The organism is Pseudomonas sp. UBA6562 (assembly GCF_002434265.1).
Classification (GTDB): domain Bacteria; phylum Pseudomonadota; class Gammaproteobacteria; order Pseudomonadales; family Pseudomonadaceae; genus Aquipseudomonas.
The window spans coordinates 686,826-798,956 of sequence record NZ_DJJS01000006.1 but is presented as its reverse complement, the minus strand read 5'-3'; the positions used below and the strand labels follow the sequence as shown (position 1 = coordinate 798,956).

At 65.5% G+C, this 112,131-nt stretch carries 106 protein-coding genes, 1 other RNA gene and 1 pseudogene (2 of these 108 running past the window's edge); 59 read left to right on the top strand and 49 right to left on the bottom strand.

Annotation, left to right across the window (positions count from 1 at the left end; translation table 11 throughout):
* The 5 genes from B4M43_RS11090 to B4M43_RS11070 form a co-directional block, all read left to right on the top strand.
* Nucleotides 1–1,279: the 3' portion of an ABC transporter permease subunit gene (locus tag B4M43_RS11090; RefSeq protein ID WP_296266954.1), read on the top strand. It extends 1,010 nt beyond the left edge of the window; 1,279 of the gene's 2,289 nt are visible here — the last part of the coding sequence; its start codon lies off the left edge, out of view; its stop codon occupies nt 1,277–1,279.
* A gap of 17 nt (nt 1,280–1,296) precedes the next feature.
* The gene (gene pstA, locus B4M43_RS11085) at nt 1,297–2,967 is read left to right on the top strand and encodes a phosphate ABC transporter permease PstA (RefSeq protein WP_296266952.1); all 1,671 of its coding nucleotides are present in this window, start codon (nt 1,297–1,299) and stop codon (nt 2,965–2,967) included.
* A 104-nt stretch (nt 2,968–3,071) separates the two neighbouring features.
* Complete coding sequence (gene pstB, locus B4M43_RS11080; RefSeq protein ID WP_296266950.1) at nt 3,072–3,905, top strand: phosphate ABC transporter ATP-binding protein PstB; 834 nt, start codon at nt 3,072–3,074, stop codon at nt 3,903–3,905.
* Between the two features lie 88 nt (nt 3,906–3,993).
* The gene (phoU, locus tag B4M43_RS11075) at nt 3,994–4,764 is read left to right on the top strand and encodes a phosphate signaling complex protein PhoU (RefSeq protein ID WP_296266949.1); all 771 of its coding nucleotides are present in this window, start codon (nt 3,994–3,996) and stop codon (nt 4,762–4,764) included.
* A 163-nt stretch (nt 4,765–4,927) separates the two neighbouring features.
* On the top strand, nt 4,928–5,830 hold the full coding sequence (locus tag B4M43_RS11070) for a response regulator (protein WP_296266947.1): 903 nt from the start codon (nt 4,928–4,930) through the stop codon (nt 5,828–5,830).
* 56 nt (nt 5,831–5,886) lie between these two features.
* On the opposite strand, the gene B4M43_RS11065 is transcribed toward B4M43_RS11070, so the two are convergent.
* The 5 genes from B4M43_RS11065 to B4M43_RS11045 form a co-directional block, all read right to left on the bottom strand.
* Nucleotides 5,887–7,227 (bottom strand): hemolysin family protein, encoded by a 1,341-nt coding sequence (locus B4M43_RS11065; RefSeq protein WP_296266944.1) that lies wholly within the window; start codon nt 7,225–7,227, stop codon nt 5,887–5,889.
* Nucleotides 7,228–7,506: 279 nt separating this feature from the next.
* Nucleotides 7,507–8,808 (bottom strand): phosphate regulon sensor histidine kinase PhoR, encoded by a 1,302-nt coding sequence (gene phoR, locus B4M43_RS11060; protein ID WP_296266941.1) that lies wholly within the window; start codon nt 8,806–8,808, stop codon nt 7,507–7,509.
* Between the two features lie 42 nt (nt 8,809–8,850).
* On the bottom strand, nt 8,851–9,540 hold the full coding sequence (gene phoB / locus B4M43_RS11055) for a phosphate regulon transcriptional regulator PhoB (protein WP_296266940.1): 690 nt from the start codon (nt 9,538–9,540) through the stop codon (nt 8,851–8,853).
* 99 nt (nt 9,541–9,639) lie between these two features.
* Nucleotides 9,640–10,530, bottom strand: coding sequence for a 4-hydroxybenzoate octaprenyltransferase (gene ubiA, locus B4M43_RS11050; protein ID WP_296266938.1), 891 nt, complete (start codon nt 10,528–10,530; stop codon nt 9,640–9,642).
* Nucleotides 10,530–11,081: a chorismate--pyruvate lyase family protein gene (locus tag B4M43_RS11045; protein WP_296266936.1), complete on the bottom strand. Its 552-nt coding sequence runs from the start codon at nt 11,079–11,081 to the stop codon at nt 10,530–10,532. Before B4M43_RS11045 ends, ubiA begins: the two co-directional genes overlap by 1 nt.
* 321 nt (nt 11,082–11,402) lie before the next feature.
* Here B4M43_RS11045 and B4M43_RS11040 point away from each other — a divergent pair.
* Both B4M43_RS11040 and B4M43_RS11035 read left to right on the top strand, forming a co-directional pair.
* A pseudogene (locus tag B4M43_RS11040) lies at nt 11,403–11,669 on the top strand (HU family DNA-binding protein); the annotation flags it as partial.
* 274 nt (nt 11,670–11,943) lie between these two features.
* Complete coding sequence (locus B4M43_RS11035; protein WP_296266934.1) at nt 11,944–12,318, top strand: helicase; 375 nt, start codon at nt 11,944–11,946, stop codon at nt 12,316–12,318.
* 17 nt (nt 12,319–12,335) lie between these two features.
* Here the strand turns inward: B4M43_RS11035 and B4M43_RS11030 are convergent, their stop codons facing one another.
* The 6 genes from B4M43_RS11030 to exbB all read right to left on the bottom strand — a co-directional run bounded on the left by B4M43_RS11030 (nt 12,336) and on the right by exbB (nt 19,045).
* A complete protein-coding gene (locus B4M43_RS11030; RefSeq protein WP_296266933.1) occupies nt 12,336–13,739 on the bottom strand; it encodes an aminoacyl-tRNA deacylase and HDOD domain-containing protein in 1,404 nt (467 codons plus the stop codon).
* Between the two features lie 79 nt (nt 13,740–13,818).
* Nucleotides 13,819–15,897 (bottom strand): ATP-dependent DNA helicase RecG, encoded by a 2,079-nt coding sequence (gene recG, locus B4M43_RS11025; protein ID WP_296266932.1) that lies wholly within the window; start codon nt 15,895–15,897, stop codon nt 13,819–13,821.
* 2 nt (nt 15,898–15,899) lie between these two features.
* Nucleotides 15,900–16,823 carry a hydrogen peroxide-inducible genes activator gene (locus B4M43_RS11020; protein ID WP_296266931.1) on the bottom strand — a complete coding sequence of 308 codons (924 nt, stop codon included), beginning with the start codon at nt 16,821–16,823 and terminating at the stop codon, nt 15,900–15,902.
* A gap of 93 nt (nt 16,824–16,916) precedes the next feature.
* Nucleotides 16,917–17,654, bottom strand: a complete 738-nt coding sequence (locus tag B4M43_RS11015) for an energy transducer TonB (RefSeq protein WP_296266929.1) — start codon at nt 17,652–17,654, stop codon at nt 16,917–16,919.
* A complete protein-coding gene (exbD, locus tag B4M43_RS11010; protein ID WP_296266927.1) occupies nt 17,651–18,079 on the bottom strand; it encodes a TonB system transport protein ExbD in 429 nt (142 codons plus the stop codon). The genes B4M43_RS11015 and exbD overlap by 4 nt, the downstream gene beginning before the upstream one ends.
* A gap of 3 nt (nt 18,080–18,082) precedes the next feature.
* Nucleotides 18,083–19,045 carry a tonB-system energizer ExbB gene (exbB, locus tag B4M43_RS11005; RefSeq protein ID WP_296266924.1) on the bottom strand — a complete coding sequence of 321 codons (963 nt, stop codon included), beginning with the start codon at nt 19,043–19,045 and terminating at the stop codon, nt 18,083–18,085.
* 186 nt (nt 19,046–19,231) lie between these two features.
* On the opposite strand from exbB, the gene B4M43_RS11000 reads away from it, so the two are divergent.
* On the top strand, nt 19,232–20,092 hold the full coding sequence (locus B4M43_RS11000) for an SDR family oxidoreductase (protein WP_296266922.1): 861 nt from the start codon (nt 19,232–19,234) through the stop codon (nt 20,090–20,092).
* A 65-nt stretch (nt 20,093–20,157) separates the two neighbouring features.
* Here B4M43_RS11000 and B4M43_RS10995 read toward each other — a convergent pair whose 3' ends face one another.
* The 5 genes from B4M43_RS10995 to B4M43_RS10975 form a co-directional block, all read right to left on the bottom strand.
* Nucleotides 20,158–20,886, bottom strand: coding sequence for a hypothetical protein (locus tag B4M43_RS10995; RefSeq protein WP_296266920.1), 729 nt, complete (start codon nt 20,884–20,886; stop codon nt 20,158–20,160).
* A gap of 56 nt (nt 20,887–20,942) precedes the next feature.
* Entirely contained in the window at nt 20,943–21,323 is a 381-nt protein-coding gene (locus B4M43_RS10990) for a RidA family protein (RefSeq protein WP_296266918.1), read from the bottom strand.
* Between the two features lie 23 nt (nt 21,324–21,346).
* Nucleotides 21,347–23,455, bottom strand: coding sequence for a bifunctional GTP diphosphokinase/guanosine-3',5'-bis pyrophosphate 3'-pyrophosphohydrolase (spoT, locus tag B4M43_RS10985; RefSeq protein WP_296266916.1), 2,109 nt, complete (start codon nt 23,453–23,455; stop codon nt 21,347–21,349).
* A gap of 43 nt (nt 23,456–23,498) precedes the next feature.
* Complete coding sequence (gene rpoZ, locus B4M43_RS10980; RefSeq protein WP_101322874.1) at nt 23,499–23,762, bottom strand: DNA-directed RNA polymerase subunit omega; 264 nt, start codon at nt 23,760–23,762, stop codon at nt 23,499–23,501.
* 141 nt (nt 23,763–23,903) lie between these two features.
* Nucleotides 23,904–24,779, bottom strand: coding sequence for a LysR family transcriptional regulator (locus B4M43_RS10975; protein WP_296266911.1), 876 nt, complete (start codon nt 24,777–24,779; stop codon nt 23,904–23,906).
* A gap of 532 nt (nt 24,780–25,311) precedes the next feature.
* On the opposite strand from B4M43_RS10975, the gene B4M43_RS10970 reads away from it, so the two are divergent.
* Nucleotides 25,312–26,859, top strand: coding sequence for an APC family permease (locus tag B4M43_RS10970; protein WP_296266910.1), 1,548 nt, complete (start codon nt 25,312–25,314; stop codon nt 26,857–26,859).
* A gap of 30 nt (nt 26,860–26,889) precedes the next feature.
* On the opposite strand, the gene gmk is transcribed toward B4M43_RS10970, so the two are convergent.
* Nucleotides 26,890–27,519, bottom strand: a complete 630-nt coding sequence (gene gmk, locus B4M43_RS10965; protein WP_296266909.1) for a guanylate kinase — start codon at nt 27,517–27,519, stop codon at nt 26,890–26,892.
* Nucleotides 27,520–27,531: 12 nt separating this feature from the next.
* Entirely contained in the window at nt 27,532–28,395 is an 864-nt protein-coding gene (locus B4M43_RS10960) for a YicC/YloC family endoribonuclease (RefSeq protein WP_296266907.1), read from the bottom strand.
* A 232-nt stretch (nt 28,396–28,627) separates the two neighbouring features.
* On the opposite strand from B4M43_RS10960, the gene rph reads away from it, so the two are divergent.
* Nucleotides 28,628–29,350 carry a ribonuclease PH gene (gene rph / locus B4M43_RS10955; RefSeq protein ID WP_296266905.1) on the top strand — a complete coding sequence of 241 codons (723 nt, stop codon included), beginning with the start codon at nt 28,628–28,630 and terminating at the stop codon, nt 29,348–29,350.
* Between the two features lie 80 nt (nt 29,351–29,430).
* On the opposite strand, the gene B4M43_RS10950 is transcribed toward rph, so the two are convergent.
* The gene (locus tag B4M43_RS10950) at nt 29,431–30,210 is read right to left on the bottom strand and encodes an exodeoxyribonuclease III (protein WP_296266903.1); all 780 of its coding nucleotides are present in this window, start codon (nt 30,208–30,210) and stop codon (nt 29,431–29,433) included.
* A 79-nt stretch (nt 30,211–30,289) separates the two neighbouring features.
* On the opposite strand from B4M43_RS10950, the gene pyrE reads away from it, so the two are divergent.
* On the top strand, nt 30,290–30,931 hold the full coding sequence (gene pyrE / locus B4M43_RS10945; protein ID WP_296266902.1) for an orotate phosphoribosyltransferase: 642 nt from the start codon (nt 30,290–30,292) through the stop codon (nt 30,929–30,931).
* 56 nt (nt 30,932–30,987) lie between these two features.
* On the opposite strand, the gene B4M43_RS10940 is transcribed toward pyrE, so the two are convergent.
* The 7 genes from B4M43_RS10940 to coaBC all read right to left on the bottom strand — a co-directional run bounded on the left by B4M43_RS10940 (nt 30,988) and on the right by coaBC (nt 36,886).
* The gene (locus tag B4M43_RS10940; protein ID WP_296266900.1) at nt 30,988–31,647 is read right to left on the bottom strand and encodes a DUF799 domain-containing protein; all 660 of its coding nucleotides are present in this window, start codon (nt 31,645–31,647) and stop codon (nt 30,988–30,990) included.
* Complete coding sequence (locus B4M43_RS10935; RefSeq protein ID WP_296266898.1) at nt 31,644–32,012, bottom strand: DUF4810 domain-containing protein; 369 nt, start codon at nt 32,010–32,012, stop codon at nt 31,644–31,646. The genes B4M43_RS10940 and B4M43_RS10935 overlap by 4 nt, the downstream gene beginning before the upstream one ends.
* Before the next feature lie 27 nt (nt 32,013–32,039).
* Entirely contained in the window at nt 32,040–32,693 is a 654-nt protein-coding gene (locus B4M43_RS10930) for a CsgG/HfaB family protein (protein ID WP_296266896.1), read from the bottom strand.
* An 87-nt stretch (nt 32,694–32,780) separates the two neighbouring features.
* Nucleotides 32,781–33,695 (bottom strand): acetylglutamate kinase, encoded by a 915-nt coding sequence (gene argB, locus B4M43_RS10925; protein ID WP_296266894.1) that lies wholly within the window; start codon nt 33,693–33,695, stop codon nt 32,781–32,783.
* A 29-nt stretch (nt 33,696–33,724) separates the two neighbouring features.
* Complete coding sequence (locus B4M43_RS10920; RefSeq protein ID WP_296266892.1) at nt 33,725–35,113, bottom strand: phosphomannomutase/phosphoglucomutase; 1,389 nt, start codon at nt 35,111–35,113, stop codon at nt 33,725–33,727.
* A gap of 100 nt (nt 35,114–35,213) precedes the next feature.
* Nucleotides 35,214–35,669, bottom strand: coding sequence for a dUTP diphosphatase (gene dut, locus B4M43_RS10915; protein WP_296266890.1), 456 nt, complete (start codon nt 35,667–35,669; stop codon nt 35,214–35,216).
* 5 nt (nt 35,670–35,674) lie between these two features.
* Nucleotides 35,675–36,886: a bifunctional phosphopantothenoylcysteine decarboxylase/phosphopantothenate--cysteine ligase CoaBC gene (gene coaBC / locus B4M43_RS10910; protein ID WP_296266888.1), complete on the bottom strand. Its 1,212-nt coding sequence runs from the start codon at nt 36,884–36,886 to the stop codon at nt 35,675–35,677.
* Nucleotides 36,887–37,011: 125 nt separating this feature from the next.
* Between coaBC and radC the strand changes: the two genes are divergently transcribed.
* Complete coding sequence (radC, locus tag B4M43_RS10905; RefSeq protein WP_296266886.1) at nt 37,012–37,695, top strand: RadC family protein; 684 nt, start codon at nt 37,012–37,014, stop codon at nt 37,693–37,695.
* A gap of 3 nt (nt 37,696–37,698) precedes the next feature.
* Here the strand turns inward: radC and B4M43_RS10900 are convergent, their stop codons facing one another.
* The gene (locus tag B4M43_RS10900) at nt 37,699–39,285 is read right to left on the bottom strand and encodes an ABC transporter substrate-binding protein (protein WP_296266885.1); all 1,587 of its coding nucleotides are present in this window, start codon (nt 39,283–39,285) and stop codon (nt 37,699–37,701) included.
* A gap of 360 nt (nt 39,286–39,645) precedes the next feature.
* On the opposite strand from B4M43_RS10900, the gene rpmB reads away from it, so the two are divergent.
* Both rpmB and rpmG read left to right on the top strand, forming a co-directional pair.
* A complete protein-coding gene (rpmB, locus tag B4M43_RS10895) occupies nt 39,646–39,882 on the top strand; it encodes a 50S ribosomal protein L28 (protein WP_028693180.1) in 237 nt (78 codons plus the stop codon).
* A gap of 11 nt (nt 39,883–39,893) precedes the next feature.
* Nucleotides 39,894–40,049 carry a 50S ribosomal protein L33 gene (gene rpmG, locus B4M43_RS10890; protein WP_296266881.1) on the top strand — a complete coding sequence of 52 codons (156 nt, stop codon included), beginning with the start codon at nt 39,894–39,896 and terminating at the stop codon, nt 40,047–40,049.
* 72 nt (nt 40,050–40,121) lie between these two features.
* Here the strand turns inward: rpmG and B4M43_RS10885 are convergent, their stop codons facing one another.
* Together B4M43_RS10885 and B4M43_RS10880 are read right to left on the bottom strand one after the other, a co-directional pair.
* Complete coding sequence (locus B4M43_RS10885) at nt 40,122–40,355, bottom strand: hypothetical protein (protein WP_296266880.1); 234 nt, start codon at nt 40,353–40,355, stop codon at nt 40,122–40,124.
* Between the two features lie 72 nt (nt 40,356–40,427).
* Complete coding sequence (locus B4M43_RS10880; RefSeq protein ID WP_296266878.1) at nt 40,428–40,805, bottom strand: cupin domain-containing protein; 378 nt, start codon at nt 40,803–40,805, stop codon at nt 40,428–40,430.
* Nucleotides 40,806–41,001: 196 nt separating this feature from the next.
* On the opposite strand from B4M43_RS10880, the gene B4M43_RS10875 reads away from it, so the two are divergent.
* Both B4M43_RS10875 and B4M43_RS10870 read left to right on the top strand, forming a co-directional pair.
* Nucleotides 41,002–42,495: an aldehyde dehydrogenase gene (locus tag B4M43_RS10875; RefSeq protein ID WP_296266876.1), complete on the top strand. Its 1,494-nt coding sequence runs from the start codon at nt 41,002–41,004 to the stop codon at nt 42,493–42,495.
* A gap of 102 nt (nt 42,496–42,597) precedes the next feature.
* A complete protein-coding gene (locus tag B4M43_RS10870; protein ID WP_296266875.1) occupies nt 42,598–43,740 on the top strand; it encodes an MFS transporter in 1,143 nt (380 codons plus the stop codon).
* Nucleotides 43,741–43,750: 10 nt separating this feature from the next.
* Here the strand turns inward: B4M43_RS10870 and B4M43_RS10865 are convergent, their stop codons facing one another.
* Both B4M43_RS10865 and B4M43_RS10860 read right to left on the bottom strand, forming a co-directional pair.
* Nucleotides 43,751–45,307 (bottom strand): phospholipase D family protein, encoded by a 1,557-nt coding sequence (locus tag B4M43_RS10865; RefSeq protein WP_296266873.1) that lies wholly within the window; start codon nt 45,305–45,307, stop codon nt 43,751–43,753.
* A 60-nt stretch (nt 45,308–45,367) separates the two neighbouring features.
* Nucleotides 45,368–46,798, bottom strand: a complete 1,431-nt coding sequence (locus tag B4M43_RS10860; RefSeq protein WP_296266871.1) for a PLP-dependent aminotransferase family protein — start codon at nt 46,796–46,798, stop codon at nt 45,368–45,370.
* Between the two features lie 175 nt (nt 46,799–46,973).
* Between B4M43_RS10860 and B4M43_RS10855 the strand changes: the two genes are divergently transcribed.
* Nucleotides 46,974–47,192: a DUF1127 domain-containing protein gene (locus B4M43_RS10855; protein ID WP_296266869.1), complete on the top strand. Its 219-nt coding sequence runs from the start codon at nt 46,974–46,976 to the stop codon at nt 47,190–47,192.
* Here B4M43_RS10855 and B4M43_RS10850 read toward each other — a convergent pair whose 3' ends face one another.
* A complete protein-coding gene (locus tag B4M43_RS10850; protein ID WP_296266867.1) occupies nt 47,193–48,473 on the bottom strand; it encodes an NAD(P)/FAD-dependent oxidoreductase in 1,281 nt (426 codons plus the stop codon).
* Between the two features lie 135 nt (nt 48,474–48,608).
* Between B4M43_RS10850 and B4M43_RS10845 the strand changes: the two genes are divergently transcribed.
* Nucleotides 48,609–48,962 carry a YkgJ family cysteine cluster protein gene (locus B4M43_RS10845; protein ID WP_296266865.1) on the top strand — a complete coding sequence of 118 codons (354 nt, stop codon included), beginning with the start codon at nt 48,609–48,611 and terminating at the stop codon, nt 48,960–48,962.
* A 3-nt stretch (nt 48,963–48,965) separates the two neighbouring features.
* Here B4M43_RS10845 and B4M43_RS10840 read toward each other — a convergent pair whose 3' ends face one another.
* Entirely contained in the window at nt 48,966–49,454 is a 489-nt protein-coding gene (locus B4M43_RS10840) for an Lrp/AsnC ligand binding domain-containing protein (protein ID WP_028693190.1), read from the bottom strand.
* A gap of 154 nt (nt 49,455–49,608) precedes the next feature.
* Between B4M43_RS10840 and dadA the strand changes: the two genes are divergently transcribed.
* The 5 genes from dadA to B4M43_RS10815 all read left to right on the top strand — a co-directional run bounded on the left by dadA (nt 49,609) and on the right by B4M43_RS10815 (nt 55,387).
* Nucleotides 49,609–50,910, top strand: coding sequence for a D-amino acid dehydrogenase (dadA, locus tag B4M43_RS10835; protein ID WP_296266861.1), 1,302 nt, complete (start codon nt 49,609–49,611; stop codon nt 50,908–50,910).
* Between the two features lie 121 nt (nt 50,911–51,031).
* Nucleotides 51,032–52,102, top strand: coding sequence for an alanine racemase (alr, locus tag B4M43_RS10830; RefSeq protein ID WP_296266859.1), 1,071 nt, complete (start codon nt 51,032–51,034; stop codon nt 52,100–52,102).
* A 102-nt stretch (nt 52,103–52,204) separates the two neighbouring features.
* Nucleotides 52,205–52,753, top strand: coding sequence for a cupin domain-containing protein (locus tag B4M43_RS10825; RefSeq protein WP_296266858.1), 549 nt, complete (start codon nt 52,205–52,207; stop codon nt 52,751–52,753).
* A 175-nt stretch (nt 52,754–52,928) separates the two neighbouring features.
* Nucleotides 52,929–53,315, top strand: coding sequence for a c-type cytochrome (locus tag B4M43_RS10820; RefSeq protein WP_296267324.1), 387 nt, complete (start codon nt 52,929–52,931; stop codon nt 53,313–53,315).
* A gap of 203 nt (nt 53,316–53,518) precedes the next feature.
* On the top strand, nt 53,519–55,387 hold the full coding sequence (locus tag B4M43_RS10815) for an acetyl-CoA hydrolase/transferase C-terminal domain-containing protein (protein ID WP_296266856.1): 1,869 nt from the start codon (nt 53,519–53,521) through the stop codon (nt 55,385–55,387).
* A gap of 119 nt (nt 55,388–55,506) precedes the next feature.
* On the opposite strand, the gene B4M43_RS10810 is transcribed toward B4M43_RS10815, so the two are convergent.
* The gene (locus tag B4M43_RS10810; RefSeq protein WP_296266854.1) at nt 55,507–56,076 is read right to left on the bottom strand and encodes a xanthine phosphoribosyltransferase; all 570 of its coding nucleotides are present in this window, start codon (nt 56,074–56,076) and stop codon (nt 55,507–55,509) included.
* A gap of 126 nt (nt 56,077–56,202) precedes the next feature.
* Nucleotides 56,203–58,212, bottom strand: a complete 2,010-nt coding sequence (rep, locus tag B4M43_RS10805) for a DNA helicase Rep (RefSeq protein WP_296266851.1) — start codon at nt 58,210–58,212, stop codon at nt 56,203–56,205.
* Between the two features lie 236 nt (nt 58,213–58,448).
* Between rep and B4M43_RS10800 the strand changes: the two genes are divergently transcribed.
* Complete coding sequence (locus B4M43_RS10800) at nt 58,449–60,110, top strand: putative bifunctional diguanylate cyclase/phosphodiesterase (RefSeq protein ID WP_296266848.1); 1,662 nt, start codon at nt 58,449–58,451, stop codon at nt 60,108–60,110.
* Here the strand turns inward: B4M43_RS10800 and B4M43_RS10795 are convergent.
* From B4M43_RS10795 to B4M43_RS10785, 3 genes are all read right to left on the bottom strand, one after another.
* Nucleotides 60,107–61,468, bottom strand: coding sequence for a NorM family multidrug efflux MATE transporter (locus tag B4M43_RS10795; protein ID WP_296266846.1), 1,362 nt, complete (start codon nt 61,466–61,468; stop codon nt 60,107–60,109). The two genes, B4M43_RS10800 and B4M43_RS10795, sit on opposite strands and share 4 nt — an antisense overlap.
* A 105-nt stretch (nt 61,469–61,573) precedes the next feature.
* Entirely contained in the window at nt 61,574–62,965 is a 1,392-nt protein-coding gene (hglS, locus tag B4M43_RS10790) for a 2-oxoadipate dioxygenase/decarboxylase HglS (protein WP_296266844.1), read from the bottom strand.
* Nucleotides 62,966–63,070: 105 nt separating this feature from the next.
* On the bottom strand, nt 63,071–63,961 hold the full coding sequence (locus B4M43_RS10785) for a LysR substrate-binding domain-containing protein (protein WP_296266843.1): 891 nt from the start codon (nt 63,959–63,961) through the stop codon (nt 63,071–63,073).
* Between the two features lie 125 nt (nt 63,962–64,086).
* Here B4M43_RS10785 and B4M43_RS10780 point away from each other — a divergent pair, with 125 nt between their 5' ends.
* The 7 genes from B4M43_RS10780 (at nt 64,087) to B4M43_RS10750 (ending at nt 72,803) form a co-directional block, all read left to right on the top strand.
* On the top strand, nt 64,087–65,577 hold the full coding sequence (locus tag B4M43_RS10780) for an aldehyde dehydrogenase family protein (RefSeq protein ID WP_296266841.1): 1,491 nt from the start codon (nt 64,087–64,089) through the stop codon (nt 65,575–65,577).
* 421 nt (nt 65,578–65,998) lie between these two features.
* Nucleotides 65,999–67,285 carry an NAD(P)/FAD-dependent oxidoreductase gene (locus tag B4M43_RS10775; protein WP_296266839.1) on the top strand — a complete coding sequence of 429 codons (1,287 nt, stop codon included), beginning with the start codon at nt 65,999–66,001 and terminating at the stop codon, nt 67,283–67,285.
* Nucleotides 67,286–67,698: 413 nt separating this feature from the next.
* A complete protein-coding gene (locus tag B4M43_RS10770; RefSeq protein WP_296266837.1) occupies nt 67,699–68,547 on the top strand; it encodes an alpha/beta fold hydrolase in 849 nt (282 codons plus the stop codon).
* A 501-nt stretch (nt 68,548–69,048) separates the two neighbouring features.
* Nucleotides 69,049–69,948 carry a TauD/TfdA dioxygenase family protein gene (locus B4M43_RS10765; protein ID WP_296266835.1) on the top strand — a complete coding sequence of 300 codons (900 nt, stop codon included), beginning with the start codon at nt 69,049–69,051 and terminating at the stop codon, nt 69,946–69,948.
* A 17-nt stretch (nt 69,949–69,965) separates the two neighbouring features.
* Complete coding sequence (locus tag B4M43_RS10760; RefSeq protein WP_296266834.1) at nt 69,966–70,985, top strand: ABC transporter substrate-binding protein; 1,020 nt, start codon at nt 69,966–69,968, stop codon at nt 70,983–70,985.
* A 6-nt stretch (nt 70,986–70,991) separates the two neighbouring features.
* On the top strand, nt 70,992–71,855 hold the full coding sequence (locus B4M43_RS10755; protein ID WP_296266832.1) for an ABC transporter ATP-binding protein: 864 nt from the start codon (nt 70,992–70,994) through the stop codon (nt 71,853–71,855).
* An 84-nt stretch (nt 71,856–71,939) separates the two neighbouring features.
* Entirely contained in the window at nt 71,940–72,803 is an 864-nt protein-coding gene (locus B4M43_RS10750; RefSeq protein WP_296266830.1) for an ABC transporter permease, read from the top strand.
* A gap of 16 nt (nt 72,804–72,819) precedes the next feature.
* On the opposite strand, the gene B4M43_RS10745 is transcribed toward B4M43_RS10750, so the two are convergent.
* Complete coding sequence (locus tag B4M43_RS10745; RefSeq protein ID WP_296266828.1) at nt 72,820–73,377, bottom strand: WYL domain-containing protein; 558 nt, start codon at nt 73,375–73,377, stop codon at nt 72,820–72,822.
* Between the two features lie 212 nt (nt 73,378–73,589).
* Here B4M43_RS10745 and B4M43_RS10740 point away from each other — a divergent pair, with 212 nt between their 5' ends.
* The 6 genes from B4M43_RS10740 (at nt 73,590) to B4M43_RS10715 (ending at nt 79,722) form a co-directional block, all read left to right on the top strand.
* Nucleotides 73,590–74,390 carry a tetratricopeptide repeat protein gene (locus B4M43_RS10740; RefSeq protein ID WP_296266826.1) on the top strand — a complete coding sequence of 267 codons (801 nt, stop codon included), beginning with the start codon at nt 73,590–73,592 and terminating at the stop codon, nt 74,388–74,390.
* Nucleotides 74,391–74,683: 293 nt separating this feature from the next.
* The gene (locus tag B4M43_RS10735; RefSeq protein ID WP_296266825.1) at nt 74,684–75,121 is read left to right on the top strand and encodes a MarR family winged helix-turn-helix transcriptional regulator; all 438 of its coding nucleotides are present in this window, start codon (nt 74,684–74,686) and stop codon (nt 75,119–75,121) included.
* Nucleotides 75,118–77,205, top strand: a complete 2,088-nt coding sequence (locus B4M43_RS10730; RefSeq protein WP_296266824.1) for an FUSC family protein — start codon at nt 75,118–75,120, stop codon at nt 77,203–77,205. The genes B4M43_RS10735 and B4M43_RS10730 overlap by 4 nt, the downstream gene beginning before the upstream one ends.
* The gene (locus B4M43_RS10725; protein WP_296266823.1) at nt 77,202–77,414 is read left to right on the top strand and encodes a DUF1656 domain-containing protein; all 213 of its coding nucleotides are present in this window, start codon (nt 77,202–77,204) and stop codon (nt 77,412–77,414) included. The genes B4M43_RS10730 and B4M43_RS10725 overlap by 4 nt, the downstream gene beginning before the upstream one ends.
* Nucleotides 77,411–78,286, top strand: coding sequence for an HlyD family secretion protein (locus tag B4M43_RS10720; RefSeq protein ID WP_296266820.1), 876 nt, complete (start codon nt 77,411–77,413; stop codon nt 78,284–78,286). Before B4M43_RS10725 ends, B4M43_RS10720 begins: the two co-directional genes overlap by 4 nt.
* On the top strand, nt 78,283–79,722 hold the full coding sequence (locus tag B4M43_RS10715) for an efflux transporter outer membrane subunit (protein WP_296266819.1): 1,440 nt from the start codon (nt 78,283–78,285) through the stop codon (nt 79,720–79,722). Before B4M43_RS10720 ends, B4M43_RS10715 begins: the two co-directional genes overlap by 4 nt.
* 405 nt (nt 79,723–80,127) lie before the next feature.
* Here the strand turns inward: B4M43_RS10715 and B4M43_RS10710 are convergent, their stop codons facing one another.
* Nucleotides 80,128–81,012, bottom strand: a complete 885-nt coding sequence (locus tag B4M43_RS10710; RefSeq protein ID WP_296266818.1) for an RHS repeat-associated core domain-containing protein — start codon at nt 81,010–81,012, stop codon at nt 80,128–80,130.
* Nucleotides 81,013–81,435: 423 nt separating this feature from the next.
* Between B4M43_RS10710 and B4M43_RS10705 the strand changes: the two genes are divergently transcribed.
* Nucleotides 81,436–81,888, top strand: coding sequence for a YaiI/YqxD family protein (locus B4M43_RS10705; protein WP_296266817.1), 453 nt, complete (start codon nt 81,436–81,438; stop codon nt 81,886–81,888).
* 52 nt (nt 81,889–81,940) lie between these two features.
* Here B4M43_RS10705 and elbB read toward each other — a convergent pair whose 3' ends face one another.
* Nucleotides 81,941–82,609 carry an isoprenoid biosynthesis glyoxalase ElbB gene (elbB, locus tag B4M43_RS10700; RefSeq protein ID WP_296266816.1) on the bottom strand — a complete coding sequence of 223 codons (669 nt, stop codon included), beginning with the start codon at nt 82,607–82,609 and terminating at the stop codon, nt 81,941–81,943.
* Between the two features lie 74 nt (nt 82,610–82,683).
* Entirely contained in the window at nt 82,684–83,331 is a 648-nt protein-coding gene (locus tag B4M43_RS10695) for a DedA family protein (protein WP_296266815.1), read from the bottom strand.
* Nucleotides 83,332–83,539: 208 nt separating this feature from the next.
* Between B4M43_RS10695 and hemB the strand changes: the two genes are divergently transcribed.
* Together hemB and ppk1 are read left to right on the top strand one after the other, a co-directional pair.
* Nucleotides 83,540–84,550 carry a porphobilinogen synthase gene (gene hemB, locus B4M43_RS10690; protein ID WP_296266814.1) on the top strand — a complete coding sequence of 337 codons (1,011 nt, stop codon included), beginning with the start codon at nt 83,540–83,542 and terminating at the stop codon, nt 84,548–84,550.
* 45 nt (nt 84,551–84,595) lie between these two features.
* Nucleotides 84,596–86,821, top strand: coding sequence for a polyphosphate kinase 1 (gene ppk1 / locus B4M43_RS10685; protein WP_296266813.1), 2,226 nt, complete (start codon nt 84,596–84,598; stop codon nt 86,819–86,821).
* Here the strand turns inward: ppk1 and ppx are convergent.
* The gene (gene ppx / locus B4M43_RS10680) at nt 86,808–88,310 is read right to left on the bottom strand and encodes an exopolyphosphatase (RefSeq protein WP_296266811.1); all 1,503 of its coding nucleotides are present in this window, start codon (nt 88,308–88,310) and stop codon (nt 86,808–86,810) included. The genes ppk1 and ppx overlap by 14 nt on opposite strands.
* 316 nt (nt 88,311–88,626) lie before the next feature.
* Here ppx and trxA point away from each other — a divergent pair, with 316 nt between their 5' ends.
* From trxA to B4M43_RS10650, 6 genes are all read left to right on the top strand, one after another.
* Nucleotides 88,627–88,956 carry a thioredoxin TrxA gene (trxA, locus tag B4M43_RS10675; RefSeq protein WP_296266809.1) on the top strand — a complete coding sequence of 110 codons (330 nt, stop codon included), beginning with the start codon at nt 88,627–88,629 and terminating at the stop codon, nt 88,954–88,956.
* A 231-nt stretch (nt 88,957–89,187) separates the two neighbouring features.
* Nucleotides 89,188–90,447 carry a transcription termination factor Rho gene (gene rho, locus B4M43_RS10670; protein ID WP_181111034.1) on the top strand — a complete coding sequence of 420 codons (1,260 nt, stop codon included), beginning with the start codon at nt 89,188–89,190 and terminating at the stop codon, nt 90,445–90,447.
* A 135-nt stretch (nt 90,448–90,582) separates the two neighbouring features.
* Nucleotides 90,583–92,538 (top strand): acyltransferase family protein, encoded by a 1,956-nt coding sequence (locus tag B4M43_RS10665; RefSeq protein WP_296266803.1) that lies wholly within the window; start codon nt 90,583–90,585, stop codon nt 92,536–92,538.
* Nucleotides 92,539–92,618: 80 nt separating this feature from the next.
* Nucleotides 92,619–94,085 carry a 4-hydroxy-3-polyprenylbenzoate decarboxylase gene (ubiD, locus tag B4M43_RS10660; RefSeq protein ID WP_296266802.1) on the top strand — a complete coding sequence of 489 codons (1,467 nt, stop codon included), beginning with the start codon at nt 92,619–92,621 and terminating at the stop codon, nt 94,083–94,085.
* Entirely contained in the window at nt 94,085–95,053 is a 969-nt protein-coding gene (locus tag B4M43_RS10655; RefSeq protein WP_296266799.1) for a CDP-6-deoxy-delta-3,4-glucoseen reductase, read from the top strand. The genes ubiD and B4M43_RS10655 overlap by 1 nt, the downstream gene beginning before the upstream one ends.
* Nucleotides 95,054–95,198: 145 nt before the next feature.
* Complete coding sequence (locus B4M43_RS10650; RefSeq protein ID WP_296266797.1) at nt 95,199–95,849, top strand: gamma-glutamylcyclotransferase; 651 nt, start codon at nt 95,199–95,201, stop codon at nt 95,847–95,849.
* On the opposite strand, the gene B4M43_RS10645 is transcribed toward B4M43_RS10650, so the two are convergent.
* Entirely contained in the window at nt 95,840–96,832 is a 993-nt protein-coding gene (locus B4M43_RS10645) for an NADPH:quinone oxidoreductase family protein (protein ID WP_296266795.1), read from the bottom strand. The genes B4M43_RS10650 and B4M43_RS10645 overlap by 10 nt on opposite strands.
* 168 nt (nt 96,833–97,000) lie before the next feature.
* Here B4M43_RS10645 and B4M43_RS10640 point away from each other — a divergent pair, with 168 nt between their 5' ends.
* Nucleotides 97,001–97,408 carry a flagellar basal body-associated protein FliL gene (locus tag B4M43_RS10640; RefSeq protein ID WP_296266793.1) on the top strand — a complete coding sequence of 136 codons (408 nt, stop codon included), beginning with the start codon at nt 97,001–97,003 and terminating at the stop codon, nt 97,406–97,408.
* Nucleotides 97,409–97,426: 18 nt separating this feature from the next.
* Here B4M43_RS10640 and B4M43_RS10635 read toward each other — a convergent pair whose 3' ends face one another.
* Nucleotides 97,427–97,879 carry an EVE domain-containing protein gene (locus tag B4M43_RS10635; RefSeq protein ID WP_296266791.1) on the bottom strand — a complete coding sequence of 151 codons (453 nt, stop codon included), beginning with the start codon at nt 97,877–97,879 and terminating at the stop codon, nt 97,427–97,429.
* Nucleotides 97,880–98,052: 173 nt separating this feature from the next.
* Here B4M43_RS10635 and B4M43_RS10630 point away from each other — a divergent pair, with 173 nt between their 5' ends.
* The gene (locus B4M43_RS10630) at nt 98,053–98,202 is read left to right on the top strand and encodes a hypothetical protein (RefSeq protein ID WP_296266790.1); all 150 of its coding nucleotides are present in this window, start codon (nt 98,053–98,055) and stop codon (nt 98,200–98,202) included.
* On the opposite strand, the gene B4M43_RS10625 is transcribed toward B4M43_RS10630, so the two are convergent.
* From B4M43_RS10625 to B4M43_RS10610, 4 genes are all read right to left on the bottom strand, one after another.
* The gene (locus B4M43_RS10625; RefSeq protein WP_296266789.1) at nt 98,199–98,828 is read right to left on the bottom strand and encodes a 5-formyltetrahydrofolate cyclo-ligase; all 630 of its coding nucleotides are present in this window, start codon (nt 98,826–98,828) and stop codon (nt 98,199–98,201) included. The genes B4M43_RS10630 and B4M43_RS10625 overlap by 4 nt on opposite strands.
* Before the next feature lie 78 nt (nt 98,829–98,906).
* Nucleotides 98,907–99,086, bottom strand: a non-coding RNA gene (gene ssrS / locus B4M43_RS10620) — 6S RNA.
* Between the two features lie 17 nt (nt 99,087–99,103).
* Nucleotides 99,104–99,421: a cell division protein ZapA gene (locus B4M43_RS10615; RefSeq protein WP_296266787.1), complete on the bottom strand. Its 318-nt coding sequence runs from the start codon at nt 99,419–99,421 to the stop codon at nt 99,104–99,106.
* Complete coding sequence (locus B4M43_RS10610) at nt 99,418–99,672, bottom strand: TIGR02449 family protein (protein WP_296266785.1); 255 nt, start codon at nt 99,670–99,672, stop codon at nt 99,418–99,420. Before B4M43_RS10610 ends, B4M43_RS10615 begins: the two co-directional genes overlap by 4 nt.
* Nucleotides 99,673–99,781: 109 nt before the next feature.
* Between B4M43_RS10610 and B4M43_RS10605 the strand changes: the two genes are divergently transcribed.
* The 11 genes from B4M43_RS10605 to gabT all read left to right on the top strand — a co-directional run.
* Nucleotides 99,782–100,336, top strand: a complete 555-nt coding sequence (locus B4M43_RS10605) for a YecA family protein (protein ID WP_296266782.1) — start codon at nt 99,782–99,784, stop codon at nt 100,334–100,336.
* Between the two features lie 23 nt (nt 100,337–100,359).
* A complete protein-coding gene (pepP, locus tag B4M43_RS10600; RefSeq protein WP_296266780.1) occupies nt 100,360–101,694 on the top strand; it encodes a Xaa-Pro aminopeptidase in 1,335 nt (444 codons plus the stop codon).
* The gene (gene ubiH / locus B4M43_RS10595; protein ID WP_296266779.1) at nt 101,691–102,887 is read left to right on the top strand and encodes a 2-octaprenyl-6-methoxyphenyl hydroxylase; all 1,197 of its coding nucleotides are present in this window, start codon (nt 101,691–101,693) and stop codon (nt 102,885–102,887) included. Before pepP ends, ubiH begins: the two co-directional genes overlap by 4 nt.
* Nucleotides 102,884–103,366 carry a DUF4442 domain-containing protein gene (locus B4M43_RS10590; RefSeq protein WP_296266777.1) on the top strand — a complete coding sequence of 161 codons (483 nt, stop codon included), beginning with the start codon at nt 102,884–102,886 and terminating at the stop codon, nt 103,364–103,366. Before ubiH ends, B4M43_RS10590 begins: the two co-directional genes overlap by 4 nt.
* Before the next feature lie 9 nt (nt 103,367–103,375).
* The gene (locus B4M43_RS10585) at nt 103,376–104,593 is read left to right on the top strand and encodes a 2-octaprenyl-3-methyl-6-methoxy-1,4-benzoquinol hydroxylase (RefSeq protein ID WP_296267322.1); all 1,218 of its coding nucleotides are present in this window, start codon (nt 103,376–103,378) and stop codon (nt 104,591–104,593) included.
* A gap of 117 nt (nt 104,594–104,710) precedes the next feature.
* The gene (locus tag B4M43_RS10580) at nt 104,711–105,712 is read left to right on the top strand and encodes an extracellular solute-binding protein (protein ID WP_296266775.1); all 1,002 of its coding nucleotides are present in this window, start codon (nt 104,711–104,713) and stop codon (nt 105,710–105,712) included.
* A gap of 88 nt (nt 105,713–105,800) precedes the next feature.
* Entirely contained in the window at nt 105,801–107,423 is a 1,623-nt protein-coding gene (locus B4M43_RS10575; protein ID WP_414707829.1) for an ABC transporter permease, read from the top strand.
* Nucleotides 107,424–107,546: 123 nt separating this feature from the next.
* Nucleotides 107,547–108,629 carry a glycine cleavage system aminomethyltransferase GcvT gene (gcvT, locus tag B4M43_RS10570; RefSeq protein WP_296266773.1) on the top strand — a complete coding sequence of 361 codons (1,083 nt, stop codon included), beginning with the start codon at nt 107,547–107,549 and terminating at the stop codon, nt 108,627–108,629.
* Nucleotides 108,630–108,678: 49 nt separating this feature from the next.
* On the top strand, nt 108,679–109,062 hold the full coding sequence (gene gcvH / locus B4M43_RS10565) for a glycine cleavage system protein GcvH (protein WP_296266771.1): 384 nt from the start codon (nt 108,679–108,681) through the stop codon (nt 109,060–109,062).
* Nucleotides 109,063–109,264: 202 nt separating this feature from the next.
* Nucleotides 109,265–110,707, top strand: coding sequence for an NADP-dependent succinate-semialdehyde dehydrogenase (gene gabD / locus B4M43_RS10560; protein ID WP_296266769.1), 1,443 nt, complete (start codon nt 109,265–109,267; stop codon nt 110,705–110,707).
* 180 nt (nt 110,708–110,887) lie between these two features.
* Nucleotides 110,888–112,131, top strand: the 5' portion of a protein-coding gene (gabT, locus tag B4M43_RS10555) for a 4-aminobutyrate--2-oxoglutarate transaminase (RefSeq protein ID WP_296266768.1). It continues 34 nt past the right edge of the window; the window shows 1,244 of its 1,278 coding nt (coding positions 1–1,244); its start codon is at nt 110,888–110,890; the stop codon falls past the right edge of the window.

Here is a 112,131-nt window from a genome sequence, read left to right as displayed (position 1 = left end):
CCGCAGCTTCCAGCTGGGCAAGGCGCCGGTGGTGCAGATCGACGCCGAAGAGCGCCGCAAGGGCTTCGTCGCCCTCGACAGCGAAGGCCAGCTGGGCGTGTTCCACAGCACCGCGCACCGCACCCTGCTGGTCGAGCCGGTCGCCGAAGGCGCGGGTGTGCTGGCACTGTCGCCACGGGCCAACCGCATCGTCATCGAAGAGGGCGGCAAGCTGCTGCCGCTGAGCCTGCGCAACCCGCACCCGGAAGTGTCGTTCAGCGCGCTGTGGGGCAAGGTCTGGTACGAGAACTACGACGCGCCCCAGTACGTCTGGCAGTCCACGGCTTCGAACACCGACTTCGAACCCAAACTGAGCCTGTCGCCGCTGACCTTCGGCACCCTCAAGGCGGCCTTCTACGCGATGATCCTGGCCGCGCCCCTGGCGATCGCCGCCGCCATCTACACCGCCTATTTCATGGCCCCCGGCATGCGCCGCAAGGTCAAGCCGGTGATCGAGCTGATGGAAGCGATGCCGACGGTGATCCTCGGCTTCTTCGCCGGCCTGTTCCTGGCGCCGTACCTGGAAGGGCACCTGCCGGGCGTGTTCAGCCTGTTCATGATCCTGCCCCTGGGCATCCTGCTCACAGGCTTCGCCTGGAGCCGCCTGCCCGAGTCGATCCGCCTGCGCGTGCCCGACGGTTGGGAAGCGGCGATCCTGATCCCGGTGATCGTCGCCATCGGCTGGTTCGCCCTGGGCGTCAGCCCCTTCCTGGAGAACTGGCTGTTCGGCGGCGACATGCGCCACTGGATCAGCAACGACCTGGGCATCACCTACGACCAGCGCAACGCCCTGGTGGTGGGCATCGCCATGGGCTTCGCGGTGATCCCGAACATCTACTCCATCGCCGAAGACGCCGTGTTCAGCGTGCCGCGCAGCCTCACCCTGGGCTCGCTGGCCCTGGGCGCCACGCCCTGGCAGACCCTCACCCGCGTGGTCATCCTGACCGCCAGCCCCGGCATCTTCTCGGCGCTGATGATCGGCATGGGCCGCGCGGTGGGCGAAACCATGATCGTGCTGATGGCCACCGGCAACACCCCGGTGATGGAGATGAACCTGTTCGAAGGCATGCGCACCCTGGCCGCCAACGTGGCGGTGGAGATGCCGGAGTCCGAAGTCGGCGGCAGCCACTACCGTGTGCTGTTCCTCGCCGCCTTGGTGCTGCTGCTCTTCACCTTCGTCATGAACACCTTGGCCGAGCTGATTCGCCAGCGTCTGCGCAAGAAATACTCGTCGCTTTGATAGGAAGGTAGAGATCCGTGAAACAGGATTCCCTCAAAGGCTGGTTCAAGAGCGGCGCCCCCGGCGTCTGGATCAGCGGTGGCGCCGTGGCCATCGCGGTGATCATGACCATCGGCCTGCTGTCGGTCATCGCCGTGCGCGGCCTGGCGCACTTCTGGCCGGCTGATCTGATCCAGGCCACCTACAAGGTGCCGGGCCAGGCCGAGCATGTGCTGGTCGGCGAAGTGGTGCAGAAGGAAGAAGTGCCGCGCGCCCGGCTCAAGGGCGCCGGCCTGCCGGTGCCCGACGAAGGCCCGGAGTTCATGACCCGCGAGCTGATCAAGATCGGCAACCGCGACCTCAACGGCAACGACTTCAGCTGGGTGGTCGGCGAATGGCTGGTCGACCAGCAAAAGCCCGCCGAGCTCATGGCCCTGGAACGCCGCGAGTGGGGCAACTTCTACGGCTACCTGGTCAGCGTCAAGGAAGGCGATCGCATAGTGGCTCAGGGCGATCAAGCCTGGGGCGAGTTGCAGGCGCGACTCAAGCGCGCCAGCCAGCTCAACGACGAGTTGCAGAGCCTCGAAAAGAAAGACATCGGCGCCATCAACCATGGTCTCGAACGTCTGCGCCTGCAAGCCCGCAAGCTCGAACTCGACGGCAAGTTGGACGCCGCCGCCCAGGCAGACCTTGAATCCGAGCGTGCCGAGCTCAACAACCGCTACAAGGCCATCGAAGAGCGTCTGGGCAGCCTGCACCAGGCCTTCGCCCGCGACAGCCTGGTGGCCCGCGACGGCAACGGCCGCGAGGTGGAGATCAACCTGAGCAAAGTGGTCCACGCCATCCAGCCCAACGCCATGTCCATCCCCACCAAGCTGGCGACCTATTTCGGCAAGGTGTGGGAATTCCTCAGCGACGATCCGCGCGAAGCCAACACCGAAGGCGGGATCTTCCCGGCGATCTTCGGCACGGTGATGATGACCCTGATCATGGCGGTGATCGTCACCCCGTTCGGCGTGCTGGCGGCGGTGTACCTGCGCGAATACGCCAAGCAGGGCCCGGTGACGCGGTTGATCCGCATCGCCGTGAACAACCTGGCCGGCGTGCCGGCCATCGTCTACGGCGTGTTCGGCCTGGGCTTCTTCGTCTACGTGCTGGGCGGCTCGATCGACCGGCTGTTCTTCCCCGAATCCCTGCCGGCGCCGACCCTGGGCACGCCCGGGCTGCTGTGGGCCTCGCTGACCTTGGCGCTGCTGGCCGTGCCGGTGGTGATCGTGGCCACCGAGGAAGGCCTGGCGCGGATTCCGCGCACCGTGCGCGAAGGCTCGCTGGCCCTGGGTGCGACCAAGGCCGAGACGCTGTGGAAGATCGTCATCCCGATGGCCAGCCCGGCCATGATGACCGGCATGATCCTCGCCGTGGCGCGCGCCGCCGGCGAAGTGGCGCCGCTGATGCTGGTGGGCGTGGTCAAGCTGGCGCCGTCGTTGCCGCTCGATGGCAACTACCCGTACCTGCACCTGGACCAGAAGATCATGCACCTGGGCTTCCACATCTACGACGTCGGCTTCCAGAGCCCCAACGTCGAAGCGGCGCGGCCGCTGGTGTACGCCACGGCGCTGCTGCTGGTGCTGGTGATCGCCACCCTCAACCTTTCGGCGGTGTGGATTCGCAACCACCTGCGCGAGAAGTACAAGGCCCTCGACAGCTGATTCGACGCGATTAGCCACAAGCGGCGCGCCTCGAACCGATCGCCGCTTTTGCCTCAACTTGCAGCGTGCAGCTCACCGCTCGCCGCTAAAGATGGAGTTAGACCATGCAGCACGAATCCCATAACCACGGCATCGACATGTCTGCCCTGGGTCGCGACAAGCAGGGCCTGCGCCTGGCCGAAGAGACCGTGGCCATCGAAGTGCCGGGCCTGTCGTTGTTCTACGGCGACAAGCAGGCATTGTTCGACGTGAAGATGAACATCCCCAAGCAGCGCGTGACCGCCTTCATCGGCCCGTCGGGCTGCGGCAAGTCGACTCTGCTGCGCACCTTCAACCGCATGAACGACCTGGTCGACGGCTGCCGCGTGCAGGGCGAGGTCAACCTCTACGGCAACAACATCTACCGCAAGGGCGAGGAAGTGGCCGAGCTGCGCCGCCGCGTCGGCATGGTGTTCCAGAAGCCCAACCCGTTCCCCAAGACCATCTACGAGAACGTGGTGTACGGCCTGCGCATCCAGGGCATCAACAAGAAGCGCGTGCTCGACGAAGCGGTGGAGTGGGCGCTCAAGGGCGCGGCGCTGTGGGACGAGGTCAAGGACCGTCTGCACGACTCGGCGCTGGGCTTGTCCGGCGGCCAGCAGCAGCGTCTGGTGATCGCCCGCACCATCGCCGTGGAGCCTGAGGTGCTGCTGCTCGACGAACCCTGCTCGGCCCTGGACCCGATCTCGACCCTCAAGGTCGAAGAGCTGATCTACGAGCTCAAGTCCAAGTACACCATCGTCATCGTCACCCACAACATGCAGCAGGCGGCGCGGGTGTCGGACTACACGGCCTTCATGTACATGGGCAAGCTGGTGGAATTCGGCGATACCGATACGCTGTTCACCAACCCATCGAAGAAGCAGACCGAGGACTACATCACCGGTCGCTATGGCTAGTGGCAGCGGCACGCACGCCTGGCTGTACGACCCGGACCCATTTGCAGCTTGAAGCTTGCCACTCGAAGCTTCATCGCGGAGCGACACGATGATCAACAAAGAAAGCCTCACCCACCATATTTCCCAGCAATTCAACGCCGAGCTCGAAGAGGTGCGCAGCCACCTGCTAGCCATGGGTGGGTTGGTGGAGAAACAAGTCAACGACGCCGTCACCGCGCTGATCGAGGCCGATTCCGGCCTGGCCCAGCAGGTGCGCGACGTCGACGTGCAGATCAACCAGATGGAGCGCAACATCGACGAGGAGTGCGTGCGCATCCTCGCCCGGCGCCAGCCGGCGGCCTCCGACCTGCGGCTGATCATCAGCATTTCCAAGTCGGTGATCGACCTGGAGCGCATCGGCGACGAGTCGACCAAGATCGCCCGCCGCGCCATCCAGCTGTGCGAGGAGGGCGAGTCGCCCCGCGGCTATGTCGAAGTCCGCCACATCGGCGACCAGGTGCGCAACATGGTGCGCGACGCGCTGGACGCCTTCGCCCGCTTCGACGCCGACCTGGCGCTGTCGGTGGCGCAATACGACAAGACCATCGACCGCGAATACAAGACCGCGCTGCGCGAGCTGGTGACCTACATGATGGAAGACCCGCGCTCGATCTCGCGGGTGCTGAGCGTGATCTGGGCGCTGCGCTCGCTCGAACGCATTGGCGACCACGCGCGCAACATCTCCGCCTTGGTAATCTACCTGGTGCGCGGCACCGACGTGCGGCACATGGGCCTCAAGCGCATGACCGCCGAAGTGCAGGGCGAGGCGGCCGATGACGCGTCGTTGGCTAATGTTCCGCCGTCGCCTGACGATAAATAGGATTGCGCGTGTGTCACGACGCCCGGCCTGTGCCGGGCGTCGTCGTTTCCGGCCCTGGCACCGTCGCCTGGGTGAGCGCTGGACGCGCGGCCCGTTGAAACGCGCTTTTTTGGCAAAATGCCACTATTGGGCGGTATGCTGGCGGGGTAGATGAGGAGTCTCGATGAGTAAAGTCAAAGTGCTGGTGGTGGACGATGCCTCGTTCATCCGCGATCTGGTCAGAAAGGCGCTGCGCAGCGCCTTTCCCGGCATCGCCGTGGAAGACGCCGTCAACGGTCGCAAGGCCATGACCCTGCTGGCCAAGGAACCGTTCGACCTGGTCCTGTGCGACTGGGAAATGCCCGAGATGAGTGGCCTGGAGCTGCTCGCCTGGTGCCGTCAGCAGCCGGCCCTGAAGGGCATGCCGTTCATCATGGTCACCAGCCGGGGCGACAAGGAAAACGTCATCCAGGCCATCCAGGCCGGTGTGTCGGACTTCGTCGGCAAGCCGTTCACCAACGAGCAGTTGCTGACCAAGGTGAAGAAGGCCTTGAGCAAGACCGGCAAGCTCGAACTGCTGCTCAGTGGCGTGCCGGCGCGGGCCAGTTCGGCGTTCGCCAATGACTCGCTGAGCGCCCTGACCGGTGGGCGACCGGAGACGGTCAAGGCCGCACCTGCCGCCGCTGCTCAGCCCCAGGCGTCAGTGGCGCCCGGGCGTGCGCCAAGCGCTGCGCCGACGCCGGCCCCGACTGGGCGCGGCCAAGGGCAGTTGCGTTTGGCCAGTGGTGCGCAAGGCTGCGTGATCAAGGCGTTGAGCCTCAAGGAAGCGCTGCTGGTGGTGCGGCGCGGCGAAACCTTGCCGCAGGTGCTGGAAAGCGCGGTACTCGACCTGGAACAAGGCGAAAGCGCCGAGGTGGCGCGTTTGAACGGCTACCTGCATGCCATTGCGGCGTTGGAAGCACGCCCTGACAGCGACTGGCTGCAACTGACGTTCAAGTTCGTCGACCAGGACGCGCAGAAGCTCGACTACATCTCCCGGCTGATCGCACGCGGCACCGCGCAAAAGCACTTCACGCCGGGCGCTTGAGATGTGCCGGCCATGGCCTCGCCCGCGCGGGCGGGCCATGGCCGGCACGGTTGGCTTCAGTCGAGCTTGAGCACCTTAGCCAGCACGATCTTCGGGCCTTTCATCTTCTTGATGATGATGCGCAGGCCTTCGACCTCCAGCAGCTCCTCTTCCTCGGGCACGCGCTTGAGGGTCTCGTAGACCAGGCCGGCCAGGGTTTCGGCCTCGATGTGGTCGAGGTCGATGCCCAGCAACCGCTCGATCTTGAACAACGGCGTGTCGCCGCGCACCAGCAGCTTGCCGGGCTGGTAAGCGAGGATGCCGCGCTCGGTCTTGCGGTGTTCGTCCTGGATGTCGCCGACCAGCACTTCCAGCACGTCTTCCATGGTCAGGTAGCCGATCACCTTGCCGTCGGCTTCCTCGACCAGTACGAAGTGCGCGCCGCCCTTGCGGAACTGTTCGAGCAGCTCCGACAGCGGCATGTGCCGCGACACGCGCTCGAGCGGACGGGTGAGGTCGTCGAGGTCGAGGGTCTCGGGCACATGGTCGGCTTCGGCCATGTCCAGCAGCAGGTCCTTGATGTGCAGCAGGCCCGTGAATTCGCCGCGCTCGGCGTCGTAGACCGGGTAGCGGCTGAACTTGTGACGGCGGAACATCGCCAGGATTTCCTTGAGCGGCGCCCGCGAATCGAGGCTGATCATGTCCTCGCGCGAGTTGGCCCAGTCGACCACTTCCAGCTCGCCCATCTCCACGGCCGAGGCCAGTACGCGCATGCCCTGGTCGCTCGGATCGTGGCCGCGGCTCGAATGCAGGATCAGCTTGAGTTCTTCGCGGCTGTAGTGGTGCTCGTGGTGCGGGCCGGGCTCGCCCTGGCCGGCGATGCGCAGGATGGCGTTGGCGCTGGCGTTGAGCAGGTAGATGGCCGGGTACATGGCCCAGTAGAACAGGTACAGCGGCACCGCCGTCCACAGCGACAGCAGCTCGGGCTTGCGGATTGCCCAGGACTTGGGCGCCAACTCGCCGACCACGATGTGCAGGTAGGAAATGACGAAGAAGGCGACGAAGAACGAGATGCCCTTGATCAATTCCGGGCTGTCGACGCCGAAATAGGCCAGCAGCGGTTCGAGCAGGTGGGCGAACGCCGGTTCGCCGACCCAGCCCAGGCCCAGCGAGGCCAGGGTGATGCCCAGCTGGCAGGCCGACAGGTAGGCGTCGAGCTGGCTGTGCACCTTGCGCAGGATGCCGCCGCGCCAGCCGTGCAGCTCGGCGATCGACTCGACGCGGGTGGCGCGCAGCTTGACCATGGCGAACTCGGCGGCGACGAAGAAGCCGTTGAGCAAGACCAGGAACAGTGCGAACAGAATCATGCCGAAATCGGCAAACAACGAAGAAAGGCTAAACGCAGGGGAAGGGTCCATGGTGGATTTTTTACGGGGTCCGTCAGTGATGGAAAGAGAAAGGAACGTGCCAGCACGGGCTGGCACAAGAGATCCAATGTAGCGGTTGGGACCGTAAAAGCAAAGCGTGGTGCCCACACAGGTATGCAGGAACGGGCAGGCGGCGCTCCGGTTCACTCGTAAGGGGTGGCACAGCGGTTCCCGTACAGCGGACCGAGTTCCTTCAGGTAAGTCGGGTGGAAGCCTTTGGGCCGGCTTTGCCGGCCATCGCGGCTTAACCGGAGCGCCGGCCGGGCCCTCCTACAGGGTCACGATCTGGCTGGAAGGGAAGTGGCAGGTGAAGGTGCTGCCATGGCCGACCACGCTGCTGATCTCCAGCCGCCCGCGGTGGCGCAGCAGCACGTGCTTGACGATCGCCAGGCCCAGGCCCGTGCCGCCGGTGTTGGAGGCGCGGCTCGAATCCACGCGATAGAAGCGTTCGGTCAGGCGCGGCAGGTGCTTGGCTTCGATGCCGGGGCCCGAATCCTGCACCGTCAGGTGCGCGCCCTGGGCGTCGGCCCACCAGCGGATGCGGATGCTGCCGCCCTCCTGGGTGTACTTGACGGCGTTGAACACCAGGTTGGAGAAGGCGCTGCGCAGCTCGGACTCGCTGCCCTTGAGGCGTACACCTGGCTCGACGTCCAGGCTGATCCGTTGGCCGCGCGCGCCGGACAGCGCCTGGGCGTCGGCCTGGACGGTCTTGAGCAGCGTCTCGACCGCCACGGGCTGGTTGTCGGAGGGGTAGTCGGTGGCTTCGAGCTTGGCCAGCAACAGCAAGTCGTTGAGCAGCGTCTGCATGCGCGCGCCCTGCTGGCCCATCTGCTGTAGCGCGCGGGCCCAGCGCGGGTTCACGTCGTCGACGTTGTCGAGCAGGGTCTCCAGGTAGCCGGCGATCACGGTCAGCGGGGTGCGCAGTTCGTGGGACACGTTGGCGACGAAATCCTTGCGCATCTGCTCGAGCTGGTGGATGCGAGTCACATCGCGCACCAGCATCAGGTGTTCGTTGTTGCCGTAGCGGGTGATGTTCAGCTGCACGCGCAGGCGGTCGTTGATCGGCGAAGGGATTTCCAGGGGCTCGGCGTAGTGTTCGCCTTCGAAGTATTCCTTGAAGCGCGGGTGGCGCACCAGGTTGGTCACCGGCTGGCCGCCGTCCTGCGGGGTCTTGAGGCCGAGCAGGGTTTCCGCGGCGCGGTTCCACCATTCCAGGTTGCCGTCGCTGTCGAGCATGATCACTGCGTCGCGCAGGGCGGCGGTGGACTCCTGGACGCGGTCGATCACCGCTTGCAGGCGGCCGCGCACGCGTTGGTCGCGGCGCTGCAAGTGGTAGATGCTGTCGAACACCTCGCCCCACAGGCCGTAACCGTCCGGCGGCGCCTCATCGGGCTGGTGGTTGCGCAGCCAGGCATGCAGGCGCAACAGTTGCTTGAGGGTCCAGCCCAGGTACAGCGCCAGCCCGATGGCCAGGCTCCAGCCATACTCGCCGCTCACCAGCCCGCCGAGCAGGCAGAGGCTGATTAGCACGAGCAGATGGCGAATCAGGGTCGCGTGCCAGTTCTGGTTCAATGGACGGTCCTTGCGCGGAAGGCGGGCGGCACGGGCCGCAGGTCAGCTCTTGGTGGAGAAACGGTAGCCCGTACCGCGAACGGTCTGCACCAGGTTTTCGTAGACCTCGCCGAGGGCCTTGCGCAGCCGGCGGATGTGCACATCGACGGTGCGTTCCTCGACGTACACGTTGCCGCCCCACACTTGGTCGAGCAACTGGCCGCGGGTGTAGGCCCGCTCCTGGTGGGTCATGAAGAACTGCAACAGGCGGTATTCGGTGGGGCCCATCTCGGCGGGCTTGCCGTCGATGGTCACGCGGTGGCTGATCGGATCGAGCAGCAGGCCGCCGATCTCGATGGGCGACTCGCTGTCGGCAGGCCCGGTGCGGCGCAGCACGGCCTTGAGCCGGGCGACCAGCTCGCGGGGCGAGAAGGGCTTGGTGATGTAGTCATCGGCGCCCACCTCCAGGCCCTGGATCTTGTTGTCCTCTTCGCCCTTGGCCGTGAGCATGATGATCGGAATGGCGCCGGTCAGATCGTCGCGCTTCAGGCGCCGGGCCAGTTCGATGCCGGAGGTGCCGGGCAGCATCCAGTCGAGTAGGATCAGGTCGGGCTTGCGGTCGACGATGATGGCATGGGCCTGCTGCGCGTTTTCGGCCTCGAGGCATTCGTAGCCGGCCATTTCCAACGCCACGGCGATCATTTCACGAATGGGCGCTTCGTCGTCGACGATCAGAATGCTTCTGCCTGCCATGCTCGAGACCTCTCCTGGGGTGACTGTGTCGTGCAGCGCATTAGATAACGGAATTATTGCAGCTGTGTGACAAGCACCCCGAACCCCGGCCCTTTGCCATCAGCGCAATGCGTAATCCAGCACCACACCGACGAACACCAGCAACCCGGCCCAGTGGTTGTGCAGGAAGGCCTTGAAGCAGGCGTCGCGCTCCAGGCTGCGGGTCGACCAGAACTCCCAGGCGAAGCACGCCGCCGCGCCCAGCAGGCCCAGGTGGAACCAGCCGCCGAGCTCGAAGCGGTTGCCCGCCAGCAGCAGGCAGCCCAGCGACAGCAACTGCAAGCTGAGGATGATCGTCCGGTCGGCTTCGCCGAACAGGATCGCCGTGGACTTCACGCCGATCTTCAGGTCGTCGTCGCGATCGACCATGGCGTAGTAGGTGTCGTAGCCGACCGTCCACAACAGGTTGGCGATGTACAGCAGCCAGGCGGCGGCGGGCAGCTCGCCGTTGGCGGCGGTGAAGGCCATGGGAATGCCCCAGGAGTAGGCCGCGCCCAGCACCACCTGCGGGTAATAGGTATAGCGCTTCATGAACGGGTAGCAGGCCGCTAGGGCCAGGGCGCCGAACGACAGCCACACCGTGGTGGCGTTGGTGCACAGCACCAGCGCGAAGCTCAGCCCGACCAGCGCGGCGAACAGGGCCAGGGCTTCGCGCGAGCGGATGCGCCCGGCGGCCAGCGGCCGGTCGGCGGTGCGCTTGACGTGGCCGTCGACCTTGCGGTCGGCGAAATCGTTGATGCAGCAGCCGGCGGCGCGCATCAGCACCACGCCCAGGCCGAAGATCAGCGCGTTGGCCAGGCTCGGTGCGCCGTTGCCGGCGATCCACACCGCCGAGAGCGTGGGCCAGAGCAGCAGGTAGATGCCGATCGGGCGGTCCATGCGGCTCAGTTGGACGAAGTCCCACGCGCGGGGGTGCAGGCGGTTGAGCGACTTGAGCAACTGCAGGTACATCAGCGGGCTTCCTTGGCGGCGGCCTGCCACAGGGCAGGCATGAAGATCTCGGCGACCAGCAGGCTCAGGCCGTCGCGCTCGAAACGCGAGCGGCGCGCCCACAGCCCGGCGTGGCGGGCCTCGGCGGGCAGCCAGGCGCTGGGGTAGCGGCACACCTGCAGCGGATGGCGGATGAAGGCGTCGTCGCTGAACAGCAACTCGCCCAGCGAGCGCGAACCCAGGGTTTCCAGGTCGAGCCCGCCACGCTCCAGGGCCGTGCGCGCCGCCACGCTGCGGGCGAACACCCAGGGCTGGCCATGGCCGCGCAGGTACACCTCGCGCACCCAGCCCTCGGCGCCGGGCGCAAGGTCCAGGGCTTGGCATTCGTCGTCGCGCAATGGCTGCCAGCCCTCGCTCAACGGTGTGACGGAGAAATGCTGCGCTGATAACGCGGTCAGCCGACGGGTCAGCGACCCTTGGTCGAACAACCAATCGAGAAGTGCCGGCGCCGCATCGGGCGGCAGCTGGGTCAGCCACGCGGCAGTGGCTGCTTGCGGGGTGTGATAAGGCACGTCGGTACGCTGATGGCAGGCCGGAAAGGCGCCGAGCTTAGCATGTTTGCGCGGTTTTCCAGTGAGTGGCCGGGAGGCGCCATGGCCTGCGACACGCTCTGCGCAGCGCCACAACTTAGTGCATTGGCGCTAACGCTGTCGGGTATGGCAGCTATGGCATTACCTTCGGGCGACAATGCCGTTTTCGGAACTGGCGTGGGTGGGGGGAGCGTGCCATTCTCACTGCCGACTACCGCAGGTTAGAGCCTACGGTGCCCTTGGCGCCGTCCCCACCGGGCGGCACGGCATAACAAGAAAAATCCCGTCAATGAGGCTTCACTTATGCGTAAACCCGAACTCGCCGCTGTGATCGCTGAAAAAACCGATTTGACCAAAGAGAAGGCCAATCTGGTACTCAACGTGATTCTCGAGTCGATCACCGGCGCGCTGGACAAGGATTCCGTCACCCTGGTCGGTTTCGGCACCTTCGAGAAGCGCCACCGTGGCGCGCGCACCGGCAAGAACCCGCAAACCGGGGAGCCGGTGAAGATCAAGGCCACCAACACCGTCGCCTTCAAGCCCGGCAAGACCCTGCGCGAACTCATCAATGTGTCCAGCGATGCGCCTGCCAAGGCCGCCAGCAAGGCAGACGCCAAGGCCAGCGGCAAGACCGCCGCCCAGCCTGCCGGCAAGGCCAAAGCCGCTTCAAGCGGCAAGGCCAGCAGCCGGGTCAGTAAATAAGTCGTCTCTGTCACACAGGCAAAGAACGGGCGCTTACGAGCGCCCGTTTCGTTTCCCCGCATCCGCTCAGCAAACTGGAAGCGCATTTACTTTCTTGTGGATAGAATACGCACTTCAGTCACTTTTTAGTCGAGAGCCGTTAATGAAGTTTCGTTTTCTGTTGTGGGCGATGGGGCTGCTCATGGCGCGCGCCAGCCGTAACAACCCCGCCTTCCAGAAGCAGCTCGAAGGCAAGGACCTGATCTTCCAGATGCAGACGCTGGACGGCAAGATCGCCCGCCACTTCCAGGTTCGCGACCAGCGCATCACCAGCCGCGCGGGCCTGCACACCGCACCGGCGTTCGCCATCGCCTTCAAGGATGCGGCCTACGGCTTCGCCACCCTGCAAGCCGGCAACAAGCAGCTGGCGTTCATGCAGGGCATTCAGGACAAGGCCATCCAGATCAAGGGCAACCCGGCCCTGGTGATGTGGTTCCAGGGCCTGATGAAATACCTCAAACCCAAGAAAAGAAGCTGAAGCGCGCCCGCTTCGGCTCACTGCGGCGCGTTGAACTGCGAGACCAGCTCGCGTAGCAGCGCTTCGGCATCGAGCACCCGGTTGACCACCTCGTTGGCCTTCTCTCGGCTCAGCGCCAGGCGCGCCAGCAACTCATCCGGAATCGGCATCTGCGGGCCGGCGCCGATGCCGCGCTCGCGCAGCAGGCGATTGGCCAGGCAGACCAGGTTGGGGTAGGCGGCGTGCTCGCCGCTGTAGCTGGCGTCGTGCTGGAAGCGCAGCGCCGCAGTGAGCTCTTCGGGCATGTCCCACAGGTTCATCAGCCAGGCGCCTATCTGCTCGCGGCTGATGCCCAGCAGGTGTTGCTCCACATAGTTGTGCGACAGGTGCGGGTTCACTTCCAGATGGCGGCAGATCAGCGAGAAGTGCGGCGGGAAGACGTGGGCCAGCAGTAGATAGCCGAAATTGTGCAACAGCCCGGCGAGGTATGTCAGGCCGACTTCCGGGCGGGCGTCGCGTGGCATGGCGCGGCTCAACCCTTCGATGACGGCGGCGGTGTAGATCGCCTGCTGCCAGTAGGGCGTCATCTGCTGCGGCTGGTCCTTGGGCAGGCTCAAGGTCTTGCCCAGCGCCAGGCCCAGGGCCAGGTTGATGACCAGGTCGAAGCCCAGCACGCGAACGATGGCGTCTTCCACCGAGCGGATCTTGCCGGGCGAGGCGTAATAGGGCGACGCCGCCCAACTGACCACCTGCGCGGCCAGGGCCGGGTCGGTTTCCACCACGCTGGTGATGTCGTCGACACTGGCGTTGGGGTCCACGCGCAGTTTGATGATCTTCTGCGCGGTGTCGGCCAGCGGCGGGATCTCGATGGTCTGTTCCAGCCGTTGCTGGATGCGCCGCGCGGTGAAGGCCTGCACGGCCTGGAAGATTTCCCTGGAGTCGTCGCCGGGGCGATCGAAGTTGGGTTGGATGCGTTGCACGTTCTGGCCGAAGCGGCCGGCGCTGGCCTTGGCCAGCAGGCGTTCGAAGGCTTCGCGCGGCAGTTCCAGCAGCAGCCCGGTTTCCCCCGATTCGAGCAACACGGACTCGCCCTTGAGCAGGTTCTGCTCGTACAGGCAAGGCGAACTGGTCAGGGCCGGAATGCCGGGCAGCGCCTTGAGCCTATGCTTGTCGAGCATGGTCTTGAGCCGCGAACCCGACACCGCCACCAGCTTGCGCCCGGTCAGCTCTTCGAGGCGCTTGAGGTCGAGCAGTTGGCTATGGGCGAACAGCACCATCAATGCGCCGACTTCGTCGTCCAGCAGGATCGCCTGCACCCTGCGCTCGGCCGGCAGCGAAGGGTGGTCCTGCACCTCTCGATAGGCCACGCCGAGTTTGTCGAGCAACAGCCGGATCACGGATGGCGCACGCGGGGTTGCGGTGTCGAGGGCAGCTTCAGTCATGGTCGGGTCCAGAGTGTTCCTACAATCGCGAAAATATGACCAGCCGGCTCACGCGGCTGGATCGAGTCTGAGGTGGCCGTCACACCTGGCCGTACTGCTGGCCGTGGCGCAGCCAGCGGTCGAGCAAGGGGCTGACGTGCGCAGGCCAGCGTGCGAGCAGCGCCTGCGCCGCGTCGCGCACGGCCGGGAGCAGGTCGGCGTCGCGCATCAGGTCGGCAACCTTGAACTGTAGCAGGCCGGTCTGACGGGTTCCGAGCATCTCGCCGGGGCCGCGCAGTTCGAGGTCTTTCTCGGCGATGACGAAACCGTCGTTGGTTTCGCGCATGATGCCCAGGCGCTCGCGACCGATCTGCGACAGCGGCGGATGGTAGAGCAGCACACAATGGCTCGCGGCGCTGCCCCGGCCCACACGGCCGCGCAACTGGTGCAGTTGCGCCAGGCCCAGGCGCTCGGGGTTCTCGATGATCATCAGGCTGGCATTGGGTACGTCCACGCCGACTTCGATGACCGTGGTCGCCACCAGCAGCTGCAGGTTGCCGGCCTTGAACTCGGCCATCACCGCAGCTTTTTCCACAGGCTTCATGCGGCCGTGGATCAACCCGACGCTCAGTTCGCCCAAGGCGCTGCCCAGCTCTTCGAAGGTGCTCTGCGCCGCCTGGCAGGTCAGCTCTTCGGACTCTTCGATCAGCGTGCACACCCAATAGGCCTGGCGCCCCTCGGCGCAGGCGGCGCGTACCCGCTCGACCACTTCGAAACGCCGGCTGTCGACCACCAGCACGGTGTTGACCGGCGTACGCCCGGGCGGCAGCTCGTCGAGCACCGAGGTGTCGAGGTCGGCATAGGCGCTCATGGCCAGGGTGCGCGGGATAGGCGTGGCGGTCATGATCAGCTGGTGCGGGCACTGCTCGCCGTCCACGCCTTTCTTGCGCAGGGCCAGGCGCTGCTGCACGCCGAAACGGTGCTGTTCGTCGATGATGGCCAGGGCCAGACGCTTGAACTTGACCTCCTCCTGGAACAGCGCGTGGGTGCCGACCACCATCGGCGCGCCACCGGCGATCTGCTCCAGGGCGCTGACGCGGGCCTTGCCCTTGAGCTTGCCGGCCAGCCAGGCGACTTCCAGGCCCAGCGGCTCGAACCAGCGCTTGAAGGTGATGTAGTGCTGCTCGGCGAGAATCTCGGTAGGTGCCATCAGCGCCACCTGGTAACCGGCTTCCAGCGCTTGCAGCGCGGCGAGCGCCGCCACCACGGTCTTGCCGGCGCCGACATCGCCTTGCACCAGGCGCATCATCGGCTCGTGCAGGCTGAGGTCATAGGCGATTTCGTTGCCGACCCGCTGCTGCGCGCCGGTGGGGGTGAAACCGAGGTTGGCCAGGTACTGCGCCGGCAGGCGCGTGGCCCTCGGCAGGACCGGCGCACGCAGGCTGCGCAGGCTCTCGCGCAGGCGCTGCTGCGACAACTGGTGGGTCAGCAGTTCTTCGAAGGCCAGGCGGTGCTGGGCCCAGTGGTGACCTTCGGCCAGCTCGTCGACGTCGGCGTCGGCGGGCGGGTTGTGCAGGTAGCGGATGGCTTCGTCCAGCGGCGCCAGGTGGTAGTCGCGGATCAGTTCGGCGGGCAGCCAGTCGGGCAGGCTGCGCGGGCCGAGCATGGACAGGCTCTGCTGGCACAGGGCGCGCAGGCGCTGCTGGGTCAGGCCCTCGGTGCTCGGGTAGATCGGTGTGAGGGTCTGCTCCACCGGGGGCGAGGTGTCGTCGCCGGTCAGCGCGCGGTATTCGGGGTGGTAGATTTCCAGGCCCGAGGCACCGGGCCGCGCTTCGCCGTAGCAGCGCAGGTGGGTGCCGCGCTTGAGGCCTTCCTTCTGCGCATTGCTGAAGTGGTAGAAACGCAAGGTCAGCGTGCCGCTGCCGTCGCCCAGGCGCACCACGAGGCTGCGGCGCTTGCCCATGGTCACGTCGCTGCCGCTGACCACGCCTTCGACCACCGCGTCCTGGCCCGGACGCAACTCGCCGATGGGCACCACGCGGGTGCGGTCCTGGTAGCGCGCAGGCAGGTGGAACAGCACGTCCTGCAGGTTTTCCAGGCCGACCTTGGCCAACTTTTCGGCCATGGCCTCGCCGACGCCCTTGAGCGCGGTGACCGATACGTTCGACAGCTCGCTCATGCTCAGGCCGACTGCTCTGCCGACGGCTTGACCACCGAACACAGACGGATGGAGTCGGCGAGGATCTCGATCGCCTTGGGCCGCGGGAAGCTGGCGCGCCAGGCGATGGCCACGGTGCGCGTCGGTGCCGGCGCGGTCAGGGGCCGCACCTCGATGACGCCGGGTGCGTAATGATGGCTGTTGACCGCCGACAGCGGCAGGATCGACACGCCCAGGCCCGAGGCCACCATATGGCGGATGGTCTCCAGCGAACTGGACTCCACGGTGGTGTGGCGCGAGTCGCCGCCCTTGCTCAAGGTGGGGCAGGCCTCCAGCACCTGGTCGCGGAAGCAATGGCCTTCGCCGAGCAGCAGCAGGCTCTTGTCGTTGAGCTCCGCGGCGTCGATGGTCTTGCGCGCGGTCCAGGGGTGGTCGCTGGGCATCAGGGCGTAGAAGGGCTCGTCGTACAGCGGCAGGGTCAGCACGTCGGCTTCGTTGAACGGCAGGGCGATGATCACCGCGTCCAGTTCGCCGTTGCGCAGCTTGTCGCGCAGCACGTGGGTGAAGTTTTCCTCGATGTACAGCGGCATCTGCGGCGCGACGCGGTGCAGCTGCGGAATCAGGTGCGGGAACAGGTACGGGCCGACGGTGTAGATGGCGCCGACCTTGAGCGGGGCGGTGAGCTGGTTCTTGCCGGCCTGGGCCAGCTCGCGGATGCCCTGGGCCTGCTCGAGCACCTTCTGCGCCTGGGCGACAATGCCCTCACCGACCGGGGTCAGGCGTACGGCGCTCTTGCTGCGCTCGAAGATCAGTACGCCGAGTTCGTCCTCGAGTTTCTTCACGCCCACCGACAGGGTCGGCTGGCTGACGTGGCAGCGCTCGGCGGCGTGGCCGAAGTGCTGTTCCTGGGCGAGGGTGACGATGTAGCGGAGTTCAGTGAGGGTCATAACGTGCGTCCATGAAGTTGCGAGCCCAGCATAGCGGCTGCAATCGATAGACGCACGTTATCAGACCTGCCAAGTCATGGCAGAACCTGTGTTTCAGCGCCGGTCCAGGGAGTAGACGAACGGCGCCACCACCTCGATGCTGCCGTTGTTCAGCAACTCGGCGGGCGGTTTGGGCAACGGTTGCGCCCGGCGGATCATCTCCAACGTGGCACGGTCCAGCGCTGCGCTACCCGAACCCCCGGCCAGCGAGAAGGACAACACCTTGCCCTCGGCATCGACCACGAAGCGCAGGCGGTTGATGCCCTGCAAGCCGCGGCGGCGCGCATCTTCGGGGTAGCGCTTGTAGCGGGCCAGGTGGCGCAGCAGGTCGCTCTGCCAGGTCGGCAGCGCCTTGCTGTTGGAGGCGATGCTCGGCGCCGGGGCGGCCGACTTCTTCGGCGGCTCGGTGCTGGGCGGCGTCTCGGCCACTTGTTCGCTCGGCGGCTCTTCCTTGGGCGGCTCAGGCTTTTTCACAGGCTTGGGCGGCTGTGGCTTGGGCTTGACCTGTGGCTTGGGCGGCTTGGGAATCGCGATCTTGGGCTTGGGCGCCTCGGCGACCTTCGGCAGCGGCGGTTCCTCGACCGGTGTCGGTGGCGGTGGCACTACCTTGGGAGGGGGCGGTGGCGCAGGTTCGGGCAACGGCGCCAGCTCGACCATCATCGCTGCCGGTGGCAATTCGATGGGCTGGGGCACCGACCAGTCGAGCAGGAGCAGTACGGCAGCGGCATGCAGGCCGAGCACGAGGGCCAGGCTGCCGCCATAACGCGCCAGTGTTCGCCGCGTCTTCGTCATTTCTTCGCTGCCGTCTCTAGACCGACCAGACCGACCTTCAGGTAGCCGGCCGCACGCAGGGTGTTCATGACTTCCATCAGGTCACCGTAGTCCACGCCCTTGTCGGCCTGGAAGAAGAGGGTGGTTTCCTTGTCGCCCTTGGTCCTGGCGTCGAGCATCGGGCCGAGCTGGGCGTTGGTCGGCACCGGGTCGTCGCCGACGTACAGCTTCTGGTCGGCCTTGACGCTGACGAACACCGGTTTCTCCGGTCGCGGCGCAGGCTTGGCGGTCGAGGCCGGCAGGTCGACCTTGATGTCGACCGTGGCCAGGGGGGCGGCGACCATGAAGATGATCAGCAGCACCAACATGACGTCGATGAACGGCGTGACGTTGATCTCGTGGTTTTCGGCGAGGTCGTCCCCGCCCTCGTTAAGATGCAGGCCCATGGCTTACCCCATTTTCACCATGTGGGGGACGGTACGCTCGCCCTGGTGGTCGAGGTCGCGGCTGACCAGCAGCAGCACCTGCGCGGAAGCGTCGGACACCTGCGCCTTGTAGCCGGCGATGGAGCGAGCGAAGACGTTGTAGATGACCACGGCCGGAATCGCGGCGACCAGGCCCAGGGCGGTGGCCAGCAACGCTTCGGCGATGCCCGGCGCGACCACGGCGAGGTTGGTGGTCTGGGTTTTGGCGATGCCGATGAAGCTGTTCATGATGCCCCATACGGTGCCGAACAGGCCCACGAACGGCGCGGTGGAGCCGATGGTGGCCAGTACGCCGGTGCCGCTGCTCATGCTGCGGCCGCTGGCGGCGACCAGACGCTCGAGGCGGAAGCTTACGCGCTCCTTGATGCCTTCCTTCTCGCGGGCGTTGGCCGACAGGCGCATTTCTTCCAGGGCGTCGTGCACCAAGGTGTGGGCCAGGGTGCCTTCCTTGCTGGAGACGTCGCTGGCTTCCTTGAGGGTGGCGGATTTCTTCAGCGCGGCGATTTCATGGCGCAGGCGGCGCTTGGCGCCCATCAGCTCGAAGCCTTTGGCGATCCAGATGGTCCAGGTGATCAGCGAGGCGATGGCCAGGCCGATCATCACGATCTTCACCACGATGTCGGCGTTCTTGTACATGCCCCAGGGGGACAGGTCGTGGGCCATGCCCAGGCTGGTGTCTTCGACCAGGGCCTGAGTGTCGGCATTGCTGGCCGGGGCGGCGCTGTCGCCTGCTGGCGGAGCGACCGGCGCCTCGGCGGCGGGCGTTTGCGCGGCGGCGGCCGGGGCGCTGGCAGCGGCGGGAGCGGTGTTCGCGGCAGGTTCATCGGCCAGTGCCGCGGGTGCCAGGACCAGGCTGAACATCAGCGCGGCGATGGCGCGCCAGGCACGCGACGGGGTTGGCGAAGCGGAAGGGGAGATAGGTTTCATGCTGGCCGGACCTGATGAAGAAGAATTGACGTCACCACGGCCTCGCGGAAGGCCGAGAACAAAGAGGGCGCCATTATTGCAATTAATTCTTGTTAACAAAAGTAATAAGGTTTCTTTTTTGTCGGATCGTTGGACCTGGAACCTCAGGTGTGGCTAGGCTCAACCTTTGGATTTTGGAGCGGCACCATGTCAGAGCTGTACGCGATGCTTGTAGGATGCGGCGATGTAGGTGGGCGCCTGGCGCGTCGCCTGCTGGCCAAGGGCTGGGCAGTGAGCGGGTTGCGGCGCTCCGTCGAGCAGCTTCCCGAGGGCGTCATGCCGATTCGCGCCGACCTCGAACAGTCCGAACTGCCGGCGGCTTGGCCGGCGCGCTGCCCCGACTACCTGATCTACTGCGTTTCGGCCAACCAGCATGACGAAGCCGGTTACCAAGCGGCCTACGTCGAAGGTATGCGCCGCGTGTTGGGCTGGTTGGCCGATCAGGGCCAGCGCCCGCGTCGCCTGCTGTTCGTCTCCAGCAGCAGCGTATATGCCCAGCAGCAAGGCGAATGGGTCGACGAGGCGTCTGCCACCGAACCCGACGGCTATTCAGGGCGCCTGATGCTCGAAGCCGAGCGGCTGGCGCTGGACAGCGGCATCCCGGCCAGCGTGGTGCGCCTGACCGGTATCTACGGCCCCGGCCGGCAATGGCTGCTCAACCAGGTGCGCCAGGGCTACCGGGTGGCGCAGGAGCCGCCGCTGTACGGCAACCGCATCCATGCCGACGATGCCGCAGGCCTGCTGGCCTTTTTGCTGGAGCGGGACGCCCAAGGCGTGGCGCTGGAGGCGCATTACCTGGGCGTCGACGACGCGCCGGCGCCGCTGGCCGAGGTGGTCGCCTGGTTGCGCGAATACATGGGGGTGACGCATTGGTCCGACGAACAAAGGGTCAGGCGTTCGGGCAGTAAGCGCTGCAGCAATGCCCGGGCCCGTGCCTTGGGCTGGGTACCGCAGTACCCCAGCTACAAGGAAGGCTATGCGGCGATTCTGCAGGACAATGAAGGGTAGGTCTGGCTGACGGCGCCGAGCTTGGTCAGGTTTTCACCCGATCGAGCTCGGCGCGCGTTTTGGCGTTATTGCTTTTCCAGCACCCAGCGACGCTCGCCTGCCGCCAATTGCGGCATTTCGTTGGGCTGCGCGCGGTTCACGGCCTGGAAGATTTCCAGGGTCTTGCCGTCGCGTTTGAAGATCCACGGCGAGCCGCGCTGTTCGCGCTCCAGCCACAGGCTGTCGTTTTCGCCGCTCATGGTCGCGCAGTCGCCGGCCAGGCACAGCGCGTAGCGGTCCGGGCCCGGCAGGCCGGTGACCATGCCGTCGTCGCGGAACTGGGCGTAGTTGCCTTGCCCAGGGCCCTCGACGATTTTCCAGTTGCCGCCCAGGTAGCCCTGGTACAGGGCTTTCTCGAACGCGCCACCCAGCGGCGTGTTGGACGGTGCGCTGCTACGTTCGAACACCTGCTTGCCACCCAGTTTGCCGGGCGCCTGGACCAGCTCCTGGCCGTCCATGCTCAGCGATTCGCGCTGGCCGGCGTCGAAGGTGACCTGCCAATCGTTCTTGTCTGCCACCAAGTGGCCGTCGGCGGCTTCGAAACCGTTGCTCAGCGACGCCTTCTGTTGGTCGACATCGATTCGCCATTCCAGCACCGGGCCGTTTTCGGACAGGGCCTTGCGCAGGCTGGTGCCTTTGCTGGCGACGTCGATAGCGTGCTGGTTGATCCAGGTGCCCTTGAAGTCTTCGGGCTTGTGGCTGGCGCAGCCGCTCAGAACCAGGGCTGTCAGTGCGAGGGACAGGGCATGTTTCATGGTAGGGACCTTATTGCAGAGGGTGTGACGGACGCTGCGGCCCGTCAGCGGGGGCATCACTCGATGACGAGGATGGCGTCCATCTCGACCTGCGCGCCTTTGGGCAAGGCGGCCACGCCGATCGCGGCGCGGGCAGGGTAGGGCTGCTGGAAGTAGCGGCCCATCACTTCGTTGACAGTGGCGAAGTGGCTGAGGTCGGTGAGGAAGATGTTCAGCTTGACGATGTCCTTGAACGAGCCGCCGGCCGCTTCCGCAACCGACTTGAGGTTCTCGAACACTTGCACGGTCTGGGCTTCGAAGCCCTCGACCAGCTCCATGGTCTTGGGGTCGAGCGGAATCTGGCCTGACATGTAGACGGTGTTGCCGGCCTTGATCGCCTGGGAGTAGGTGCCGATGGCGGCCGGGGCCTTGTCGCTGGTGATGACAGTCTTGGTCATGATGACTCCTTGCGGTTGACGGACTACGCACGCATGCGGGTGATACGCACCACGCCGGTCAGCGTACGCAGCTTCTTGATCACGCGGGCCAGGTGCACGCGGTCGTGCACGCTGACCACCAGTTGGACCACGCTGATGCGACCGTCGCGCTCGTCCATGCTGATTTTCTCGATGTTGCCGTCGGCGGCGTTGACGCTGCTGGCCAGCAGGGCGATCAGGCCGCGCTGGTGTTCGAGTTCCACGCGCAGCTCGACGTTGAATTCGCCGGTGACGTCCTTGGCCCAGGAAAGCTGCAGGCATTTCTCCGGGTTGTGGCGGATTTCGCTGATGTTGCCGCAGTCTTCCAGGTGCACGACCATGCCCTTACCCGCCGACAGGTGGCCGACGATCGGATCGCCCGGAATAGGCGTGCAGCACCTGGCGTAGCTGAGCACCAGGCCTTCGGTGCCGCGGATCGCCAGCGGCCCTTCGGTCGCCGGCAGCGGCTCGCCTTCGCTGGAGACCAGGCGGCGCGCGACCACGTAGGCCATGCGGTTGCCCAGGCCGATGTCTTCGAGCAGGTCTTCGAGCAGTTCCAGACGGTATTCGTCGAGAATCGGCTGCACGCGCTCGGGGGCGATCTGGTCGAGGCTGCTGTCGAAGCCGGTCAGGACCTTGTTCAGCAAGCGCTCGCCGAGGTTGATCGACTCGGAACGGCGCTGCTGCTTGAGGGCGTGGCGGATGTGCGTGCGCGCCTTGCCGGTGACCACGAAGTTGAGCCAGGCCGGGTTGGGCCGTGCGCCGGGCGCGCTGACGATCTCGACCGTGGAACCGCTTTGCAGCGGTTCGGACAAGGGCGCCAGACGGCGGTTGATGCGGCAGGCGATGCAGCTGTTGCCCACGTCGGTGTGCACCGCATAGGCGAAGTCCACCGCCGTGGAGCCTTTGGGCAGCTCCATGATCCGGCCTTTGGGCGTGAAGACATAGACCTCGTCCGGGAACAGGTCGATCTTGACGCTCTCGATGAACTCCAGGGAGTTGCCGGCGCGTTGCTGCAGCTCGAGGATGCCCTTGACCCACTGGCGGGCACGAGCGTGGTTGCCCTTGGCCGGCTCGTCGCCGTTGGACTTGTACAGCCAATGGGCGGCGATGCCGTTGTTGGCCATCTCTTCCATCTCGCGGGTGCGGATCTGGATTTCGATGGGCACGCCGTGCATGCCGAACAGCGTGGTGTGCAGCGACTGGTAGCCGTTGGCCTTGGGGATCGCGATGTAGTCCTTGAAGCGCCCCGGCAACGGTTTGTACAGGTTGTGCACGGCGCCCAGCACGCGGTAGCAGGTGTCCACCTTGTCGACGACGATGCGGAAGGCATAGACGTCCATGATCTCGGTGAAGGCGCGGCGCTTGCCGCGCATCTTCTTGTAGATGCCGTAGAGGTGCTTCTGCCGGCCGCTGACCTCGCCTTCGATGCCGTCTTCGGCCAGGCAGTTGGCCAAGGAGTGCTCGATCTTGGCGACGATTTCCTTGCGATTGCCCCGCGCGCTCTTGACCGCGCGGTTGATCAGCGAGGAGCGCATCGGGTGCATGGCCTTGAAGCCGAGGTCTTCGAATTCCACGCGCACGGTGTGCATGCCCAGCCGGTTGGCGATGGGCGCGTAGATTTCCAGGGTTTCCTTGGCGATGCGCCGACGTTTCTCGCCCGACAGCACTTCCAGCGTGCGCATGTTGTGCAGGCGGTCGGCCAGCTTGACCAGGATCACGCGGATGTCGCGCGCCATGGCCATGGCCATCTTCTGGAAGTTCTCGGCCTGGGCCTCGGCCTTGGTCTCGAAGTTCATCTGGGTCAGCTTGCTGACCCCATCGACCAGCTCGGCGACGGTTTCGCCGAACTGCTGGCTGAGGGCTTCCTTGGCGATACCGGTGTCTTCGATGACATCGTGCAGCATGGCGGCCATCAGGCTCTGATGGTCCATGTGCATTTCGGCGAGGATGTTCGCCACCGCGAGAGGGTGGGTCACATAGGGCTCGCCGCTGCGACGGCGTTGGCCGTCGTGGGCCTGTTCGGCGTAGAAATAGGCGCGCCGGACCAGATTGACCTGTTCGGGCCCAAGGTAGTTCGACAGCCGATCGGCGAGGGCGTCTATGCTCGGCATGGGTTCACCTCTGGCACAGCATTCGGCGTCGACCTGGCTTCAATCAGACAGCCTCGTTGGACTCGTCTTCGAAGGCGGCGAATACCGGGTCTTCGGTGACGATTTCTTCAGCGGCCAGGAATTCGTTGGTGATGATGCCTTCGGCGATTTCGCGCAGGGCGACGACGGTAGGCTTGTCGTTTTCCCACGCCACGCGAGGCTCTTTGCCACCGGTGGCCAGCTGGCGAGCGCGCTTGGTCGACAGCATGACCAGCTCAAAGCGGTTATCCACGTGTTCAAGACAATCTTCTACGGTTACGCGGGCCATGGTGTTCCTCGGTAGCAAATACGGTGGGCGTGCCCAGGTTGGGCGGGCGGACTGGGTAGTTTAAAAAATCACCAGCCAATAGGGAAGCGCTGTTTTGCAGGGCGGCTCCCGCTGGCGTGCGATGAACGTCGGGGCATACGTCTAGCGTTGCAAGGCCTCGCGCAGCCGTGGGGTCAGCTCTTCGAACAGCGTCTGCACCGAGCGCAAGGCCCGGCAATCGGGGCGGGTCAATAGCCACAGCTGGGTGTCGCAACCTGGCAACGGCCCGCTCAGGGCTTCGATGCCCGGCAGGGTCGGCACGGTGAAGTCGGCCAGCGCCGCGACGCCCATGCCGCTGCTGACCAGTTGCGCCACGGTGGACATGCCGCTGCACTGGTAGCGCGGGATCAGGCTGGGGTGGTGCTGGTTGCGCCAGGCCACCGTGGGGTGGTCGGGCATCGAGTCGTCCGGTGTGATCCACGGCACCTGATGCATGCCTTGCGCCAAGGGTTCGCGCAGCTCCGGGCGACCGCACAGCACATACGAGGTCGAGCCCAGGCAGCGCCCGACCAGATGCTCCGGCGGCGCGTTGGTCAGGCGCAGGGCGATGTCGGCATCGCGCCGGCTGAGGTTGGCGAAGGTGTTGGAGGTGCCCAGTTCCAGCGACAGCGCCGGATAGTTGGGCATGAAACTGGCCAGTGCCGGCAGCAGCAAACCGTGCAGCACCGCTTCGGTGCAGGTCAGGCGTACCGTACCGCTGACCACCTGTTCGCCACTGGTCATGGCGATGCGCGCCGCCTGCAACGCCACCTCCGCGCGTTCGGCCTGCTCGGCCAAGGCCTGCGCCGTGTCGGTGGGCAGATAGCCCTTGCGGCTCTTGACGAACAGCGCGGTGCCCAGCGACGACTCCAGCCGCCTTATGGAGCGGAACACCGTCGAGACGTCGACCTTGAGCAGTTCCGCCGCCTTGGCCAGCGAGCGTCCGCGCTCCAGGGCCAGGACCAGGGAGAGGTCGGCATGGGTAATCTGATATTGCATGGATGCACGCTCTGCTTGCCTAAATGCCAGTGTCTGTTGCGCGGAGGCCATTTTATAGTGAATCTGCATCCGGGAATCAATCGGCGGGCCACAGGCCCACGCCCCTCGACGGGCACTGAACAATAACAACACCCCGCGTCCTCCCCCTTGTCGCATGTGCCGCTCGGCGTATTCCGCGACACGGCTGCGAATCGGAGGCCGTACGGCCATGACGGTGGTATCCCTTGTCTACGACCCTGTTCGCGTCAACCGCTCCGCGCCTTGCCCTGGCTCAATGCCCTGGTCGCACCTCCAATCCCCACGCTCTTTTCATCGACTCGCCTTCACAGGCCGAGCTGCATCATTACAATGACGCCCCCGGTGTGGGCCATGCCTGCGCGCCGCACTGCGACGCTGCGCAAGCCCCACGCCGCGCCGCGCGCTGAAGCCGGTCGATGACCGTGCCAGCCTCAAGCCAGCAACTCCCGGTACCCGAGCGCACGCCTGCATGCAGGGCCTGTGAAAACACTACCCATAGCAATGGCAGGGACTCATGAGCGACTACACACACGCCGATCGTCCTCCGGCTGCGTCCGGGCAAGCCGGTGGCGCCACCGCCTCGTCGGGCAAAGGGCTGGCCAAGGGCAGCCTGGGCCTGCTGGCCAGTGTGGTGCTGGGCATTTCCACCATCGCGCCGGTCTACACCCTGACCGGCGCGCTTGGGCCGACCGTGCGCGAGGTCGGCGCGCACTTGCCTGCGGTGTTCATCGTCGGCTTTCTGCCGATGCTGCTGGTCGCCTTGGGCTACCGCGAACTCAACGCCGCCGAGCCCGACAGCGGCACCTCCTTCACCTGGTCGGCGCGTGCCTTCGGGCCGATGATCGGCTGGATCGGCGGTTGGGGCCTGGTGGTGGCGACCACCATCGTGTTGTCGAACCTCGCCGGTGTGGCGGTGGATTTCTTCTACCTGTTCCTCGCCCAGATCACCGGCGAGCAAAGCCTGGCCGCCTTGGCGGACAACCTGCTGATCAACATCGGCACCTGTTGCGCCTTCATCGCCTTGGCGGTGTGGATCTGTTGCCGCGGCATGGGCACCACCATGACCGTGCAGTACGGGCTGGTGGCCTTGCAGCTGCTGGTGCTGATCGGCTTCGCCTTCGCCGCCTTCGGCGAAACCGCGGCGCCGCCACCGCTGGCGTTCGAGCTGTCGTGGTTCAACCCGTTCGGCGTCGAGAGCTTCTCGTCCTTCGCCGCCGGGTTGTCGTTGTCGATCTTCATCTTCTGGGGCTGGGACGTGTGCCTGACGGTCAGCGAGGAGTCCGTCGGCAGTGAGGAAGTACCCGGCAAGGCGGCCACCTGGACGGTGCTGCTGATCCTCTGCCTGTACCTGCTGACGGGCATCGCCACCCTGCAGTTCGCCGGCATCAGCGAGGTCGGTCTGGGCCTGGGCAATCCGCGCATTCAGGAGAACGTCTTCGCCCACTTGGCCGGCCCGGTCATGGGGCCGCTGGCGATCATGATGTCGGTGGCGGTGCTGGCCAGTACCGCCGCCTCGCTGCAATCGACTTTCGTGTCGCCTGCGCGCACGTTGCTGGCCATGGGTTACTACGGCGCCGTGCCACGGCGTTTCGCCAAGGTCTGCCCGCGCTCGCAGACGCCACGCTACGCCACCATCTGTGCCGGCGTCGCGGCGGCGGCGTTCTACGTCACCATGCGCAGCCTGAGCGAGAACGTGCTGGCCGACACCATCACCGCGCTGGGCATGATGATCTGCTTCTACTATTCGCTGACGGCCTTCGCCTGCGTCTGGTATTTCCGCCGCAGCCTGTTCAGCAGTGTGCGGCACTTCGTGATGCGCGGCCTCTGTCCACTGCTGGGCGGCGCCATCCTGTCGGTGATTTTCGTACGCACGGCCATCGACAGCGCCTCGCCGGACTTCGGCAGCGGTTCGCATGTGGGCGGCTTGGGGCTGGTGTTCGTGATCGCGGCGATCATCTCGCTGCTGGGGATCGTGCTGATGGTGCTGTCGCGGCTGCGGGCGCCGGCCTACTTCCTTGGCGCCACCTTGCGCCAGCAGGCGACGCTGCACCTGCCGGACTGAACAGGGGCTCTGGCGAGCCCCTCGTGTCTCTCAGCTGACCAGTTGTTCGAGCAGCGCCCGGTGGCGCTGCTGCTGTTTGCGCAGGCATACGCGGTTGGCCAGGAACACCGCTTTGAGCTGATCCAGGGCGGTCTGGAAATCGTCGTTGATGATCACGTAGTCGAATTCGTCGTAATGACGCATCTCGCTGACCGCTTCGCTCATGCGCCCGGCGATGATCGCTTCGCTGTCCTGGCCGCGGCCGTCCAGACGCTGGCGCAGTGCCTCCTTGCTCGGCGGCAGGATGAAGATCGACAGCGCTTCGGGCATCAGCTTGCGCACCTGCTGCGCACCCTGCCAGTCGATCTCCAGGATCAGGTCGAAGCCTTCGTCGAGGGTCTGCTGCAAGGCGCTGAGCGAGGTGCCGTAGAAGTTGCCGAACACTTCGGCATGCTCCAGGAAATCGCCTTGCTCGATCATCGAGCGGAAGCGTGGCTGGTCGACGAAGTGGTAGTTCACCCCGTGCTGCTCGCCCGGGCGCATGGCGCGGGTGGTGTGCGAGACCGAGACGCGAATGTTCGCGTCGCCGCTGCCAGGCGCGGTGAGCGCCGAAACCAGGCTGGTCTTGCCGGCCCCGGAGGGGGCGGAAACGATATAGAGGGTGCCGCTGCTGTGGTTCATCGTGGGATGGCCTTACTCGATGTTCTGTACTTGTTCACGCATCTGTTCGATCAGCACCTTGAGGTTGACGGCCGCTTGCGTGCTGCGCGGGTCGAAGGCCTTGGAGCCGAGGGTGTTGGCTTCGCGGTTGAGCTCCTGCATCAGGAAATCCAGGCGCCGACCGGCTGCGCCGCCGGACTTGAGCACGCGGCGCACTTCGGTGATGTGGGTTTCGAGGCGGTCGAGCTCTTCGGCGACATCGCTTTTCTGCGCCAGCAGGACCATCTCCTGCTCCAGACGCTGCGGGTCGAGCTCGGCCTGCATGTCGTGGAAGCGGTCGAGCACCTTTTGCCGTTGGGCGGCCAGCATCTGTGGCACCAGGGTGCGGAGGATGGCGACTTCCTGGCTCATGGCGTCGAGCCGCTCGCCGATCAGGCGGGCCAGTTCCTGGCCTTCGCGCACGCGGCCCGCGAGCAGTTCCTTGAGCGCTTCGCCGAACAGGCCCAAAGCCTCGGCGTTGAGTGCTTGCGGATCGTTGGCGTCGGCCACCAGCACGCCCGGCCAAGCCAACACTTCCAGGGGGTTGAGCGGGGCCGGCTGCTGGATCAGGCCGGCCACCGTTTCGGCGGCGGCGACCAGTTGTGCGGCGCGCTCGCGATCGACCTGCAGCGGCTTGCCGGCGGTTTCTTCGGCCAGGCGCAGGGTGCATTCGACCTTGCCGCGCGACAGACCTTGGCGCAGGCCTTCGCGCACCGCGCCTTCGAGGTCGCGCAGGGCTTCGGGCAGGCGCAGGTGGGGTTCGAGGTAGCGGTGGTTGACCGAGCGCAGCTCCCAGGTCAGGGTGCCTTGGCTGCCGGCGCGCTCGACGCGAGCAAAAGCGGTCATGCTGTGCACCATGGGAAACGACCTCGCGAAGGGTAGATGAAAAGGAAAGCGTTCGGGCTGCAAGGCGCGGGATTGTAGCGCAGTGCGGCAGTGCCGCCCAAGCGGCCCTTGGGGCGCCGCGACGGCCAGTCGAATCCGGCGTTGGCGAGGGGCAGGGCGGCGCGCCGCGACGATAGGCATGTCGCCATCGAGCGCGCATCCCTATAATGCTCGGCAGATTCGAACCCCGGTACAGGAACTCCAGATGAAACGTCCAAGTGGTCGCGCCGCCGACCAACTCCGCTCGATCCGCGTCACCCGCCACTACACCAAGCACGCCGAAGGGTCGGTGCTGGTCGAGTTCGGCGACACCAAGGTGATCTGCACCGTCAGCGTCGAAAACGGCGTTCCGCGTTTCCTCAAGGGCCAGGGCCAAGGCTGGCTGACCGCCGAATACGGCATGCTGCCGCGTTCCACCGGCGAGCGTAACCAGCGCGAAGCCAGCCGTGGCAAGCAAGGCGGCCGCACTCTGGAAATCCAGCGCCTGATCGGCCGTTCGCTGCGCGCGGCGCTGGACATGAGCAAGCTCGGCGACATCACCCTGTACGTCGACTGCGACGTGATCCAGGCCGATGGCGGCACCCGTACCGCGTCGATCACCGGCGCCATGGTGGCCCTGGTCGACGCCCTGCGCGTGATCAAGAAGCGTGGCGGGCTCAAGGGCGGCGACCCGCTCAAGCACATGATCGCGGCCGTTTCCGTGGGCATGTACAAGGGCGAAGCGGTACTGGACCTCGACTACCTCGAAGACTCCGCCGCCGAGACCGACCTGAACGTGGTCATGACCAGTGCCGGCGGCTTCATCGAAGTCCAGGGCACCGCCGAAGGCGCGCCGTTCCAGCCGGAAGACTTCAACGCCATGCTGGCCTTGGCACAGAAGGGCATGAACGAGATCTTCGAACTACAGACGGCCGCATTGGCCGACTGAGTTCTTTGCAGACACGAAAAAGCCGACATTGCTGTCGGCTTTTTCGTGTCTGGGCCAGCCCTAGGGGCTGTGCGAAAAGCCTAGATGGTCAGCGTCCAGTCGTAGTCCACGATCAGTGGCGCGTGCTGCGAGAAGCGTGGCTGGCGCGGCAGGCGTGCGCTACGGACGAAGCGGCGTAGGCCCGGCGTGAGCAGCTGATAGTCGAACCGGTAGCCCAAGTTGAGCATCTCGGCCTGCTCGTTGTCCGGCCACCAGCTGTACTGGTCGCCTTCGCGGCTGACTTCGCGCAGCGCATCCACATAGCCCATGTCGCCCACGATGGAATCGATCCAAGCGCGCTCGGGGGGCAGGAAACCGGGCGACTGTTGGCTGTCGCGCCAGTTCTTGATGTCCAACTTCTGCTGCGCCACATACAACGAGCCGCAATAGATATATTCGCGGCGCTTGCGCCGCTGTTTATCCAGGTACTTGCCGAAGTCGTCCATCAACTTGAACTTCTGGTTCAAGTCCGCGTCGCCGTTCATGCCCGAAGGCAAGAGCAGGCTGGCAATACTGACTTTGTCGAAATCCGCTTGCAGGTAACGTCCGTAACGGTCGGCTGCCTCGAAACCCAGGCCGGTGATGACTGCCTTGGGCTGCATCCGCGAGTAGAGCGCCACACCCCCTTGGGCAGGCACCTCCGCGTCGCAGGCATAAAGGAAATAGCCATCGAGCTGGAAAGCTGGGTCGTCGAGTTCACAGGCCGAGGCGCGGGTGTCCTGCAGGCAGATGACGTCGGCATTCTGGGCTTGAAGCCAGCTGAGCAAACCCCGCTCGGCCGCCGCCTGAATGCCATTGACGTTCACACTGATGATCCGCATAAATGGCCCCATAAATCTCGTGCGTGTATGATACCCGAGCTCAACCCATTTAGCTAAATCCGTAATATTCGGGACTTACATGCAACCGTATCAGCGTGACTTCATTCGTTTTGCCATCGATCGCGGTGTTCTGCGCTTCGGTGAGTTCACGTTGAAATCGGGGCGTACCAGCCCTTATTTCTTCAACGCCGGTCTCTTCAACAGCGGTTCCGCCCTGGCGCAACTGGGCCGCTGCTACGCCGCCGCCATCGTCGACAGCAAGATTCCCTTCGACGTGCTGTTCGGCCCCGCCTACAAGGGCATTCCCCTGGCGGCGGCCACGGCCGTGGCGCTGGCCGAGCAGCATCAACTCGACGTGCCCTGGTGCTTCAACCGCAAGGAAGCCAAGGACCACGGCGAAGGCGGCAGCCTGGTCGGCGCGCCGCTGGCCGGCGACGTGCTGATCATCGACGACGTGATCACCGCCGGCACCGCCATTCGCGAAGTGATGCAGATCATTTCGGCGCAAAACGCCAAGCCGGCCGGCGTGCTCATCGCCCTGAACCGGGAAGAGCGCGGCAACGGCGAGCTGTCGGCGATCCAGGAAGTGGAACGCGATTTCGCCATCCCCGTGGTCAGCATCGTGTCGCTGACCCAGGTGCTGGAGTTCCTGGCCGACGACCCGCAGCTCAAGCAGCATCTGCCTGCGGTCGAAGCCTACCGGGCGCGCTACGGCATCTGAGCCTGGGCAACGAAAAAGGCGACCTTCGGGTCGCCTTTTTCATGCCTCATGCAGGGTCAGTCCGTGCCGTACTTCGGCGAGCGTGGCCCGTAGAGGATGCCGCCGTTGGGATGGGGCGAGAGCAGGCGCGCGCTGGTGATGCCGGCGATCGGGTAACCGGCGTCGTCCTGGGCGCTGCTGACGATCTGGTTGACCGCCGCCATGATCAGCATGCCGATCAGGCCTCCCTGGTTCTGCTGGTTTTCCGCGCTGGAAGCCGTCGCGCTGCCGGTCCACAAGGTCGAACCGGTCTTCAGGTCGACCAGTTTGGCGCTCGCCGTCACGGTGGTGGCGCTGCTGATCACCATGTAGCTCGTGCCATAGTCGCTCACCGTCACGTACAAGCCGGCGTCCGCGCCGAAGATCTCGTGCAGCTTGCGGGGCTGCAACTGGTGCACGTCTTCAGGTTGGGTCATGCCGTTCTGGTTGAAGGTCTCGGCCACCAGCGCCACCGGCATGACGTAGTAACCGGCCTCCGCCAGCGGATAGGTGACCTGCGAGAGCATGCTGTAGGTGGCTTTGACGTCCGGCGACTGGTTCAGCGGTGGCAGGACCAGGATCGACTTGGGGCGGCTCTGTTTGTAGGCCGAATAGTCGACGCTCTGGCGTTCGGCACAACCGACGAACAAGGCCAGCACGCAGGCCCCCACGAGCCAACCGGCAATTTGCTTGATCATGGCTTGGCTCCTTGGCGGGCGTTGCTCAGCAGAAAGTCCATGTAGGCCGCCGATTCAGGAAACAGCGCCTTTTCCGTCAAGAACTGCTGAGCCATCTGATCGTCCTTGCCCAGCCCCGAATACAGCAGGCCCAGTTGTGCGTGGTAGCCCGGCGGTACGGCGCCGTTCTTGGCCTTGATTTTCTCCAGGTCGCGCTCCAGCGCCAGCACCTGCTCTTCCTTGGACTGGCCGTTGAAGTACTGGTAGACCTGCGGTTGGTAGCTTTCCCACTGGTACAGCGGTTTGGGGGCGTTGCAGCCGGCCAGCAGCAGGCCGGCCAGCACGAGGCCGGCGCCATTGCGCCAGGCCACGAGGGGGATGTTCATCGAAAGGCTTCCTTGTCGCAGCGCCGCTTACTGGGCGCGGGGGTTCCATTGACCGTTGTCCACGGCCGTGACCAATTTGTTGACCGCCTCGCGCATGGCCAGGTCGAGCACCTTGCCATTGAGCGTGGAGTCATAGCTCGCGGTGCCGCCGAAGCCGACGATCTCGCGGTTCGACAGGGCGTACTCGCCTGCGCCTTGCGTGGAATACACCACTTCCGAGGTGCTGATGTTGACGATGTTCAGCGCCACCTTGGCGTAGGCGATCTGGGTCTTGCCGCGGCCCAGGATGCCGAACAGCTGGTGGTCGCCGACTTCCTTGCGGCCGAACTCGGTGACATCGCCGGTCACCACGTAGTCGGCGCCGCGCAGGCGTTGCGCCTGGCCCTTGATCGACGCTTCCTGCTGCATTTCGCTCATGTTGTCGCGGTCCAGCACGCTGAAGCGGTTGGTCTGCTGCAAGTGGGTGATGAGGATGGTCTTGGCCTGGCCGCCGAGGCGGTCGACGCCGTCGGAGAAGATGCCGCGCATGTAGCTGGAACGGTTGTCGAACTTGCCCACGGCGATGGGCGCACGCACGCCGCTGTAGGGACGGTTGACGCTGTCGACCTGCTGTACGGCGACGGCGGTAGAGGTTTCGGTGGCACAGCCAGCCAACGACCCGATAGCGATGGCGGCTGCCATCACGAGTCCATGTGATGCGTATTTCACGCTGTTTCTCCAGGGTTTACGAAGTATGGGCCCCAGGCGCGCGCCTGGGGCGTAAAGCCATCAGGCGTTCGGCGCCTGCTGCTTGTTGGTGATCAGGGTGCCGACCCCGCTGTCGGTGAAGATTTCCAGCAGCACGGCGTTGGGCACGCGGCCATCGACGATGTGCGAGGTGGTCACGCCGCCCTGCACCGCTTCCAGGGCGCATTTGATTTTCGGCAGCATGCCGCCGTAGATGGTGCCGTCGGCGATCAGCTCGTTGACCTGCTCGGTGGTCAGGCCCGTGAGCACCTTGCCTTGCTTGTCCATCAGGCCTGCGATGTTGGTCAGCAGCATCAGCTTCTCGGCTTGCAGCGCTTCGGCCACCTTGCCGGCCACCAGATCGGCGTTGATGTTGTACGACTCGCCGTCGGCGCCCACGCCAATGGGGGCGATCACCGGGATGAAGTCGCCGCGCACCAGCATGTTCAGCAGCTCGGTGTTGACCCCGACCACCTCGCCGACATGGCCGATGTCGATGATTTCCGGCGAAGTCATTTCCGGGGTCTGACGGCTGACCTTGAGCTTCTTGGCGCGGATCAGCTCGGCGTCCTTGCCGGTCAGGCCGATGGCGCTGCCGCCATGGCGGTTGATCAGGTTGACGATGCTCTTGTTGACCTGCCCGCCGAGGACCATTTCCACCACGTCCATGGTCGCGGCGTCGGTGACGCGCATGCCATCGATGAAGTGGCTCTCGATGGACAGACGCTTGAGCAGGTCGCCGATCTGCGGGCCGCCGCCGTGCACCACCACCGGGTTGATGCCCACGGCCTTCATCAGCACGATGTCGCGGGCGAAGCCGGTCTTGAGCTCTTCGCTCTCCATCGCGTTGCCGCCGTACTTGATGACCAGGGTCTTGCCGACGAAACGGCGGATGTAGGGCAGCGCTTCGGACAATACCTTGGCGACTTGGGAAGCGGCATCGCGTTCGAGGGTCATGCGGGGCTCCAGGCAGGACAGAGAGTCGGTCAGAATGGCAGTTGCAGGTCGGGTGCGACCCGCAGCAACTGCGTGCGGAAAATGTGCTTGATGCGTTGCAGCTGCGCTGGGTCGTCGGCCTCGAAGCGCAGCACCAGCACCGGCGTGGTGTTGGAGGCGCGCACCAGGCCCCAGCCATGGGGATAGTCGACGCGCACGCCATCGAGGGTGGTCAGGCGCGCTTCGCCCCAGTCGGCGTCGCGTTGCAGCGCAGTCATGATGCTGAATTTACCGGCGTCGGTCACATCGATGTTGATTTCCGGGGTGGAAATATCGTTGGGGAACGTTGCAAACAGCGTTTCGGCGTCGACTTCGCTGTGGCTGAGGATCTCCAGCAGGCGCGCGGCGACGTACAGGCCGTCGTCGAAACCGTACCAGCGCTCTTTGATGTACAGGTGGCCGCTCATCTCGCCGGCCAGCAGCGCGCCGGTCTCCTTCATCTTCTTCTTCATCAACGAATGCCCGGTCTTCCACATGACCGGGCGGCCGCCGCAGGCCTCGATCAGGGCGGGCAGGCGCCGGGTGCATTTGACGTCGAAGATCACCTCGGCGCCTGGGTGGCGCGCCAGCACGTCCTGGGCGAAGAGCATCAGCAGGCGGTCGGCGTAGACGATGGTGCCGCGATTGGTCACCACGCCCACGCGGTCGGCATCGCCGTCGAAGGCAAGGCCGATGTCGGCGCCGGTTTCCCTGACCTTGGCGATCAGCGCCTGGAGGTTCTCGGGCTTGCCGGGGTCGGGGTGGTGGTTGGGGAAGGTGCCGTCGACCTCGCAATACAGCGGCGTGACGGCGCAGCCGAGCGCGCTCAGCAGTTGCGGGGCGATGACGCCGCCCACGCCGTTGCCGCAGTCGATCACGGCCTTGAGCGGGCGGGCCAGACGTACGTCGTCGACGATGCGCTGCTGGTAGCGCGCGAGGATGTCGACCCGCCGCACCTGGCCTTCGCCCTGGCTCAGGTCGTTGGTCTGCAAGCGCGTCAGCAGCGCCTGGATCTGCTCGTTGGCCAGGGTGTCGCCGGCGATGACGATCTTGAAGCCGTTGTAGTCGGGCGGGTTGTGGCTGCCGGTGAGCATCACCGCCGAGCGGCCGGGCAGCACATGGCCTGCGTAGTACAGCGCGGGCGTGGGCAGCATGCCGACGTCGCTGACCTGGCAGCCGGCGTCGACCAGGCCGCGAATCAGTGGCTCGACCAGCAGCGGCCCGGACAGCCGCCCGTCACGGCCCACCGCCACCTGCGGCTCGCCTTGGGCCAGGCTCTGTGCGCCGATGGCGCGGCCGATCCAGTAGGCGGTGTCGGGGTGCAGGTCGCGGCCGACCACGCCGCGGATGTCGTAGGCGCGGAAGATACTGGCCGGCAGGGTGGTGGGCATGGGGCTCATGGGTTGTGCTCTGGCAAATCGCTCGTGGCGCGGGACGCTGTTCGGCGCCCATGTGCTCGATCGGTTCGAACACGGGCGCCCTTGTCGGCCGACGGTGCCGCTATCGGGTGCCCGAGTGGCCGAAGCCCCCTTCGCCGCGTTCGGTGGCGGCGAAGTCCTCGACGATCTCGAACTGCGCCTGCACCACCGGCACCAGCACCAGCTGGGCGATGCGCTCGCCGACGGTGAGGGTGAAGGGCGCATGGCCGCGGTTCCAGCACGAGACCATCAGCTCGCCTTGGTAGTCCGAGTCGATCAGGCCCACCAGGTTGCCGAGCACGATGCCGTGCTTGTGGCCCAGGCCCGAACGCGGCAATACCAGCGCAGCCAGGCTCGGGTCGCTGATGAAGATCGACAGGCCGGTGGGAATGAGCAGGGTCTGGCCGGGTTCGAGGACGGTGTCGTGCTGCAGCAGGGCGCGCAGGTCGAGGCCGGCGGAGCCGGGCGTGGCGTATTGCGGCAGCGGGAAATCGCTGCCCAGGCGGGGGTCGAGGATCTTGGCTTGAAGAGCGTGCATGGAGCTTATTGAACCTGATTGAGTCGTTCGGCGATGAAGCCGACCAGTTGCCGGGCGATCTTGCCCTTGCTGGTCTGCGCGAAGAGGGTTTGCTGCTGTTGGCGGTCGATCACGGTCAAGGCGTTTTCCTCGCTGTTGAAGCCAATGCTGGGATTGGCCACGTCGTTGGCGACGATCAGGTCGAGGTTCTTGTCCTTGAGCTTGCGCGTGGCGTAGTCGAGCAAATGCTCGGTCTCGGCCGCGAAGCCTACGCTGAACGGGCGATCGCTGCGACCGGCCAGGGTGGCGAGGATATCCGGATTGCGCACCATCTGCAGCAGCATGCCGTCGCCGGTTGTGGGATCTTTCTTGAGCTTTTGCGGGGCGATGACTTCGGGGCGGTAGTCCGCGACCGCAGCGGAGGCGATCAACAGGTCGCAGGGCATGGCCGTTTCGCAGGCCGCGAGCATGTCGCGCGCGCTCACCACGTCGATGCGCGTGACGCGGTCAGGCGTCGGCAGGTGCACGGGGCCGGTGACGAGGGTCACCCTGGCCCCGGCTTCGGCCGCCGCTTCGGCCAGGGCGAAGCCCATCTTCCCGGAACTATGATTGGTGATGTAGCGCACCGGATCGATGTTTTCCTGGGTGGGACCTGCCGTGATCAACACATGCTTGCCGGTCAACGACTGGCGTTTGAAGCTTTCCGCCGCGCACCAGGCCAGGTCGGTGGCCTCGAGCATGCGCCCCAGCCCGACGTCGCCGCAGGCCTGGCTGCCCGACGCCGGGCCGAACACCTGGAGGCCGCGCTGTTGCAGCAGCGCCAGGTTGGCCTGGGTGGCCGGATCGCGCCACATGGCCTGGTTCATCGCCGGAGCGACCGCCACGGTGGCGTCGGTGGCCAGCACCAGGGTGGTCAGCAGGTCGTCGGCCATGCCCTGGGCCAGGCGCGCCATCAGGTCGGCAGTGGCCGGGGCGATGAGCACCAGGTCGGCCCATTTGGCCAGTTCGATGTGGCCCATGGCAGCTTCGGCCGCAGGGTCGAGCAAGTCCAGGTGCACCGGGTGGCCCGACAGGGCCTGCAGCGTGAGCGGGGTGATGAACTCGGCACCGCCGCGGGTCATGACCACGCGTACCTGCGCGCCATGTTCCAGGAGCCGGCGAATCAGCTCGGCGCTTTTGTAGGCGGCGATGCCGCCTCCCACGCCCAGCACGATGCGCTTGCGATACAGCCGCTGCATAGAAAGGCCTTTTTCCAGAGAAAGCATGCGGCGACGAATCTGCCTGCGGCGGATCGTCGCATTTACGGGACGAAATAGGTTAACACAGCGCCCAAATACGCCGCATCAGCACACAAGGAGCGACGATGAACATCAGGGAGTGGCCGTTGGCGGAGCGGCCGAGGGAGAAACTGCTGAAAAAGGGTGCCAACACGCTGTCGGACGCCGAATTGCTGGCGGTGCTGCTCGGTTCCGGGTTGCCCGGCCGCAACGTGGTCGACCTGGCGCGTGGCTTGCTCGCGCGCTTCGGTGGCCTGCGTCAGTTGCTCGAAGCCGATAGGGCGGCGTTTCTCGGCGAAATGGGGCTGGGGCCGGCACGTTACGCCCAGTTTCAGGCTTTGCTCGAAATCGGCCGAAGGCACCTGGCCGAGTCCATCGAGCGCGGGCCGGCGTTGGAGTCGCCGGCCCAGGTCCGGCGCTACTTGAAGTCGATGATGCGGCACGAAGCCAGCGAAGTGTTCGCCTGTCTGTTCCTCGACATACGCCTGCGGCCATTGGGTTTCGACGTGCTGTTCCAAGGCACCATCGATCGCGCCAGCGTGTTCCCGCGCGATGTGATCCGCCGCACACTGGCACGCAACGCGGCGGCCGTCATCCTCTGCCACAACCACCCTTCGGGTCTGCCCGAACCCAGCCAGGACGACCTGCGCCTGACCTTAGCGCTGAAGTCGGCGCTGCGGGTCATCGACGTGCGCGTGCTCGACCACATCATCGTCGGCGACGAAGAGCCATACTCGATGGTCGAGCATGGCTGGTTCTCGACCGACTGAGGCTTAATTGACGCTGACCTTGGTGAAGTCCAGGCGTCCGAACGGGCTCACCTGATAGTGCTCGACGCCTTTGCGCAGCAAGGTGGAAGCGGACGGATGCGCCAGCGGCAACCACAGCGCCTGCTGCTGGATCAGCGTTTGCGCCTGCTGGTACAGGCGGCTGCGCACGCTCTGGTCGGCGGTGGTGCGGCCGGCGCTGATCAACTGGTCGAGGCGTGGGTCGCAGAAGCGCGCGAAGTTGGTGCCCGACTGCACAGCGGCGCAGGAAAACTGTGGGGTGAGAAAGTTGTCCGGGTCGCCGTTGTCGCCGGCCCAGCCCATGAACAGCAGGTCGTGCTCGCCTTTCTTGGCGCGGCGGATCAACTCGCCCCACTCGATCACGCGGATTTCCGCCTTGATACCGAGCTTGGCGAGATCGGCTTGCAGCATCTGCGCGCCCAGGCTCGGGTTGGGGTTGAGCAGGCTGCCTGACGGGCGCGTCCAGATCGTGGTGCTGAAGCCGTCGGCAAGGCCGGCCTTGGCCATCAGCGCCTTGGCCTTGGTCAGGTCGGTGGGGTAGCCGGGAAGGTTCTTGGCGTAGCCCCAGGTGGTCGGCGGGTAGGGGCCGTCGGCCACGGTGCCGGTGTTCTCGAACACGGCTTGCAAGTAGGCCTTCTTGTCGAACGCCAGATTGATGGCCTGGCGCACCTCGGGCTTGTCCAGCGGCGGGTGCTGGCTGTTGAAGGCCACGAAGGCGGTCATGAAGGCTGGCGTGCTGGCCACTTGCAAGGCGCTGTCCTTCTGCGCTTCGGCGATGTCCAGCGGCTTGGGCGACAGCGCCACCTGGCACTCGTTGCGTTTGAGCTTTTGCAGGCGCACGGTGGCGTCCGGCGCGATCGAGTAGATCAACGGGTCGACGGCCGGTTTGCCGGCGAAATAGTCGGGGTTGGCGCGGTAGCGCACCAGGGCGTCCTTCTGGAAACGTTGGAACACGAAAGGGCCGGTGCCGATGGGTTGGCTGTTAAGCTTGTCGGGCGTGCCGGCCTTCATCAGCTTGTCGGCGTATTCGGCCGAGTAGATCGAGGCAAAGCCCATGCTCAGGGTGGCGAGGAAGGTGGCGTCGGGGTGGTCCAGGGTGAAACGCACGGTATTGGCCGTAGGCGCTTCGACCGACTTGATCAGGCTGCCCAATTGCAGCGACTGGGCATGCGGGTAGCCGCCCGGGGCGGTCTTGTACCAGGCGTGGGCCGGGTAGAGCATGCGCTGGAAGCTGAACAGCACGTCGTCGCTCTGCAGCTCGCGGCTGGGCTTGAAGTAGGCCGTGCTGTGGAACTTCACCCCTTTGCGCAGAGTGAAGTCGTAGGTCAGCCCATCGGGCGAGATGCTCCAGCTCTGGGCCAGGCTCGGCACGACCTTGCCCTGTGCAGCATCGAACTCCACCAGACGGTTCATCAGCACGTCGGCCGAGGCGTTGGTGGTGGTCAGCGAGTTGTACTGCACCACATCGAACCCTTCGGGGCTGGCCTCGGTGCATACCACCAGCGGGGCGGCCTGAGCGATGCCTGCGGCGAACAGTGAAGAAAACGCGAAGCAAAGCGCGGCGGCACGCATGGGGAAGTCCTCGATGGGTCGGTGGCTATCGGCCGGTTCTGGCTGGAAACGTCCTACAGTAGGGGCGATGCCTGCAAATGACCACAGCCTTGGCAATTAATTCGGCGACGAACGGCGCACGCTGCGCTAGCCTTGTGCGACGGCCGACCGCAGCCGTGCTAGCGTGCTCCGATGTACGCGGAGAGTTGTTGTGCACAAGTCTTTCTGGTATAAAGCAGCGCTCTTTTCTAGGGGCTCGGTCTGCCGCGCAAGCGGGTCCGGTCGAATAAGACCCCTGAAATACGGCGCCTGGCGCCAAGACTGAGAGATTAAGCGGCCAACCCATGCCGGGTTGGGCATGTGGTTTTAGAGGGCTGAGGCATGTCGAGAGTCTGTCAAGTTACCGGTAAGGGTCCGGTAACTGGGAATAACATTTCCCACGCAAACAACAAAACCCGTCGTCGTTTCCTGCCGAACCTGCAGCATCACCGTTTCTGGGTTGAATCCGAGAAGCGTTTCGTGCGTCTGCGCGTTTCCGCCAAAGGTATGCGTATCATCGACAAGCGCGGCATCGATGCCGTCCTGGTCGACATCCGTCGCGCCGGCAACAAGGTTTAAGGGAGAGCATCATGCGTGAATTGATCCGTCTGGTATCGACCGCTAACACCGGCCATTTCTATACCACCGACAAGAACAAGCGTACTACCCCGGACAAGATCGAGATCAAGAAATACGATCCGGTCGTTCGCAAGCACGTGATCTACAAGGAAGCCAAGATCAAGTAATTGATCGGCGACTAAAAAAACCCGTATCCGAAAGGATGCGGGTTTTTTTATGCCTTCAAGGGCGGGGGCGCTTCACTTGATCGTCAGTCGGGCAATGCGGCCGTCGTCGTCCACCGAAATGAAAACACGGTCCGTGCGAATGTCCTTGGTGGCCGGTTCTCCAGGGCCTACGGCCCGACGCAGACCCGTCAGTGCAAGGATGTAGTCTTTGACGCTTTCGACATAAGGCGAGCCGATGACATGGCGGACCGGGGCCAGCACATCTTCGATGGGCATATCGGTGAGAGGGGGCAGATTAATGGTCATGGTGTTGCTCCTTCGCAGGAAATGCCTGGGATTAGGCACACCTATCGTCTCGCCCCCTCACCTCAGCCAGCGTTAGATATCTACCGTCGGCGATGCGGCTTCGAACATCACATAGATCTTGCGGCACGGCTCCAGCACTTCCCACGTACCCTCGAAACCGGCCGGGATCACGAAGCGATCGCCCGCACGCAGCGTTTTCGCCTCGCCGGCTTCGTCACGCAGCACCGATACGCCTTGGACGATTTCGCAATATTCATGTTCGGTGTAGCTGACCTTCCAGTGTCCCACTGCACCCTCCCAAACGCCTGCCGCGAACTGGCCGCAGGGGCTGGCGTAGTGGTTGTAAACCAGTTGGTCGGGGTCGCCCGAGAGGATTTTTTCCGCCGCCGGCCGGTAGCGCTCGGCTTCGGTCAGCACCTGGGCGAAGTCTATGATGGTGGAGATGCTCATGATGGGTCCCCGTGCATGTTTAATAAAATGAACATATGAGGTCTTAAATGCCGATCGTGTCAAATATATTGATAGTTTGATCGGCCTGGTTTAGGGTGCTAGCGCCTGTGCGCACTCGTTGCCCGGCCAGTATTTCAGACAACGCCTGCGCGCCCTCAGTGCGGCGTTGCACCCCTACAAGAGGAGGAGTTCGGTAATGACCACCCTGACGCATGCGGATTGGGAACAACGCGCACAGCAACTGAAGATCGAGGGCCGTGCCTTCATCGATGGCCAGTACACCGACGCCAGCGCCGGGGAAACCTTCGACTGCCTCAGCCCGGTCGACGGTCGTTTCCTCGCCAAGATTGCCAGTTGCGACGTGGCCGACGCCAATCGGGCCGTGGAAAACGCCCGCGCCACCTTCGATTCCGGCGTCTGGTCGGGCCTGGCCCCGGCCAAGCGCAAGGCGCGTCTGATCCGCTTCGCCGAGCTGATGCGCGCCAACGTGGAAGAGCTGGCGCTGCTGGAAACCCTCGACATGGGTAAACCCATCGGCGACTCCTCCAGTATCGACATCCCCGGCGCGGCCAATGCCGTCCACTGGACCGCCGAAGCCATCGACAAAGTCTACGACGAAGTGGCGCCCACGCCCCACGACCAGCTCGGCCTGGTCACCCGCGAGCCGGTCGGCGTGGTTGCGGCCATCGTACCCTGGAACTTCCCCCTGATGATGGCCTGCTGGAAGCTCGGGCCAGCCCTGGCGACCGGCAACTCGGTGGTGCTCAAACCGTCCGAAAAATCCCCGCTGACCGCCATCCGCATCGCCCAGTTGGCGATCGAAGCGGGCATTCCCGCCGGCGTGCTCAACGTGCTGCCCGGCTACGGCCACACGGTTGGCAAGGCCCTGGCCCTGCACATGGACGTCGACACCCTGGTGTTCACCGGCTCCAGCCGCATCGCTAAGCAACTGATGATCTACGCCGGCGAGTCGAACATGAAGCGCGTGTGGCTGGAAGCCGGTGGCAAGAGCCCGAACATCGTCTTCGCCGACGCCCCCGATCTGGACGCCGCCGCCCAGGCCGCCGCCAGCGCCATCGCCTTCAACCAGGGCGAAGTGTGCACTGCCGGCTCGCGACTGCTGGTCGAACGCTCGATCCGCGACCAGTTCCTGCCCAAGGTGGTCGAGGCCCTCAAGGCCTGGAAGCCGGGCAACCCGCTGGATCCGGCGACCACCGTCGGCGCTCTGGTCGATACCCAGCAGATGAACACCGTGCTGTCGTACATCGACGCCGGCCACCAGGACGGCGCCACGCTGCTCACCGGTGGCAAACGCATCTTCGAAGAGACTGGCGGCACCTACGTCGAGCCGACCATCTTCGACGGCGTGACCAACGCCATGAAGATCGCCCAGGAAGAAATCTTCGGCCCCGTGCTGTCGGTGATCACCTTCGACACCGCCGAAGAAGCCATCGCCATCGCCAACGACACGCCGTACGGCCTGGCGGCGGGCATCTGGACGGCAGACATCTCCAAGGCGCACAAGACCGCCCGCGCCGTGCGTGCCGGCAGCGTGTGGGTCAACCAGTACGACGGCGGCGACATGACCGCGCCCTTCGGCGGCTTCAAGCAGTCGGGCAACGGCCGCGACAAGTCGCTGCATGCGCTGGAGAAGTACACCGAGCTGAAGGCCACCTGGATCAAGCTGTAACGGCCCAGTCCAAGCCTCTCAGGCCACACCCGCAGCCGGGCCGATACGTCGGTCCGGCTGCGTCGTTTCTGTCGTCCGCCGATTTCTCGCCAAGGAGCCGCCATGCGCTGGGCAACCTATTTCGCTGTCCTGTCGGCCGTGTTGAGCGTGGGCCTGGCGCTGGGCGTGAGCATGCCGCTGGTGTCGCTGCGCCTGGAGCAGCAGGGCTACGGCGGCTTCGCCATCGGCGTGATGGCCGCCATGCCGGCACTGGGCGTGCTGCTGGGGGCGAGCTTCGCCAGCCGGCTGGCCGGGTGGGTCGGGGTGCCGGCGGCGATGCGCTTGTGCCTGTGGGGCGGGGCGTTGTCGATCGGGTTGGTGGCCGTGCTGCCCAGCTACCCGCTATGGCTGGGCCTGCGCCTGTTGATCGGCATGTCGCTGACCGTGGTGTTCGTGCTGGGCGAGAGCTGGATCAACCAGTTGGTGGTCGAGCAATGGCGCGGTCGGCTGGTGGCGCTGTATGGCAGCAGTTACGCCCTGAGCCAGCTGGCCGGGCCGTTGCTGTTGGGCGTCCTGGGCTCGGACGACGACTTTGGCTTCTGGGCCGCGACCGGGCTGTTGCTGCTGTCGCCGCTGATACTGCTGGGCCGTGACGGCGCGCCTGTCACCGAGGCGTGCAGCGTCGGCCTGCGCGACCTGGTCGGCTTCTGCCGCCACCTGCCGGTGATCGCTTGGGCCATCGCCTTGTTCGCTGCCTTCGAAGCGATGATTCTGACGCTGTTGCCGGTCTATTGCCTGCAACAGGGTTTCACCGCCGAGCTGGCGCTGTTCATGGTCAGTACCGTGGTGGTAGGCGATGCGGTGCTGCAACTGCCCATCGGCGCGCTGGCCGATCGCCTGTCGCGACGCCTCCTGTTCACCGGCTGCGCGGTGACCTTGCTGATCACCAGCCTGACGATCCCGCTACTGCTGCATACGCCTGCGATCTGGCCGCTGTGGGTGCTGTTCGGCGCCAGCGCCGGTGGTCTGTTCACCCTGTCGCTGGTGCTGATCGGCGAACGCTATCGGGACGATGCGCTGGTCAGGGCCAATGCCCACGTGGCCCAACTGTGGGGCATCGGCTGCCTGCTCGGGCCGCTGCTGGCCGGGGCGGGCAGCCAGTGGATCAGCGGCCATGCCCTGCTGTGGATCATGGCGGCCGGCGCTGCGGGTTTGGTCTGGCTGACCCAGCGCCCCGGCGCGTTCGCGCCTGCTGCCAAGGCGTGAGTCGGCCGCTCTAGAGCATCCGCTCCAGCCCTACTGCTTTAGCCACCCAGGCGTTGAAGCGCCGCCAGACGCCGCCAGGCTCGCGGGTCAGGGTGTGCAGCTGGCCATTGTCTTCGGTGATCCACACCAGCTTGCCGTCCTGCAGCACGGGCCGGTAGCTGACGTCCGGAGCCATGCCCTGCAAGGCCAGCGCGCGGGTGTATTCGGCCAGTTTCGGGCTGTCTACCAGTACGCCCACCTCGGTATTCCACAGCACCGAACGCGGATCGAAGTTGAACGAGCCGACGAAGGTCTTGTGCCGGTCGAAGACCATCGCCTTGCTGTGCAGGCTGGAATCGGAGCTGCCGCGGAAATTCAGGCCGCGCGTGGAGCTGGGGTCGCCGGGTTGGCGGCGCAGCTCGAACAGCTGTACGCCATGTTCGAGCAGCGCACGGCGGTAGGGTGCATAGCCACCGTGCACCGCCGGCACGTCGGTGGCCTCCAGGGCGTTGGTCAGCAGCTTGACGCTCACGCCCTGGTCGGCACGGCCGGTGAGGTAGACCAAACCGGTCTTGCCCGGCACGAAATAGGCCGAGATCAGAATCAGCTCGTGCTGCACCTGCTGCAGGTCGGGGAGCAGTTGCTGGGTCATCAGCAGTTGCGGGTCGGGTTCGTCCTTGGCCAGCACCTTGCTCGGCGCATCCCACAGCGCCTGGCCATGGGCCCAGATCAACTCCTTGCGCCACTGCGCCAGGCGTGGCGTCTGTTGCCAAGCCATCAGCCGGTCGTACAGCGCCTTGCGCTCGACCCGTGCCTTGACCAGCGAAGCGTCGAGGCGCTGGCGACTGGTCTTGAGGGCGTCGGCGTCGGGCTCGCGCCAGAGAAAATCGTTGATCGGCCGGCTCAGGGCACTGTTCCAGTACTGGTCGAAGCTGTGGCCCAACTGATCGGCGATCGGGCCGATGCCAAGCATGTCGATGTCGGTGAAGTTGAGGTTGGGCTCGGCGTCGAAGTATTCGTCGCCCAGGTTGCGACCGCCGACGATGGCCATGCTGTTGTCCACCAGGAACAACTTGTTATGCATGCGCCGGTGCTGCAACGACAGGTTGAACAGGCGCCCGGCAGTGCGCGTCAGGCCCGTGCTGCGGCCCAGGTGCAGCGGGTTGAACACGCGGATCTGGATGTTGGGGTGGGCGGCGAGGGTGCCGATCAGGCTGTCCAGGCCGTCGCTGGTGGTGTCATCGAGCAGCACGCGCACGCGCACGCCGCGGTCGGCGGCGGCGAGCAGTTCGTGCACCAGGGTGCGGGTGCTGAGGCCGTCATGGACGATGTAGTACTGCAGATCGATGCTGGTCTGCGCGTTGCGCAGCAGCTCGGCGCGGGCGTGGAAGGCCTCGGTGCTGTTGGGCAGCAGACGGAAACCGGAGCGGCCGTCGTGGGCCGCCGCCTGGCTCAGCACCGAGCGGCCGAAGGCCGATTGCTCGGCGGGCAGGGCCTGGCTGGTCTGGCGCGGCGGGCTGACGCTGGCGCAGCCGGCCAGGCCGAGCAACAGCGCCAGTACGAGGGGCAATGCTCGCTGGAGTTTCAAGGTGGGAGCGTCCTGTACGCAGTAGGTCCGCAGGTATGGACCCTGCGAAGTAGGGCAAAGTTACTCAGCGCTGTCGTCTTCTGCCAGCAGGCGTCGTACGGTTTCACCCACGCGGCGCACCGCCGCTTCGAGTTCGGCCGAGGGGCGCACGGCGTAGTTCATGCGCAGGCAGTGACGGTATTTGCCGGCGGCGGAAAAGATGCTGCCCACGGCAATCTGTACCCCTTGTTCGAGCAAGGCACGGTTGAGCCGTAAGGTATCGAAGTGCTCGGGCAGTTCCACCCACAGCATGAACCCGCCCTGCGGACGGCTGACCCGGGTGCCGGCCGGGAAATACCGCGCCACCCAATCGCTCATCACGTCGCGGCTGCGTTGGTACTGGCTGCGCAGGCGGCGCAGGTGCGGCTGGTAGTGGCCTTCGGCGATGAAGTCGGCGATCGCCAGCTGCGGCTGGGCGGCGGTGCAGCCGGTGCTGATGTATTTCATGTGCAGCACCCGCTCCAGGTAGCGCCCAGGCGCCACCCAGCCCACTCGCAGGCCGGGCGCCAGGGTCTTGGAGAACGAACTGCAGAGCAGCACGCGGCCGTCGTCGTCGAACGACTTGATCGTGCGCGGGCGGGGGTAGGTGTAGGCCAGATCGCCGTAGACGTCGTCTTCGAGAATCGCCACGTCGAAGCGCTGGGCCAGGTTCAGCAGGGCTTTCTTGCGCGCCTCGGGCATGACGTAGCCCAGCGGGTTGTTGCAGCTGGGGGTGACTTGGATGAGCCTGATCGGCCATTGCTCCAAGGCCAGCTCCAGGGCTTCGAGGCTGATCCCGGTCAGCGGATCGGTGGGGATTTCCATGGCCTTCATGCCCAGGCCCTTGAGGGTCTGCATGGCACCGTGGAAGCTCGGCGATTCCACCGCGACGATGTCGCCCGGTTCGCACACCGCGCGGATGGCGCACGACAGCGCCTCATGGCAACCGGTGGTCACCACCACGTCGGTGGCGGCCAGGCGGCAGCCCGAATCGAGGGTCAGACGGGTGATCTGTTCGCGCAGGCGCAGGTTGCCGTGGATGGTGTCGTAATGCAGCCCCGGCATGTCCAGGCGCCGGCTGAGCTGCGCCAGGCTGCGCAGCAGGGGTTTGAGGCTGGTGGTGTCGACGTCGGGCATGCCGCGCCCCAGCTGGATCACCTCGCGGCTTGGGGTGCTGCTCATCAGGTCCAGCACCTGCTCCCACTGGGAGATTTCCACCGGCCGCTGCGCCGGTCGGCTGACCGCGGGCAGCGCCGCCTGGCTGCGGCCCTCGTTGACGAAGTAGCCGGACTTTGGCCGCGGCGAGACCAGGCCGTTGTCTTCGAGCAGGCGATAGGCCTGCTGCACGGTGCTCAGGCTTACGCCATGCTCCAGGCTCAGCGCGCGCACCGAGGGCAGGCGCTGGCCTGGGCGGTACAAGCCTTGCTCGATACGGGCACCGAGCAGCTCGGCGAGGTTGGCGTACAGCGTCATGGCGTGCTCCTGGGACGGGCGGTGAAAACCGGTACAGATGCCAGGAAAATACAGCATTCACGGCTGTTTCAGCGTGGTCTGTATGGATTTAATCGATATTCTTTGGATCTGTATCATCATGTGCGACGCGCGGCATTCTGTGCTCCTGTCCAGTCACGACCAGGAGGCAAACACCATGAAAGGGATCAGCGAGGTTTCGCCAACGTCGGCTATCGAGCCAGTCGCGCTCGACAAGCACGGCGCCCAACCCAGGCTGACGCGCGCTCAGCGCTTGTTGCGCCGCTGGCGCACCCGCCAGGGCTTGCTGACCTTGACCGAAACGGAATTGCGCGATGTCGGCCTGAGCCTGCAACAGGCCCAGGCGGAAGCCGCCAAGCCGTTCTGGAAGGGCTGACTACACTAGCTCCTTGAGCCGATGCCAGAGCATGCCCAACGCCAGCAGCGGCGAGCGCAGGTGCTGGCCGCCGGGGAAGGTCATGTGCGGCACCTTGTCGAACAGCTCGAAGCGCCCGCTGGCCTGGCCGCTGATGGCCTCGCCGAGCAGGCGTCCGGCCAGGTGCGTGGCGTTCAGGCCATGGCCGGAGTAGGCCTGGGCGTAGAACACGTTGGGCTGGCTGGCCAGGCGGCCGATCTGCGGCAGGCGGTTGGCGCCGATGCCGATCATGCCGCCCCATTGGTAGTCGATGCGCACGTCGGCCAGTTGCGGAAACACCTTGAGCATCTTGGGCCGCATGTAGGCGGCGATGTCTTGCGGGTCGCGGCCCGAGTAATGGCAGGCGCCGCCGAACAGCAGGCGCTTGTCGGCCGACAAGCGGTAATAGTCCACGGTCACCCGCTGGTCGCACACCGCCATGTTCTGCGGCAACAGCTGGCGAGCGCGTTCCTCGCCCAACGGCTCGGTGGCGATGATGTAGCTGCCGGCCGGCAGCACCTTGCCGCCCAGTTCGCGGTTGAGGCCGTTGAGGTAGGCGTTGCAGCACAGCACCAGGGTGTCGGCGCGGACCTGGCCCTGGGCGGTGTGCACCACCACCTGCGGGCCGTAGTCGATGCGCGTGACGGCGGACTGCTCGTACAGGCCGACACCCAGGCGCGCCGCCACCGCCGCCTCGCCCAGCGCCAGATTCAACGGGTGCAGATGCCCCGAACCCATGTCGATCAGGCCGCCGGCATAGCGCTGGCTGCCCACCACCTGGTGCATGTCGGCCTGGCTGACCAGGCGCAGCTCGTGGGCATAGCCCAGGCCGCGCAGCTCTTCGGCGTCTTCGGCGAAACCGTCCAGCTCGCCGGGTTTGTTCGCCAGGTCGCAGTAGCCCCAGGTCAGGTCGCAGGCGATGGCATGGCGCTCGACGCGCTGACGCACGATCTCCACCGCTTCCAGGCCCATCAGCTTCAAGCTGCGCACACCGTCGTCGCCGAGCGTCTTGCGGAACTGCTCCAGGCCATGGCCGACGCCGCGAATCAGCTGCCCGCCATTGCGCCCGCTAGCGCCCCAGCCCATGCGCTGCGCTTCCAGCACGATCACCGAAAGGCCGCGCTCGGCGAGTTCGATGGCGGTGTTGAGCCCGGAAAAGCCACCGCCGACGATACAGACGTCGGCGCGCTGCATCCCGCTGAGCGCGGGATGATCGGGTTGGGCCACGCTGCTGGCGGCGTAATAGGAGGCGGCATGGGGCATGGACGTGTCCTGGGAGAAGCGAGTGGGCGAGGATAAGCGCTGCCTTCGCACCGCGCCAACCCCCGCCGGGTGATTGGGCCGGTCGTGCGCTTGCCTTACACTACCGGGCCATTTTCCTGATCCTGTGTTCTTCCGATGCCCGACAACCGCCACAAGATCCACTTCCTGCGCGAGCTGATCCCCACCTTCGCCTGCGAACCCGGCTGCCACGACTGCTGCGGGCCGGTGACCACTTCCAGCGAGGAGATGGCCTGCCTGCCGCGCAAGTCGGCGGCCGAGCAAGCGGCGGCGCTGGAGCGTCTGGACTGCGTGCATCTAGGCCCCGACGGCTGCACCGTGTACGAGGATCGGCCGATGATCTGTCGGCTGTTCGGCACCACGCCGCGCATGGCCTGCCCCCGTGGCCGCGGGCCGGCGACGCCGATCGAGCCCGAGGCCGAGCGGCTGGTGCACCGCTTCATCGCCAGCACCCGGCAGGTGCTGGTTTGAGGCTCAGTCCGGAATCGGCAGGCACAGGCTTTCTTTGACTTCCTCCATGACGATGTAGCTCTTCGACTCGCGTACGTGGGGCAGCTTGAGCAGGATGTCGCCGAGCAGCTTGCGGTAGGAGGCCATCTCGGAAATCCGCGCTTTGACCAGGTAGTCGAAGTCGCCCGACACCAGGTGGCATTCCAGCACATGGGGCAGCTTGAGCACGGCGCGGCGGAATTCCTCGAAGGTGTCGCCCGACTTGTAGTCCAGGCCGATCTCGACGAACACCAGCAGGCTGCCCTTGAGGTGCTGCGGGTTGAGGCGGGCGTTGTAGCCCATGATGATGCCCTCGCGCTCCAGGCGCCGCACGCGCTCGGTGCAGGGCGTGGTCGAGAGGCCGACCTTTTCGCCCAGCTCAGTGAACGAGATGCGCCCGTCGTTCTGCAGGATGCGCAGGATGTTGCGGTCGATCTTGTCCAGTTCGCGCTTGCTCTGATGCTGGGTTCTCATAGGGGATGCCCCTCCGTGAAAGGCCAAAGTGCCGAGAATTGTCGCCAAATATAGGCGTTTATACAGTGGAATGCACTGGTGGGTAGTTTTTATACTGCGCCCATTCAACCCACCTCAGCGATTGCCCGCGGCACGCCGCGCAAAGGAAGCGACAATGCGAGTTCTGGTACTGGGTGGCGGTGTGATCGGCACCGTCAGCGCTTACTACCTGGCCCGACAAGGTTTTCAAGTGACCGTGGTCGACCGCCAACCGGCGGTGGCCATGGAAACCAGCTTTGCCAACGCCGGCCAGATCTCGCCCGGCTACGCCTCGCCCTGGGCCGCGCCCGGGGTGCCGCTCAAGGCCATCAAGTGGCTGCTCGAACGCCATGCGCCCCTGGCCATCAAACTCACCGGCGACGTCGATCAGTACCTGTGGATGGCGCAGATGCTGCGCAACTGCACCGCCAGCCGCTATGCCCTGAACAAGGAGCGCATGGTGCGCCTGTCCGAGTACAGCCGCGACTGCCTCGACGAGCTGCGCGCCGAAACCGGCATCGCCTATGAAAGCCGCACCCTGGGCACCACCCAGGTGTTCCGCACCCAGGCCCAGGTCGATGCCGCAGCCAAGGACATCGCCGTGCTGGAACGTTCCGGTGTGCCATTCGAGCTGCTCGACCGCGACGGCATCGCCCGGGTCGAGCCGGCTCTGGCCGGGGTCAAGGACATCCTCGCCGGCGCGCTGCGCCTGCCCAACGACCAGACCGGCGACTGCCAACTGTTCACCACGCGCTTGGCGCAGATGGCCCGGGATCTGGGTGTGGAGTTCCGTTTCGGGCAGAACATCCAGCAGTTGCAGGCCAGCGGCGACCGCATCGACGGTGTGCTGATCGACGACAAGTTGGAAACTGCCGACCGCTACGTGCTGGCCCTGGGCAGCTACTCCCCGCAGTTGCTCAAGCCGCTGGGCATCGAGGCGCCGGTGTACCCGCTCAAAGGCTACTCGCTGACTGTGCCGATCACCGACGCGGCCATGGCGCCGACCTCGACCATCCTCGACGAAACCTACAAGGTGGCCATCACCCGTTTCGACGAGCGCATCCGCGTGGGCGGCATGGCGGAAATCGCCGGCTACGATCTCGGTTTGAACCCGCGTCGGCGAGAAACGCTGGAGATGATCGTCAACGATCTCTATCCTCGCGGCGGCGACCTGCGCCAAGCCGAGTTCTGGACCGGCCTGCGCCCCGCTACCCCCGATGGCACCCCCATCGTCGGCGCGACCCGGCTGCGCAACCTGTTCCTCAACACCGGCCACGGCACCCTGGGCTGGACCATGGCCTGCGGTTCCGGGCGTCTGCTGGCAGACCTGATCGCGCGCAAGACGCCGCAGATCAGTGCGGCGGGGCTGGACATCTCGCGCTATGGCCACGGCCAGAACGCCGCTCGCCAGGGCCAGCCAACGCCGGCCCATTCGTAACCCGACAGAGGGCCGGCCAGCCGGCGCTTCGAAACCAGGGCCGGTACGCCGGCCTTTGCAAGCCCAGGCCACGGCGTGCCTGGGTTCGACTTATCACCCGACCTGCCAGAAGGCTGCAGACATGCGTCCCGCCCGTGCCCTGATCGACCTCCAGGCCTTGCGCCACAACTACCGTCTCGCCCGCGAGCTGTCCGGCGCCAAGGCGCTGGCGGTGGTCAAGGCCGATGCCTATGGCCATGGCGCGGTGCGCTGCGCGCTGGCGCTGGAAACCGAGGCTGACGGTTTCGCCGTGGCCTGCATCGAAGAGGCGCTGGAATTGCGTGCGGCAGGGATCAAAGCCCCGGTACTGCTGCTAGAAGGCTTCTTCGAGGCCAGCGAACTGTCGCTGATCGCCGAGCACGACCTGTGGTGCGTGGTGCATTCGCTGTGGCAAGTAGAGGCCATCGAACGGACGCCCGTGCACAAGCCCCTCAAGGTCTGGCTCAAGCTCGACAGCGGCATGCACCGCGCCGGCCTGTCGCCGCTCGAATACCGCGACGGCTATCAGCGGCTGCTTGCCAGCGGCAAGGTAGCGCGCATCGTGCTGATGAGCCACTTCGCCCGTGCGGACGAGCTCGATGCCGACACCACTGCGCAGCAACTGGCAGTGTTCCAGGCTGCGCGCGAGGGCCTGGTGGCCGAGTGCAGCCTGAGCAACTCGCCAGCCGTGCTGGGTTGGCCCCAAGTGAGCAGCGACTGGGCGCGACCCGGCATCATGCTCTACGGCGCCACGCCTTTCGAGGTGCCCCAGGCCGAGGCCTCGCGCCTACAACCGGTGATGACCCTGCAATCGCGGCTGATCAGTGTGCGCGAATTGCCGGCCGGCGAGCCGGTGGGTTATGGCGGCCACTTCACCACTACCCAAGCGTCGCGCGTAGGCGTGGTCGCCATGGGTTATGCAGACGGCTACCCCCGGCAGGCGCCCACGGGCACGCCGGTGGTGGTGGCCGGCACGCGCACGCGGCTGATCGGCCGGGTATCGATGGACATGCTCTGCGTCGACCTGACCGACGTCCCCGAGGCCGTGGTCGGCAGCCCGGTGGAACTGTGGGGCAAGCAGGTCCTGGCCAGCGACGTGGCGACCCAGGCCGGCACCATCCCGTATCAGATCTTCTGCAACCTCAAGCGCGTGCCGCGCGATTACGCGGGCTAGTCGCGCGCCGAGCGAGCGGGCCGCAGTGTTGTAAATCCTGAACGCGGTCGCCATCATATCGGCCACATTTGCCGCTACTCGACCGTTTCAGGAGGCTCCGCTTTGGACGTTGGCGAACGACTGCAAGCCATTCGCAAGCTCAAGGGCCTTTCCCAGCGGGAACTGGCCAAGCGCGCCGGGGTGACCAACAGCACCATTTCGATGATCGAAAAGAACAGCGTAAGCCCTTCGATCAGTTCGCTGCGCAAGGTGCTCAGCGGCATCCCCATGTCGATGGTCGAGTTCTTTTCCGTCGAGCTGGAACCGGAAAGCACCGCGCAGATCGTCTACAAGGCCGATGAACTGATCGACATTTCCGACGGCGCCGTGACCATGAAGCTGGTCGGCAAATCCCACCCCAACCGCGCCATCGCCTTGCTCAACGAGGTCTACCCGCCAGGTGCCGACACCGGCATCGAGATGCTCACCCACGATGGCGAAGAGACCGGCATCCTCCTCGAAGGGCGCCTGGAACTGGTGGTCGGCCATGAGACCTTCATTCTCGAAGCCGGCGACAGCTACTACTTCGAGAGCACTCGCCCGCACCGCTTTCGCAACCCCTTCGCCGAACCGGCGCGGTTGATCAGCGCGGCCACCCCCTCGAACTTTTGATCTGGCGCAGGCTATCGGCTGTTCGATAGCCCTTTGCAATGTGGGGTCGTTCCGAGGCTAAAGGCTTGTCGTTATACTCCCGGCGCCCGCGTAGACCGTGACCGTGGGCGAGATCAGCCACCATGAGGGTGTAAGCGTGAACCAGATCAAGACGAGGCTGGCCCTCCCAGCCGTTATGCTCGCCCTGTGGGCGCTTGGTGCCCAGGCAGCGACCAACGACGACCTCGCCAAGCGCCTCGCGCCCGTGGGCCAGGTGTGCGTCCAGGGGCAGGAATGCAAAGGCATGGACGTGGCGGCGACAGCCAGCAGTGCGGGCGGTGCGAAGAACATCGATGAGGTGATCGCCAAGCATTGCAACGCCTGCCACGGCCCTGGCCTGCTCGGTGCGCCAAAGATCGGCGACACCGCCGCCTGGAAGGAACGGGCCGACCACCAGGGCGGCCTCGACGGCATCCTCGCCAAAGCCATCACCGGCCTCAACGCCATGCCGCCACGCGGTACCTGCGCCGATTGTTCGGACGACGAGCTCAAGCAGGCGATCCAGAAGATGTCGGGCCTGTAAGCGCAGCGTCTGGCGCAACCTGTCCAGCCGCTGCGCAGTGCCTGCCTGAGGTTGCATCGGCCATCGTAAGGAAACCGGGGCGCCAGCTGCTCGCGGCCACAGATGCCATGCGTATGGGCGGCGCCTACATCAAGCAGGCTTGCAGCAAAAGCGCCTGAGTACGGGTCCAACGTGCGCATCCCCGGACGCTCATGGAGGCCACGATGGCGCAGCGGTGCTCGATCGATCAGGCGGTAGACCAGGTGCTGGCGCAGCTTCCAGCCCACATCCACATGGGCCTGCCCCTGGGCCTGGGCAAGCCCAATGCCTTCGTCAACGCCCTGTACGCGCGCATCCGTGACTGCCCCGAGCGGCGCCTCACCCTCTACACGGCCCTGAGCCTGGGGCGTCCGCCTTTGGGCGATGGCTTGCAGCGACGGTTCCTCGAGCCCTTCGTCGAACGGGTCTTCGCCGACTACGAAGAGCTCGACTACCTGATCGACCTGCGCCGTGACCGCCTACCGCCCAACATCCGCGTCGAGCAGTTCTTCATGCAGCCCGGCAGTCTGCTGCACAGCGACGCCGCGCAGCAGGACTACGTCAGCAGCAACTACAGCCACGCCGCCCGCGACATCAACGCCAAGGGCCTGAACCTGATCGCCCAACTGGTGGCGGCCACGCCCGAGCGGCCGGGCCAGCTGAGCCTGGCCTGCAACCCGGACATCACCCTCGACCTGCTGCCGATGGTGGCCAAGCGTCGCGCGGCGGGCGAAACCATTCTCGTGCTCGGCCAGGTGCACGCCGAGCTGCCGTACATGCCGGGCGATGCCGAGCTGAGCGAAAACCAGTTCGATCTGCTGATCGCAGAGCCCGAACAGCGTCGGCTGTTCTCCACGCCCAACATGCCCGTGACCACCCAGGACCACTGCATCGGCCTGCACGTCAGTGCCCTGGTGCGCGATGGCGGCACCTTGCAGATCGGCATCGGCGCCATGGGCGATGCGGTGGCTGCGGCGCTGCTGGCCCGCGAGCAGCAGAACGGCGGTTACCGGGCGCTGCTCGACGCGCTGGACCTGAGCCCCTGGCAAGCGCTGATCGACCAGGAGGGCGGCCTCGAACCCTTTGCGCAAGGGCTGTACGGTTGCAGCGAAATGTTCGTCAACGGCCTGCTGGTGCTGGCCGAGGCCGGCATCGTGCGGCGCCCGGCCGACGAAGACGGTGCGCTCGTGCATGGCGGCTTCTTCCTTGGCCCGCGACGTTTCTACCAGCAGCTGCGCGACATGCCCCTGGCCGAGCGCGAACGCTTCGTCATGACTGCCATCAGCTTCATCAACGAGTTGCATGGCGACGAGGCGCGCAAACGGCGTCAGCGCCGCGACGCACGTTTCGTCAACACGGTGTTCGCCGCGACGCTGATGGGCGCCGGTGTGGCCGACCAGCTGGAAAACGGCCGGGTACTCAGCGGCGTGGGCGGGCAGTACAACTTCGTCGCCCAGGCCCATGCCCTGGAGGGCGCGCGCTCGGTGCTGCTGTTGCGCAGTTGGCGCGAGGCGCAGGGCAAGGTCAGCTCGAACCTGTATTGGCAGTACGGCCACTGCACCATCCCGCGCCACCTGCGCGACATCGTGGTGACCGAGTACGGCATCGCCGACCTGCGCGGGCAGACCGACAGTGAGGTGATCGCGCGGTTGCTGGCGGTGTGCGACTCACGTTTCCAAGCAGACCTGATGGCCCAGGCCAAGAAGGCCGGCAAGCTGGCCAAGGATTTCCAGTTGCCCGCGCGGTTCACCGACAACTACCCCGAACGCCTGGAGCGGATTCGTGCGCGCCACGGGCAGTTCTTCGCGGACTTCCCACTGGGTAGCGATTTCACCGACGAGGAGGCCGACCTGCTGCGGGCGCTGGACTGGCTCAAGCGCCGGGCCAAGCCTGGCAAGGCCCTGGAGCTGGCAAAGGCCGCGCTGGGCGCGCCGTCGCCCGGCGCCTATGCCGCGCATATGCGGCGCATGCAGCTGGAGGCACCCGAAGGCTTCAAGCAAAAGCTGCAACGGCGTTTGCTGTTGGCTGCATTGCAAGCGACCAGCCATCCATAGGCACGGCTGGTTCGGTGCTCCGTGTAATCACGCTGGCCTTCGCAAATCCATGTAGGAGCGGCCGGTTCGGCGCTCCGATCAGCCGCGATGGCCGGCAAAGCCGGCCCACACGCTCTTTTTTACAGGAACGTCACCACGCCACCTTCCAGCGACTTCACCCGCGCCAGCGATTCCACGCGGTAGCCCTGGCTGTCCAGCTCGGCGCGGCCGCCCTGGAACGACTTCTCGATCACGATGCCGATGCCCGCGACGGTGGCGCCGGCCTGCTTGATGATCGAGATCAGCGCCTGGGACGCCTTGCCGTTGGCCAGGAAATCGTCGATCACCAACACGCGGTCGCTGCTGTTGAGGTGGCGCGGCGAGACGGCCACAGTGTTCTCGGTCTGCTTGGTGAACGAGTACACCGACGCGGTCAGCAGGTTCTCGGTCAAGGTCAGCGACTGGTGCTTGCGCGCGAAGATCACCGGCACGCCCAGGCGCAGGCCGGTCATCACCGCCGGGGCGATGCCCGAGGCCTCGATGGTGACGATCTTGGTGATGCCCGCCTCGGCGAACAGGCGCGCGAACTCGTCGCCGATCAACTGCATCAGGGCCGGGTCGATCTGATGGTTGAGAAACGCATCGACTTTCAGAACCTGGTCGGAAAGCACGATGCCTTCGTCGCGAATCTTCTGCTGCAGTGCTTCCACGGTGGTGTCCTCGATGTCACGAAAATGGCCCCGGCCCATGCTGCCGGGGCAAAGGTTGAATGCTTCAAATGCGTCTCGATGGGGGTCGCGACGCCGTGTGGGTTCAGCTACGAATTCGGTGCCCGGTCAGCGTTTGAGCATGGCCCGGATGTCGGCCAGGGCGGTGTTGCCGCGCGCGGCCTTGACCTCCACCGGGGCATCGTCCAGGCCTTCCCAGGCCAGGTCCTCGGGCGGCAGTTCGTCGAGGAAGCGGCTGGGGGTGCAGTCGATGATCTCGCCGTACTGCTTGCGTTTGGCGGCGAAGGTGAAGGCCAGCGTCTGCCGGGCGCGGGTGATGCCCACGTAGGCCAGGCGACGCTCTTCCTCGATGGTGTCGGCTTCGATGCTGGAGCGGTGGGGGAGGATTTCCTCCTCCATGCCCATGATGAACACGTAGGGGAATTCCAGGCCCTTGGACGCATGCAAGGTCATCAGCTGCACGCCTTCGGCGTTGTCTTCCTCTTCCTGCTGGCGTTCGAGCATGTCGCGCAGCACCAGCTTGCCGATGGCGTCTTCGATGGTCATGTCACCCTCTTCGTCTTTTTCGAGGGTGTTCTTCAGGGCGTCGATGAGGAACCAGACGTTGCTGATGCGGAACTCTGCGGCCTTGTCGCTGGCGGTGTTCTGGCGAATCCAGTTCTCGTAGTCGATGTCGCGCACCATGGCGTGCAGCGCCGCGATCGGATCGTCCAGCGCGACCTTGTGGCGCACACCGTCGAGCCAGTGCTTGAAGCGCTGCAAACGTTCGGTGTAGCGCGCATCCAGGTGTTCGCCCAGGCCCAGCTCCTCGCTGGCGGCGTACATCGACACGCCGCGCTCGGTGGCGTAGTTGCCGAGCTTTTCCAGGGTGGTCGAGCCGATTTCCCGGCGCGGCACGTTGATCACTCGCAGGTAGGCGTTGTCGTCGTCCGGGTTGACCAACAGGCGCAGGTAGGCCATCAGGTCCTTGACCTCCTGGCGGCCGAAGAAGCTGTTGCCGCCTGACAGGCGATACGGCACCTGGTGGTGCTGCAGCTTGAGCTCGATCAGCTTGGCCTGGTAGTTGCCCCGGTAGAGGATGGCGAAGTCGCTGTAGGGACGGTCGGTGCGCAGGTGCAGGGTGAGGATTTCCATGGCCACGCGCTCGGCCTCGGTGTCCTCGTTCTTGCAGCGGATCACGCGGATTTCGTCGCCCACGCCCATCTCGCTCCACAGCTGCTTCTCGAAGGCGTGTGGGTTGTGCGCGATCAGCACGTTGGCGCAGCGCAGGATGCGGCTGGTGGAGCGGTAGTTCTGCTCGAGCATCACCACTTTCAAGGAGGGGTAGTCTTCCTTGAGCAGCATCAGGTTTTCCGGGCGCGCGCCGCGCCAGGCGTAGATCGACTGGTCGTCGTCGCCGACCACGGTGAACTGGTTGCGCTGGCCGATGAGCATCTTCACCAGCAGGTACTGGCTGGCGTTGGTGTCTTGGTATTCGTCCACCAGCAGATAGCGCACGCGGTTCTGCCAGCGCTCCAGCACGTCGCGGTGTTCCTCGAACAGCTTGACCGGCAGCAGGATCAGGTCGTCGAAGTCCACCGCGTTGTACGCTTTGAGCGTGCGCTGGTAGTGGGTGTAGACGATGGCAGCGGTCTGCTCGCGGGGGTTGCGGGCTTGTTCCAGGGCCTGGGCGGGCAGGATCAGGTCGTTCTTCCAGGCACCGATCATGTTCTTCACTTCATCGATGCCGTCGTCGCCCGAGTACTCCTTCTGCATGATGTCCGAGAGCAAGGCCTTGATGTCGGTCTCGTCGAAGATCGAGAAGCCGGGCTTGTAGCCCAGGCGCGCGTGTTCCTTGCGGATGATGTTCAGGCCCAGGTTGTGGAAGGTGCACACCGTCAGGCCGCGGCCTTCGCCTGGGCGCAGCAGGGTGGCGACCCGCTCCTTCATTTCGCGCGCGGCCTTGTTGGTGAAGGTCATGGCGACGATGTACTGGGCGCGGATGCCGCACTTCTGTACGAGGTGGGCGATCTTGCGGGTGATCACGCTGGTCTTGCCCGAACCTGCGCCGGCGAGGACCAGGAGGGGGCCGCCGACGTAGTCGCACGCTTCCTGCTGCCGGGGGTTGAGTCGGGACATGCGGTAAACCGGGGGTAGCCAGAAAATAGCCGCGCATTCTAGCAGGCATGCACGGCCATGGCGCGACCGTCCGCCGTGCAAATGACATTTGCCGCCGCCCGTACTTTTAGCGCAGCATGCACGACAGAATGTGACGCGATATACGGCAATGTGCCTCTATTTGTTGAGAACCATTTCCAGTTGTGGAGTAGCATACGGTCGTCCGTCGCCATGCCTTTTGCGTCTAAGGAGCCTGCGTGTCTGCGCCTGCCGAACCCTTGCGTTTGCTGTTGTTGGCCGATGACCCGGAGTGGGCCGCGCAATTGCGCCTTTGCCTGCAAGGGCTCGAAGGCCGAATGGTATTGCTGGACGCGCCGAACTGGGACGCGGTCGACCGTCTGTTCGCCGACGATCGCCAGGCCATCCTGCTAGCCACTCCCAGCCTGCAACCGGCACCGGGGCGCTGTGCGTTGCCGACGATTCTGCTGCTCGACGCCGAGCCCTCGAGCGCACCGGTCGGGGCCAGCGACTGGCTGGTACGCGACCAGTTCGACGGCGACGTGATGCGCCGTTCGCTGCGCCACGTACGCGAACGTGGGCTGCTGCTCACCACCTTGCAGCACTTGGCCAAGCAGGATCCCCTGACCGGCATCGCCAACCGTCAGGGATTCCAGGCCCTGCTCAGCGCGCGCCTGACGCAGAACGAAGGGCGTGGCCTGGCCCTGGGCCACCTCGATCTAGACAACTTCCGCCACGTCAACGATGCCCTTGGCCACCAGGGCGGCGACCGCCTGATCCTGCAAGTGGTGGCGCGCGTGCAGCGGCATCTGGAGACCGGTGACCATCTGGCGCGCCTGGGCAGCGACGAATTCGCCCTGTTGATCGACACCCAGCACGACGGCGACCGCGCCCAGCGCATCGCCGAACGCATCACCGAGGCGTTGGCCGAGCCCTACTGGATCGATGGCGAAAGCCTGTTGCTGGGCAGCAGCCTGGGCTTGGCCCATGCCCGCGCGCAAGGCGGCGCCGACCCGCTGATGTGGCACGCGCACATCGCCATGCGCCAGGCCAAGGCCGTGCAGGGCTGCACCTTCCACCTGTTCAACGAACGCATCAACAGCAACGCGCGCAGCCTGGCCGACCTGGAAAGCGAGTTGCGTCGGGCGCTGCGCCGCGACGAGCTGGAACTGCACTACCAGCCGCGGCTGAGCCTGGCCGACGGGCGCATCGTCGGCCTGGAAGCGCTGGTGCGCTGGCGCCACGGCGAGCGCGGGCTGCTGCCACCGAGCGAGTTCGTGCCTCTGGCCGAGCAGAGCGGGCTGATCGTGCCGTTGGGCTACTGGGTCATCTCGCGTGCCCTGCGCGACATGCAGCACCTCAAGAACAGTGGCCTGGCGCCGCTGCACATGGCGGTGAACCTGAGTTTCCGGCAGTTCCAGGACAGCCAGTTGCTGGCGACCTTAAGCCGGTTGATCGCCGAGCATGGGGTGGATGCGCGCTGGCTGGAATTCGAGCTGACCGAAACCGCCGTGATGCGCCGCAACGAGCAGGTGCGCCAGACCATGGATGCCCTCGGGCGCCTGGGCGTGCGCTTCTCCCTGGACGACTTCGGCACCGGTTTCTCGTCGTTCGTGCACCTCAACAGCCTGCCGATCACCCTGCTCAAGATCGACCGCAGCTTCGTCGCCGGCATGGGCGCACGCAAGGACAACTGCAAGCTGGTGCCGGCCATGATCAACCTGGCGCACAACCTCAACCTGGAGGTGGTGGCCGAGGGCGTGGAAAGCGACGAACAACTGGAGTGGCTGCGCGGTTTCGGCTGCGACCAGGTGCAAGGCTTTCTGGTCAGCCGACCGCTACCGATCGATGCGCTCAAGGTCTACCTGCTCAGCGGCGCCAGCCGCGCGCTGGCCAATTAAGCCTGGCGGGCCAGAAGCCGGCGCATGCGCCACTCGAAACCGAAGGTCAGCGCCACCGAAGCGCAGCCCAGGCCCAGCGCCAGGCCCCACCAGATGCCGACCGCGCCGTGGCCGAGGGTGAAGGCGAACAGCCAGGCGCAGGGCGCGCCGACCAGCCAGTAGCAGCCCAGGCCGATGAGGAAGGTGGTCTTGGCGTCCTTCAAGCCGCGTATCGAGCCCATGGCGATGGTCTGCACGCCGTCGAACAGCTCGAACCACGCGGCCACCATCACCAGCGCCACGGCCAGTTGGAAGATGGCCGCGAAGGCCGGGTCGTCGCGGTCGATGAAGATCCCCACCAGCGCCTCGGGCAGTAGCCAGAACAACGCGGCGAAGCCGAACATCAGCGCCGCGCCGAAGCCGATGCCCACACGCCCGGCACTGCGCGCGGCGAGCAGTCGACCCGCGCCGAAATACAGGCCCACGCGCATGGTCACCGCATAGGAGAGGCCGGTCGGCACCATGAAGGCCGTGGAGACGATCTGCAACGCCACCTGATGCGCCGCCAGTTCGGTGCTGCCCAGCACGCCCATGCACAGCGCGGCGAAGGCGAACAGGCCGATCTCCACCATGTAGGTGCCGCCGATGGGCAGGCCCAGGCGCAGCAGTTCGCGCAGGGCCTTGAGCGACGGCCGCGCCAGGCCCTGGCGCAGCGGGTAGGGGGCGTAGATCGGGTGCCAGCGGATGTACAGCGCCAAGGCGATGGCCATGCCTAGCGAGACCACCGCCGTGACCAGGCCGATGCCCATCAGGCCCAGGTGCGGCAGGCCGTACAGGCCTTCGATCAGGGCGTGGTTGAACAGGTAGTTGAGCACGGTGCCGACCAGGCTGATGACCATTACCGGGGTGGAGTGGCCCAAGGCGCTGGTGAAGCCGCGCAAGGCCATGAAGGTCAGGTAGCCGGGCAGGGCCAGCGGCAGTACGGTCATGAACTGCATGGCGCTGTCGACGTTCTGCGGGTCCTGGCCGAACAGCAGCAGCAAGGGTTTCAGGTTCCACAGGGCCAGGGCGGCCAGCAGGGCCAGGCCCCAGGCCAGCCACAAGCCGTTCTGCGCCAGGCGCGTGGCGCCGGCGATGTCCCCGGCACCCTTGCGGATCGCCACCAGGGTGCCCACCGCCGCGATCACGCCCAGGCAGAAGATCGACACGAACGAATAGCTGGCCGCGCCCAGGCCGCCGCCGGCCAGGGCCTGGGGGCTGATGCGGGCCATCATCAAAGTGTCGGTCAGCACCATCAGCATGTGCGCCAACTGCGAGGCGATCAGCGGTCCCGCCAGGCGCAGCAGGGCTTTGAGTTCGGTGAGCGGAGCGACGTGCATGGTGGCCTTCGAGTGAGCGGGGCGGACCGCCGATTCTGAGGCCTGGGGCGGGGTTGTACAAAAGCAATTCGCTGGCGCGGGCTTTGACGTGCTGCGCAGCGGCCGCTACAGGTTGGGCAGCTCCAACGCCGCTGCGCAGGCTTGCATGGAGCGGTATTGGCTCTGCGCGTACAGCGCCAGTTCGTCCAGCATGGGCATTTGCAAGGCGGCTTCGAACGCTTCGCGGTTGGCGTTGCTGTCGTATTCGGCCTGGGCGTCGTCGCCCAGGTTGGACTGGAAGATGCCGGCCGCGCTGACCGGCAGGAAGTCTTCGTAGACCAGCGGTTCGACCTGCACATGCCCGGCCGCGATCAGCGCTCCCCAGGTCAGCGGCCGGTCGGGGTCGCTGCGTGCAGCCAGGCCGCGCTCGGTGGGGAAATAGCGGAAGTAGGCCAGGTGCTCTTCGCGCATCTGCTTCAAATCGTCCGGAAAGGCGGCGAAGGTCTCGGCCAGCAGCGTGCGGTAGCGTTCGGCATTGGCTTCGGCCGGCACGCCGCCGAGGGCTGCGCGGGTGGCGTCGAGCAGGCGGTCGTAGAGTTGGCGGCCCTGGCGCGTCAGCGCCGCGCCGCGCTGCTCGATCTCGCCGAAGCGCGCGGTGTGGCTGCCCCTGTCGCTGTCGCCGACGAAGGCGACCCGCTCCTGCAGGGCCTTGAAGCTGGTCTGGCGCAGCAGGATCGGGTGGCGCCGGGCGGGCGGGCCTTCGACCACGGCTTTTGGCGCGATGCCCTTGGCCGGCATGCCGGCCTGGATGGCGTCGATGTCCAGCGTGCGCGGGGTGAGGTGGTTGATGTGCGGGCCTTTGAAGGCCACCACGTCGGCGATCAGGCGGTGCTGGTCGTGCAACTGCCGGTACTGCGCGGCAGTGACGGTGGCCTCGGGGTGCCAGCGGAAGGTGTGCAGCGCTTCCTGCACGAAACGCTCGGCATCGGCCGCACCGAGCCCGCCGTCGCGCTCGCACCGTTCGATCAGAGCAAGGGCGGCCGGGGTGAAGATCTGGCGCTGGGCCAGCAGGCCTTGCGCCAGTTCGCGCAGCGCGGTGTCGTCGATCAGCTCCAGGCGCAGCAGCGAAGTGAACACGCGGAACGGGCTGATGCGCAGCGACGCTTCGTGCACTGCCCGGAACGCGGTGGAATGCACCGGCACGCCGGCCGAACTGAGGTCGTAATAGCCCACCGGTTGCATGCCCATCACCGCGAACAGCCGGGCGAGGGTGGCCAGTTCCTCGGCGGTGCCGACGCGGATGGCGCCGTGGCGTTCCTGGTCGAGGCGCTCGAGTTCACCCGTCTGGCGCAGGGTGTGCGCCACCTCCGGCCGTTCGGCCAGCACCTGCCGGTTGGTCTCGCCCACCAGCGCCAGCAGCGTGCCGTACAGCGGCACCTCTTCTTTGTACATGAGCGACATCGCGGCAGAGAACTGCGCGCGGATCCGGTCGGGGCTGACGAAATCCTGGGCGGCCATCGCAAGGTTCCTGGGTCGGCGGAAAGGGCAGGTGTATGAGAGCCGGGAATGCACTGCGCCTACAAGCGAAAAAAAGTGCGTCTGTCATTCCCTCTTCTACGAACCCTATACGCTCAACTGTGCCTGCACCCACTCCACCAAGGCCCGTACCTTCGGCACCTCCGCCGAATGCTCGGCATAGGCCAGATAATGCGCGCCCTTACTGGGCATGGCGTGGTTCCAGGCGACCACCAGGCTGCCTTCGGCCAGCTCCTTGGCCGCCAGGTAACGCGGCACCAGCGCCACCCCGCAGCCCGATTGCGCGGCGCTCAGGGCCATGTAGAAGGTGTCGAAGCGCGGCCCCTGATAGCTGTTGACCGCCTGTACGCCTTGCTGCAGAAACCACTCGTGCCAGGCTTCGGGCCGCGAGGCGTTCTGTAGCAGCACGCAGTGCGCCAGCGCCTCGACGCTGTCTATCGCATCGCCTGCCAGCAGCTCCGGCGCACACACCGGCAGCACTTCTTCGCCGAACAGTTCCAGGCAGGTGGCGCCCGGCCAACTGCCTTGGCCGAAGAAGAACACTACGTCCGCCGCGCCTTGCAGCAGCGCGAATGGCTCCATCTCGTTGCGGATGTCGAGGTGGATGTTCGGATGTCGCCGGCCAAAGCCCTTGAGGTGCGGGATCAGCCAGCGCACGCCGAAGCTGGGTTGGGTCGCGACCTTGAGCACTTCGGTCTGTTGGCCGTAGGTCAGGACGTAGCGGCTGGACATGTCCACCTGGATCAGGATCTTGCTGACCTCGGCCAGGTACAGGCTGCCGGCCGGGGTCAGTTGCAGGCGCCGGCGGATGCGCAGGAACAGGCGATGGTGGAGCATCTCTTCCAGGTGCGCGACCTGCTTGCTGACCGCACTCTGGGTCAGGTGCAGCTCGTCGGCGGCGCGGGTGAAGCTCAGGTGGCGGGCCGTGGCTTCGAAGCATTGCAGGGCGGCCATGGTGGGCATCAAACGTTTGGACATCGCGCGTCTCGGGCAGCAGAACAGTCGTTGGCGGAATGATAAGCGGAGTAAAGGTCGTTTGTTGCACCGATGTGATCGGATGAATACTGAAATCCACGACATTCCACCGATGTAGGAGAAATACGATGGTCGCAGCACTGCTCAAGCGTCTGGGCGTCGCCGAACAGGCCCATAGCCGCGGTGACCACCCGGTCCACACGCCCATCGACGGCAGCCGCATCGCCTCGGTCGAGCTGGCCGGCGAGGCGCAGACCACGGCGGCCATCGACCATGCCCAGCGCGCCTTCGAAGCCTGGCGCGACGTGCCGGCGCCGCGTCGCGGCGAGCTGGTGCGGCTGTTCGGCGAAGTGTTGCGTCGGCACAAGGCCGACCTCGGCGAGCTGGTGTCGGTCGAGGCTGGCAAGATCACCCAGGAAGGCTTGGGCGAAGTGCAGGAGATGATCGACATCTGCGACTTCGCCGTAGGCCTGTCGCGCCAGTTGTACGGCCTGACCATCGCTTCGGAGCGTCCGGGCCACCACATGCGCGAAACCTGGCACCCGCTGGGCGTGGTCGGGGTGATCAGCGCCTTCAACTTCCCGGTGGCGGTATGGGCGTGGAACACCACCCTGGCGCTGGTGGCCGGCAATGCCGTGGTGTGGAAGCCATCAGAGAAGACCCCGTTGACCGCCCTGGCCTGCCAGGCGCTGTTCGAGCAGGCGCTGAAGGCTTTCGGCGAGGCGCCCGCGGGCCTGGCGCAGGTGGTGATCGGCGGCCGCGAAGCCGGCGAAGCCTTGGTCGACGACGCGCGGGTGGCGCTGGTCAGTGCCACCGGCAGCACGCGCATGGGCCGTGAAGTCGGACCGCGGGTGGCGGCGCGCTTCGGCCGCAGCATCCTCGAACTGGGCGGCAACAATGCGATGATCCTGGCGCCCAGCGCCGACCTCGACCTTGCCGTGCGCGGCATCCTGTTCTCGGCGGTCGGCACGGCCGGGCAGCGCTGCACCACCTTGCGCCGGCTGATCGTGCACCGCTCGGTCAAGGGCGAGGTGCTGACCCGCCTCAAGGCCGCCTACGCCAAGGTGCGCATCGGCGACCCGCGCCAGGACAACCTGGTCGGTCCGCTGATCGACCGGCAGGCCTTCGAAGCCATGCAGGGCGCGCTGGCCCAGGCGCGCGACGAGGGCGGCGAAGTCTTCGGTGGCGCCCGGCAACTGGCCGAGCAATACCCGAACGCCTACTACGTGGCGCCGGCCATCGTCGAGATGCCGGCGCAGAGCGCGGTGGTGCGCCACGAGACCTTCGCGCCGATCCTCTACGTGCTGGCCTACGACGATTTCGAAGAGGCGCTGCGCCTGAACAACGAGGTGCCGCAGGGGCTGTCGTCGTGCATCTTCACTACCGACCTGCGCGAGGCCGAGCGTTTCCAGAGCGCGTCGGGCAGCGATTGCGGCATCGCCAACGTCAACATCGGTACCAGCGGCGCGGAGATCGGCGGGGCGTTCGGTGGCGAGAAGGAAACCGGTGGGGGGCGTGAGTCGGGTTCCGATGCGTGGAAGGGTTATATGCGTCGGCAAACCAACACCGTGAATTATTCGCGCGAGCTGCCGTTGGCGCAGGGGATCGTGTTCGACTGAAAGGCTGGCCGCGTATCTAGGGGTTGGCGGTGTGATGCCTGGCGTCAGGCAAGTGGGCATTTGGGGCCGCTGCGCGACCCATCGCGGCTGATCGGAGCGCCGAACCGGCCGCTCCCACAGTCTCTCGTAGGCTTCAGCGGCGGTGGGCTCCTATTGTGGAGGGGCAGTTTCAGCCGCGATGAGCGCTCATTGTAGGAGCTGCTTATCGGAGCGCCGAACCGGCCGCTCCCACAGAGAGAGGAAAAGTGCGTTGCTGGACATTTGGCAGGCAGCTCACTGACCTGTGGGAGCGGCTTGAGCCGCGATGGGCGGCAACGCCGCCCCAATCCAGACACCCCGCAACCTCCAACGTACACCAAGCCCCAACGCTCCGACCTACCGACCCACCGCACTACAAAAACAACATTGCTGGAGCCCGACCATGTCCCAATTGCGTCAAGGCTGTCTGTGGGAATCCATCACGCCCCCACGCGTGCCGGTGCAGCACCTGACCGGCGAGCACAAAGCCGACGTCTGCGTGATCGGCGGCGGCATCACCGGGCTGTCGGCGGCGCTGCATCTGCTCGAACAGGGCCGCTCGGTGGTGCTGCTCGAAGGCCATGCCATCGGCCATGGCGGCTCCGGGCGCAACGTCGGGCTGGTCAACGCCGGCACTTGGATTCGCCCCGACGACGTGGAAACCACCCTCGGCCAACAAGCCGGCAGCCGCCTCAACGCCGCTCTCGGCGACGCGCCCGCGCAGGTCTTCGCGCTCATCGAGCGCTTGGGCATCGACTGCCAGGCGCAGCGCAAAGGCACCCTGCACATGGCACACAACGCCGCCGGCATCGCCGACTTGCAGGCCCGCCACGCCCAGTGGACGCGCCGCGGTGCGCCGGTCGAACTGCTCGACGGCGCGCGTTGCCAGGAATATTGCGGCACCGACAAGATCGCCGCCGCGCTGCTCGACCACCGCGCCGGCACGATCAACCCCATGGCCTACACCCAGGGGCTGGCCGCTGCCGTAGCGCGACTGGGCGGTCTGATCTTCCAGCAAACACCCGTACAACGCCTGACCCGCGCCGACGGCCACTGGCAGGTGCAGACGGGCTCGGGCTCGGTGCAAGCCCAGCAGGTGGTGATCTCCACCGGCGCCTACACCGAAGGCGACTGGAATGCGCTGCGCCAGCAGTTCTTCCGCGGCTACTACTACCAGGTGGCGTCCGCGCCGCTGCAGGGCGCGGAGGCCGACGCCGTACTGCCCCACGGCCAAGGCTCGTGGGACACCCGCACCGTGCTCAGCAGCATCCGCCGCGACGACCAGGGCCGCCTGTTGCTGGGCAGCCTGGGACGGGTCGACAACAAACCGGTCTGGTTCGTCCGCCGTTGGGCCGACCGCATCCAGCGCCACTACTTCCCGGCGCTGGGCACGATCGACTGGCAACTGCACTGGACCGGCTGCATCGACTTCACCCCCGACCACCTCATGCGCCTGTTCGAACCGGCGCCCGGACTGGTGGCGGTGACCGGCTACAACGGCCGCGGCAACACCACCGGTACGGTGGTAGGCAAGGCCCTGGCCGATTTTCTGCTCAGCGGCGAAACCGAGCGCCTGCCCCTCGGCTTTTCCACGGCCAAGCCGGTCAGCACGCCAGGCCTGCGCACGGCGTTCTACGAGTCGGGATTTTCGCTGTACCACGCGGGGCAATGTTTGCGGGTGGTGCTCTAGGTGCCCGGCCAGACAGCCTGACCATCCCGCTACAGCACGCCAGGCCTGCGCACGGCGTTCTACGAGTCGGGGTTTTCGCTGTACCACGCGGGGCAATGTTTGCGGGTGGTGCTCTAGGTGCCCGGCCAGACAGCCTGACCATCCCGCTACAGCACGCCAGGCCTGCGTACGGCATTCTACGAGTCGGGATTTTCGCTGTACCACGCGGGGCAGTGTCTGCGGATGGTGCTCTAGGCACCAAGCCAGCCTGACCATCGCGCTACAAGGGCGTTGCGTCACCCGAGTGAAGACCTTCACGCCCAACGAGCATCGCCTGCACGCTACGCATCGAGCGCCAGGCAGTCGCCAATCTGAACGTTCGCTACCCTCCGAACTCAAGACCAAGACCTGCCAACGTTCCTGGAGACATCGCAATGAGCACCCTCGTGACCCGTGACGGCGCCGCCCTCTACTACAAGGACTGGGGCCATGGCCAACCCGTGCTGTTCAGCCACGGCTGGCCGCTGGACGCCGACATGTGGGATTCGCAGATGGAGTTCCTGGCCAGCCGCGGCTACCGCGCCATCGCCTTCGACCGCCGCGGTTTCGGCCGCTCCAGCCAGCCGTGGGACGGCTACGACTACGACACCCTGGCCGACGACATCGCCCAGCTGATCGACCACCTGGACCTGCACCAGGTGACCCTGGTCGGCTTCTCCATGGGTGGCGGCGACGTCGCCCGCTATGTGGCCCGCCTGGGCGGCGAGCGCGTCGCCGGGCTGGTGCTGCTGGGGTCGGTGACGCCGATGTTGGGGCAGGCCGACGATCATCCCGAAGGCGTCGCGAACGCGGTGTTCGAAGACATCAAGGCCGGCGTGCGCGCCGACCGCGCCCAATTCATCAGCGACTTCGCCACCCAGTTCTATGGCTTGAACAAAGGCCAGCACGTCTCCGATGGCGTGAAGGCGCAAACCCTCAACATGGCGCTGCGGGGTTCGATCCACGCCACCCTGGCCTGCGTCACGGCGTTCGCGCAGACCGATTTCCGCCAGGACCTGGCGCAGATCGAAGTGCCGACGCTGGTGATCCATGGCGACGCCGACCAGGTGGTGCCGTTCGAGACCACCGGCCAGCAGGCGGCCGAGCAGATTCGCGGCGCGCAGCTCAAGGTCTATCCCGGCGCCCCCCATGGCTTTGCCGTCACCCACGCGCAGCAACTGAACGAAGACCTGCTGGCGTTCCTGTCGAATGAAGTGCGGTTCACTGCGGGCGAGGCGAACTGACGCCGTTGTCCAGTAGGTAGCGCGCAGCGGTGCGTCACAGGTCGCTGCGCAAAGGCCTGGCCGTTAGACAATGCCGTTGAGTTAGGCAGTTGGGGCTGCTCTGCAGCCCATCGCGGCTGAAGCCGCTCCTACAAAATCATGAGTTGCGCTCAAAAAAGGAGGCGGATGTCCGACATCTGCCATGCGGCTCAGAAACCCTGTGGGAGCGGTGGTTCGGCATTCCGATTCAGCCGCGATGGGCTGCGGAGCAGCCCCAAGTAATGCTGTTTTGGCTCGACTGGACGGCAGCACCACTGCCGACTGGCGAGTGGGGAAAATCGCCGTCGTCTCTATTGATATTCCATAAAGATATTTAAATAAATCTGCTTATTCCCTTAAATTCCCTCCCACTGCGTACCTGCCGACCAATCGGCGCGCCGCACGACCCAGAACCCACACGGGAAGCCCCCGTGCGTTTTTGATCGATGCGCGCCTGATGTCGCGCTGCGTGGGAGTGAAAACATGTCCGTCGCTTCGAGTGCCCTGCTGTCGATCGACAGTGCGCCACCACAACCTTTCCAGATCGTGCCCTTCGACGGCGCGGTCGGCGCCGAGGTCCTCGGCCTGGACCTGAGCCAGCCGCTCAACGCCGCCGACTTCCAGCGCTTGCACCGTGCCCACCTGGACCACGCCGTGCTGGTCATGCGCGACCAGCGCATCACCCCCGAGCAGCACATCGCCTTCAGCCGGCGCTTCGGGCCCTTGCAGATCCACGTGCTCAAGCAGTTCCTGCTTGAACACCACCCGGAAATCCTCATCGTCTCCAACATCGTCGAAGACGGCCGCAACCTCGGCCTGGGCGATGCCGGCAAGTTCTGGCACTCGGACCTGTCGTACAAGCCGTTGCCGAGCCTGGGCTCGATGCTGCACGCCCAGGAGCTGCCCAGCGAGGGCGGCGACACCTTGTTCGCCGACATGCACAAAGCCTGGGACGCGGTGCCCGACGCGCTGCGCCGGGTGGTCAAGGGCCGCGAGGCGGCGCATTCCTACACCGCGCGCTATGCCGAAGACCGTTTCGCCGGCAATTGGCGCCCGACCCTGTCGGCCGAACAGTTGGCGCAGGTGCAGGAGGTGATCCACCCGGTGGTGCGCACCCACCCGGAAACCGGCCGCCAGGCGCTGTTCGTCAGCGAGGGCTTCACCACGCGCATCGTCGGCCTGCCCGACGACGAGAGCCGCGACGTGCTGCGACAGCTGTACGCCTTGAGCGTGCTGGAGCAGAACGTCTACCGCCACCGCTGGCAGCCCCACGACCTGGTGTTCTGGGACAACCGCTCGCTGATCCACCTGGCCACCGGCTGCCCCGCGCACCTGCGGCGCAAGCTCTACCGCACCACCATCCAGGGCGATGCCCCGTTCTGACGACAAGGATTCTCACCATGCGCAACTCCATCACCCGCCTGGCGGCCAGCCTGGGCCTGGGCGCCAGCCTGCTCGTCGGCAGCCTCGCCGCGCCCGCCGTGGCCCAGGCCGAAGGCAAGATCCGCATCGCCGAACAGTTCGGCATCGTCTACCTGCTGCTCAACGTGGTCCGCGACCAGCACCTGATCGAGAAGTACGGCAAGGCCGAGGGCCTGGACATCGAGGTCGACTGGACGCAGCTCTCCGGTGGCTCGGCGGTCAACGACGCCTTGCTGTCCGGCTCGGTGGACATCGCCGGTGCCGGCGTCGGGCCGCTGCTGACCGTGTGGGACCGCACCAAGGGCCGGCAGAACGTCAAGGCCGTGGCCTCGCTCGGCAACTTCCCGTACTACCTGCTGAGCAGCAACCCCGCGGTCAAGACCATCGCCGACTTCACCGCCAAGGACCGCATCGCAGTGCCGGCGGTGGGTGTGTCGGTGCAGTCGCGCTTCCTGCAATACGCCGCCGCCAAGCAGTGGGGCGACAAGGAATACGCACGGCTCGACGCCTACACCCTGGCCGTGCCGCACCCCGACGCCACCGCCGCGCTGCTGGCCGGCGGCACCGAGCTGAACGGGCATTTCTCCAACCCGCCGTTCCAGGACCAGGCCCTGGCCAACCCCAACGTGCACGTGGTGCTCGACAGCTACGACCTGCTCGGCCCCAACTCGCCGACCCTGCTGTTCGCCACCGAAAAATTCCGTAAGGACAACCCCAAGACCTACCACGCCTTCGTCCAGGCCCTGGCCGAAGCCGCGAGCTTCGCGCAGAACGACAAGGCCGCCGCGGCCGACACCTACATCCGCGTGACCAAGGCCAAGATCGACCGCGACACGCTGATCCGCCTGATCGACAACCCCAAGTACGAATTCACCATTACGCCGAAGAACACCTACCCGCTGGCCGAATTCATGTACCGCATCGGCGCCCTCAAGCACAAACCCGAGTCCTGGAAGGACTACTTCTTCCAAGACCCCCAACCCCTGCAAGGGAGCTGATCGCCCATGAACGCGCCGTTGCCAGGCCACGTGGCCAGCACGCAGGAACACCGCTCGACACCGCCGTTGCTGGCGGTGGACAACCTCAGCCTCGAATACCGCACCGGGCAGCGCGTGGTGCGCGCCACGCACCAGGTCAGCTTCGAAGTCGACCAGGCCGACCGCTTCGTGTTGCTCGGGCCGTCCGGCTGCGGCAAGTCGACCCTGCTCAAGGCGGTCGCCGGCTTCATCGCGCCGCAGCAAGGGCAGATCCTCTTGCAGGGCGAACCGGTGCGCGGCCCGGGGCCGGACCGCATCGTGGTGTTTCAGGAGTTCGACCAGTTGCCGCCCTGGCAGACGGTCAAGCAGAACGTGATCTTCCCGCTGCGCATCGCCGGGCGCCTGTCGCGCGCCGAGGCTGAAGAGCGCGCCTTGCACTACCTCGACAAGGTGGGCTTGGCGGCCTTCGCCGACGCCTATCCGCACACGCTGTCGGGCGGCATGAAGGCGCGGGTGGCGATCGCCCGGGCCTTGGCCACCCAACCCAAGGTGCTGTTAATGGACGAGCCGTTCGCCGCGCTCGATGCCCTGACCCGGCGCAAGATGCAGGAAGAGTTGCTGCTGCTGTGGGAGGAGGTGCGTTTCACCTTGCTGTTCGTCACCCACTCCATCGAGGAGGCGCTGGTGGTGGGCAACCGCATCCTGCTGCTTTCGCCCCACCCTGGGCGGGTGCGCGCCGAAGTGCACAGCCACCAATACCACCAGGGCAGCCTGGGCGCGGCGGATTTCCAGGCCAGCGCGCGCAAGATCCACCGATTGCTGTTCGACGAGGGCGAGGCGCCTGAGGCGGCTGCGGGCCTGGGTTTCAACGACGTGCGCATCGCTTACTGACGGGAGCCTGAAGATGACCACCACACTGCATGCAATCGATCGGGTGCGCCGTCTGATCGCCGTTTCATTCAAGGAGCAACGGACATGAGCACCACACCCGTGCGCTCTGAGTTCGAGAACGTTCTGGAGCCGCTGCACAGCGTGCCTCTGGAGCGGCCGCTGCCCTTGGCCCAGCGCCTGTGGCAACACGGCTGGCTGCGCAAGGCGGTGATCCTGGCGCTGTTGGCGCTGCTGTGGGAAACCGCCGCCCGCTATACCGACAACGACCTGCTGCTGCCCAGCTTCCTGCAAACCCTGGCGGCGTTCTGGGACGGCATGCTCAGTGGCGAGCTGCCGGCCAAGGTGGCCGTATCCTTGGTGGTGCTGCTCAAGGGCTACCTGATCGGCATCGTGCTGGCCTTCGGCCTGACCAGCCTGGCGGTGTCCACCCAGGTGGGCCGCGACCTGCTCGGCACCCTGACCTCGATGTTCAACCCCTTGCCGGCCATCGCCCTGCTGCCGCTGGCGCTGCTGTGGTTCGGCCTGGGCGACGGCAGCCTGATCTTCGTGCTGGTGCATTCGGTGCTGTGGGCGCTGGCGCTCAATACCTACGCAGGTTTTCTCGGCGTGTCGGAGACCTTGCGCATGGCCGGGCGCAATTACGGCCTGCGCGGTCTGCGTCTGGTGCTGTACGTGCTGGTGCCGGCGGCCCTGCCGTCGATCCTGTCGGGGCTCAAGATCGGCTGGGCCTTCGCCTGGCGCACGCTGATCGCTGCCGAGCTGGTGTTCGGCGCCAGCAGCGGCAAGGGCGGGCTGGGCTGGTACGTGTTCCAGAACCGCAACGAGCTGTACACCGACAAGGTGTTCGCGGGGCTGGCGGTGGTGATCCTCATTGGCTTGCTGGTCGAAGGGCTGGTGTTCAATACCCTCGAACGCTGGACCGTGCGGCGCTGGGGCATGCAGCGCTGAGCGAGCGTGCCGGCCTTCACACCAGGTAACGCGCCGCCGCGCTGCTCAAAGTGCGGGCGATTTCCTGGCGCAGGCTGAGCGGCCGCTCCACCAGCAGCCCTTCGCCCTGGCTCAACAACCACCAGCGCAGCGGCAGGCCGTCGCTGACCGTAGCGCGCAGGCGATGGCCGTTGTCCAGGGCGGTGAGGCGCATGTCGGCGCTCAACGGCGCCTGGCGCAGTTGCCGGGCCAGGGCGTCGCTGATCCAGGCTTGCAGCTCCAGACCCGGCTCGGCGCCGGTCTGCAAGGCATCGGTGCGCAGATGGCCTTGCAGGTCGAAGCTGCCGCGCAGCTCGCTGCCCGCCGTGGCCGACCAATGCCAGCCGAACGGGATGCTCTTGTCGTTGCGCTCGAGCGGGAAAATCAGCGACAGCTCGTTGAGGTCGCGCTCGACGGTGCGTTTGCTGACGTTGAATCCTACGTCGCGCAGGCTCTCGACCAGTTCGGCGCTGGTGATGCCCGGCGAGCGGCTCGGCAACTGTCGCAGCAGCGCCCATTGGCGGCTGAGGGTGGCGCGGGTCGTGGCGAACGGCAAATTGGAACGTCCTTGTCTAGGCTTGCCGCAATAGCATGGCGGCAGCGGGAAGGCATGGCAATTAGCCACGTCTCGCTCAGATCAAGTAACCGCCATTTGGTTGCCTGCACAGGGTTCGTCCGCGACAGGTTTCGTCGCGGCAGCGCGCAAGAATCAGTGACCATCGCAGTCGAGGTCGGGGTTGCGTCGCGGTCTGTTCAACGGGGATGAACATGTCACCTGCCAGTAATGTCCACTCGCTGCTCGAACGTTTGCTGCCGCTGTCCATCAGCCCGATGACGCCGCGCTTGGGCCGTCGCTCGCCCTTGTTCGCCGGCGTCGGGCTGCCGGTCGAGGGTGTGCGATGCGCGCGGGTACGGCGGCTCGACGAGGGCGCCGAGCCCCAGGCGCTGTACCGCGACCTGCGCCATGCCGCCCTGCAAGGGGACGTGGCGGCGCTCAACGACCTGGGCTGGGCTTGGCTCAACGGCAAGTACTGGCGCGCCGACCCCTTGCTGGCCAACCACCTGCTGCGCATGGCGGCGCTGCAAGGCTGTGCCACCGCCTGGTTCAACCTGGGCCAACAGCATTACTTCGGCAAAGGCTTGGACATTTCCTATGCCAATGCCGTCGGCTGTTACCAGCATGCCTTCGCATGCGGCATGACCCACGCCGCCGCAGCCTTGGGCGATCTCTACGAAGAAGAGGTGTGCGACGGCGACCAGGCGTGGAGCGTCGACCTGCCGGCCGCCTACCGGTGGTTCCTGCGCGGGGCCGAGCAGGGCGATGCGCGTTGCCGTTTCGAGGTGGGCTACCGGTTGCTGCACGGCGTGCAGGTCGAGGTCGATACGCCGGCTGCGCTGCACTGGCTGGAGCTGGCCAGCACGGCGGGGGTGGTGCAGGCGGCCGAGGAACTGGCGCTGTATTTCAGCCGCGAGAATGCGGCGCGGTCGCAGCATTGGCGGGAGCGGGCGATGGAATTGGGTAGGCGTCGGGCCGGGGGCACGCCGGTGGAGGACCAGGCAGGAGGCTGAGGGTACGCCCGTCCAAGTGAAGGCCTGATGCCCTGGCGCTGACGCAGCGGGGCAGACGGCTGGTGCGTCAATCCACCCGCGAATCAGAGGTCAGCCTGGGTGACGATGGCGGCCAGATCCTGCGGGTACCATATAAAGCCCATCACCTCGCCTGAACCCACACCCTCGTTCCGACCTCTCATCCTTCGACGACGCAACGCCTGCGCTTCACCCTCCAGCCTCCACGGTTGACGACAGGGGGACGGGCAGGCGTATATTAATAGTTAGCAAACTATGAATTAAACCCTATTCCCATGAATCTCGATTCCCTGCGTCTCAATGTCAGCAGCGGCATGGTCGTCGCCGCCCGCCAGTGGCGACGGCTGTGCCACAGCGCGTTGACCGGCTACGGCATTTCCGAAGCCTGCGCCATGCCGTTGCTGATGATCGTGCGCCTGGGCGACGGCGTGCACCAGGTGGCCGTGGCCCAGGCCGCCGGCCTCGAAGGCCCCTCCCTGGTGCGCCTGCTCGACCAGCTGTGCAACGCCGGCCTGGTCCGCCGCAGCGCCGACCCCCACGACCGCCGCGCCAAAGCTCTGAGCCTGACCGCCAGCGGCCGCACCCTGGCCGAATCCATCGAGCAGGAACTGGTGCGCCTGCGCCGCGCCGCGCTCAAGGACATCGACCAGGCCGACCTGGAAGCCACCCTGCGTGTGCTGCGCGCCTTCGAAACCGCGGGAGGCGCGCTGTGAAGGATTTCTTCAGCTCGGTCCCCCCGGCCCGCGACTGGTTTTACGGCGTGCGCACCTTCGCCGCCTCGATGATCGCTCTGTACATCGCCTTGCTCATGCAATTGCCACGGCCCTACTGGGCGATGGCTACGGTGTACATCGTCTCAAGCCCCTTCGTCGGCCCGACCAGTTCCAAGGCGCTGTACCGCGCCCTGGGCACCTTGCTCGGGGCAGGCGGTGCGATCTTCCTGGTGCCGCCGCTGGTGCAGTCGCCGTTGCTGCTGAGCGCGGCCGTAGCGCTGTGGACCGGCACCTTGCTGTACCTCTCGCTCAACCTGCGCACCGCCAACAGCTACGTGTTCATGCTGGCCGGCTACACCCTGCCGATGATCGCCCTGGTGGTGGTCGACAACCCCACTGCGGTGTTCGACGTGGCCTCGTCGCGGGCCCAGGAGATCTGCCTGGGGATCGTCTGCGCCGCCGTGGTCGGGGCGATCTTCTGGCCGCGGCGCCTGGCGCCGGTGGTGGTCGGTTCGACCGGCAACTGGTTCACCGAGGCCAAGCGCTACAGCGACCACTACCTGGCCCGCGATACCGACGGCGAACAGGCGGCCGGCATGCGCGCGACCATGGTCGCCACGTTCAATAGCCTGGAAGTCATGATCGGCCAGCTCGGCCATGAAGGCGCTGGCCCGCATCTGCTGAAGAACGTGCGCGAACTGCGCGGGCGTATGATCCACCTGCTGCCGGTGATCGACGCCTTGGACGACGCCTTGCTCGCCCTGGAAAGCCGCGCCCCGGCGCGCTTCGTCGAACTGCTGCCGGCGCTGGCGCAGGCCCGCGAGTGGTTGCAGGCGAGCGCCGAGCGGCCCTCGCTGGCGCGCTGGAAGGACTTGCACGCCACCCTTGCACAACTGCAACCGGAACCCCAGGCCTTGGCCCAGCGCGACCAACTGCTGCTGTCCAACGCCCTGTACCGCCTGGGCGAGTGGGTCGACCTCTGGCAAGACTGCTGCACCCTGCAACACGCCTTGCGCCAGGACGACGCCACGCCCTGGCGCGCGGTCTATCGCCATTGGCGCCTGGCCCGTCTGACGCCCTTCTTCGACCGCGGGCTGATGTTCTATTCGGTGTTCTCCACCTTCACCGCGATCCTGGTGGCGTGCGGCCTGTGGATCGGCCTGGGCTGGCACGACGGCGCCAGCGCGGTGATTCTCGCCGCCGTGGCATGCAGCTTCTTCGCCGCCATGGACGACCCGGCGCCGCAGATCTACCGCTTCTTCTTCTGGACGATGATGTCGGTGATCTTTTCCAGCCTGTACCTGTTCCTGGTGCTGCCGAACCTGCACGACTTTCCCATGCTGGTGCTGGCCTTCGCCGTGCCGTTCATCTGCGTCGGCACCCTGACCGTGCAACCGCGCTTTTACCTGGGCACGCTCCTGACCATCGTCAACACCTCCACCTTCATCAGCATCCAGGGCGCCTACGACGCGGATTTCCTGGCCTTCGTCAACGCCAACCTGGCCGGCCCCGTGGGGCTGCTGTTCGCCTTCATCTGGACCCTGGTGCTGCGCCCCTTCGGTGTGGAGCTGGCGGCCAAGCGCATGACGCGCTTCGCCTGGCGCGACATCGTCGAGATGACCGCGCCCGCCACCCTGGCCGAGCAGCGCAAGGTCGGCGTGCAGATGCTCGACCGTTTGATGCAGCACTTGCCGCGCCTGGCGCAGACCGGGCAAGACACCGGCGTGGCGCTGCGCGACCTGCGCGTGGGGCTGAACCTGCTCGACCTGCAGGCCTACTTGCCGCGGGTCGGCCCGGATTCGCGCGAGCGCCTGCTGACGGTCATCGAAGAAGTGGGCGGCCATTACGCCGACTGTCTGCGTGCCGGCGAGCGCCTGCACGCTTCGCCCGCCTTGCTGCGCAACATGGAGCGTGCGCGCCAGCGCCTGGTGCTGGAGCCGGGCGACGAGCGCGGCGAGGCCCGTGCGCACCTGCTGCATGCCCTGAGCGGGTTGCGCCTGGCCTTGCTGCCCGGCGTGGAAGTGACCCTCGAACCCAGTGAACCGCTGGAACTGCCCTCTGGCCTGGATGGAGCGCCGCTGTGATCGGTGATGTCGATGTCAGCGGGGTGTTCCTGCCCACGCTGCTGGTGATGATGGTGTTCACCTACGTGCTGTTTCTCGGATTGCATGCGCTGCTGGTGCGCGTGCATTTCTACCGCCTGGTCTGGCACCGGGCGCTGTTCAACGTTGCCTTGTATGCCGTGCTGTTGAGCGCGGTCGACCACTTTTGCCGAAGCCTGATGCTGCCATGAAAAAACCAATGCTGACCTTGGGCCGTGTGGTCCTGACCTTGCTGGTCGTGAGCTTCGCCGCCGTGCTCGTGTGGCAGATGGTGAACTACTACCTGTTCGCCCCCTGGACCCGCGACGGGCACATCCGCGCCGACGTGATCCAGATCGCCCCGGACGTGTCCGGCCTGATCCAGAAGGTCGAGGTGCGCGACAACCAGGTGATCAAGCGCGGCGACGTGCTGTTCACCATCGACCAGGACCGCTTCCGCCTGGCCCTGCGCCAGGCCCAGGCGACCCTCGGCGAGCGCCAGGAGACCCTGGCCCAGGCCGCGCGCGAAACCCGCCGCAACCGCAAGCTGGGCAACCTGGTCGCCGCCGAACAGCTCGAAGAGAGCCAGTCGCGCGAAGCCCGCGCCCGCTCGGCGGTCAACGAAGCCCAAGTGGCGGTCGACTCGGCACAGCTCAACCTCGACCGTTCGGTGATCCGCAGCCCGGTCGACGGCTACCTGAACGACCGCGCGCCGCGTGCCCACGAGTTCGTCACCGCCGGGCGTGCGGTGCTGGCGGTGGTCGACAGCGCCTCTTACCACGTCGATGGCTATTTCGAGGAAACCAAGCTCAGCGGCATCCGCGTTGGCGATGCCGTGGACATCCGCGTGATGGGCGACGCCACGCCCCTTCGCGGCCACGTGCAGAGCCTGGCCGCCGGCATCGAAGACCGCGACCGCAGCAGCGGCGCCAACCTCTTGCCCAACGTCAACCCGGCGTTCAGCTGGGTGCGCCTGGCCCAGCGCATTCCGGTGCGCATCGCCTTCGACGAGGTGCCGGCGGATTTCCGCATGATCGCCGGGCGTACCGCTACCGTATCGATCGTCGAGGGGCAGCGGCCATGAAACAGTGGATCGTGTTGGGTCTGGCCGCCTCGCTGGCGGCCTGTGCCACGGTCGGCCCGGACTACGAATTGCCCAAGGGCGCCGCCGTGCAGCGCGGCGACCTCAACGGACCGCTGCGCCAGGACGCCGACAGCGTGGTGTCTGCGCCGGTGCCGCAAGACTGGTGGCGGCTGTATAAGGACCGCCATTTGGATACGCTGGTGCGGCAGGCCCTGGCGGCCAACACCGACCTGCGCGTGGCGGCGGCGAACATCGCCAAGGCGCGCGCGCAGGTGGAAGTGGCAGAAGGCCGCGGTGGTTTCGAAGGCGGTGTGAAGCTGGGCGCGCAGCGTTTGCAGGAGTCCGGCGAGGCCTTCCTCCAACCGGAAAAGGTGCCGGTCGGCAACGTTGCCGATGCCGTGATCAGCGCGTCGTATCAGTTCGACCTGTGGGGCACCTTCAAACGCGGCACCGAAGCGGCCAAGGCCAACGCCGATGCGGTGCAGGCCGCAGCCGACACGGCACGCGTCACCCTGGTGGCCGATGTGGTCAAGGCCTACACGCAGGTGTGCTCGGCCAACGAGGAATACCACATCGCCCGCGAGTCGCTGGACTTGCAGGAGCAGAGCGTGCAGCTCAACCAGCGCCTGCGCGACGCCGGCCGCGGCGACGAAACCCAGGTCACCCGTTCGCAGACCCAGTTCAAGTCGCTGCGCGCCGAGCTGCCACGCTTCAAGGCCGAGCACGAGGCCGGGCTGTACACGCTGGCGGCATTGCTGGCCAAGCCGGTCGAGCAGTTGCCGGCCGGCGTCGCCGAGTGCGCCGAACTACCGCAACTGACTCAGCTGATCCCGGTCGGCGACGGCGCCGCGCTGCTCAAACGCCGCCCCGACGTGCGCCAGGCCGAGCGCCAACTGGCGGCGGCCACGGCCAACATCGGCGTCGCCACCGGTGCGCTGTACCCGGACATCAGCTTCGGCGCGCAGATCGGCACCATCGGCCTGGTCGAGAACCTCGGCGAACCTTCGACCAACCGCTGGGGCTTCGGCCCGCAAGTGAGCTGGACGATTCCCACCAACACCACCCGCGCCCGCATCCGCGAAGCCGAAGCCTCGACCCAGGGCGCGCTGGCCCACTTCGACGGCGTGGTGCTCAACGCCGTCCGCGAAACCCAGACCCGCCTGGCGCAGTACAGCGCCTTGCTGGAGCGGCGCGAGGCGTTGAGGGATGCAGAACGCTCGGCCAAGGATGCGGCGGACCAGACGCACCGGTTCTATGAGGCGGGGCGGGCGTCGTTCCTGGCGGATTTGCAGGCGACGCGCACCTACACCGACATGCGCGCGCAGTTGGCGGCGGCCGATGCGCAGGTGGCGATGGGGCAGGTAGGGGTGTTTTTGGCGTTGGGTGGGGGGTGGGAGCACGCGCAGGATGGAACGGAAGCACCAGAGAAAGAATAGAATTCGACGCTGACATTGGGGCGGCTCGATGTGCAGCGTCGACGTCAAGGAAGTTCTTTTCTGCATAACAGCGTTCTATTTTGCAGAGGTCGCTCAGGCGGGCCTCGCAGCATGACCGGCGCCGCCGTGTGGTCAAACAGGCCCTACGATCCAAGCCCGAAGATGCCAGCCAGGCTTGCCTCATGTCCAGACAAACCGCTCACTCGCACTCAGGATTACAAACGCTACGAAACAACATCGCTATTCGCAGTGTTGGATAGGAGGTTTTTCGTCCATGCCTTCAATCGACGGAGCCACATACAGTACACCCATCGCACGTACTACCCAGTATATAAGACGCTTGCACGGTTCGGATAAACAGCCTGTCATTGGGAATGAGAGGCATCACGGGAACTTAAGTACCTGTCATTGATTGCGGATTTGCGTGACACTTTTAGACATGTGAGCGCGATCAGTTGCGCGTTTATCCACGTGTGACGATCCAGGTATGTGAGCAAACATTCTGTCGATGAGAGCATCGTTTGGTGTTGGGGGGAAGGGTGCCACGGGTCTGTCTAACACGGTTTGGAAATCTGGATTTAACGGTCCAGGTATGTGGGCAAAGAGACGGTTAATATTAGCACTGTAGGCGATCTCTAGTTTGCGGGGACGTACAAGTCTTTCCACGGTTTTTTCTAAATATAAATTTCCTATAGGGCTTGTGTAGTTTATGGGGCTTGCTGGACTTACGGGATTTGCTGGGTTTGCAGGGCTTGGTGAATGTGTAGGGTGTGGTGGGCGTATGGGATTTGTTGAATGGCTTCCGTATTTTGGAGCCCGGCCTTTTGTTGCCTTCGGCATGTGCCCGGATGGATCTGAAAAGTTTATAGGGTCACCCAGGCAATACGCATAGCTGTTCGTGCAATACGGTGCGAACGGACTTAAACTGTCCGGGGAGTGGAAGCGCATGAGGCGCGTGTTGAAAGCCCGATACCCCTGGCCTAGCAGATACAGTTGAGAAAAGCGCTCGCACGGTTCTCCATTAAAGGCAAGCAAGGTGTCTTTTGGGGTTTCTGGATTGTGGCCAAAGGGCGTGTAGGCGAACGCGCGCGTGGTTGAGTCAATATGCGCGCCCTCGACCGAATGCTTTTGATCAACTAATGGCAGTAGAATCTGGGCTTCGTCGGTAATGGAAACCTCTGCTAACAACTGGGTCTGGTGGCGAAATATGCCCCGGTAGGATAGGCCACTCAGGCCTGTCTTCAGCAGACCATCTTCGTAAAATAAATACGTTTTTTTTGACGGTATCATCGAATTTTCCTGACGCCAGGGGTACCCGATTCGAGTGTGAGTTCCAACACTCGAGTGATCAACTGGCAAAATTAATAGTTAAGGAAGATGGCGTGTTAAGACGGGTCATTGCGCTGAGTGGGCATCGAATAAGCGCTTTTCCTTGCCGAGCAAACCCGCCGCCGCTTCAAGCTGAGGCGATGATGGTGTGAAAGCCCTGATCCTCCTTGTCGCCGGACTAAGCGTTCGAGTAGCGCCTGATCGTTGCTACTGACAGACCGCTGGCCCGGGCGATTTGTGAGCGCTGGCACCTGACGAGCTTCCTGAATGTTGCACGGCGAACATCCGTGACCTTCGTGTAGATGCGGGTGAGCAGTGCGATGCGATCAAACGGTAAAGCGCCATAATGCCCATCCCATTCGCTCAACAAAGAAGAAACGCCCCATGCGCATCTGGATCGACGCCGACGCCTGCCCCCGCCCCGCCCGCGACCTGGTGGTCAAGTTTGCTCTCAAGCGCCAGCTGCAGGTGATCATGGTGGCCGGCCAGGCTGTCGCCAAGCCCGCGTTCGCCATCGTGCAACTGATCGTGGTGCCCAGCGGCCCGGACGCGGCCGACGATTACCTGGTGGAGCATGCCGAACCGGGCGAATTGGTGATCTGCAGCGACGTGCCGTTGGCCGACCGTTTGGTCAAGAAGGGCATTGCGGCGCTCGACCCACGGGGCCGCGAGTTCGACGAGCGCAACATGGGCGATCGGTTGGCGGCGCGCAACCTGTTCACCGAGTTGCGCGAGTTGGGCCAGGTAGGGGGAGGGCAAGCGCCTTATGGCGAGCGCGACAAACAGGCCTTCGCCAATGCACTGGACCGGCTGTTGACGCGTCTCACCAAAGGCTGAGCGGGCCTAGGCCCGCAAAGAAAGGGGTAATAGGTCTGCCGGAGGGAAAGCGTTACTGATCGCCTTCGTGGGTGATTTCCAATACCCGGTCGACCAGTTTATAGATGCCGCTGGCCGCATCGCTGATGTTGGTGGCGACCATGTAAGCCGGCGTGGTCACCAACTTACGCTGCACGTCTTCGACGATGTCGTGCACGTCGCACTCTTCGTGGGTGCCGCCCATTTTCACCACGGCTTCGCTGGTGCCCGGGTCATTGCCGATGGTGCACACCACGCCAGGCCCATAGATCTTGGCGGCCAGGGCAGGGGAGATGCAGATCAGCCCCACCGGCTTGTTGGCCGCGGCGAAGGCCTCGGCGACGTGCAGGACGTCGGGGTGAACCGTGCATTCGGTGCCTTTGACGGCGAAGTCCGACAGGTTCTTCGCAGCGCCGAAGCCGCCGGGCACGATCAACGCGTCGAAGTCTTCCACCTTGGCCTCGCGCAGGTCCTTGACCTCGCCACGGGCGATGCGCGCCGACTCCACCAGTACGTTGCGGGTTTCGGCCATTTCTTCACCGGTGAGGTGGTCGATCACGTGCATCTGCGCCACGTTCGGCGCGAAGCACTGCACGTGGGCGCCGCGTTGGTCGAGGCGCAGCAGGGTGATGACGCTCTCCTGGATCTCGGCGCCGTCGTAGACGCCGCAGCCGGACAGGATCACCGCAACTTTTTTGCTCATGTTTTTATCTCCGGGACGGGCCGCTGACTGTATCCCGTTGGAACGCAAACGCCTAAGGGTGTTCAGTCGCGCGCTCAGCGCTGCCCGTGCTCGGCATCCGCGTCGGGGCGCTTGGGGCGAGTGTCTTCGGCCTGTGCGGCGAGGGCCGCGGCGGCACGTTCGGCGCGCTCGGCCCGCTGGTTGCGCAGGTAGCGACGTATCCACAGCCCCAGGCCCAGCACCAGCAGGGTGCCGAGCACCCACAGCTCATACTTCTTCACGTTGCCCAGCAGCCCTTCGAGGATGGCGCCGAAGTGATAGGCCGCCGCGCCCAGCGCCAGCGCCCACACTGCGGCGCCGATGCCGTTGAGCAGCAGGTAGCGGCGCGGCGGATAGCCCGACAGGCCGATGGCCACCGGCATGACCGTGCGCAGGCCGTAGACGAAGCGGAAACTCAGCACCCAGATGTCGGGATGGCGGCGGATGTGGTCCAGCGCCTTGTCGCCCATGGCCTGCCAGCGCGGCTTGCGCGCCAGGATGGCGCGGCCGTGGCGACGGCCCATGAAGTACCACAGCTGGTCGCCGGCGTAGCTGCCGAAGAACGCAACCACCACTACCCAGCTGATGTCCATGTAACCGCGGAACGCAAGGAATCCCGCAAGCACCAGGATGGTCTCGCCTTCAAAAAACGTGCCGAGAAATAGGGCAAAGTAGCCAAAATCGTGCAGGAATTGTTGAAGCATGGCGTGGGGGTGCTGGCGAAATGAACGCGCAGCCTACCCCTTAGTGGCCGTGGGGGAAAGTGTCCAAATGTGTCCTGACGTGAACATTTCCTACACGCTTGCGGCATGCGTCCACAAGTCGCAGGGTTGTCCTTCCCTGTCATGCAGGGGTCATAATGGCCGCCTATAACTGTCGCGCCGCCCGCCTGTGCGGGCTCAGGAGTCTGCCGTGAGCTTTACCCCCGCCAACCGTATGTTTCCTGCCACCCGTTTGCGCCGTAACCGTCGGGATGAATTCTCCCGCCGCTTGGTGCGCGAAAACGTCCTGACCGTCAATGACCTGATTCTGCCGGTGTTCGTGCTCGACGGCGAAAACCGCCGCGAAAGCATCGCCTCCATGCCGGGCGTCGAGCGTCTGTCCATCGACCTGCTGCTCGAAGCGGCGCAGGAGTGGGTGGAACTGGGCATCCCGGCCCTGGCGCTGTTCCCCGTCACGCCGACGGAAAAGAAATCGCTCGATGGCGCCGAAGCCTGGAACCCGGACGGCATCGCCCAACGTGCCACCCGCGCACTGCGTGAGCGCTTCCCCGAACTGGGTGTGATCACCGACGTGGCGCTGGACCCGTTCACCACCCATGGCCAGGACGGCATCCTCGACGACGACGGCTACGTGCAGAACGACATCACCGTCGACGCCCTGGTGCGCCAGGCGCTGTCCCATGCCGAAGCCGGCGCGCAGGTGGTGGCGCCCTCGGACATGATGGACGGCCGCCTGGGCGCGATCCGCGAAGCCCTGGAAGTGGCCGGCCACGTCAACGTGCGCATCATGGCCTACTCGGCCAAGTACGCCAGCGCCTACTACGGCCCGTTCCGCGACGCGGTCGGCTCGGCGTTGAACCTGGGCAAGGCCAACAAGGCTTCGTACCAGATGGACCCGGCCAACAGCGACGAGGCCCTGCACGAAGTGGCCACGGACCTGGCCGAAGGCGCCGACATGGTCATGGTCAAACCGGGTATGCCGTACCTGGACATCGTTCACCGGGTCAAGACCGAGTTCAAGGTGCCGACCTTCGTCTACCAGGTCAGCGGCGAGTACGCCATGCACCAGGGCGCCATTGACAACGGCTGGCTCAGCGAGGCGGTGATCCTCGAGTCGCTGACCGCTTTCAAACGCGCAGGGGCCGATGGCATCCTGACCTACTTCGCCGTGCGTGCGGCGCAATTGCTCAGAGGGCAGTAAGCCCGCACCGGCGCGACCCCACGGGCCGTCTCACAGGAACTACCGATGAATAATGAAGTGCCAAGCATGGTCGAATCCAAAGGCGCGCGAGCCGTTCCCGAAGAACTCACGCAGACCCCACCGGACCTGACGCCGGCCCCCGAGCCGGTCGTGGAGGCCGCCGCAACGGTACCCGCGCCGGTGATCAGCGTGCCGAGCCTGGACGACAGCAGCCTGTACATTCATCGCGAGCTCTCGCAGCTGCAGTTCAACATCCGCGTGCTGGAACAGGCGCTGGACGAAAGCTATCCGCTGCTCGAGCGCCTCAAGTTCCTGTTGATCTTCTCCAGCAACCTCGACGAGTTCTTCGAGATTCGCGTGGCGGGCCTGAAGAAGCAGATCACCTTCGCCCGTGAGCTGGCCGGCGCCGACGGCCTGCAACCGCACCAGGCCCTGGCGCGCATCAGCGAGCTGGTGCACTTCGAAGTGGATCGGCAGTACGCCATCCTCAACGACGTGCTGCTGCCGGAAATGGAAAAGCACCAGATCCGCTTCATCCGCCGCCGTTACTGGACGCCCAAGCTGAAAAGCTGGGTACGCCGGTACTTTCGCGACGAGATCGCGCCGATCATCACGCCCATCGGTCTCGATCCAACGCACCCGTTCCCGTTGCTGGTGAACAAAAGCCTGAACTTCATCGTCGAGCTGGAAGGGGTCGATGCCTTCGGCCGCGACTCGGGCCTGGCGATCATTCCGGCGCCGCGCCTGCTGCCGCGGGTGATCCGCGTACCGGAAGAGGTCGGCGGCACGGGCGCCAACCACGTGTTCCTGTCGTCGATGATCCACGCCCACGCCGACGACCTGTTCCAGGGCATGAAGGTCAAGGGCTGCTACCAGTTCCGCCTGACCCGCAACGCCGACCTGGCGCTGGACTCCGAAGACGTCGACGACCTGGCCCGTGCCCTGCGCGGCGAGCTGTTCTCGCGTCGCTACGGCGATGCGGTGCGTCTGGAAGTGGCCGACACCTGTCCCAAACACCTGTCCGACTACCTGCTCAAGCAATTCAACCTGAGCGAAAGCGAGCTGTACCAGGTCAACGGCCCGGTCAACCTGACCCGCCTGTTCAGCATCACCGGGCTGGACAGCCACCCGGAGCTGCAATACGTCCCGTTCACCCCGGCGATTCCGAAGATCCTGCAGAACGCCGACAACATCTTCAGCGTCATCAGCAAGCAGGACGTGCTGCTGATGCACCCGTTCGAATCCTTCACCCCAGTGGTCGACCTGCTGCGCCAGGCCGCCAAAGACCCGCACGTGCTGGCGGTGCGCCAGACCTTGTACCGCAGCGGCGCCAACTCGGAAATCGTCGATGCGTTAGTCGATGCCGCGCGCAACGGCAAGGAAGTCACCGCGGTGATCGAGCTGCGCGCGCGCTTCGACGAGGAGTCCAACCTGCAGATGGCCAGCCGCCTGCAAGCGGCCGGCGCGGTGGTGATCTACGGCGTAGTCGGTTTCAAGACCCACGCCAAGATGATGCTCATCCTGCGCCGCGAGCAGGGCGACATCGTCCGCTATGCGCATTTGGGCACCGGCAACTACCACGCCGGCAACGCCCGCCTGTACACCGACTACAGCATGCTCACCTCCGATGCGGCGCTGACCGAAGACGTCGGCAAACTGTTCAGCCAGTTGATCGGCATGGGCAAGACGCTGCGCATGAAGAAGCTCCTGCACGCGCCCTTCACCCTGAAGAAGGGCATGCTCGACATGATCGCCCGGGAAACCCAGTTCGCCCTGGACGGCAAACCGGCGCACATCATCGCCAAGTTCAACTCCCTGACCGACGCCAAAGTCATCAAGGCGCTGTACAAGGCCAGCCAGTCCGGTGTGCGCATCGACCTGGTGGTGCGTGGCATGTGCTGCCTGCGGCCGGGCATCCCGGGTGTGTCGCATAACATCCATGTGCGCTCGATCATCGGCCGCTTCCTGGAACACACGCGGGTGTTCTACTTCCTCAATGGCGGGGAAGAGCAGATCTACCTGTCCAGTGCCGACTGGATGGAGCGCAACCTCGACAAGCGCGTCGAGACCTGCTTCCCGGTGGAGGGCAAGAAGCTGCTGCTGCGGGTGAAGAAGGAGCTGGAAAGCTACCTGACCGACAACACCCACGCCTGGGCCTTGCAGCCGGACGGGCGCTACGTGCGCAGCACGCCGACCGGCAACCAGAACTCGCGCAATGCCCAGGCGACCCTGCTGGAGCGCCTGAGCAACCCGGTCCTCAACGTACGCTGAGGTCGAAGCCTACCCGGGTCAGCCACTGCGCCTCGTTGGCGAAGTCGGCCTGGGTCAGCGGGTGCTGTTCCAGCCAGCCTTCCGGGAAGATCACTTCCAGACTGCGCTCACCCGCCTGGAGCGTGACGGTCGGCATTTGCTGCGTGCCACGGATGTGGTGGAACAGGATGGCGAAGCGCAGCAGCACGCACAGGCGAATCAATTGCAGGCTGTCATCGCCGAAATCGGCGAAGCGGTCCTTGGGGATGTTGCGCCGATGGCCGCGCACCAGCAGGGCCAGCATCTGCTGGTCTTCGCGGGAGAAGCCGGCCAGGTCCGAGTGCTCGATCAGATAGGCGCCGTGCTTATGGTAGTGGTAGTGGGCGATGTCCAAGCCCACCTCATGCACTTTCGCCGCCCAGCCGAGCAGGTCGCGCCAGTTGCCGTCTTCCAGTCGCCAGGCACCGGCGACCTGGTCGAAGGCGTGCAGCGCTTTGCGCTCGACGCGCGCCGCTTGGTCCTGGTCGACGTGGTAGCGCTCCATCAACGAATTGAGGGTGCGCTCGCGTACGTCTTCGTGATGGTGACGCCCTAGCAGGTCGAACAGCACGCCTTCGCGCAGGGCGCCGTCGCAGTGCTCCATGCGCGCCAGTTCCAAGGCGTCGAAGATCGCTTCGAGAATCGCCAGGCCTGCGGGGAAGATCGTACGGCGGTCGGGCTTCACGCCGTCGAAGTCGATCTTGTCGATGTCGCCGAGCTTGAACAGTTTGCGCTTGAGCCAGGCCAGGCCATCGGCGTTGACTTCGCCGCTGCCTTGCCCGGCGGCCTTGATGGCCGTGGCGATGGCGCGGATGGTGCCCGACGAGCCGATGGCTTCGTCCCAGGTCAGACGGTGCAGGGCGTTCTCGATGCTCATCAGCTCCAGGCGCGCGGCGGTGTAGGCCTGGGCATAGCGCGCCGGGGTGATCTTGCCGTCGCGGAAATAGCGCTGGGTGAAACTCACGCAGCCCATCTGCAGGCTTTCGCGCAGCAGCGGCTCGAAGCGCTGGCCGATGATGAACTCGGTGCTGCCGCCGCCGATGTCGGCGACCAGGCGCTTGCCGGGGGTGTCGGCCAGGGTGTGGGACACGCCCAGATAGATGAGGCGCGCCTCCTCGCGGCCGGAGATCACTTCCACCGGGTGGCCGAGGATGGCTTCGGCGCGCTGGATGAACACCGCCCGGTTGCGCGCTTCGCGCAGGGCGTTGGTGCCGACGATGCGCACCGATCCCGGCGGCATGCCATGAATCAGTTGGGCGAAGCGCTTGAGGCACTCCAGACCGCGTTCCATGGCCTCTTCGCTGAGCAGGCGCTCCTCGCTGATGCCGGCGGCGAGCTGCACCTTTTCGCCCAGCCTTTCGAGAATGCGGATCTCGGTATGGTGTGCCTTGGCCACTACCATGTGGAAACTGTTGGAGCCGAGGTCGATGGCGGCGATCAACGACAAGCTCTTCGCGTTTTTATGCGGCATGATCTGGGAATTCTCGGTCGGTAACTCGGCAATCGTGCCACGATCGTCGGCCTTCGCCAACGCGCCATGCACCGGGCCTTGATGCAGGGCAAGCGCATGCGGGCCTGCGCGCGGTTCGGCGCCGTGCGTGCCAGCGGGCACATCCGTCCCTTCGTCTGGGCGAAAGAACATGAAGTCTAGGCTATGACAACCGTGCGAACGCTTGATTCGTCCGGTCTTGCACCGCGATAGCCACAGTCAATCGGACGTTACTTCCGGTAAAACGTGGGGCCAGCTATGATGGACCACGATTTTGCCTTATGACCTGGAGATATCCATGAGCAGCGATCTTATCAAACACGTCACCGACGCCACGTTCGAGGCCGAAGTCCTGAAGTCCGAAACGCCGGTGCTGGTCGACTATTGGGCCGAATGGTGCGGCCCCTGCAAGATGATCGCGCCGGTACTGGACGACATCGCCAGCACCTACGAAGGCAAGCTGGTCGTCGCCAAGCTGAACATCGACGAAAACGCCGACACCCCGGCCAAGCACGGCGTACGCGGCATCCCGACCCTGATGCTGTTCAAGAACGGCAGCGTCGAAGCGACCAAGGTCGGCGCCCTGTCCAAATCGCAACTGGCAGCCTTCCTCGACGCCAATCTGTGATGCGATGAGAGCCCCGGAATCCCGGGGCTTTTCTTTTTCCGTCCCCTAGACGCCGAAAAAAGCAAGTGTTACATTCGGCCTCGCACTGCTTCTCCAGTGCCCCCTGCACGCCGTCGCCGACGCACTCCCAATTCGAATCAGTACGCGATCCTGTCGCCAATCTTGCGGCGCGGCTTCATTAAGCCAGAAGCTTAATTCCCCCCCTTCTTACATGATTACGTCACTCCCTCTATGAATCTGACAGAACTCAAGCAAAAGCCGATTACCGATCTGCTGGAAATGGCCGAGCAGATGGGCATCGAAAACATGGCCCGTTCGCGCAAGCAGGACGTGATTTTCTCCCTGCTGAAAAAACACGCGAAAAGCGGCGAAGAGATCTCGGGTGACGGCGTGCTGGAGATTCTCCAGGATGGATTCGGTTTCCTGCGTTCGGCAGACGCTTCGTACCTGGCCGGCCCCGACGACATCTATGTCTCGCCGAGCCAGATCCGTCGCTTCAACTTGCGCACCGGTGACACCATCGTGGGCAAGATTCGCCCGCCGAAGGAAGGCGAGCGTTACTTCGCGTTGCTGAAGGTCGACACCATCAACTTCGACCGCCCGGAAAACGCCAAGAACAAGATTCTGTTCGAGAACCTGACGCCTCTATTCCCGAACAAACGCCTGAAGATGGAAGCCGGCAACGGTTCCACCGAAGACCTGACCGGCCGCGTGATCGACCTCTGCGCACCGATCGGCAAAGGCCAGCGCGGCCTGATCGTCGCACCGCCCAAGGCCGGTAAGACCATCATGCTGCAGAACATCGCGGCCAACATCACCCGCAACAATCCCGAGTGCCACCTGATCGTCCTGCTGATCGACGAGCGCCCGGAAGAAGTGACCGAAATGCAGCGCACCGTGCGCGGCGAAGTGGTCGCTTCCACCTTCGACGAGCCGCCGACCCGCCACGTGCAGGTCGCCGAAATGGTCATCGAGAAAGCCAAGCGCCTGGTCGAGCACAAGAAGGACGTGGTCATTCTGCTCGACTCCATCACCCGCCTGGCGCGTGCCTACAACACCGTGATCCCGAGCTCCGGCAAGGTCCTCACCGGTGGTGTCGACGCCCATGCCCTGGAGAAGCCCAAGCGTTTCTTCGGCGCGGCGCGCAACATCGAGGAAGGCGGTTCGCTGACCATCATCGCCACCGCGCTGGTCGAAACCGGCTCGAAGATGGATGAAGTGATCTACGAAGAGTTCAAGGGTACCGGCAACATGGAGCTGCCCCTGGACCGTCGCATCGCCGAGAAGCGCGTGTTCCCAGCCATCAACATCAACCGCTCCGGCACCCGCCGCGAAGAGTTGCTGACCGCCGACGACGAGCTGCAGCGTATGTGGATTCTGCGCAAGCTGCTGCACCCGATGGACGAAATCGCCGCCATCGAGTTCTTGATCGACAAGCTCAAGCAGACCAAGACCAACGACGAGTTCTTCCTGTCGATGAAACGCAAGTGACACTTGCCGTTTGAAGAAAGCGCCCGCTAGGGCGCTTTTTTTTGTTCCGTATTATTTGCATCTGGATGGATGTTGGCGCGGCTGATAACGTCGCGCCACCAAGGAACGCTGTTTCGCAGACTAGTAAGGTTTTTCATGCACACGTTTGGCAATCGCCGCGATATCGATGGATTACGGGCGTTGGCGGTCATTCCCGTCGTACTGTTCCATTTTGGATTCGATGCATTCAGCGGCGGTTTCGTCGGCGTGGATGTGTTCTTCGTCATCTCGGGGTTCCTGATCACCTCGATCCTGCTGCGCGAAATCAGCGCAGGGCGCTTCAGTTTCGTCGATTTCTGGGCCCGTCGCGCGCGCCGCATCATTCCAGCCTTGAGCGTGGTCGTTCTGGCGACCCTGGCGATGGGTTGGCTGTTGCTGACCGCGAAGGATTTTTCCGAGCTGGGCCGCACCGTGCGGTATCAGTCGCTGTTCATCGCCAACATTCTGTTCATGCGCGAGCACGGCTACTTCGAACCCGCCTCGGATCTCAAGCCGTTGCTGCATACCTGGTCGTTGGCGGTCGAAGAGCAGTACTACATCTTCTTTCCGCTGATCATGGCGGTGATGGTGCGCTTTTTCAGGCACTGGCGCTGGATGTTGCTGGGCTTGCTGCTGGTGTCGTTCGGTCTGAACATCGCCTGGATCGAGCACAAGCCGGCATTCACCTTCTTCTCGCTGCCCACCCGCGCCTGGGAACTGCTTTGCGGCGCCATGCTCGCGGTGCTGCCTGCGCCCCGGCAGGCCGTGCGCCCCTGGGTCCACCAGGGGGTAGGGCTTGCCGGCATGCTGGCGGTCCTCGTGGCTGTGTTCACGTTCGATCGGTCCACGCTGTTTCCCGGTTGGGCGGCCCTGCTGCCGGTTTTGGGCACCGCCGCATTGATCTGGTCCGGCGCGCAGGGCCCAGGCCCGGCGGCGCGGCTGCTGAGCCTGCGGCCGCTGGTCTGGGTGGGGTTGCTCTCCTATTCGCTGTACCTGTGGCACTGGCCGGTCTATGTGTATGCCAATGCCGTTTCCACGGACGGGATCCAGCCGCTCGAGGCCTTGGGCTGGATGGGCTTGGCACTCGCCCTGGCCTGGCTGAGCCTGCGCTATGTCGAATTACCGTTTCGGGAAAAACGCCTGCTGGCAGGGCGCATGTCCATATTGGCCGGCGGCTTGGCGGTCATCGTCGCACTGGTGACGATCGGCTCGGCGATCCGCTCCGCCGACGGTGTGCCGGGTCGTCTGAGCGGTAAGGCGCTGGAGTACGCGCAGGCCCGCGAATGGCGAGCCGGGCAGATGAAGTGCATGGTGGTGACGCAGGACAAGTCGATGGACAAAGCGTGCCTGGTCGGCGGAGAACAGGCCAAGCCGCCGACCCAGGCGTTTTGGGGTGACAGCCACACCGCGGCATTGATGCCGGCCATCGAGCGCAATGTCCGCGATGGAAGGCGCTCGGTGTGGCTGTTCAGCATGAGCGCCTGCCCACCGATTCTGGGCGATGAGCCCCGTCAGCGTTGCAAGGACTTCAACCAGCAAACCATGGACAAGGTGCTTGGCCTCGGCATCAAGGACGTGGTGTTGGCGTCCAACTGGAGTTTGTACGTCTACGGGCGTGAAGACGGCGACAAGAAGGTCTTGCTCAATGCCCAAGACGATACCGCCCAGGCGGAGCAGCGCATGGCCGCCGCCATCAAGGCGCGCGTGGCTGCATTGCGAGCAGCTGGGGTGCAGGTCTGGCTGTTCAAGGAGGTGCCGCTGCAGCGCAAGGGCAGCATCAACCGTCTGACCAGTCTGGCGCGGGTGGGGCGTTCGGCCGACGGCTTGGGCCGCCCGCTTCAGGAGCATCTGGCGCGGCAGCGCTTCCTCGGCGGCTTGTTCGCGTCCATGAGCGAAGCCGATCCGGGCGTCCATGTCATCGATCCGACGCCGCTGATGTGCACCGATGGCGTGTGCAACATCGAGGTCGACGGCGCTTCGCAGTACAAGGACGAAGATCACTTGTCCGATGCGGGGAGCGCAAGGCTCGGGCCCCTGTTTGCACCCCTGCTGCTGGGCACGAACCACAACTGAGCGATGCCGAGCGCTGACGGGCTGCTGTTTGCCCGTCAGAGCGGGTAGGATGTACGCCTATTTTCTAACTGGCATGGTCGATGAAATTCAAGGATCTTCGGGATTTCGTGCAGCAGCTTGAGCAGCGCGGAGAATTGAAACGCATTCAGGTGCCTATCTCGCCGGTGCTCGAAATGACCGAGGTCTGCGACCGTACCCTGCGCGCAAAAGGGCCGGCGTTGCTGTTCGAGAAGCCTACCGGCTTCGACATCCCGGTGCTGGGCAACCTATTCGGCACGCCCGAGCGGGTCGCCATGGGCATGGGCGCCGAATCGGTGGGCGAGCTGCGCGAGATCGGCAAGCTGCTGGCGTTCCTCAAGGAGCCCGAGCCGCCCAAGGGGCTGCGCGACGCGTGGTCCAAGCTGCCGATCTTCAAGAAGATCATTTCCATGGCGCCCAAGGTGACCAAGGATGCGGTGTGCCAGGAGATCGTTGTCGAGGGCGACGACGTCGACCTCAACCAGTTGCCGATCCAGCACTGCTGGCCGGGCGACGTCGCACCGTTGATCACCTGGGGCCTGACGGTCACCAAGGGGCCGAACAAGGAGCGCCAGAACCTGGGCATCTACCGCCAGCAGGTGATCGGCCGCAACAAGGTCATCATGCGCTGGCTGAGCCACCGCGGCGGCGCACTGGACTACCGCGACTGGTGCGAGAAGCACCCGGGCGAACCCTTCCCCGTGGCCGTGGCGCTGGGCGCCGACCCTGCGACCATTCTCGGTGCGGTGACGCCCGTGCCCGACAGCTTGTCCGAATACGCCTTCGCCGGCCTGCTGCGCGGCAACCGCACCGAACTGGTCAAATGCCGCGGCAACGGCCTGCAAGTGCCGGCCACGGCGGAAATCATCCTCGAAGGCGTGATCCACCCCGGCGAGATGGCGCCCGAAGGGCCGTATGGCGACCACACCGGCTACTACAACGAAGTGGACAGCTTCCCGGTGTTCACCGTCGAGCGCATCACCCATCGCCGCAACCCGATCTACCACAGCACCTACACCGGCCGACCACCGGACGAGCCGGCGATTCTCGGCGTGGCGCTCAACGAAGTGTTCGTGCCGATCCTGCAAAAGCAGTTCCCGGAAATCGTCGACTTCTACCTGCCGCCGGAAGGGTGCTCGTACCGCATGGCGGTGGTGACCATCAAGAAGCAGTATCCGGGGCACGCCAAGCGCGTGATGCTGGGGGTGTGGTCGTTCCTGCGGCAGTTCATGTACACCAAGTTCGTCATCGTCACCGACGACGACATCAACGCCCGCGACTGGAATGATGTGATCTGGGCCGTGACCACGCGCATGGACCCCAAGCGTGATACGGTGCTGATCGACAACACCCCGATCGACTACCTCGACTTCGCGTCGCCGGTGTCGGGGCTGGGGTCGAAGATGGGCCTGGACGCCACGCACAAGTGGCCGGGCGAAACCACGCGCGAATGGGGGCGCGCCATCGTCAAGGATGAGGCCGTTACCCGGCGTATCGATGAGCTGTGGGACCAGTTGGGAATAGATTGATGCAGGTGACCTTGCAGCCATCCGGGGCCGTGCTTCGGCTCGAACCCGGAGAACGGATTCTGGAGGCGGCGCGGCGCTTGGGCTATGACTGCCCGAGCAGCTGCCGCAACGGCAACTGCCACGTTTGCGCGGCGTTGCTGGTGGAGGGGCGGGTGCGCCAGGACGGCGAGGTTCGCGACCATGGCGAGCTGTTCACCTGCATCGCGCAGCCACTCGAAGACTGCGTGCTGCTGTGGGATGGGGTGCTGGCCTTGGGCGAGCTGCCGGTGCGCACACTGACCTGCACCCTCAGCGAATGCCTGGAAGTCGGCGGCGACGTGTGGCGTGTGCGTCTGCGTGGCCCTGCCGGCAAAACCGTGCGCTACCACGCCGGGCAGTACCTGATGATCGAGCGCGAAGGGGCGAGCAAGGCCGCATTTTCCCTGGCGTCCGCGCCCCATGGCGGGCGCGATCTCGAACTGCACATCCTGGCCCGCGAGGCAGGCGCCAAAGCGCTGATCGAGCAGCTCAGGCGCGAGCGTCTGGCGCGCATCGAGATGCCGTTCGGCGATGCGCACCTGGCCGAACTGCCCGACGGGCCGCTGGTGCTGATCGCCGCCGGCACCGGCATGGCGCAGATGCACAGCCTGCTCGAACATTGTCGGGCGCAGGACTTCGAGCACCCGGTGCACCTGTACTGGGGCGTGCGCCAGCCCGAAGACTTCTACCACATCGAGCACTGGCACGAGTGGGCGCAGCGGCCCAACCTGTTCCTGCACAAAGTGGTCAGTGACGTGTGTGGTTGGGAAGGGCGCTGCGGGCTGCTGCACACGGCAGTATGCGAAGACATCGCCGACCTTGGCGGTGTGCACGTCTATGCCAGCGGGTCGCCCAACATGGTCTACGCCACCCTCGATGCCCTGGTCGAGGCGGGAATGGACGCGCACCAGATGCGCGCCGATGTGTTCGCCTACGCGCCGCGCGGCTGAGGCCGGTTGTCCCCTGATCGAAAGCGAGGCATATCCTCGCTTTGGATGAAAGTTCCGACTTTCTGCCTAACGGCGAATCTGCCAGCGCATCACTGCGTTAGAGTTGGAACCTTCTGTGGTTTCTGGGAAACAGTGGCGGCGTACCATGTCGGCAATCGAATCCGGTCCTTGGCAAGTGTCTTACCCTCCGCGGCTCGATTTCGGTCAACAACTGACCGAAGAGCAGTTGCTCCACTCGATGACGACCACCATGGCGCGCCATGCCGGCGGGCCGGTCTGGTTGTTCGCCTACGGCTCGTTGATCTGGCGGCCCGAGTGCCATGCGCTGGAACGCCAGCGGGCACGGGTGCATGGCTATCACCGTGGCCTGTATCTGTGGTCCCACGCGCACCGCGGTACGCCGCAGACGCCAGGCCTGGTGTTCGGCCTGGATCGCGGCGGTTCGTGCAGCGGTTTCGCCTATCGCCTGGACGACGTCGACCTGCACGATTCCCTGTTGGCGCTCTGGCGGCGCGAAATGCCGTTTCCGGCCTATCGGCCGCACTGGCTCAACTGCCGGCTGGCCGACGGCAGCCGGGTGCAGGCGCTGGGCTTCGTGCTGGAGCGGCATTTGCCGTGCTACGCCGGTAACTTGCCCGACACTTTGCTCGGGGAAATCCTCGCCTGTGCCAAAGGGCATTTCGGCACGACCCGCGATTACGTCGAGCAGACGCTGCAAGCGCTGCGCACGCACCAGATGCCCGACCGCAACCTGGAGGCGCGCTTCAAGCGCTGTCACACACTGCGTCAGGCCTGAGCGTCTGCAACCACCTGCACCACCAGTTTGCCTACGGCCTGGCGCCGGGCCAGCCGCTCGATGGCCTGGCCGGCGTTGGCCAGGGCGTAGGTCTGCGACACCAGGGGCTTGAGCCGGCCGGTGGCGTGCCAGGCGAACAGGCGCTGGAAGTTGGCGGCGTTGGCCTGCGCTTGGCGTTGGGCGAACGCGCCCCAGAATACGCCGACCACCGCAGCGCCTTTGAGCAGGGTCAGGTTGGCGGCGAGCTGGGCGATCTCGCCGCTGGCAAAACCGACCACCAGCAAGCGACCGTCCCAGGCGAGGCCGCGCAAAGCTTGCTCGGTCAGCGCGCCGCCGACCGGGTCGAACACCACGTCCACGCCCTGGCCGGCGGTCAGGCGCTTGATCTCGTCCTTCAAGCTGGCTTGGCTGTAGTCGATCGCTTCGTCGGCCCCAGCCTGCCGGGCCACGGCCAATTTGTCCGGATGGCTGGCGGCAGCGATGACACGCGCGCCCAGGGCCTTGCCGATTTCCACCGCCGCCAGGCCCACGCCGCCCGAAGCGCCCAGTACCAGCAGGGTTTCTTCGGGTTGCAGGCGGCCGCGCTGGGTCAGCGCGTGCAGAGCGGTGCCGTAGGTCATGGCGAAACCGGCGGCTGTGGTGAAATCCATGGTGCCCGGCATCGGCAGCACCTGATGCTGATCGACCGCCACGTACTCGGCAAAACTGCCCCAGCCGGTCAGCGCCATGACCCGGTCGCCGATCTTGAAGCCTTTGACCTGCTCGCCGACTGCGGCCACTACGCCTGCCGCTTCGCCACCGGGCGAGAAGGGCAAGGGCGGTTGGAATTGGTAGCGGCCTTCGATGATCAGCGTGTCGGGGAAGTTGACCCCGGCCGCATGCACCCGTAGCAACACCTGACCCGGCCCGAGGGCTGGTTCGGCAACGTCTTCGAGCACCAGTTGGCTGGCCGGCCCCAGGGCTTTGCATCTCAGCGCTTTCATCGGACTCTTCCTTTGCGGGTCGTGGCCGATAAGTGTAGGAATGCCTCAGGCCCGGTCAACGAGCATGGCCGCAGCTGATGGCACCGCATAAGCCCAGTCTCGGGTGTGCTTGGGTTTGCTTGGCCCGCTGGTTAAGCTGGCGGTCATCTTTAGGAAGGAGCGGAACTGGTGAAAGCGTGGATCTTGATGGTAGTGGCCCTGATGCTGCCCGTAGCGGCCCTGGCCGAGGAAGAGGCCAAGGAAGGCGAGGCGAAAGTGGCCTACTACAGCCTGACACCGCCTTTCGTGGGTAACTACGCGCTGGATGGCAGCGCCAAGCTGCATGTCTACAAGGCCGATGTGGCCCTGCGTGTGACCGGTGCCGAGGCCGCAGCGGCGGTCAAGCTGCACGAGCCCTTGATCCGCAACCAGTTGGTGGCGCTGTTCACCCAGCAGACGGTCGACGGCATGAGCAACGTCGAGGCCAAGGAGCATTTGCGCCAAGAAGCCCTGAAGCAGGTGCAACAAGTGCTGGAAGCCGAAGAGGGCAAGCCGATCGTCGAGGACCTGCTGTTCAACAACCTCATCGTGCAGTGATCGGCTGGGCGGGCCCGCTCAGGTTGTCAGAGCCAGCACCGCCGCCCATTGGGCTGCGCTCACCGGCATCACTGACAGGCGACTGCCTTTTTGCACCAGGGCCAGTTCCGCCAGCGCGCTCTGCTGCTTGAGCAGCCCCAAGCCTAATACGCGGGCAAAGGTGCGCACATGCTTCACGTCCACGGCGCTCCAAGGGTTGTTCTCGGCGCGGGCCTTGGGGTCATGGTACGGGCTGCTCGGCTCCAGTGCGGTGGGGTCGGGGTATGCCGCAGCCACGATCTGCGCGATGCCCGCGATGCCCGGTTGCGGACAGCTCGCGTGATAGAAGAAGAAAGTGTCGCCTAGGCTCATGGCGCGCAGGTAATTGCGCGCCTGATAGTTGCGCACGCCATCCCAGCGGGCCTTGCCCAGTTGGCCCAGCGTTTCGATGGAGAGCTCATCGGGCTCGGATTTCATCAGCCAATGGGCCATAGGAAGTGCTCCGGACAATCCTGGTAATAATCTGTTTCATGAAACCGACCATCGGTCGTTTTCAGCATTTGCCTGGCGGCGCGGGTTAGCGCAGAATGCGCCCGATTTTCAAGCTAGCTGCCCTGATGACGCCTTGCGCAATCGGGCATTTCTGTTTGCCTGGGGGGCAATCGATGAACAAACGCAAACCGGATCTGCTGTGGGTCTTGGTCTTTATCTTCGGCCTCGGCGTCGTGACCACCGGTTATGCGCAAAGCCTGTGGGAGCGCAAGCTCGACGCAGCCTATCAAACCCCTGTAGCGCAGGTGCAAACGCCGCGTTAAGTCGGGCCGCGCGAAGCGTGGGCGGCGGCCAGGTACCAGGCGCTGTCCGTCACCGTGCCTGCCAGCGGCACATCCCAGCTGGCCTGTTGTAGTCGCTCGACCTTCTGACACTCATGGGCCAGCCCCAGCAGCAGCGGCTTGTTCCACGTCGTGCGCCGCGACCGGTACGCCAGGCTGCGGTCGTAGAAGCCGCCGCCCATGCCCAGCCGGCCACCGTCTTCATCGAAACCCACCAAGGGCAACAAGATCAGGTCCAGCGCCCAGATCGGCCGTTGGCGTTTGCGATTGACCACCGGTTCCGCAATGCCGAAACGGTTGGGGCGCAGCCGTTCGCCCGCTTCGAAGCGCTGGAACACCATGTGCGTGCGCGGCCAGGCGTGCAGGATCGGCAGGTACACGCGTTTGCCGCGCTTGTGCGCCTCGCGCAACAACCATTTGGGGTCGATCTCGCCGTCGTTGGGCAGGTACAGGGCGATGTGCCGGGCATGGCGGAACAGCGGGTGCTGGGCCAGTTGCCGGTACAGGCCGCGCGCGGCGTCGCGCTGCTGCACTGCGGTGAGGGCGCGGCGGGCCTTGCGCAGCTGACGTCTAAGTTGGGGACGGGTGAGCGGCGCGGTGTCGGTCATGGCACTGGCGATCCCGGAAGCGGCCGGCGTTGGCGGCGCAGACGAAACGCCCGCCAGGGTAGGCGGGCGAAGGAATTCAGGCTCCCCGATAGGACCGCTATCGGTGTAGCCCTTGAACCCGAAAGTTCAAGGTGGAGATTGCAGGAGGTGTTAAGGCTTTCCGTCGAGCGGACATGCACACCCACCTCAGCGTGCAACCCCCGTGGTTAAGCGTATCGGCTCAGGGACATAACCGACTGGCGCATCCACCAGGGAGTGGCGCCAGTATACCTACCTCAGTCGATTTTGGTACCCGTGTCGTCGGACAGTGCCTGATCGACACGGTCGAGCAGATCGCGTACCTGCTCGCGCGTGGTGCCGGCCGGGGCGGACGCGGGCGACTCCTGACGGTGCAGCAGTTCGTGGGTGATGTTCAGTGCGGCCATGACCGCGATGCGGTCTGCGCCGATCACTTTGCCGCTGCTGCGGATCTCGCGCATCTTGCCGTCCAGGTAGCGGGCGGCACCGACCAGGTTGTTGCGCTCCTCGGGCGGACAGATGATGGAGTAATCCTTGTCGAGGATCCGCACGGTGACGCTGTTGGGTGAACTCATGAGTCTTGCTCCAGGGCCTTGAGGCGCACGATCATCGATTCGACCTTGCGCTTGGCGATCTCGTTCTTTTCGATGAGGTGCGCGCGTTCCTCGCGCCAGGATTTTTCCTGAGCCATTAGGAGTGCGTTTCGCCGTTTTAGTTGCTCGACCCGGTCGATCAGGACTTCGAAGCGGCTCATCAGCCGTTGCAGGTCGTTCTCTTGAGTGGGTTCCACTCGCTTCACTCCGTTGTTGAGTCGCCCGACGATCATGCCTCTGGGCCTGCCGTGCCGGCCACTGCCGATGGTCTTGGCGCGCCTGCCGGTGCTAGGATACGAGCCTTCCATTCTAGACATCGCGCCGTCTGGCGCCTAGTTGCCCATGCCCAATACCAATTCGCCGTACACCGCCTTCGCCAATCTGCTTTCGAGCAACGGCCACCCCGTTTCCCCCGCCGAGCTGCATGGCCTGCTGCTGGGGCGTTGCTGCGCCGGCACCGGGTTCGAGGCCGAGGCCTGGCTGGCCGATGCCGCGCAACTGCTCGAGAACGAGCCCGTCGAGAGCGTGCGCAACGCCCTGCTTGGCCTGCAAGAGATGGTCAAGGGCGAGCTGACCGGCGAAGACATCGCTATCGTATTGCTGCTGCCCGGCGACGAAGCTGCGCTGGAAACCCGCGCCATCGCCCTCGGCCAATGGTGCCAGGGCTTCCTTGCCGGGTTCGGACAGAACTCCGGCGGTCTGGAGCTGAGCACCGACGCCAAGGAAGTGCTGCAGGACCTGGTCGCCATCTCCCAGGTGCAGGAAGCCCTGGAGGAATCCGAAGACGGCGAGAACGACTACATGGAGGTCATGGAGTACCTGCGCGTGGCGCCGCTGCTACTGTTCACCGAGCTGGCCAAGCCTGCCGCGCCCGCGCCCAAGCCCGCCCTGCACTGATCGAACCGGGGGTCGTTTTGCCCATGAGCCACATACCCAAGGCCGAATACGCCCGTCGGCGCAAGGCGCTGATGGCGCAGATGGTCCCCAACAGCATCGCCATCCTGCCCGCAGCGGCCTTGGCGATCCGCAACCGCGACGTCGAGCACGTCTACCGTCAGGACAGCGACTTCCAGTACCTCAGCGGTTTCCCCGAGCCCGAGGCGGTCATCGCCCTGATCCCGGGCCGTGAGCACGGCGAGTACGTGCTGTTCTGCCGCGAGCGCAACGCCGAGCGCGAACAATGGGACGGCCTGCGTGCCGGGCAGGAAGGCGCCATCAGCCTGCACGGCGCCGACGATGCCTTCCCCATCACCGACATCGACGAAATCCTGCCGGGCCTGATCGAAGGCCGCGAGCGGGTCTACAGCGCCATGGGCAGCAACCCGGAATTCGACCGACGCCTGATGGACTGGATCAACGTCATCCGTTCCAAGGCGCGGCTGGGCGCACAGCCGCCCAACGAGTTCGTGGCTCTGGACCATCTGCTGCACGACATGCGCCTGTACAAGTCCGCTGCCGAAGTGAAGGTCATGCGCCTGGCCGCCGAGATTTCCGCCGGCGCCCACATCCGTGCCATGCAGGCGTGCCGCGCGGGGCTGCGCGAATACAGCCTGGAAGCCGAGCTCGACTACGCCTTCCGCCGTGGCGGGGCGAAGATGCCGGCCTATGGTTCGATCGTCGCGGCCGGGCGCAACGGCTGCATCCTGCATTACCAGGAGAACGACGCCCTGCTCAAGGACGGCGACCTGGTGCTGATCGACGCCGGCTGCGAAATCGACTGCTACGCCAGCGACATCACCCGCACCTTCCCGGTCAGCGGGCGCTTCTCGCCGGAACAGAAAGCCATCTACGAGGTGGTGCTCGCCGCCCAGGAAGCGGCCTTCGCCCAGATCGCCCCGGGCAAGCACTGGAACCACGCCCATGAGGCGACCGTGCGCGTCATCACCGAAGGCCTGGTGGCGCTGGGCCTGCTCAAGGGCGAGGTGCAGGCGTTGATCGACAGCGAGGCCTACCGCGCCTTCTACATGCACCGTGCCGGGCACTGGCTGGGCATGGACGTGCACGATGTCGGCGACTACAAGGTCGGCGGGCAGTGGCGCGTGCTCGAACCGGGCATGGCCCTGACCGTCGAGCCCGGCATCTACATCGCCGCCGACAACCAGAACGTCGCCAAGAAATGGCGCGGCATCGGCGTGCGCATCGAAGACGACGTGGTGGTGACCCGCACCGGCTGCGAAATCCTCACCAGTGGCGTGCCCAAAACCGTGGCCGAGATCGAAGCGCTGATGGCCGCAGCCCGCGGTGAGGCGGCATGAGCCGGGTCAACCTGGCGATCATCGGCGGCGGCCTGGTCGGCGCCAGCCTGGCCCTGGCGCTGCAAGCCGGGGCCAAGGCGCGCGGCTGGCGCATCGTGCTGATCGAGCCCTTCGCCCCTGGCGACAGCTTCCAGCCCAGCTACGATGCCCGCTCTTCGGCGTTGTCGTTCGGTACCCAGCAGATCTATCAGCATTTGGGGCTATGGCCACAAATCGCCGTGCGTGCCGAGCCGATCCTGCAGATCCAGGTGTCCGACCGCGGCCGCTTCGGCTCCACCCGCCTCGATGCCAGCGAGGAGGGCGTGCCGGCATTGGGTTTCGTGGTGGAGAACGCCTGGCTCGGCCAGTGCCTGTGGCAGGCGCTGGACCCTGAGGTGGTGACGTGGCGCTGCCCGGCCGAAGTGACCTCGCTGGAGCCCATCGAACAGGGCTATCGCCTGCGCCTGGACGACGACACCCAACTCGAATGCGACCTCGCGGTGCTGGCCGACGGTGGCCGCTCGGCGCTGCGCGAACAGCTCGGCATCCATGTGCGCCACCGCCCCTATGACCAGAGCGCGCTGATCGCCAACGTCACGCCCGGCCAACGCCACGGCGGCCAGGCCTTCGAACGCTTCACCGAGCAAGGCCCGATGGCCCTGCTGCCGTTGCCCGACAACCGCTGCGCGCTGGTCTGGACCCGTCAGGGCATGGACGCCAAGCGCCTGGCCGAACTCGACGAGCGCCCGTTCCTGAACGAACTGCAAGCCGCCTTCGGTTACCGTCTGGGCGGCTTCCGCCAGGTCGGCGCGCGCCACCTGTACCCGCTGTCGTTGATCGAGGCCCAGGAGCAGGTGCGCCCACACCTGGTGGTGCTGGGCAACGCCGCGCACAGCCTGCACCCCATCGCCGGACAAGGCTTCAACCTGTCGCTGCGCGACGTGCAGTCGTTGACCGATGCCTTGCTCGCCGGCCCTGCGGTACCAGGCGACCTGGCCACCCTCGAGGGTTACCTGCGCCGTCAGCGCTTGGACCAGGCCTTGACCGTCGGTTTCTCCGACCAGGTCACGCGCCTGTTCGGCAGCACCGGCACGCTCCTGACCGCCGGGCGCAATCTGGGCCTGCTCGGCCTCGACCTGCTGCCGCCGGCCAAGCGCTGGTTCGCCCGTCAGGCCATGGGCCTGGGCACACGTCCCGACCGAGGCGCTCGATGAGCGACCCGCGCAAGCGCGCACGGCGTGCGCGGACGCTGCGCTGGCTGCTCAACTGCTACCCGCCGTACCTGGGCGCCGGCATCCGCGTACTGTCGATCAGCCCCGACCTGCGGCGCATCGCGGTGCGCATGAAGCTCACCTTCTGGAACCGCAACTACGTGGGCACACAGTTCGGCGGCAGCCTGTATTCGATGGTCGACCCGTTCTACATGCTGCTGCTGATCGAACAGCTGGGCAGCGACTACATCGTCTGGGACAAGGCCGCCAGTATCGACTTCATCGCCCCCGGCAAAGGCCCGGTATACGCCGAATTCGAAATCGACGACGCCTTGCTCGACGAGATCCGCCAGCAGACCGCCACGGGCAAGAAGTACCTGCCCCGGCTTCAGGTCGACATCCGCGACGAAACCGGCGAGCTGGTCGCGCGGGTCGACAAAACCCTATACGTGCGGCTCAAGCCGCAAACGAGGCAGGCGTAGAGCATGGAAATGCGCGCAGATCTGTTGATTGTCGGTGCCGGCATGGTGGGCAGCGCCCTGGCCCTGGCCTTGCGCCACAGCGGCTTGCAGATTCACCTGCTCGATGGCGGCGCGCTGAGCGTCGCGCCGTTCTCGGCCGCAGCCCGTTTCGAACCGCGGGTCAGTGCCCTGTCGGCCGCCAGCCAGCGGATGCTCGAACGCCTGGGCGCCTGGCCGGGCATCGCCGCGCGGCGCGCTTCGCCCTATACCGACATGCACGTGTGGGACGGCACCGGTACCGGGCAGATCCACTTTTCCGCCGCCAGCGTGCATGCGCCGGTGCTCGGCCACATCGTCGAGAACCGCATCGTGCAGGACGCGCTGCTCGAGCGGCTGCACGACAGCGACATCAGCCTGCTGGCCAACGCGCGCCTGGAGCAACTGCGCCACTCGGGCGACGACTGGCTGCTGACCCTGGCCGATGGCCGGCGCCTGCGTACGCCCCTGGTGATCGCCGCCGACGGCGCGCACTCGGCGGTGCGGCGCCTGGCCGGCAGCGAAACCCGCGAATGGGATTACCTGCACCACGCCATCGTCACCAGCGTGCGTTGCAGCCAGGGCCACCAGCGCACCGCCTGGCAGCGCTTCACCGACCACGGTCCGCTGGCCTTCCTGCCCCTGGAGCGCGACGGCGCGCAGGACTGGTGCTCGATCGTCTGGTCGACCACCCCGGAAGAGGCGGAAAAGGCCATGGCCCTGGACGACGGCGCCTTCTGCAAGGCACTGCAAGCGGCATTCGAAGGGCGCCTGGGCGAGGTGCTGGAAGCCGACCCCCGGGTCTGCGTCCCGCTGCGCCAGCGGCATGCCAAGCGTTATGTCGAGCCGGGTCTGGCCTTGATCGGCGACGCAGCCCACACCATCCACCCGCTGGCCGGGCAGGGCGTCAACCTGGGCCTGCTCGACGCAGCGGTGCTGGCCGAAGAGCTGCTGCACGCCAGCGCCCGTGGCGAACGGCTGGCCGACCTCAAGGTGCTGAGCCGCTACGAGCGGCGGCGCATGCCGCACAACCTGGCCTTGATGGCGGCCATGGAGGGCTTCGAGCGCCTGTTCCAGTCCGATCGCCTGGCGCTGCGTTGGTTGCGCAATACCGGGCTCAAGGCGGTGGAAGGGTTGCCCGACGCCAAGGCATCGTTCGTGCGCCAGGCGCTCGGCCTCAGCGGCGACCTGCCGGCACTGGCGCGGCCTTGAACGCTGGACGCGGTAGGTTGCCGCGTCCTGGCAACATCCGGTAACTGCTCTAGGGGTGAGTGGGCAAATAAGAACCACTACCCTTTGCGCCTCTCAAGTCCAGAGGAGCGCTTTCCCATGTTGTCACGCAAGCCCGTATGGGCCGTCCTGGCCCTTTCCCTGTTCGGTGGCGCGGCCCAGGCGGCGGACGAGGTGGTGGTGTACTCCTCGCGCATCGACGAGCTGATCAAACCGGTGTTCGACGCCTACACGGCCAAGACCGGGGTCAAGGTCAAGTTCATCACCGACAAGGAAGCGCCGCTGATGCAGCGCATCAAGGCCGAGGGCCAGAACGGCGTGGCCGACCTGCTGCTCACGGTGGATGCCGGTAATCTGTGGCAGGCCGAGCGGATGGGCATCTTGCAGCCGATCAAATCCAATGCCATCGAGCAGAACATCCCCCCTCAATACCGCGCCTCGTCCGGCGACTGGACGGGCCTGAGCCTGCGCGCGCGGACCATCGTCTACTCGACCGAACGGGTCAAGCCCGAGGAACTGAGCACCTACGAAGCACTGGCCGACGAGCAGTGGGAAGGGCGCCTGTGCCTGCGCACGGCCAAGAAGGTCTACAACCAGTCGCTGACCGCCACGTTGATCGAAACCCATGGCGAGGCCAAGACCGAAGAGATCGTCAAAGGCTGGGTCGACAACCTGTCCACCGACGTGTTCTCCGACGACAACGCCGTGCTGCAGGCCATCGAGGCCGGCCAGTGCGATGTTGGCGTGGTCAATTCCTACTACTTCGGGCGCATGCACAAGGCCAACCCGCAATTGCCGCTCAAGCTGTTCTGGCCCAACCAGAACGACCGCGGCGTGCACGTCAACCTGTCGGGCATCGGCCTGACCCGTCACGCCCCCCACCCCGAAGCGGCCGTGCGTCTGGTGGAATGGATGACCGGTGAGGAGGCGCAGAAACTGTTCGCCGACCTCAACCAGGAATTCCCGGCCAATCCCAAGGTCGAGCCGTCCGCCGAAGTCGCGGCCTGGGGCCGCTTCAAGGCCGACAGCATTCCGGTGGAGGTGGCCGGCAAGCGCCAGGCCGAGGCGATCCGCCTGATGGATCGCGCCGGCTGGCGCTGAGTGCTCCCCGTGCCTGAAGCGTCACGCTTCGGGCATCTCCGACCCCCTTCGACCTGCCACGGCAGCGTCCGCCCACCGAGAAGTCGCCGTGCCCCACATCCCACAACGCCGCTGGTACGTACCGGTCGCCCTGTGCGCTGCGCTTGTGCTGCTGCCGCTGAGCGTGCTGGCGCTGTCATGGCAAAGCATCGACATGCAGATCTGGTCGCACCTGCTCGACACCCAGATGCGGCGCCTGCTGGGCAATACCCTGACGCTGGTGCTGGGCGTGGGCATCGGCGTGCTGATGCTGGGCGTAAGCCTGGCCTGGCTGACCAGCCTGTGCGAGTTCCCCGGCAGGCGCTGGCTCGATTGGGCGCTGATGCTGCCGTTCGCCATTCCGGCCTATGTGCTGGCCTTCGTCTTCGTCGGCCTGCTGGACTTCGCAGGGCCCGTGCAAAGCGCGCTGCGCGAGGCCTTCGGTCCGCTGCGCCTGCCACGGGTGCGCTCCACCGGCGGGGTGATCGTGGTGCTGGTGCTGGTGTTCTACCCTTACGTCTACCTGCTGGCGCGTAGCGCGTTCCTGGCCCAGGGGCGCGGCCTGATGGAAGCGGCGCGCGTGCTCGGGCTGTCGCCGTTGCAAGCCTTCTGGCGTGTGGCCCTGCCCATGGCACGGCCGGCCATCGGCGCCGGGCTGGCCTTGGCCTTGATGGAGACCCTGGCGGATTTCGGCGCGGTGGCGGTGTTCAATTTCGACACCTTCACCACGGCCATCTACAAGACTTGGTACGGCTTCTTCAGCCTCGCCAGCGCGGCGCAGTTGGCCAGCCTGTTGCTGCTGTTCGTCATGCTGGTGCTATACGCCGAGCGACGCGCCCGTGGCGCCGGGCGCACGGGTGGCGAGCGGGCGCGGGTGCAGCCGCTGTATCGGCTGCGCGGCGTCAGGGCGCTGGCAGCGAGCGCCTGGTGCCTGCTGGTGTTCGCCTGCGCCTTCGTGATTCCGTTGCTGCAACTGCTGGTCTGGTGCTACCAGCGTGGTCGGCACGACCTCGACGAGCGCTACCTGGGGCTGGTCTGGCACACCTTGTCGCTGGGCGCGGTGGCGGCGCTGCTCACCGTCGGCGTGGCGCTGTGTCTTGCCTTCGCCCGGCGCCAGGCGCCCACCCCACTGATCCGCAGCGGCGTGGGCCTGGCCAACCTGGGCTATGCCTTGCCCGGCTCGGTACTGGCGGTCGCGTTGATGCTCGCCTTCAGCTACCTGGACAACCAGTTGGTGATTCCACTGTCGCAGTGGCTGGGCGGTGCCGGCGAACCGCTGCTGCTGGGCAGCCTGTGCGCCTTGTTGCTGGCCTATCTGGTGCGCTTCATGGCGGTGGCGTTCGGCCCGCTGGAAAGCACCCTGGCGCGCATCCGGCCGTCGCTGCCCGAAGCCTCGCGCAGCCTGGGCGTCGGCGGCCTGCGGCTGTTCGGCAAGGTCTACCTGCCGCTGTTGGTGCCCGGCACCTTGAGCGCCGCCCTCTTGGTATTCGTCGATGTGATCAAGGAGATGCCTGCGACCCTGCTCATGCGTCCTTTCGGCTGGGACACCCTGGCGGTGCGGGTTTTCGAAATGACCAGCGAAGGCGAGTGGGCGCGCGCCTCGTTGCCGGCGCTGAGCCTGGTACTGGTCGGCCTGCTGCCGGTAGTCGGATTGATCCGGCGTTCCGCGCGGGGACCGGGGCGTGCTCGCTAAGGGTGCCAGGCCGTGTGCATGTGGCTACAATGCGCCGCACTCGCAGCGGCGCGCCTTACAAAATCGGGTAACGATTCAACGTCACCACGCGCCGTCGCCCGCCACGCCCGGAAGGAGAAACCCATGGGACAGCGTACGCCCTTGTATGACCTGCACTTGGCCCTGGGTGCCAAGATGGTCGACTTCGGTGGCTGGGACATGCCCCTGCACTACGGTTCGCAAGTAGAGGAGCATCATCAGGTCCGCAGCGATTGCGGTGTGTTCGACGTTTCGCACATGACCGTGATCGACATCGAGGGCAGCGATGCCACCCGGTGTCTGCAATACCTGATGGCCAACGACGTTGCGCGCTTGGAAGCGCCAGGTAACGCTTTGTACAGCCCCATGCTCAACGAGCACGGGGCAGTGGTCGACGACCTCATCATCTACCGCACCCAAGCCGGCTATCGCCTGGTGGCCAACGCCGCCACGCGCGAGAAGGCCATCGCCTGGCTGCACAAACGCAGCCATGGCTTCGACGTGTCGATCCAGCCGCGTCCGGAACTCGCCATCCTGGCCATTCAAGGCCCCCGCGCACGCGACCGAATCGCCCAACTGCTGAGCAGCGCACGCGCCACGCTGGTTCGCCAGCTGCGCCCGTTCGAGGGCGTGGCGGACGGCGATTGGTTCATCGCCCGCACCGGCTACACCGGTGAGGACGGCCTGGAAATCACCTTGCCCGCCGCGCACGCGCCGAGCCTGTTCTACGACCTGGTCGGCGCCGGCATCGCCCCTAGCGGCCTGGGCGCGCGTGACACCTTGCGCCTGGAAGCCGGCTTCAACCTGTACGGCCAGGACATCGACGAGGCGCACACGCCGCTGACCTCCAACCTCGATGCCAGCATCGCCTGGGAACCGGCCGACCGCGATTTCATCGGCCGCAGCGGACTGCTCGCGGAAATCGACCGCGGCGTGCAGGAAAAGCTGGTCGGGCTGGTGCTCGAAGAACGGGGCGTCTTGCGTGCCCATCAGGTGGTGCGCGTCGCCGGGGTTGGCGAAGGGGAGATCACCAGTGGTAGTTTCTCTCCTACCTTGAGCAAGTCCATCGCCCTGGCACGGTTGCCCATCGCCACCGGCGAGCGTGCCGAGGTGGAAATCCGTGGCAAGTGGTACCCGGTGCGCGTGGTCAAGCCGACCTTCGTGCGCCACGGCAAGATCCTGATCTGAACACCCCCACGGCGGGCCGACCGCTGAGCCTATTTGAGGAAAACACTCCATGAGCAACATCCCTGCCGAACTGCGTTTTGCCGAAAGTCACGAGTGGGCCCGCTTGGAAGCCGATGGCACGGTCACCGTCGGGATCAGCGACCATGCCCAGGATGCGCTGGGCGATGTGGTCTTCGTCGAGCTGGCGGAAGTCGGCAAGGTGTTCGCCGCAGGCGACGCAGCAGGCGTGGTCGAGTCGGTGAAGGCGGCATCGGACATCTATTCGCCGGTGGCAGGCGAAGTGATCGCGGTCAACGAGACGCTGGCCGACAGCCCCGAAGCCTTGAACGAAACGCCCTACGAGGCGTGGATCTTCAAGCTCAAGCCGAGCGACAGCGCCGAGCTGGACAAACTGCTGGACGCGGCAGGCTACCAGGCGGCGATCGGCGAATAACCCGTTCGGTGCAGCGGGTGCGGGTAGCAGGCGAGCCGCAGCCTTTGGCTCGCCCGCACACGTCGCCAATCGCCGTTCGTTCTTTTTTCTGAACGGCCTATTGTCCTATACCCCAGCAGCCGCTTAGCATTCGTTTGAGATTTCAAACGCCTGGTACCCGATACCAGGCGTTTTTCCACAATCAATAATCCGGGAAGTCGACATGCAGCTCAAAGACGCTCAGTTGTTCCGTCAGCAGGCCTACATCAATGGCCAGTGGCTGGATGCGGACAATGGCCAGACCCTCAACGTGACCAACCCGGCGACCGGCGAAGTCATCGGCACCGTGCCGAAAATGGGCACCGCCGAAACCCGCCGCGCCATCGAGGCCGCCGACAAGGCGCTGCCGGCCTGGCGCGCGCTGACGGCCAAGGAGCGTTCCAACAAGCTGCGCCGCTGGTTCGAGCTGATGATCGAGAACCAGGACGACCTGGCCCGCCTGATGACCACCGAGCAAGGCAAGCCGCTGGCCGAAGCCAAGGGCGAAATCGCCTACGCCGCCTCGTTCATCGAGTGGTTCGCCGAAGAAGCCAAGCGCGTTTATGGCGACACCATCCCGGGCCACCAGCCCGACAAGCGTCTGATCGTCATCAAGCAGCCGATCGGCGTCACCGCAGCCATCACCCCGTGGAACTTCCCGGCCGCGATGATCACCCGCAAAGCCGGTCCGGCCCTGGCCGCCGGTTGCACCATGGTGCTCAAGCCCGCGTCGCAGACCCCGTTCTCCGCCCTGGCCCTGGTCGAGCTGGCCACCCGTGCCGGCATCCCGGAAGGCGTGCTGAGCGTGGTCACCGGCAGTGCCGGCGAAGTCGGCGGCGAGCTGACCAGCAACAGCCTGGTGCGCAAGCTGTCCTTCACCGGCTCCACCGAAATCGGCCGTCAGCTGATGCAGGAATGCGCCAAGGACATCAAGAAGGTCTCCCTGGAGCTGGGCGGCAACGCGCCGTTCATCGTGTTCGACGACGCCGACCTGGATAAGGCCGTCGAAGGCGCGATCATCTCCAAGTACCGCAACAACGGCCAGACCTGCGTCTGCGCCAACCGTATCTACGTGCAGGACGGCGTCTACGACGCCTTCGCCGAGAAGCTCAAGGCCGCCGTGGCCAAGCTGAAGATCGGCAACGGTCTGGAAGAGGGCACCACCACCGGCCCGCTGATCGACCACAAGGCCGTGGCCAAGGTCCAGGAACACATCGAAGACGCCGTGTCCAAGGGCGCCAAGGTGCTGTCGGGCGGCAAGCTGATCGAAGGCAACTTCTTCGAGCCGACCATCCTGGTCGATGTGCCCAAGTCCGCCGCCGTGGCCAAGGAGGAGACCTTCGGCCCGCTGGCGCCGCTGTTCCGCTTCCAGGACGAAGCCGAAGTCATCGCCATGTCCAACGACACCGAGTTCGGCCTGGCGTCGTACTTCTATGCCCGCGACATGAGCCGCGTGTTCCGTGTCGCCGAGGCTCTGGAATACGGCATGGTGGGTATCAACACCGGCCTGATCTCCAACGAAGTCGCGCCGTTCGGCGGTATCAAGGCCTCCGGCCTTGGCCGCGAAGGTTCCAAGTACGGCATCGAGGACTACCTCGAAATCAAGTACCTGTGCCTCAGCGTCTGATGCACTGACACGCTTCACCTCTGCCAGCGGGGCGCGAGAGCGACGCCTCGCTGGCCTTTTTTACAGCGCAGTACCTGGTGGCCAGGGACGCGTGCGGCAGTCGATCAACGAATACTGTGCGCCGACGTTCCTGCCACCCTCGATAAGCGCGCCATGCGTATGGGCGCCAAAGAGGGCTTTATGAGCAAGACCAACGAATCCTTGATGCAACGTCGCGTCGCCGCCGTCCCACGCGGCGTCGGCCAGATCCACCCGATCTTCGTCGACAAGGCGAAGAACGCCACGGTCATCGACGTCGAAGGCCGCGAACTGATCGACTTCGCGGGCGGCATCGCGGTCCTCAACACCGGCCACCTGCACCCTAAAGTGGTCGCCGCCGTCCAGGAACAGCTGACCAAGGTCAGCCACACCTGCTTTCAGGTCCTGGCCTACGAGCCGTACGTGGAAGTGTGCGAGAAGATCAACGCCCTGGTGCCTGGCGACTTCGAGAAGAAGACCCTGCTGGTGTCCACCGGCTCCGAAGCGGTCGAGAACGCCATCAAGATCGCCCGTGCCGCCACCGGCCGTGCCGGCGTGATCGCCTTCACCGGCGCCTACCACGGCCGCACCATGATGACCCTGGGCCTGACCGGTAAGGTCGTGCCGTACTCGGCCGGCATGGGCCTGATGCCAGGCGGCGTGTTCCGCGCGCTGTTCCCCAACGAACTGCACGGCGTGAGCGTCGACGAGGCCATCGCTTCGGTCGAGCGCATCTTCAAGAACGATGCCGAGCCCAAGGACATCGCCGCGATCATCCTCGAGCCGGTACAAGGCGAAGGCGGCTTCCTGCCTGCGCCCGTCGAGCTGATGAAGCGTCTGCGCGCGCTGTGCGACCAGCACGGCATCCTGCTGATCGCCGACGAAGTGCAGACCGGCGCTGGCCGTACCGGCACCTTCTTCGCCATGGAGCAGATGGGCGTCGCGCCTGACCTGACCACCTTCGCCAAGTCCATCGCCGGTGGCTTCCCGCTGGCCGGTGTCTGCGGCAAGGCCGAGTACATGGACGCCATCGCCCCGGGCGGCCTGGGCGGCACCTATGCCGGTTCGCCGATCGCCTGCGCCGCGGCCCTGGCCGTGATCGAAGTGTTCGAAGAAGAGAAGCTGCTCGAACGCAGCCGTACCGTTGGCGAGCACCTGACCGCCGGCCTGCGCGCCATTCAAGCCAAGCACCCGATCATCGGCGACGTCCGTGGTCTGGGCTCGATGATCGCCGTGGAAGTGTTCGAGAAGGGCACCCACACGCCGAACGCCGCTGCCGTGGCGCAAGTGGTCGCCAAGGCGCGCGACAAGGGTCTGATCCTGCTGTCGTGCGGCACCTATGGCAACGTCCTGCGTATTCTGGTCCCGCTGACCGCCGAAGACGCGCTGCTGGACAAAGGCCTGGC

Coding starts and splice junctions, on each gene's coding strand:
- pstB (WP_296266950.1), top strand. CDS start 3,072: ATGCAGCACGAATCCCATAACCACGGCATCGACATGTCTGCCCTGGGT.
- phoU (WP_296266949.1), top strand. CDS start 3,994: ATGATCAACAAAGAAAGCCTCACCCACCATATTTCCCAGCAATTCAAC.
- B4M43_RS11070 (WP_296266947.1), top strand. CDS start 4,928: ATGAGTAAAGTCAAAGTGCTGGTGGTGGACGATGCCTCGTTCATCCGC.
- B4M43_RS11065 (WP_296266944.1), bottom strand. CDS start 7,227: ATGGACCCTTCCCCTGCGTTTAGCCTTTCTTCGTTGTTTGCCGATTTC.
- phoB (WP_296266940.1), bottom strand. CDS start 9,540: ATGGCAGGCAGAAGCATTCTGATCGTCGACGACGAAGCGCCCATTCGT.
- ubiA (WP_296266938.1), bottom strand. CDS start 10,530: ATGTACCTGCAGTTGCTCAAGTCGCTCAACCGCCTGCACCCCCGCGCG.
- B4M43_RS11035 (WP_296266934.1), top strand. CDS start 11,944: ATGAAGTTTCGTTTTCTGTTGTGGGCGATGGGGCTGCTCATGGCGCGC.
- B4M43_RS11030 (WP_296266933.1), bottom strand. CDS start 13,739: ATGACTGAAGCTGCCCTCGACACCGCAACCCCGCGTGCGCCATCCGTG.
- recG (WP_296266932.1), bottom strand. CDS start 15,897: ATGAGCGAGCTGTCGAACGTATCGGTCACCGCGCTCAAGGGCGTCGGC.
- B4M43_RS11020 (WP_296266931.1), bottom strand. CDS start 16,823: ATGACCCTCACTGAACTCCGCTACATCGTCACCCTCGCCCAGGAACAG.
- B4M43_RS11015 (WP_296266929.1), bottom strand. CDS start 17,654: ATGACGAAGACGCGGCGAACACTGGCGCGTTATGGCGGCAGCCTGGCC.
- exbD (WP_296266927.1), bottom strand. CDS start 18,079: ATGGGCCTGCATCTTAACGAGGGCGGGGACGACCTCGCCGAAAACCAC.
- exbB (WP_296266924.1), bottom strand. CDS start 19,045: ATGAAACCTATCTCCCCTTCCGCTTCGCCAACCCCGTCGCGTGCCTGG.
- B4M43_RS11000 (WP_296266922.1), top strand. CDS start 19,232: ATGTCAGAGCTGTACGCGATGCTTGTAGGATGCGGCGATGTAGGTGGG.
- B4M43_RS10995 (WP_296266920.1), bottom strand. CDS start 20,886: ATGAAACATGCCCTGTCCCTCGCACTGACAGCCCTGGTTCTGAGCGGC.
- B4M43_RS10990 (WP_296266918.1), bottom strand. CDS start 21,323: ATGACCAAGACTGTCATCACCAGCGACAAGGCCCCGGCCGCCATCGGC.
- spoT (WP_296266916.1), bottom strand. CDS start 23,455: ATGCCGAGCATAGACGCCCTCGCCGATCGGCTGTCGAACTACCTTGGG.
- rpoZ (WP_101322874.1), bottom strand. CDS start 23,762: ATGGCCCGCGTAACCGTAGAAGATTGTCTTGAACACGTGGATAACCGC.
- B4M43_RS10975 (WP_296266911.1), bottom strand. CDS start 24,779: ATGCAATATCAGATTACCCATGCCGACCTCTCCCTGGTCCTGGCCCTG.
- B4M43_RS10970 (WP_296266910.1), top strand. CDS start 25,312: ATGAGCGACTACACACACGCCGATCGTCCTCCGGCTGCGTCCGGGCAA.
- gmk (WP_296266909.1), bottom strand. CDS start 27,519: ATGAACCACAGCAGCGGCACCCTCTATATCGTTTCCGCCCCCTCCGGG.
- B4M43_RS10960 (WP_296266907.1), bottom strand. CDS start 28,395: ATGGTGCACAGCATGACCGCTTTTGCTCGCGTCGAGCGCGCCGGCAGC.
- rph (WP_296266905.1), top strand. CDS start 28,628: ATGAAACGTCCAAGTGGTCGCGCCGCCGACCAACTCCGCTCGATCCGC.
- B4M43_RS10950 (WP_296266903.1), bottom strand. CDS start 30,210: ATGCGGATCATCAGTGTGAACGTCAATGGCATTCAGGCGGCGGCCGAG.
- pyrE (WP_296266902.1), top strand. CDS start 30,290: ATGCAACCGTATCAGCGTGACTTCATTCGTTTTGCCATCGATCGCGGT.
- B4M43_RS10940 (WP_296266900.1), bottom strand. CDS start 31,647: ATGATCAAGCAAATTGCCGGTTGGCTCGTGGGGGCCTGCGTGCTGGCC.
- B4M43_RS10935 (WP_296266898.1), bottom strand. CDS start 32,012: ATGAACATCCCCCTCGTGGCCTGGCGCAATGGCGCCGGCCTCGTGCTG.
- B4M43_RS10930 (WP_296266896.1), bottom strand. CDS start 32,693: ATGGCAGCCGCCATCGCTATCGGGTCGTTGGCTGGCTGTGCCACCGAA.
- argB (WP_296266894.1), bottom strand. CDS start 33,695: ATGACCCTCGAACGCGATGCCGCTTCCCAAGTCGCCAAGGTATTGTCC.
- B4M43_RS10920 (WP_296266892.1), bottom strand. CDS start 35,113: ATGAGCCCCATGCCCACCACCCTGCCGGCCAGTATCTTCCGCGCCTAC.
- dut (WP_296266890.1), bottom strand. CDS start 35,669: ATGCACGCTCTTCAAGCCAAGATCCTCGACCCCCGCCTGGGCAGCGAT.
- coaBC (WP_296266888.1), bottom strand. CDS start 36,886: ATGCAGCGGCTGTATCGCAAGCGCATCGTGCTGGGCGTGGGAGGCGGC.
- radC (WP_296266886.1), top strand. CDS start 37,012: ATGAACATCAGGGAGTGGCCGTTGGCGGAGCGGCCGAGGGAGAAACTG.
- B4M43_RS10900 (WP_296266885.1), bottom strand. CDS start 39,285: ATGCGTGCCGCCGCGCTTTGCTTCGCGTTTTCTTCACTGTTCGCCGCA.
- rpmB (WP_028693180.1), top strand. CDS start 39,646: ATGTCGAGAGTCTGTCAAGTTACCGGTAAGGGTCCGGTAACTGGGAAT.
- rpmG (WP_296266881.1), top strand. CDS start 39,894: ATGCGTGAATTGATCCGTCTGGTATCGACCGCTAACACCGGCCATTTC.
- B4M43_RS10885 (WP_296266880.1), bottom strand. CDS start 40,355: ATGACCATTAATCTGCCCCCTCTCACCGATATGCCCATCGAAGATGTG.
- B4M43_RS10880 (WP_296266878.1), bottom strand. CDS start 40,805: ATGAGCATCTCCACCATCATAGACTTCGCCCAGGTGCTGACCGAAGCC.
- B4M43_RS10875 (WP_296266876.1), top strand. CDS start 41,002: ATGACCACCCTGACGCATGCGGATTGGGAACAACGCGCACAGCAACTG.
- B4M43_RS10870 (WP_296266875.1), top strand. CDS start 42,598: ATGCGCTGGGCAACCTATTTCGCTGTCCTGTCGGCCGTGTTGAGCGTG.
- B4M43_RS10860 (WP_296266871.1), bottom strand. CDS start 46,798: ATGACGCTGTACGCCAACCTCGCCGAGCTGCTCGGTGCCCGTATCGAG.
- B4M43_RS10855 (WP_296266869.1), top strand. CDS start 46,974: ATGAAAGGGATCAGCGAGGTTTCGCCAACGTCGGCTATCGAGCCAGTC.
- B4M43_RS10850 (WP_296266867.1), bottom strand. CDS start 48,473: ATGCCCCATGCCGCCTCCTATTACGCCGCCAGCAGCGTGGCCCAACCC.
- B4M43_RS10845 (WP_296266865.1), top strand. CDS start 48,609: ATGCCCGACAACCGCCACAAGATCCACTTCCTGCGCGAGCTGATCCCC.
- B4M43_RS10840 (WP_028693190.1), bottom strand. CDS start 49,454: ATGAGAACCCAGCATCAGAGCAAGCGCGAACTGGACAAGATCGACCGC.
- dadA (WP_296266861.1), top strand. CDS start 49,609: ATGCGAGTTCTGGTACTGGGTGGCGGTGTGATCGGCACCGTCAGCGCT.
- alr (WP_296266859.1), top strand. CDS start 51,032: ATGCGTCCCGCCCGTGCCCTGATCGACCTCCAGGCCTTGCGCCACAAC.
- B4M43_RS10820 (WP_296267324.1), top strand. CDS start 52,929: ATGCTCGCCCTGTGGGCGCTTGGTGCCCAGGCAGCGACCAACGACGAC.
- B4M43_RS10815 (WP_296266856.1), top strand. CDS start 53,519: ATGGCGCAGCGGTGCTCGATCGATCAGGCGGTAGACCAGGTGCTGGCG.
- rep (WP_296266851.1), bottom strand. CDS start 58,212: ATGTCCCGACTCAACCCCCGGCAGCAGGAAGCGTGCGACTACGTCGGC.
- B4M43_RS10795 (WP_296266846.1), bottom strand. CDS start 61,468: ATGCACGTCGCTCCGCTCACCGAACTCAAAGCCCTGCTGCGCCTGGCG.
- hglS (WP_296266844.1), bottom strand. CDS start 62,965: ATGGCCGCCCAGGATTTCGTCAGCCCCGACCGGATCCGCGCGCAGTTC.
- B4M43_RS10785 (WP_296266843.1), bottom strand. CDS start 63,961: ATGTCCAAACGTTTGATGCCCACCATGGCCGCCCTGCAATGCTTCGAA.
- B4M43_RS10780 (WP_296266841.1), top strand. CDS start 64,087: ATGGTCGCAGCACTGCTCAAGCGTCTGGGCGTCGCCGAACAGGCCCAT.
- B4M43_RS10775 (WP_296266839.1), top strand. CDS start 65,999: ATGTCCCAATTGCGTCAAGGCTGTCTGTGGGAATCCATCACGCCCCCA.
- B4M43_RS10770 (WP_296266837.1), top strand. CDS start 67,699: ATGAGCACCCTCGTGACCCGTGACGGCGCCGCCCTCTACTACAAGGAC.
- B4M43_RS10765 (WP_296266835.1), top strand. CDS start 69,049: ATGTCCGTCGCTTCGAGTGCCCTGCTGTCGATCGACAGTGCGCCACCA.
- B4M43_RS10760 (WP_296266834.1), top strand. CDS start 69,966: ATGCGCAACTCCATCACCCGCCTGGCGGCCAGCCTGGGCCTGGGCGCC.
- B4M43_RS10755 (WP_296266832.1), top strand. CDS start 70,992: ATGAACGCGCCGTTGCCAGGCCACGTGGCCAGCACGCAGGAACACCGC.
- B4M43_RS10750 (WP_296266830.1), top strand. CDS start 71,940: ATGAGCACCACACCCGTGCGCTCTGAGTTCGAGAACGTTCTGGAGCCG.
- B4M43_RS10740 (WP_296266826.1), top strand. CDS start 73,590: ATGTCACCTGCCAGTAATGTCCACTCGCTGCTCGAACGTTTGCTGCCG.
- B4M43_RS10735 (WP_296266825.1), top strand. CDS start 74,684: ATGAATCTCGATTCCCTGCGTCTCAATGTCAGCAGCGGCATGGTCGTC.
- B4M43_RS10720 (WP_296266820.1), top strand. CDS start 77,411: ATGAAAAAACCAATGCTGACCTTGGGCCGTGTGGTCCTGACCTTGCTG.
- B4M43_RS10715 (WP_296266819.1), top strand. CDS start 78,283: ATGAAACAGTGGATCGTGTTGGGTCTGGCCGCCTCGCTGGCGGCCTGT.
- B4M43_RS10710 (WP_296266818.1), bottom strand. CDS start 81,012: ATGATACCGTCAAAAAAAACGTATTTATTTTACGAAGATGGTCTGCTG.
- B4M43_RS10705 (WP_296266817.1), top strand. CDS start 81,436: ATGCGCATCTGGATCGACGCCGACGCCTGCCCCCGCCCCGCCCGCGAC.
- elbB (WP_296266816.1), bottom strand. CDS start 82,609: ATGAGCAAAAAAGTTGCGGTGATCCTGTCCGGCTGCGGCGTCTACGAC.
- B4M43_RS10695 (WP_296266815.1), bottom strand. CDS start 83,331: ATGCTTCAACAATTCCTGCACGATTTTGGCTACTTTGCCCTATTTCTC.
- ppk1 (WP_296266813.1), top strand. CDS start 84,596: ATGAATAATGAAGTGCCAAGCATGGTCGAATCCAAAGGCGCGCGAGCC.
- ppx (WP_296266811.1), bottom strand. CDS start 88,310: ATGCCGCATAAAAACGCGAAGAGCTTGTCGTTGATCGCCGCCATCGAC.
- trxA (WP_296266809.1), top strand. CDS start 88,627: ATGAGCAGCGATCTTATCAAACACGTCACCGACGCCACGTTCGAGGCC.
- rho (WP_181111034.1), top strand. CDS start 89,188: ATGAATCTGACAGAACTCAAGCAAAAGCCGATTACCGATCTGCTGGAA.
- B4M43_RS10665 (WP_296266803.1), top strand. CDS start 90,583: ATGCACACGTTTGGCAATCGCCGCGATATCGATGGATTACGGGCGTTG.
- ubiD (WP_296266802.1), top strand. CDS start 92,619: ATGAAATTCAAGGATCTTCGGGATTTCGTGCAGCAGCTTGAGCAGCGC.
- B4M43_RS10655 (WP_296266799.1), top strand. CDS start 94,085: ATGCAGGTGACCTTGCAGCCATCCGGGGCCGTGCTTCGGCTCGAACCC.
- B4M43_RS10650 (WP_296266797.1), top strand. CDS start 95,199: ATGTCGGCAATCGAATCCGGTCCTTGGCAAGTGTCTTACCCTCCGCGG.
- B4M43_RS10645 (WP_296266795.1), bottom strand. CDS start 96,832: ATGAAAGCGCTGAGATGCAAAGCCCTGGGGCCGGCCAGCCAACTGGTG.
- B4M43_RS10635 (WP_296266791.1), bottom strand. CDS start 97,879: ATGGCCCATTGGCTGATGAAATCCGAGCCCGATGAGCTCTCCATCGAA.
- B4M43_RS10630 (WP_296266790.1), top strand. CDS start 98,053: ATGAACAAACGCAAACCGGATCTGCTGTGGGTCTTGGTCTTTATCTTC.
- B4M43_RS10625 (WP_296266789.1), bottom strand. CDS start 98,828: ATGACCGACACCGCGCCGCTCACCCGTCCCCAACTTAGACGTCAGCTG.
- B4M43_RS10615 (WP_296266787.1), bottom strand. CDS start 99,421: ATGAGTTCACCCAACAGCGTCACCGTGCGGATCCTCGACAAGGATTAC.
- B4M43_RS10610 (WP_296266785.1), bottom strand. CDS start 99,672: ATGATCGTCGGGCGACTCAACAACGGAGTGAAGCGAGTGGAACCCACT.
- B4M43_RS10605 (WP_296266782.1), top strand. CDS start 99,782: ATGCCCAATACCAATTCGCCGTACACCGCCTTCGCCAATCTGCTTTCG.
- pepP (WP_296266780.1), top strand. CDS start 100,360: ATGAGCCACATACCCAAGGCCGAATACGCCCGTCGGCGCAAGGCGCTG.
- ubiH (WP_296266779.1), top strand. CDS start 101,691: ATGAGCCGGGTCAACCTGGCGATCATCGGCGGCGGCCTGGTCGGCGCC.
- B4M43_RS10590 (WP_296266777.1), top strand. CDS start 102,884: ATGAGCGACCCGCGCAAGCGCGCACGGCGTGCGCGGACGCTGCGCTGG.
- B4M43_RS10585 (WP_296267322.1), top strand. CDS start 103,376: ATGCGCGCAGATCTGTTGATTGTCGGTGCCGGCATGGTGGGCAGCGCC.
- B4M43_RS10580 (WP_296266775.1), top strand. CDS start 104,711: ATGTTGTCACGCAAGCCCGTATGGGCCGTCCTGGCCCTTTCCCTGTTC.
- gcvT (WP_296266773.1), top strand. CDS start 107,547: ATGGGACAGCGTACGCCCTTGTATGACCTGCACTTGGCCCTGGGTGCC.
- gcvH (WP_296266771.1), top strand. CDS start 108,679: ATGAGCAACATCCCTGCCGAACTGCGTTTTGCCGAAAGTCACGAGTGG.
- gabD (WP_296266769.1), top strand. CDS start 109,265: ATGCAGCTCAAAGACGCTCAGTTGTTCCGTCAGCAGGCCTACATCAAT.